The organism is Acerihabitans arboris (assembly GCF_010131535.1).
GTDB classification, from domain to species: domain Bacteria; phylum Pseudomonadota; class Gammaproteobacteria; order Enterobacterales; family Enterobacteriaceae; genus Acerihabitans; species Acerihabitans arboris.
The window spans coordinates 1-115,343 of sequence record NZ_WUBS01000002.1 but is presented as its reverse complement, the minus strand read 5'-3'; the positions used below and the strand labels follow the sequence as shown (position 1 = coordinate 115,343).

The 115,343-nt window shown below is 57.1% G+C and carries 97 protein-coding genes and 12 pseudogenes; 75 read left to right on the top strand and 34 right to left on the bottom strand.

Features of this window, described 5'->3' with window-relative positions; genetic code table 11:
* Nucleotides 1-119: 119 nt before the first annotated feature.
* Entirely contained in the window at nt 120-1,037 is a 918-nt protein-coding gene (gene oxyR, locus GRH90_RS02780; RefSeq protein ID WP_162364374.1) for a DNA-binding transcriptional regulator OxyR, read from the top strand.
* Nucleotides 1,038-1,333: 296 nt separating this feature from the next.
* Here the strand turns inward: oxyR and GRH90_RS02775 are convergent, their stop codons facing one another.
* Nucleotides 1,334-2,998 (bottom strand): EAL domain-containing protein, encoded by a 1,665-nt coding sequence (locus tag GRH90_RS02775; RefSeq protein ID WP_162364373.1) that lies wholly within the window; start codon nt 2,996-2,998, stop codon nt 1,334-1,336.
* 326 nt (nt 2,999-3,324) lie between these two features.
* Nucleotides 3,325-5,283 (bottom strand): sigma-54-dependent Fis family transcriptional regulator, encoded by a 1,959-nt coding sequence (locus GRH90_RS02770; RefSeq protein WP_162364372.1) that lies wholly within the window; start codon nt 5,281-5,283, stop codon nt 3,325-3,327.
* 310 nt (nt 5,284-5,593) lie between these two features.
* Here GRH90_RS02770 and ssuD point away from each other — a divergent pair, with 310 nt between their 5' ends.
* The 16 genes and pseudogenes from ssuD to GRH90_RS02695 all read left to right on the top strand — a co-directional run bounded on the left by ssuD (nt 5,594) and on the right by GRH90_RS02695 (nt 21,412).
* Nucleotides 5,594-6,766, top strand: a complete 1,173-nt coding sequence (gene ssuD / locus GRH90_RS02765; protein WP_162364371.1) for an FMNH2-dependent alkanesulfonate monooxygenase — start codon at nt 5,594-5,596, stop codon at nt 6,764-6,766.
* 35 nt (nt 6,767-6,801) lie between these two features.
* Nucleotides 6,802-6,972 (top strand): annotated as a pseudogene (locus GRH90_RS02760) (FAD-dependent oxidoreductase); the annotation flags it as partial.
* Between the two features lie 97 nt (nt 6,973-7,069).
* Nucleotides 7,070-8,485 (top strand): LLM class flavin-dependent oxidoreductase, encoded by a 1,416-nt coding sequence (locus GRH90_RS02755; protein ID WP_162364370.1) that lies wholly within the window; start codon nt 7,070-7,072, stop codon nt 8,483-8,485.
* Nucleotides 8,486-8,497: 12 nt separating this feature from the next.
* Nucleotides 8,498-8,662, top strand: a pseudogene (locus GRH90_RS26460) (ATP-binding cassette domain-containing protein); the annotation flags it as partial.
* A gap of 3 nt (nt 8,663-8,665) precedes the next feature.
* A pseudogene (locus GRH90_RS26145) lies at nt 8,666-8,836 on the top strand (MetQ/NlpA family ABC transporter substrate-binding protein); the annotation flags it as partial.
* 320 nt (nt 8,837-9,156) lie between these two features.
* A pseudogene (locus GRH90_RS02745) lies at nt 9,157-10,603 on the top strand (MFS transporter).
* 10 nt (nt 10,604-10,613) lie between these two features.
* Nucleotides 10,614-11,852 (top strand): acyl-CoA dehydrogenase family protein, encoded by a 1,239-nt coding sequence (locus tag GRH90_RS02740; RefSeq protein ID WP_162364369.1) that lies wholly within the window; start codon nt 10,614-10,616, stop codon nt 11,850-11,852.
* Nucleotides 11,853-12,049: 197 nt separating this feature from the next.
* Nucleotides 12,050-12,898, top strand: coding sequence for a VOC family protein (locus GRH90_RS02735; protein WP_162364368.1), 849 nt, complete (start codon nt 12,050-12,052; stop codon nt 12,896-12,898).
* Nucleotides 12,899-12,921: 23 nt separating this feature from the next.
* On the top strand, nt 12,922-13,935 hold the full coding sequence (locus GRH90_RS02730; protein WP_162364367.1) for a quinone oxidoreductase family protein: 1,014 nt from the start codon (nt 12,922-12,924) through the stop codon (nt 13,933-13,935).
* Nucleotides 13,932-14,369: a PaaI family thioesterase gene (locus GRH90_RS02725; protein ID WP_162364366.1), complete on the top strand. Its 438-nt coding sequence runs from the start codon at nt 13,932-13,934 to the stop codon at nt 14,367-14,369. The genes GRH90_RS02730 and GRH90_RS02725 overlap by 4 nt, the downstream gene beginning before the upstream one ends.
* On the top strand, nt 14,366-16,009 hold the full coding sequence (locus GRH90_RS02720; RefSeq protein ID WP_162364365.1) for an ABC transporter substrate-binding protein: 1,644 nt from the start codon (nt 14,366-14,368) through the stop codon (nt 16,007-16,009). Before GRH90_RS02725 ends, GRH90_RS02720 begins: the two co-directional genes overlap by 4 nt.
* Nucleotides 15,990-16,979, top strand: a complete 990-nt coding sequence (locus GRH90_RS02715) for an ABC transporter permease (protein ID WP_246235839.1) — start codon at nt 15,990-15,992, stop codon at nt 16,977-16,979. The genes GRH90_RS02720 and GRH90_RS02715 overlap by 20 nt, the downstream gene beginning before the upstream one ends.
* 3 nt (nt 16,980-16,982) lie before the next feature.
* Nucleotides 16,983-17,858 (top strand): ABC transporter permease, encoded by an 876-nt coding sequence (locus GRH90_RS02710; protein ID WP_162364364.1) that lies wholly within the window; start codon nt 16,983-16,985, stop codon nt 17,856-17,858.
* On the top strand, nt 17,855-18,871 hold the full coding sequence (locus GRH90_RS02705; RefSeq protein WP_162364363.1) for an ABC transporter ATP-binding protein: 1,017 nt from the start codon (nt 17,855-17,857) through the stop codon (nt 18,869-18,871). Before GRH90_RS02710 ends, GRH90_RS02705 begins: the two co-directional genes overlap by 4 nt.
* A complete protein-coding gene (locus tag GRH90_RS02700) occupies nt 18,868-19,848 on the top strand; it encodes an ABC transporter ATP-binding protein (protein ID WP_162364362.1) in 981 nt (326 codons plus the stop codon). The genes GRH90_RS02705 and GRH90_RS02700 overlap by 4 nt, the downstream gene beginning before the upstream one ends.
* 10 nt (nt 19,849-19,858) lie before the next feature.
* Nucleotides 19,859-21,412, top strand: a complete 1,554-nt coding sequence (locus tag GRH90_RS02695) for a class I adenylate-forming enzyme family protein (protein ID WP_162364361.1) — start codon at nt 19,859-19,861, stop codon at nt 21,410-21,412.
* A gap of 123 nt (nt 21,413-21,535) precedes the next feature.
* Here the strand turns inward: GRH90_RS02695 and GRH90_RS02690 are convergent.
* Nucleotides 21,536-22,249 (bottom strand): annotated as a pseudogene (locus GRH90_RS02690) (amidohydrolase); the annotation flags it as partial.
* A 173-nt stretch (nt 22,250-22,422) separates the two neighbouring features.
* On the opposite strand from GRH90_RS02690, the gene GRH90_RS02685 reads away from it, so the two are divergent.
* The 4 genes from GRH90_RS02685 to GRH90_RS02670 all read left to right on the top strand — a co-directional run bounded on the left by GRH90_RS02685 (nt 22,423) and on the right by GRH90_RS02670 (nt 26,217).
* A complete protein-coding gene (locus tag GRH90_RS02685; RefSeq protein ID WP_162364359.1) occupies nt 22,423-23,388 on the top strand; it encodes a sulfonate ABC transporter substrate-binding protein in 966 nt (321 codons plus the stop codon).
* 152 nt (nt 23,389-23,540) lie between these two features.
* The gene (locus GRH90_RS02680; protein ID WP_162364358.1) at nt 23,541-24,365 is read left to right on the top strand and encodes a transporter substrate-binding domain-containing protein; all 825 of its coding nucleotides are present in this window, start codon (nt 23,541-23,543) and stop codon (nt 24,363-24,365) included.
* Nucleotides 24,365-25,222, top strand: a complete 858-nt coding sequence (locus GRH90_RS02675) for an amino acid ABC transporter permease (protein ID WP_246235838.1) — start codon at nt 24,365-24,367, stop codon at nt 25,220-25,222. Before GRH90_RS02680 ends, GRH90_RS02675 begins: the two co-directional genes overlap by 1 nt.
* A 41-nt stretch (nt 25,223-25,263) precedes the next feature.
* Nucleotides 25,264-26,217, top strand: coding sequence for a homocysteine S-methyltransferase family protein (locus GRH90_RS02670; protein ID WP_162364357.1), 954 nt, complete (start codon nt 25,264-25,266; stop codon nt 26,215-26,217).
* A gap of 93 nt (nt 26,218-26,310) precedes the next feature.
* Here the strand turns inward: GRH90_RS02670 and GRH90_RS02665 are convergent, their stop codons facing one another.
* The 5 genes from GRH90_RS02665 to GRH90_RS02645 all read right to left on the bottom strand — a co-directional run bounded on the left by GRH90_RS02665 (nt 26,311) and on the right by GRH90_RS02645 (nt 32,082).
* Nucleotides 26,311-27,909 carry an ABC transporter substrate-binding protein gene (locus GRH90_RS02665; RefSeq protein ID WP_162364356.1) on the bottom strand — a complete coding sequence of 533 codons (1,599 nt, stop codon included), beginning with the start codon at nt 27,907-27,909 and terminating at the stop codon, nt 26,311-26,313.
* 232 nt (nt 27,910-28,141) lie between these two features.
* Nucleotides 28,142-28,846 (bottom strand): DUF1847 domain-containing protein, encoded by a 705-nt coding sequence (locus GRH90_RS02660; protein WP_162364355.1) that lies wholly within the window; start codon nt 28,844-28,846, stop codon nt 28,142-28,144.
* Nucleotides 28,847-29,052: 206 nt separating this feature from the next.
* Nucleotides 29,053-30,552, bottom strand: a complete 1,500-nt coding sequence (locus tag GRH90_RS02655; protein ID WP_162364354.1) for a tripartite tricarboxylate transporter permease — start codon at nt 30,550-30,552, stop codon at nt 29,053-29,055.
* A 9-nt stretch (nt 30,553-30,561) separates the two neighbouring features.
* Entirely contained in the window at nt 30,562-31,074 is a 513-nt protein-coding gene (locus GRH90_RS02650) for a tripartite tricarboxylate transporter TctB family protein (RefSeq protein ID WP_162364353.1), read from the bottom strand.
* Nucleotides 31,075-31,110: 36 nt separating this feature from the next.
* Nucleotides 31,111-32,082, bottom strand: coding sequence for a tripartite tricarboxylate transporter substrate binding protein (locus tag GRH90_RS02645; RefSeq protein WP_162364352.1), 972 nt, complete (start codon nt 32,080-32,082; stop codon nt 31,111-31,113).
* A 426-nt stretch (nt 32,083-32,508) separates the two neighbouring features.
* Here GRH90_RS02645 and arnT point away from each other — a divergent pair, with 426 nt between their 5' ends.
* From arnT to map, 7 genes are all read left to right on the top strand, one after another.
* Entirely contained in the window at nt 32,509-34,173 is a 1,665-nt protein-coding gene (arnT, locus tag GRH90_RS02640) for a lipid IV(A) 4-amino-4-deoxy-L-arabinosyltransferase (protein WP_162364351.1), read from the top strand.
* Between the two features lie 237 nt (nt 34,174-34,410).
* Nucleotides 34,411-35,085: a MarC family NAAT transporter gene (locus GRH90_RS02635; protein ID WP_162364350.1), complete on the top strand. Its 675-nt coding sequence runs from the start codon at nt 34,411-34,413 to the stop codon at nt 35,083-35,085.
* 531 nt (nt 35,086-35,616) lie between these two features.
* A complete protein-coding gene (locus GRH90_RS02630; protein WP_162364349.1) occupies nt 35,617-36,195 on the top strand; it encodes a DedA family protein in 579 nt (192 codons plus the stop codon).
* A gap of 4 nt (nt 36,196-36,199) precedes the next feature.
* Entirely contained in the window at nt 36,200-37,414 is a 1,215-nt protein-coding gene (locus tag GRH90_RS02625; RefSeq protein ID WP_162364348.1) for a glycosyltransferase, read from the top strand.
* 2 nt (nt 37,415-37,416) lie between these two features.
* Nucleotides 37,417-38,142 carry a glycosyltransferase gene (locus GRH90_RS02620; protein WP_162364347.1) on the top strand — a complete coding sequence of 242 codons (726 nt, stop codon included), beginning with the start codon at nt 37,417-37,419 and terminating at the stop codon, nt 38,140-38,142.
* A 167-nt stretch (nt 38,143-38,309) separates the two neighbouring features.
* The gene (locus GRH90_RS02615; protein ID WP_162364346.1) at nt 38,310-38,555 is read left to right on the top strand and encodes a ParD-like family protein; all 246 of its coding nucleotides are present in this window, start codon (nt 38,310-38,312) and stop codon (nt 38,553-38,555) included.
* Nucleotides 38,552-39,337 carry a type I methionyl aminopeptidase gene (map, locus tag GRH90_RS02610; RefSeq protein ID WP_162364345.1) on the top strand — a complete coding sequence of 262 codons (786 nt, stop codon included), beginning with the start codon at nt 38,552-38,554 and terminating at the stop codon, nt 39,335-39,337. The genes GRH90_RS02615 and map overlap by 4 nt, the downstream gene beginning before the upstream one ends.
* 70 nt (nt 39,338-39,407) lie before the next feature.
* Here map and GRH90_RS02605 read toward each other — a convergent pair whose 3' ends face one another.
* Both GRH90_RS02605 and GRH90_RS02600 read right to left on the bottom strand, forming a co-directional pair.
* Nucleotides 39,408-39,902, bottom strand: coding sequence for a DUF1198 family protein (locus GRH90_RS02605; protein ID WP_162364344.1), 495 nt, complete (start codon nt 39,900-39,902; stop codon nt 39,408-39,410).
* A gap of 235 nt (nt 39,903-40,137) precedes the next feature.
* Nucleotides 40,138-40,644: a MarR family winged helix-turn-helix transcriptional regulator gene (locus GRH90_RS02600; RefSeq protein WP_376766053.1), complete on the bottom strand. Its 507-nt coding sequence runs from the start codon at nt 40,642-40,644 to the stop codon at nt 40,138-40,140.
* Between the two features lie 211 nt (nt 40,645-40,855).
* Between GRH90_RS02600 and GRH90_RS02595 the strand changes: the two genes are divergently transcribed.
* Both GRH90_RS02595 and GRH90_RS02590 read left to right on the top strand, forming a co-directional pair.
* The gene (locus GRH90_RS02595) at nt 40,856-42,283 is read left to right on the top strand and encodes a non-oxidative hydroxyarylic acid decarboxylases subunit C (RefSeq protein WP_162364672.1); all 1,428 of its coding nucleotides are present in this window, start codon (nt 40,856-40,858) and stop codon (nt 42,281-42,283) included.
* Nucleotides 42,284-42,308: 25 nt separating this feature from the next.
* Nucleotides 42,309-42,539: a non-oxidative hydroxyarylic acid decarboxylases subunit D gene (locus GRH90_RS02590; protein ID WP_162364343.1), complete on the top strand. Its 231-nt coding sequence runs from the start codon at nt 42,309-42,311 to the stop codon at nt 42,537-42,539.
* A gap of 83 nt (nt 42,540-42,622) precedes the next feature.
* Here GRH90_RS02590 and GRH90_RS02585 read toward each other — a convergent pair whose 3' ends face one another.
* Entirely contained in the window at nt 42,623-43,513 is an 891-nt protein-coding gene (locus GRH90_RS02585; protein WP_162364342.1) for a LysR family transcriptional regulator, read from the bottom strand.
* 159 nt (nt 43,514-43,672) lie between these two features.
* Here GRH90_RS02585 and GRH90_RS02580 point away from each other — a divergent pair, with 159 nt between their 5' ends.
* Nucleotides 43,673-44,422, top strand: coding sequence for an SDR family NAD(P)-dependent oxidoreductase (locus GRH90_RS02580; RefSeq protein ID WP_162364341.1), 750 nt, complete (start codon nt 43,673-43,675; stop codon nt 44,420-44,422).
* A gap of 285 nt (nt 44,423-44,707) precedes the next feature.
* Here the strand turns inward: GRH90_RS02580 and GRH90_RS02575 are convergent, their stop codons facing one another.
* Nucleotides 44,708-45,292 carry a TetR family transcriptional regulator gene (locus GRH90_RS02575; RefSeq protein ID WP_162364340.1) on the bottom strand — a complete coding sequence of 195 codons (585 nt, stop codon included), beginning with the start codon at nt 45,290-45,292 and terminating at the stop codon, nt 44,708-44,710.
* A 140-nt stretch (nt 45,293-45,432) separates the two neighbouring features.
* On the opposite strand from GRH90_RS02575, the gene GRH90_RS02570 reads away from it, so the two are divergent.
* Entirely contained in the window at nt 45,433-46,221 is a 789-nt protein-coding gene (locus GRH90_RS02570) for an SDR family NAD(P)-dependent oxidoreductase (protein WP_162364339.1), read from the top strand.
* Between the two features lie 46 nt (nt 46,222-46,267).
* Nucleotides 46,268-46,405 carry a hypothetical protein gene (locus GRH90_RS02565; protein WP_162364338.1) on the top strand — a complete coding sequence of 46 codons (138 nt, stop codon included), beginning with the start codon at nt 46,268-46,270 and terminating at the stop codon, nt 46,403-46,405.
* On the opposite strand, the gene hutC is transcribed toward GRH90_RS02565, so the two are convergent.
* Nucleotides 46,396-47,151 (bottom strand): histidine utilization transcriptional repressor HutC, encoded by a 756-nt coding sequence (gene hutC, locus GRH90_RS02560; RefSeq protein WP_162364337.1) that lies wholly within the window; start codon nt 47,149-47,151, stop codon nt 46,396-46,398. The genes GRH90_RS02565 and hutC overlap by 10 nt on opposite strands.
* 341 nt (nt 47,152-47,492) lie before the next feature.
* On the opposite strand from hutC, the gene GRH90_RS02555 reads away from it, so the two are divergent.
* Entirely contained in the window at nt 47,493-48,635 is a 1,143-nt protein-coding gene (locus GRH90_RS02555; RefSeq protein ID WP_162364336.1) for an alpha-hydroxy acid oxidase, read from the top strand.
* Between the two features lie 89 nt (nt 48,636-48,724).
* Here GRH90_RS02555 and GRH90_RS02550 read toward each other — a convergent pair whose 3' ends face one another.
* The 7 genes from GRH90_RS02550 to GRH90_RS02520 are packed head-to-tail and all read right to left on the bottom strand — an operon-like array spanning nt 48,725 to nt 55,718.
* Nucleotides 48,725-49,492 carry an SDR family NAD(P)-dependent oxidoreductase gene (locus tag GRH90_RS02550; RefSeq protein WP_162364335.1) on the bottom strand — a complete coding sequence of 256 codons (768 nt, stop codon included), beginning with the start codon at nt 49,490-49,492 and terminating at the stop codon, nt 48,725-48,727.
* A 12-nt stretch (nt 49,493-49,504) separates the two neighbouring features.
* Nucleotides 49,505-50,470 carry a zinc-dependent alcohol dehydrogenase gene (locus GRH90_RS02545; protein WP_162364334.1) on the bottom strand — a complete coding sequence of 322 codons (966 nt, stop codon included), beginning with the start codon at nt 50,468-50,470 and terminating at the stop codon, nt 49,505-49,507.
* Between the two features lie 2 nt (nt 50,471-50,472).
* Nucleotides 50,473-51,768, bottom strand: coding sequence for a hypothetical protein (locus tag GRH90_RS02540; protein ID WP_162364333.1), 1,296 nt, complete (start codon nt 51,766-51,768; stop codon nt 50,473-50,475).
* Entirely contained in the window at nt 51,761-53,089 is a 1,329-nt protein-coding gene (gene hisD / locus GRH90_RS02535) for a histidinol dehydrogenase (protein ID WP_162364332.1), read from the bottom strand. The genes GRH90_RS02540 and hisD overlap by 8 nt, the downstream gene beginning before the upstream one ends.
* Before the next feature lie 17 nt (nt 53,090-53,106).
* On the bottom strand, nt 53,107-53,868 hold the full coding sequence (locus tag GRH90_RS02530) for an ABC transporter ATP-binding protein (RefSeq protein WP_162364331.1): 762 nt from the start codon (nt 53,866-53,868) through the stop codon (nt 53,107-53,109).
* Nucleotides 53,868-54,698, bottom strand: a complete 831-nt coding sequence (locus GRH90_RS02525; protein ID WP_162364671.1) for an ABC transporter permease — start codon at nt 54,696-54,698, stop codon at nt 53,868-53,870. Before GRH90_RS02525 ends, GRH90_RS02530 begins: the two co-directional genes overlap by 1 nt.
* A gap of 33 nt (nt 54,699-54,731) precedes the next feature.
* Nucleotides 54,732-55,718: an ABC transporter substrate-binding protein gene (locus GRH90_RS02520; protein WP_162364330.1), complete on the bottom strand. Its 987-nt coding sequence runs from the start codon at nt 55,716-55,718 to the stop codon at nt 54,732-54,734.
* Between the two features lie 711 nt (nt 55,719-56,429).
* Here GRH90_RS02520 and GRH90_RS02515 point away from each other — a divergent pair.
* Nucleotides 56,430-57,233, top strand: a complete 804-nt coding sequence (locus GRH90_RS02515) for a siderophore-interacting protein (protein ID WP_162364329.1) — start codon at nt 56,430-56,432, stop codon at nt 57,231-57,233.
* Between the two features lie 152 nt (nt 57,234-57,385).
* Here the strand turns inward: GRH90_RS02515 and GRH90_RS02510 are convergent, their stop codons facing one another.
* Both GRH90_RS02510 and GRH90_RS02505 read right to left on the bottom strand, forming a co-directional pair.
* Nucleotides 57,386-57,589, bottom strand: a complete 204-nt coding sequence (locus GRH90_RS02510; protein WP_178112989.1) for a hypothetical protein — start codon at nt 57,587-57,589, stop codon at nt 57,386-57,388.
* A 124-nt stretch (nt 57,590-57,713) separates the two neighbouring features.
* On the bottom strand, nt 57,714-57,980 hold the full coding sequence (locus GRH90_RS02505) for a hypothetical protein (RefSeq protein ID WP_162364328.1): 267 nt from the start codon (nt 57,978-57,980) through the stop codon (nt 57,714-57,716).
* A gap of 458 nt (nt 57,981-58,438) precedes the next feature.
* Between GRH90_RS02505 and GRH90_RS02500 the strand changes: the two genes are divergently transcribed.
* From GRH90_RS02500 to treY, 7 genes are all read left to right on the top strand, one after another.
* Entirely contained in the window at nt 58,439-59,290 is an 852-nt protein-coding gene (locus tag GRH90_RS02500; RefSeq protein WP_162364327.1) for a PA4780 family RIO1-like protein kinase, read from the top strand.
* Between the two features lie 683 nt (nt 59,291-59,973).
* Complete coding sequence (locus tag GRH90_RS02495) at nt 59,974-60,561, top strand: TetR/AcrR family transcriptional regulator (protein WP_162364326.1); 588 nt, start codon at nt 59,974-59,976, stop codon at nt 60,559-60,561.
* Nucleotides 60,562-60,810: 249 nt separating this feature from the next.
* A complete protein-coding gene (locus GRH90_RS02490; RefSeq protein ID WP_162364325.1) occupies nt 60,811-61,446 on the top strand; it encodes a hypothetical protein in 636 nt (211 codons plus the stop codon).
* A gap of 52 nt (nt 61,447-61,498) precedes the next feature.
* Nucleotides 61,499-62,362 (top strand): cytochrome b/b6 domain-containing protein, encoded by an 864-nt coding sequence (locus GRH90_RS02485; protein ID WP_162364324.1) that lies wholly within the window; start codon nt 61,499-61,501, stop codon nt 62,360-62,362.
* A complete protein-coding gene (locus GRH90_RS02480) occupies nt 62,359-63,135 on the top strand; it encodes a molybdopterin-dependent oxidoreductase (RefSeq protein ID WP_162364323.1) in 777 nt (258 codons plus the stop codon). Before GRH90_RS02485 ends, GRH90_RS02480 begins: the two co-directional genes overlap by 4 nt.
* Nucleotides 63,136-63,660: 525 nt before the next feature.
* Complete coding sequence (gene treZ / locus GRH90_RS02475) at nt 63,661-65,448, top strand: malto-oligosyltrehalose trehalohydrolase (protein ID WP_162364322.1); 1,788 nt, start codon at nt 63,661-63,663, stop codon at nt 65,446-65,448.
* The gene (treY, locus tag GRH90_RS02470) at nt 65,445-67,979 is read left to right on the top strand and encodes a malto-oligosyltrehalose synthase (RefSeq protein WP_162364321.1); all 2,535 of its coding nucleotides are present in this window, start codon (nt 65,445-65,447) and stop codon (nt 67,977-67,979) included. Before treZ ends, treY begins: the two co-directional genes overlap by 4 nt.
* A 43-nt stretch (nt 67,980-68,022) precedes the next feature.
* Here the strand turns inward: treY and GRH90_RS02465 are convergent, their stop codons facing one another.
* A complete protein-coding gene (locus GRH90_RS02465) occupies nt 68,023-68,244 on the bottom strand; it encodes a type 2 periplasmic-binding domain-containing protein (RefSeq protein WP_246235836.1) in 222 nt (73 codons plus the stop codon).
* A gap of 309 nt (nt 68,245-68,553) precedes the next feature.
* Here GRH90_RS02465 and GRH90_RS25875 point away from each other — a divergent pair, with 309 nt between their 5' ends.
* Nucleotides 68,554-69,198, top strand: coding sequence for a hypothetical protein (locus GRH90_RS25875; RefSeq protein ID WP_178112988.1), 645 nt, complete (start codon nt 68,554-68,556; stop codon nt 69,196-69,198).
* 214 nt (nt 69,199-69,412) lie between these two features.
* On the opposite strand, the pseudogene GRH90_RS02450 reads toward GRH90_RS25875, so the two are convergent.
* A pseudogene (locus tag GRH90_RS02450) lies at nt 69,413-69,769 on the bottom strand (IS66 family transposase); the annotation flags it as partial.
* A 440-nt stretch (nt 69,770-70,209) separates the two neighbouring features.
* On the opposite strand from GRH90_RS02450, the gene GRH90_RS02445 reads away from it, so the two are divergent.
* The 4 genes from GRH90_RS02445 to GRH90_RS02430 are packed head-to-tail and all read left to right on the top strand — an operon-like array spanning nt 70,210 to nt 74,436.
* Nucleotides 70,210-70,827, top strand: a complete 618-nt coding sequence (locus GRH90_RS02445) for a TorD/DmsD family molecular chaperone (RefSeq protein ID WP_162364318.1) — start codon at nt 70,210-70,212, stop codon at nt 70,825-70,827.
* Nucleotides 70,824-73,115, top strand: coding sequence for a molybdopterin-dependent oxidoreductase (locus tag GRH90_RS02440; RefSeq protein ID WP_162364317.1), 2,292 nt, complete (start codon nt 70,824-70,826; stop codon nt 73,113-73,115). The genes GRH90_RS02445 and GRH90_RS02440 overlap by 4 nt, the downstream gene beginning before the upstream one ends.
* Nucleotides 73,112-73,666, top strand: coding sequence for a 4Fe-4S dicluster domain-containing protein (locus GRH90_RS02435; RefSeq protein WP_162364316.1), 555 nt, complete (start codon nt 73,112-73,114; stop codon nt 73,664-73,666). Before GRH90_RS02440 ends, GRH90_RS02435 begins: the two co-directional genes overlap by 4 nt.
* 2 nt (nt 73,667-73,668) lie before the next feature.
* Nucleotides 73,669-74,436 carry a DmsC/YnfH family molybdoenzyme membrane anchor subunit gene (locus GRH90_RS02430; protein WP_162364315.1) on the top strand — a complete coding sequence of 256 codons (768 nt, stop codon included), beginning with the start codon at nt 73,669-73,671 and terminating at the stop codon, nt 74,434-74,436.
* A 146-nt stretch (nt 74,437-74,582) separates the two neighbouring features.
* On the opposite strand, the gene ompF is transcribed toward GRH90_RS02430, so the two are convergent.
* The 3 genes from ompF to GRH90_RS02415 form a co-directional block, all read right to left on the bottom strand.
* Entirely contained in the window at nt 74,583-75,674 is a 1,092-nt protein-coding gene (ompF, locus tag GRH90_RS02425; RefSeq protein ID WP_162364314.1) for a porin OmpF, read from the bottom strand.
* Between the two features lie 1,315 nt (nt 75,675-76,989).
* Nucleotides 76,990-77,874 (bottom strand): helix-turn-helix domain-containing protein, encoded by an 885-nt coding sequence (locus GRH90_RS02420; RefSeq protein WP_162364313.1) that lies wholly within the window; start codon nt 77,872-77,874, stop codon nt 76,990-76,992.
* 400 nt (nt 77,875-78,274) lie between these two features.
* Nucleotides 78,275-78,826 (bottom strand): TetR/AcrR family transcriptional regulator, encoded by a 552-nt coding sequence (locus GRH90_RS02415; RefSeq protein ID WP_162364312.1) that lies wholly within the window; start codon nt 78,824-78,826, stop codon nt 78,275-78,277.
* Between the two features lie 209 nt (nt 78,827-79,035).
* Between GRH90_RS02415 and GRH90_RS02410 the strand changes: the two genes are divergently transcribed.
* The 3 genes from GRH90_RS02410 to GRH90_RS02400 all read left to right on the top strand — a co-directional run bounded on the left by GRH90_RS02410 (nt 79,036) and on the right by GRH90_RS02400 (nt 81,783).
* Nucleotides 79,036-80,490: an efflux RND transporter periplasmic adaptor subunit gene (locus GRH90_RS02410; RefSeq protein ID WP_281352689.1), complete on the top strand. Its 1,455-nt coding sequence runs from the start codon at nt 79,036-79,038 to the stop codon at nt 80,488-80,490.
* A 173-nt stretch (nt 80,491-80,663) separates the two neighbouring features.
* Entirely contained in the window at nt 80,664-81,011 is a 348-nt protein-coding gene (locus GRH90_RS02405; RefSeq protein WP_162364311.1) for a helix-turn-helix domain-containing protein, read from the top strand.
* A 124-nt stretch (nt 81,012-81,135) separates the two neighbouring features.
* Nucleotides 81,136-81,783, top strand: a complete 648-nt coding sequence (locus GRH90_RS02400) for a Qnr family pentapeptide repeat protein (RefSeq protein ID WP_162364310.1) — start codon at nt 81,136-81,138, stop codon at nt 81,781-81,783.
* Nucleotides 81,784-82,205: 422 nt separating this feature from the next.
* Here GRH90_RS02400 and GRH90_RS02395 read toward each other — a convergent pair whose 3' ends face one another.
* The 4 genes and pseudogenes from GRH90_RS02395 to GRH90_RS26660 form a co-directional block, all read right to left on the bottom strand.
* Nucleotides 82,206-82,484, bottom strand: a complete 279-nt coding sequence (locus GRH90_RS02395) for a hypothetical protein (RefSeq protein WP_162364309.1) — start codon at nt 82,482-82,484, stop codon at nt 82,206-82,208.
* An 82-nt stretch (nt 82,485-82,566) separates the two neighbouring features.
* Nucleotides 82,567-82,710 carry an SDR family oxidoreductase gene (locus GRH90_RS02390; protein ID WP_162364308.1) on the bottom strand — a complete coding sequence of 48 codons (144 nt, stop codon included), beginning with the start codon at nt 82,708-82,710 and terminating at the stop codon, nt 82,567-82,569.
* 210 nt (nt 82,711-82,920) lie between these two features.
* A pseudogene (locus tag GRH90_RS02385) lies at nt 82,921-83,085 on the bottom strand (IS6 family transposase); the annotation flags it as partial.
* Between the two features lie 143 nt (nt 83,086-83,228).
* Nucleotides 83,229-83,405, bottom strand: a pseudogene (locus GRH90_RS26660) (transposase); the annotation flags it as partial.
* Between the two features lie 306 nt (nt 83,406-83,711).
* Between GRH90_RS26660 and GRH90_RS02380 the strand changes: the two are divergent.
* The 14 genes and pseudogenes from GRH90_RS02380 (at nt 83,712) to GRH90_RS02325 (ending at nt 99,649) form a co-directional block, all read left to right on the top strand.
* Nucleotides 83,712-86,015, top strand: a complete 2,304-nt coding sequence (locus GRH90_RS02380) for a TonB-dependent siderophore receptor (RefSeq protein ID WP_162364307.1) — start codon at nt 83,712-83,714, stop codon at nt 86,013-86,015.
* 133 nt (nt 86,016-86,148) lie between these two features.
* Nucleotides 86,149-86,317, top strand: a pseudogene (locus GRH90_RS26130) (IS630 family transposase); the annotation flags it as partial.
* Between the two features lie 792 nt (nt 86,318-87,109).
* A complete protein-coding gene (locus GRH90_RS02370) occupies nt 87,110-88,225 on the top strand; it encodes a glycosyltransferase (protein WP_162364306.1) in 1,116 nt (371 codons plus the stop codon).
* Between the two features lie 165 nt (nt 88,226-88,390).
* Complete coding sequence (iroC, locus tag GRH90_RS02365) at nt 88,391-92,101, top strand: salmochelin/enterobactin export ABC transporter IroC (protein WP_162364305.1); 3,711 nt, start codon at nt 88,391-88,393, stop codon at nt 92,099-92,101.
* Nucleotides 92,046-92,366: pseudogene (locus GRH90_RS26125) on the top strand (integrase core domain-containing protein); the annotation flags it as partial. The gene iroC and the pseudogene GRH90_RS26125, both read left to right, overlap by 56 nt.
* Complete coding sequence (locus GRH90_RS02355; protein WP_162364304.1) at nt 92,363-93,604, top strand: alpha/beta hydrolase-fold protein; 1,242 nt, start codon at nt 92,363-92,365, stop codon at nt 93,602-93,604. The pseudogene GRH90_RS26125 and the gene GRH90_RS02355, both read left to right, overlap by 4 nt.
* An 89-nt stretch (nt 93,605-93,693) precedes the next feature.
* Nucleotides 93,694-94,659 carry an alpha/beta hydrolase gene (locus GRH90_RS02350; protein ID WP_162364303.1) on the top strand — a complete coding sequence of 322 codons (966 nt, stop codon included), beginning with the start codon at nt 93,694-93,696 and terminating at the stop codon, nt 94,657-94,659.
* Between the two features lie 33 nt (nt 94,660-94,692).
* A complete protein-coding gene (locus tag GRH90_RS02345; protein WP_162364302.1) occupies nt 94,693-94,956 on the top strand; it encodes a transposase DNA-binding-containing protein in 264 nt (87 codons plus the stop codon).
* 70 nt (nt 94,957-95,026) lie between these two features.
* Nucleotides 95,027-95,095, top strand: coding sequence for a hypothetical protein (locus tag GRH90_RS26800; protein WP_446678242.1), 69 nt, complete (start codon nt 95,027-95,029; stop codon nt 95,093-95,095).
* A 7-nt stretch (nt 95,096-95,102) separates the two neighbouring features.
* Nucleotides 95,103-95,280: pseudogene (locus GRH90_RS26120) on the top strand (AAA family ATPase); the annotation flags it as partial.
* Nucleotides 95,281-95,343: 63 nt separating this feature from the next.
* The gene (locus GRH90_RS26115) at nt 95,344-95,514 is read left to right on the top strand and encodes a hypothetical protein (protein WP_246235833.1); all 171 of its coding nucleotides are present in this window, start codon (nt 95,344-95,346) and stop codon (nt 95,512-95,514) included.
* 142 nt (nt 95,515-95,656) lie between these two features.
* On the top strand, nt 95,657-96,199 hold the full coding sequence (locus GRH90_RS02335; RefSeq protein ID WP_246235831.1) for an MFS transporter: 543 nt from the start codon (nt 95,657-95,659) through the stop codon (nt 96,197-96,199).
* Nucleotides 96,196-97,521 (top strand): glycoside hydrolase family 30 protein, encoded by a 1,326-nt coding sequence (locus GRH90_RS02330; protein WP_162364301.1) that lies wholly within the window; start codon nt 96,196-96,198, stop codon nt 97,519-97,521. The genes GRH90_RS02335 and GRH90_RS02330 overlap by 4 nt, the downstream gene beginning before the upstream one ends.
* Nucleotides 97,522-98,083: 562 nt before the next feature.
* Entirely contained in the window at nt 98,084-99,649 is a 1,566-nt protein-coding gene (locus GRH90_RS02325; RefSeq protein ID WP_162364300.1) for a methyl-accepting chemotaxis protein, read from the top strand.
* A 175-nt stretch (nt 99,650-99,824) separates the two neighbouring features.
* Here GRH90_RS02325 and GRH90_RS02320 read toward each other — a convergent pair whose 3' ends face one another.
* Complete coding sequence (locus GRH90_RS02320) at nt 99,825-101,468, bottom strand: ABC transporter ATP-binding protein (RefSeq protein WP_162364299.1); 1,644 nt, start codon at nt 101,466-101,468, stop codon at nt 99,825-99,827.
* A gap of 352 nt (nt 101,469-101,820) precedes the next feature.
* Here GRH90_RS02320 and GRH90_RS02315 point away from each other — a divergent pair, with 352 nt between their 5' ends.
* The 11 genes and pseudogenes from GRH90_RS02315 to GRH90_RS02265 all read left to right on the top strand — a co-directional run bounded on the left by GRH90_RS02315 (nt 101,821) and on the right by GRH90_RS02265 (nt 114,186).
* Nucleotides 101,821-102,318, top strand: coding sequence for a MarR family winged helix-turn-helix transcriptional regulator (locus GRH90_RS02315; RefSeq protein WP_162364298.1), 498 nt, complete (start codon nt 101,821-101,823; stop codon nt 102,316-102,318).
* Nucleotides 102,319-102,541: 223 nt separating this feature from the next.
* Complete coding sequence (locus GRH90_RS02310; protein ID WP_162364297.1) at nt 102,542-103,873, top strand: NAD(P)/FAD-dependent oxidoreductase; 1,332 nt, start codon at nt 102,542-102,544, stop codon at nt 103,871-103,873.
* A 57-nt stretch (nt 103,874-103,930) separates the two neighbouring features.
* Nucleotides 103,931-105,601 (top strand): peptide ABC transporter substrate-binding protein, encoded by a 1,671-nt coding sequence (locus GRH90_RS02305; protein ID WP_246235829.1) that lies wholly within the window; start codon nt 103,931-103,933, stop codon nt 105,599-105,601.
* 137 nt (nt 105,602-105,738) lie between these two features.
* Nucleotides 105,739-106,689, top strand: coding sequence for an ABC transporter permease (locus GRH90_RS02300; protein WP_162364295.1), 951 nt, complete (start codon nt 105,739-105,741; stop codon nt 106,687-106,689).
* A 10-nt stretch (nt 106,690-106,699) separates the two neighbouring features.
* Nucleotides 106,700-107,581: an ABC transporter permease gene (locus GRH90_RS02295; RefSeq protein WP_162364294.1), complete on the top strand. Its 882-nt coding sequence runs from the start codon at nt 106,700-106,702 to the stop codon at nt 107,579-107,581.
* A 40-nt stretch (nt 107,582-107,621) separates the two neighbouring features.
* A complete protein-coding gene (locus GRH90_RS02290; protein ID WP_162364293.1) occupies nt 107,622-108,944 on the top strand; it encodes an NAD(P)/FAD-dependent oxidoreductase in 1,323 nt (440 codons plus the stop codon).
* 47 nt (nt 108,945-108,991) lie between these two features.
* On the top strand, nt 108,992-110,320 hold the full coding sequence (locus tag GRH90_RS02285) for an NAD(P)/FAD-dependent oxidoreductase (protein WP_162364292.1): 1,329 nt from the start codon (nt 108,992-108,994) through the stop codon (nt 110,318-110,320).
* An 89-nt stretch (nt 110,321-110,409) separates the two neighbouring features.
* Nucleotides 110,410-111,131, top strand: a pseudogene (locus GRH90_RS02280) (IS3 family transposase); the annotation flags it as partial.
* 335 nt (nt 111,132-111,466) lie between these two features.
* On the top strand, nt 111,467-112,372 hold the full coding sequence (gene gcvA, locus GRH90_RS02275) for a transcriptional regulator GcvA (RefSeq protein ID WP_162364667.1): 906 nt from the start codon (nt 111,467-111,469) through the stop codon (nt 112,370-112,372).
* A gap of 75 nt (nt 112,373-112,447) precedes the next feature.
* Nucleotides 112,448-113,275, top strand: a complete 828-nt coding sequence (locus GRH90_RS02270) for an EamA family transporter (RefSeq protein WP_162364291.1) — start codon at nt 112,448-112,450, stop codon at nt 113,273-113,275.
* Nucleotides 113,276-113,295: 20 nt separating this feature from the next.
* Nucleotides 113,296-114,186, top strand: a complete 891-nt coding sequence (locus GRH90_RS02265; protein WP_162364290.1) for an oxidoreductase — start codon at nt 113,296-113,298, stop codon at nt 114,184-114,186.
* Nucleotides 114,187-114,403: 217 nt separating this feature from the next.
* Here the strand turns inward: GRH90_RS02265 and GRH90_RS02260 are convergent, their stop codons facing one another.
* Both GRH90_RS02260 and GRH90_RS26110 read right to left on the bottom strand, forming a co-directional pair.
* The gene (locus GRH90_RS02260; protein ID WP_162364289.1) at nt 114,404-115,210 is read right to left on the bottom strand and encodes an SDR family NAD(P)-dependent oxidoreductase; all 807 of its coding nucleotides are present in this window, start codon (nt 115,208-115,210) and stop codon (nt 114,404-114,406) included.
* A 40-nt stretch (nt 115,211-115,250) separates the two neighbouring features.
* Nucleotides 115,251-115,343: transposase domain-containing protein (locus GRH90_RS26110; RefSeq protein ID WP_162364288.1), on the bottom strand; the 93-nt coding region annotated here is incomplete at its 5' end.

The window sequence follows — 115,343 nt, the reverse complement described above, 5'->3', positions numbered from 1 at the left end:
TGAAAGGTTGGTATAGTGTGAAACTGAATAATAACAAAATGTCGCCTTAATCTCGGCGCAACGTTATGCGTGCGTAGCTTAATATTTTCATATTCAAAACGGGTCATTCAGGGGAAAAGATGAACATACGTGTTTTAGAATATTTGGTTGCACTTGCGGAATACAATCATTTTCAAAGAGCGGCGGAAGCTTGTCATGTCAGTCAACCGACCTTAAGCGGACAAGTAAGAAAATTGGAGGACGAACTGGGGCTTAAGTTATTGGAACGAACCACCAGGAAAGTCAGTTTTACGCAAAACGGACTGATGTTGGTTGACCAAACCAGGACGGTATTGCGGGAACTTAAAGTATTGAAGAATATGGCCGCCATGAAACAAAATGCCATGCCCGCCTCTTTGCATATCGGCATTATTCCGACCATTGCGCCTTATTTGTTCCCTCATTTAGCCATGGCGGTGGGGCGTAAATTTCCCAAATTACAACTTTACCTTCATGAAGCAAAAACGCATCAACTGGTTGATTTACTGGAGAAAGGAAAAATTGAGTGCGCCATCATGAGCCGGGTGCGCGAGACCGAATCCTTTGTCGCGCCGCTGCTGTTTGAGGAGCCGATGCGATTGGCGGTAGGTATGGATAATCCTTTGGCCGGACGGGAAACCATTTCCATGTCGGAATTAAAGGGCCAAAAGCTGCTGATGCTTGATGACGGCAATTGTTTACGTTGGCAAGTCAAAAAATATTGCTATCAGTTCGACGCCGACGAGGATACGCGCTTTCAGGTCACCAACCTGGAAACCATTAAAAGCATGGTGGCGGCTAATCGCGGCATGGCACTGGTGCCTTTGCTGGCAGTATCGCAACAGCATAAGGATGAGGCCATTCGTTATCTTCCCTGTTTTGACCCGGAACCAAAACGCGCGGTGGTGCTGGTATTTCGCCATGGGGATTCATTGCGGGAACGTTTCGAGCAACTTACCGCCATGATCCGCAACTATATGGAAAACCACTTTACAATGAAAAGAGTTGAGAATATTTGATCAGCCACTGATAGCCTAATGCTCATTTAATTCACCCTTGCCGGTTGTTGAGGCATTGTTATTTTCACCGTACCTGGAGAGCGCTGCATAGAGTATGATTAAATATTTTGATAAATAAAATATTCAGCATTTAATATTAAAATTTCTATCTTATTTACCAACAGCACATCGCTTATCCCGAATGGATTACCGGCATGGCGTATCCGATTGTTTACCGGTGTTTATCCTCTCAGGACGGGGCGGCCCATGCCGTCTCGTCCGCTTTGCGCCGTCCCGACCCGGTTTGCCGCCGGTGTTTACCACTGTCCGTTGACCCAGGCGACCAGATCGGCCGCCTTTAATGCCCTGGAATACAAAAAACCCTGGGCAATATTGCATTGCAGCGCCTGCAGTTGCTGTTTCTGCATTTCGGTTTCCACGCCCTCCGCGACCACGGTTTGACGCAGGCTCTGCCCGATGCGCACCACCGTCGTGGCAATCGCCTTGGTTTTGCTCCCCTCCTGAAAATCCTGCATAAAGCTTTGGTCTATCTTGAGCTCGGTCATCGGCAGATGCGCCAGCCGCGACAAGCTGGAATAGCCGGTGCCGAAATCGTCCATCGATAATCCCACGCCCAGGTCGCGCACAGCGCAAATCACTTTTTCCGTTTCCGGACGCTGGTTCATCATCACGCCTTCGGTAATTTCCACCGTCAGGCATGCCGCCGGCAGACGGTATTCCTTCAGCAAACCGGCGATAAATTCCGGCAGGTTGCTATTATAAAAATTTATGGGCGAAAGATTAACCGATACGACCGGGATCGGTACGGCGTCGGCGCGCCACTCCGCCATTTGCCGGCAGGCCTCGCGCAGCGACCAGCGGCCGATGGCCTCGATTTCGCCAATTTCCTCCGCCAGGGTAATAAATTTTGCCGGCGAGACATCGCCGAGGATCGGATCGCGCCAGCGCGCCAGGGCTTCAACGCCATAAAGCCTGCCGTCCTTTAACCAGATTTGCGGTTGGTAATGTAGGCGCAGCTGCTTCCTGGCGATGGCTGATTTTAATGCCGTGGCGAGTAACTGCCGCTCCTGATCGACCTGGTTCATATCCGGGCTGAAGAATAAATGGCCGCCGTTGGCCGGCATCCTGCCGCTGTGCGTCGCAATGTTGGCATGCCGCAGCAGGGTATCCCTGTCGTTGCCGTGTTCCGGGTAAACGCTGACGCCGATGCTGGCGGAAATATCCAGGGCAAACCCCGACACGTCAAACGGCATGCGGAACAGGGCCTGGATTTTTTCCGCCAGCATCACCGCGCGGCGGGCATCGCAATCGGCGGCCACCAGAACAAAGGAATCGCTGTTCGACCGGCTGATAAACGCCTCCTTTGCCAGGTGCTCCTCGAATCGGCGGGCAATTTTTATCAGCACCGCGTCCCCCGCGGCATAACCGAGCGTAGTGTTGACGTCTTTAAAATGCACCAGGTCAATAAAAAAGATCGCGATGCTTTGCTGTTTGCCGGATTTTAGCAGTTCATCAATATGCTGATATTGATACCTGCGGTTGGGTAATGCGGTTAAGGGGTCGAAATGGGATTGTTTCATAATGGAATATACTTCGCCGGCCGGCTCGTCTATTTCAGCATGATTTAATGTGCCCATATAATACTGTTTCCCTGTCGTCTCAATTTTTGACAATGCGAGGGAAACCCATATTTCCTGGCCGTCTTTGCGTCTGATTTGCACATTGCGCCGCTTGCCGACATATTCCGCATGCAGGCCTTCGTCCCGATCGGATAGCGTTATTCCGGGCAACACCAGCCGGCGTCCGATAATTTCATGACGACTAAAACCCCACAAACTCTCGGCCCGATGGTTAAAAAATAAGACATTACTCACATCATCTATAACCACTACCGCATCCATTGCCTGTTCCAGCGCCGACAGAAGAATATCGAAACGAAGGAGGTTTTTTTTCACCAACATGCTTAAGGTCCATGATAATCATATACCAGCCATGCTAGCTGAACACCGCGAGCCAAGCAATATAAAGCTCGACAAATCAATCATATATAGTTTTTGACGATGAAAGGCGTCCCCTGGTTTATCATTGAGGCTCTTTGATATGAAACAGAGGTTCGTCGGGAGGGAATAATTGATTCGTCAATGCCCATAGGACGATATTTTTATCGTTATTATCTATATATCAATACTGCATCCGCCATCAAAAGCGCCGCTATATGCCGCAAAAACGGCTCCCGGCCACCGGGCTGGCATTGCTGCCGGGTTATTCGAACGCCGGCGCCTTTACATTAAGCGCGCCGGCTACGCGTCCCGGCGTTGATGTCGCAAGGCGGGTCGGGCAGCCACACCGCTTTACGAATGGAAATCGCCTTGGGAATCAGCCCCAGCGCATAGAACCGGTCGGCTATTTTTTGCTGCTCGCGAATCACGTGGGCGTCAATGGCGCGCGTTTCGTGGCTGCAGCGCGCCAGCGCGCATTGCAGGGAGGCGGGCGGCAGTCCGAGCTCGATGGATAAATAATGCGCCGCTTCTGCCGGCGAGGCGGTGATATACCGGCCGGTCTGTTGTAATAATTGGATTATCTGCCGCAGCATATCGGCGTCCTTTTCGGCAAACTGCCGGCGCGCCAGGTAAAATTGCTGGTTAAGCACCAGGTGCGTCCCGTCGGCGACCACCCGCATATGGCCCGAAAGCTGGGCGTCGCTTAATAATGGATCCCACATCATCCAGGCGTCCACCGACGTGGTATCGGTGTGCGTAAGCGGGTATTTTGGCGGCGCATAGACGATGCGCACATCGTCCATCGACAACCCATGCTCTTCCAGTATTTGAATTAACAGATAATGAACGTTGGATCCTTTATTGACCGCAATGCGTTTGCCTTTTAAATCCGCGCCGCTGCGGATCGGACTGTCCGGGGATACCACCATCGCCACGCTCTGGGGCGCCGCCGGTTCGTAGGCAATATAGACCAGCGACGACCCCTGCGCCTGGGCGAAGATCGGCGGGACTTCGCCGGTGGTGCCGAAATCAATCTCGTCGTTGCCCAGGGCGTGCAGCAACTGGGGCCCGGCGGGAAACTCGCTCCACAGCACGCTGACGCCCTGGGCGGCAAAAAGCTGTTCCAGGCTTTGGCGCGCCTTGACGATGCCCAGGTTGCCGTACTTCTGGTAACCGATGCGGATCTCCCGCTCGGGGGCCAGGATGACGCTATTGCCGCCGCGCCCGCCCGTCGCCGCGTCCCTGCGGCGCGGCTTGACCAGGCCGATATGCGCCAGGTGGGTGCGTAAGGTATTGCGGCTGATGCCAAGCAGGGCGGCGGTCTGCATTTGGTTGCCGTCGTTAAGCTCCAGAGCGCTTTTCACCAGCGTGGTCACCATGCGGTCGAACAGCCGCGCCGGTTCGCTGCGCAGTTGCCGGTGGATAAATTGTTCCAGGTCGCGGTCGTGGCTGCTGTCGATGTCGCCGATGTGCTCATCGAGCCTGAGCTGCTGCGGCATAATCAGCGAGCCCTTGCTCAGCAGCACCGCGTTATGCAGCGTGTTTTCCAGCTCGCGCACGTTGCCGGGCCAGGAATACTGCAGCAGCATGTCAAGCGCTTGCGCCGCCAGCCGCGGCTCGGGGCGACCCAGGCGCCGGGCATAAAGCCGCATAAAATGTCCGGCCAGCAAAGGAATGTCGCCCGGGCGCTGGCGCAGCGGCGGCAGCGTCACCGCGGCGACATTCAGCCGATAGTACAGATCTTCGCGAAACCGGCGTTCACGAATGGCATTGGCCAGGTCCACATGCGTGGCGGCGATGACCCGGACATCGACTTTAATCGCTTTGCGCGAGCCGACGCGGGTGACCTCGCGCTCCTGCAACACGCGCAGCAGCTTAACCTGCAGGGACAGGCTCAACTCCCCGATTTCATCCAGCAGCAACGTGCCGCCCCCGGCGGCCTCGAACCATCCCTGATGACCGCTTGCCGCGCCGGTGAACGCCCCTTTTTCATGGCCGAATAATTCCGATTCCGCCAGGCTTTCGGTCAGCGCGCCGCAGTTAACCGCCAGGAAAGGCCTGGCGCGGCGCAGGCTGTTGTGATGCAGATAACGGGCCACCACTTCTTTGCCGGTGCCGGTTTCGCCCACGATAAGCACCGTCGCGTCCGTCGGCGCGAGACGGTCGAGCACGCTTTGCAGCGCTTTCGACGCCGGGTCGATGAGGTCGGGGGCGGAGGGAGAAAATGCGGGCTGAGGATGCTGCATGATACGGCTCCAGGTCATTTGGCTGAACAATACGTCAATTCGCCATTGCATGGTTGCTGGCCAAAAAAGCTTATCCTAAGGCGCCCGGCCGGGCGAGGCCTTTTCCCGCCCCATTGCTGCCAATGCAGCAGGCCCCGGCCATACGCTGTTGCACCGGCAGCAGCGGGCGGCGCGAGACAACATCACAAAAGATTGATATATATCAAGAAAAATAAATTTTCAGCCTGGCACGCCGCGTGCTATCTCTTTTATAACCAAAGGTTAACCTCCTTTCGATAAATTACGAATATAGTTATATAGGGAATGCATAATGAGCCAGCAGACCAGCGATAAAATAAACGTATTGTGGTTTTTGCCCACCCATGGCGATGGACGCTACCTGGGCACCACCGCGGGCGGCAGGGCGGTGGATTTGTCTTATCTTCAGCAGGTGGCGCTGGCGGCGGATAACCTGGGTTATTACGGCGTGCTGATCCCGACCGGCAAAAGCTGCGAGGATTCATGGCTGGTCGCCGCGGCGCTGGCGCCCATTACCCGCCGCCTGCGATATCTGGTGGCGGTTCGCCCCGGCCTGCAGCCGCCAAGCCTTGCGGCGCGAATGGCGGCGACGCTCGATCGTCTCTCCGGCGGGCGGGTGCTGATAAATGTGGTGACCGGCGGCGATCCGGTGGAAAACAAAGGCGACGGTATCTTCCTGAGCCACGCAGAGCGTTACGAGGTGACGCATGAGTTCCTGACGGTTTACCAGCGCCTGCTGAAGGGCGAAAAGGTGGATTTCCAGGGTAAACATATCCGGGTCGAAGGCGCCGAGCTGCTGTTCCCGCCGGTTCAGCCCGACGGCCCGCCGCTGTTTTTCGGCGGCTCCTCGCCCGAGGCGATCGATGTCGCCGCCGGCCAGATTGATACTTACCTGACCTGGGGCGAACCGGTGGGGCAGGTGGCGGAAAAATTGGCCGAGGTGCGCCGGCGCGCCGAACAGCGGGGGCGTACCCTGGATTATGGCATCAGGCTGCATGTCATCGTGCGGGAAACGGAAGAGGAGGCCTGGGCCGCCGCCGATCGGCTGATCAGCCATCTGGACGACGCCACCATCGCCGACGCGCAGAAAATTTTCGCCCGCATGGACTCCACCGGCCAGCGGCGCATGAGCGCCCTGCACGGCGGGTCGCGCGACGGCCTGCGCATCGGTCCCAACCTCTGGGCGGGCGTCGGCCTGGTGCGCGGCGGCGCGGGCACCGCGCTGGTCGGCAGTCCACAGCAGGTGGCCGATCGCATCCGCGAGTATCAGGCGCTGGGGATTACCCACTTCGTGCTGTCGGGATATCCCCACCTGGAAGAGGCCCACCGTTTTGCCGAACTGGTCATGCCGCTGCTGCCCCTGGCGCAGCCGGCGGGCAACGGCGTGCGCGGCGTCAACACCGGCCCGTTTGGCGAAACCATCGGCGGGGACAAGCGCCCGGGCAAGATCGGTAAGGACTCATGATGGCCGCCCGTACGCGCATCGTGTTCATCGGCACCGGCCCGGCCGACCCGCGCCTGCTGGTGGCGGGACCGGCGGCACGGGGGCGTTTTGGCCAATTGATGGGCCTGCCGCAGGCGGCCGAACATGCCCAGGCCCTGGCCACGCAGTTGCTTGCCCTGCTGGCGTCATCCGCCCCTGACGGGCGATGTCCGCCGTCGCGGCGTTAGTTCCCTGATGTAACACCTGAGCCTGTTTTTGGTTACCCGATAATAATGACTCCGCCTGGCCCGCGCCTGGACGGGGTATGCCAACCCTGGAGAAGCTATGTCATCGCAACGAGAAATTCGCCTGAACGCCTTTGATATGAACTGCGTCGGCCACCAGTCGCCGGGCCTATGGGCGCACCCGCGCGATCGCTCCTGGCAATATAAAGACCTGGAGTATTGGGTCGATCTGGCGCGCCTGCTGGAACGGGGCAAGTTCGACGGCCTGTTCATCGCCGATGTGCTGGGCGTCTATGATGTGCTGAACGGCAACGGCAACGGCGATGCCGCTATCCGCCAGGCAACCCAGGTGCCGGTCAACGATCCGCTGGCATTGATTACGCCCATGGCCCTGGTCACCGAACACCTGGGCTTCGGCCTGACGGCATCGCTCTCGTTCGAGCATCCTTATCCTTTTGCGCGGCGGTTGTCGACGCTGGATCATTTGACCAAGGGGCGCATCGGCTGGAATATCGTCACCTCATATCTGGAAAGCGGCGCGCGCAATATCGGCCACCGGGCGCAAACCGATCATGATGCCCGCTATGACTATGCCGATGAATATCTGCAGGTGATTTACAAATTGCTCGAGGGCAGTTGGGAAGAGGGCGCCGTGCTGCGCGATCGCGGGCGGCGCGTCTTCAGCGATCCGGGCAAAATCCACCCGATTAATCACCAGGGCACGTTCTTTCAGGTGCCGGGGATCCACCTGTGCGAGCCGTCGCCGCAGCGTACGCCGGTGTTGTACCAGGCCGGCGCGTCCAGCCGGGGAAAACAGTTTGCCGCCGGGCACGCCGAATGCGTGTTTGTCGCCGTTCCCTCCAAAGTGTTGCTGAAAAAAACCGTGGCGGATATCCGTCGCCGCGCCGCCGAGGCCGGCCGCGACCCGCGTTCCATCCTGATCTTCAACCTGCAAACCGTTATCGTCGACCAGACCGACCGGCAGGCGCGGGCGAAATGGCATGACTATAAATCCTATGTCAGCTATGAGGGCGCGCTGGCGCTGATTTCCGGCTGGACCGGCATTGATTTCGGCCAGTATCAGCCGGGGCAGGTGCTGAAACACCTGCACACCAATGCCATTCAGTCGGCGGTGGAGACCTTCTCCACCGCCGATCCCCACCGGCAGTGGACGGTGCAGGGACTGGCGGACTGGGTCGGCATCGGTGGTTTCGGCCCGTTGCTGGTGGGAAGCGCGCAGACGGTGGCCGACGAGCTGCAATCCTGGGTGGAGGAAACCGATGTCGACGGTTTTAACCTGGCCTATGCCGTGACGCACGAGAGCTTTAGCGATGTGGTGGAGCATCTGGTGCCGGAGCTGCAAAAACGTGGGGTCTACAAGCGCGACTATGCCGCCGGCACGCTGCGGGAAAAACTGTTCAGGCAGGGCGCGCGCCTGGCTGCCCCACATCCGGCGGCGGGCTATCGGCACGCCGGTCTCGCCGCGGCTCCGGCCGGTCTCGTGGTCAACAGATAAGAGGCCGCCAAGATAGAAATCGATAATGTCTCCAGGCGCTATCCCGCCCCGGGCGGACAGCGCATCGAGGTGCTCAAGGATATTTCGCTGCGGGTGAGCGCGGGCTCGATCACCGCGGTGGTCGGTCCCGGCGGCGCGGGGAAATCCACCCTGGCGAGATGCAGCAGCCCGCTGGACACGGCGCCAAATACTTTCGCTTCGCAATTGGCCATAGGCACGCCTTATTTAAACGATGGATAAATCGACAAGCCGAAAAAGGCCTTTGCCGGCCCACGGGTCCAGGAGTACCTGAAGACCACCGGCGATCCGTTGGTCAAGGGGGGATGGGTGCCGGTAAGTCGTGCTGAATAACAGCGGGGAATAGCAATGCTGTCTGGAATTGCATTTAAATCCTAGGGAAAAAATATTCGGTGAGGAACGACTTAATTATGCTGTTAATAAAATAGTGCTAATTTTTCATTGCTTATTATCCCTGGCTGGAACTTTTGCGGGTTCGTCATAATTACGGGATGATCTGGCTTTTGTATGGACATAAAAATTAAATGGTAGTCCTCCCGGTTTTTTTAAATGCAAGATTATATCCATCTATATAAATGATTATTTGTTGTTTGCATAAAAATAATAATATTTTTATAACGGTGTTTCATCTGCAAAATAATATTGAGGATATTATGAGTACAATAAATATTGATGATATTCCACCGGGAGCGCCGCCCCGTTCCGCCCCGGTAAGTTCGGTCAGCGATGTGGCCGGGTTGATCAATACCCGTAGCGATAAAAACAGCCATGCGCGCATGATCGTATTCCTGGCGCTGGGCGGCGTATTTCTCGACGCCTACGATCTGACCACGCTCTCTTACGGTATCGATGACGTGGTCGGGGAATTCGGCCTGACGCCGGCCCTGACCGGCCTGGTGACGTCGTCAATCATGATCGGCACCATTATCGGCAATCTGCTCGGCGGCTGGCTTACCGATAAGTATGGCCGCTATTCAATCTTTATGGCCGATATGCTGTTTTTTGTCGTCTCGGCCATCGCGGCGGGATTGGCGCCGAACGTCTGGGTATTGATTGGCGCGCGGTTCCTGATGGGGATCGGCGTCGGCATTGATTTGCCGGTGGCCATGGCCTACCTGGCGGAGTTTTCCAAATTCGCCGGCAAAGGCAACAAGGCGGCCCGGCTCGCCGCCTGGTGCCCGATGTGGTATGCCGCCTCGTCGGCATGTTTTTTTATTATTTTCGGCCTCATATTTCCTGCTGCCGAAGGAGCATCTTGACTGGTTATGGCGCGCGTCGCTGCTGTTTGGCGCGGTGCCGGCGCTGCTGATCATTGCCGTGCGCCGCAAATTCATGAATGAATCACCGCTGTGGGCCGCCAACCAGGGCGACCTGAAGGGCGCGGTGCGCATCCTGCGGGACTCCTACGGCATCCGCGCCCATGAGGTGACGGAGGAAACATCGGCGACCGCCGCGAAAAAGCCCTCCAGGGTCAGCTTCCGGGTACTGTTTGAAAAACCCTATCGCGAACGGACCATCGTCGCCGGGGTCATGAATGTCTGTATTTCCTTTGAATATACCGCCATTGCCTTTTTCCTGCCGTCGATCCTGGCGCAGTTCCTCGGCGCGGGGGTGTTCGAGACCATTTCCGCGTCCCTGGGCCTCAATGCGCTGTTTGCCTTTACCGGCGGCCTGCTGGGCATGCGGCTGGCTTGGAAATACCCGTCGCGCCATGTGGCGATTGCCGGTTTCGCCCTGCAGTTTATCGCCCTGGTCGCGCTGGCGCTGACCGGCCAGCCCCAGGCGGCGGCGGGCATCGTCTTTGCGATCCTGATGCTTGGGTTATGGCTGTTTGCCGAAGGCTTTGGTCCCGGTGCGCAGCTGATGATTTACCCGACGCTATCTTATCCCACCTCGATCCGCGCCACCGGCGTCGGTTTCAGCCGCTCGCTTTCGGGTATCGGCAGCGCGCTGGCGCTGTTTATCCTGCCGATTATCAAGGCCGGCCTCGGCACCGATATGTTCTGGGTCGTGTCGCTCAGCGCCATTATCCCGATTATTTTCCTGCTGGCGGTGCGCCATGAGCCCACCCTGCGGGACATCGACGACCATGACGATTAACGGAGATGCCATGACTTACCCACATCCGCTTGCCAAGGGTACCGACTACGCGCGCCTTGCCGCGCGGTTCCGGCCGGTTTTCAGCAAAATTGCCGCGGGCGCCATCGAACGCGAGCGTACGCGCACCTTGCCATTGGAGCCCATCCGCTGGCTGAAGGAAGCGGGGTTCGGCACGCTGCGGATCCCCGAGGCGCAGGGGGGGCATGGCGCTTCGCTGCCGCAGCTGTTCCAGTTACTGACTGAGCTGGCGGAGGCGGATCCCAACCTGCCCCAGGCGCTGCGCGCCCATATGGCCTTTGTCGAGGACCGGCTGAATGCGCCTGATTCCCCAGAACGCGAGCGCTGGTTTCGCCGGTTTATCGACGGGGATATTGTCGGCAGCGGCTGGACGGAGATCGGTGCGGTAAAGCTGGGTGAAGTGAAAACCAAGGTCACGCCGTCGGCGCAAGGCTGGCGATTGGACGGCGAGAAGTTTTACAGCACCGGCGCGCTGTTCGCCGACTGGATTGACGTCTTCGCCCAGCGATCGGACAACGGCGGCAATGTGATTGCCCTGGTCGCCACCCGCCAGGAAGGGGTGCTGCGCGAGGATGACTGGGACGGGTTCGGCCAGCGTACCACCGGCAGCGGCACTACCCGTTTCCAGCAGGCGCGCGTGGAGCCGGAGCATGTCTACGATTTTGCCGACCGCTTTCGTTACCAGACCGCGTTTTATCAGCATGTGCTGCTGGCGACGCTGGCGGGAATCGGCCGGGCCGTACAGCGCGACGTGGCGGAGGGGGTGCGCCGCCGGCAACGCATCTATAGCCATGGCAACGCGGCAAGGGCCAGCGAGGATGCGCAGGTCCAGCAGGTGGTCGGGCAGATCGGCGCCTGGGCCTACGCGGTTGAATCCACGGTCTTGCGCGCCACCGGGTCCTTGCAGCTTGCCTATGAAGCGCATTTCAGCGGCGACGGGCAGCAGGAGCTCCAGGCCAATATCCTGGCGGAAGTCGACTCCGCCAAGGCGCAGGTTATCGCCACGCAGTGGGTGCAGCGCGCTGCCGGAGAGCTGTTTAACGCGCTGGGCGCATCGGATACGCGGGCCGAAAAAGCGTTGGATCGTCATTGGCGTAACGCGCGCACCCTGTCGTCCCATAATCCGGTGATCTATAAAGCGCGCATCGTGGGCGATTATCTGGTTAACGGACATGAGCCGATGTTTATCTGGCAAATCGGCAACGGACCGGATAAGCCGCCGCAGGCGTGATCTTGCCCCGTACGGCTTTATCGACAGGTGGAATGACCATGGGAAAAAGCGCGGTGAATCCTGCGCGCGCCTTGTTATCCAGGGAATGGAACCAATAAAATGCGGATTACCTTTGCCGGATTTGTTCGTTGGGATCCGCGGATGCCTTGGGTAGAGTTATAGCCCTGTTCAGACATAGGCAAGTCAGGAAAAGATCAATGGGCACCTTAATTCCGGTTGTTGATCATGCGGTCATCAACGTTGCGGACCAACTTGATGAAACGCGGGAGCTGTTCGGGCATTTAGGCTTTCAGCTGACGCCGCGCGGTCATCATTCCTTGGGCTCCAGTAACCATTTGGCCATCTTTGGCGAAAATTATGTTGAACTCCTGGGTTACGAAACGGCCAATGCGGATAAACGCCGGGAGCTGTGGACGGCGCCCCTGGGCCTTGCCGGCCTGGTATGGAAAACCACGGATGCCGATGAGGTTTACCGGCGCCTGCGGTCCGTCGGCCTGGCCGGCGACCCTCCGGCTTCGTTTTTTCGTCCGGTGGCATTGTCCGACGGCAGCCGGCCCGAGGCGCGGTTCCGTACCGTCCGGCTGGCCGCCGAACGGGTCAACAACGGACGCAGTTTTTTTTGCCAGCATGATACCCCGGAACTGGTTTGGCGCCCGGAATGGCGGGTACACCCCAACGGCGTGACCAATATCATCGGTTTTGTGATTGCCGCCGCCGATCCCGCGGCGGTTGCCGGTGTCTACGGGACGCTGTTTGACCCACGGCTGATCCAATCCGACGACCAGGGCGGCTATCTGCTGGCGGCGGGCAAAACCCGCGTACGTTTTATCACGCCCGAGCGGGCCAATACGCTTTATGGTCCGGTACCCCTGGGCGAAAACGGCGCCGAACGGATGGTGGCGCTGGAGTTTGCCGTGTCTTCACTACCCGGGAGCGCCGCCTGGTTCCAGCGGCGGCGCATCGAGACGCTGCCCCGTTCACCGCAAGAACTGCTGATTCCCGCAGCTCATGCCTTTAATGTCGCGCTGTTGTTCAGGGCGGAGTAATCCTGTTAAGGTTTGGTCAAAAAATGAAAGCCATTGTGTTACGTGAACACGGCGGCAACGATAAGTTGCGCCTGGAAAACGGATTTCCCGACCCCATCGCCGGCGCTGGGGATGTTGTCCTGCGCGTGCGGGCCTCCTCGCTCAATTACCATGATGTCTTTACCCGCCGCGGCATGCCGGGCATCAGCTTGCCTTTTCCCATCATTATCGGCCTGGACGTGGCCGGTGAAATCATCGCCCTGGGCGAAGGGGTGCGGGGGTGGAATATCGGCGACCGGGTGGTGGTCGACCCGATCAACCGGGTCGACGGCGGATTGGTGGGCGAGACCATCCACGGCGGCCTGGCCGAACGTTGCCGGGTGCCGGCCCATCAGCTGATTGCCCTGCCGGATGAAATCAGTTTTGCCGAAGCGGCGGCGCTGCCGGTGGCCTACGGCACCGCCATGCGCATGATGACGACCATCGGCCAGATCCAGCCCGGGGAAAAGGTATTGATCCTCGGCGCCAGCGGCGGCGTCGGCGTGTGCTGCGTGCAGCTGGCGAAGCTGGCCGGCGCCCAGGTGATTGCCTGTGCCGGCAGCGAGGAAAAAGCTGAACGTCTGCGCGCCGTCGGCGCCGACCAGATCATCCGTTACACCGAGCGGGATTTTATGCAGGAAGTGTTCCAGCGTTACGGAAAACCAGCGCGCCAGCGTAACGCCGCGGCGCCGGGTGGCGTCGATGTGGTGGTCAACTTTACCGGCGGCGACAGTTGGGTCAAATCCCTGCGCTGCCTGCGGGTGGGCGGACGGGTACTGACCTGTGGCGCCACCGCCGGTTTTAATCCCACCGAGGATCTGCGCTATATCTGGACCTATGAATTGCAAATCCGCGGTTCCAACGGTTGGGAGCGCGAAGATCTGCATCATTTACTGGATCTGGTGCGGGAAAAACGGCTGCGGGTGCTGATCGATCGCCAATGGCCGCTGGAACAGGGCGCGCAGGCGCTGGCCTCGCTGGAGCAGCGCCAGGTGATTGGCAAGGTGGTGGTGGTATGAGCGCACGGCTGAGCAAGGCGCAAATCGAAGAAAAATTCCGGCTATCGCCGTTTATCGATTGGCTGCAATTACGCATAGAAGCGGTGGATTACGATCGGCAAACCCTGACGGTGACGGTGCCGATGCGGGCGGAGTTCGAACGCGGCGCCGGCAGCGGCCAATGGCATGGCGGACCGCTGGCATCGATTATCGATACCGTGGGGGATTTCGCCCTGGCGATGATGGTCGGCGCCGGTTTGCCCACGGTTAATTTCCGGGTCGATTACCTGCGCCCGGCGATCAATACCTCACTGCGGGTCGTGGCCCGCGCCAGACGTATCGGCCGCAGCATCGGCGTGGCCGACGTGGACGTGTTCAACGAACAACAGGTACTGCTGGCCATCGGCCGCGCCAGTTACGCCACCGGCGTCGTACCATCAGGAGCTTCATCATGAGCGGACAGTTTTCCCGGCGTAAATTCCTTGGCATCCTGGGCGTCGGCGGATCCATGGCGGCGTTGTCACCGGCGATCCCCGGCTTCAGCCTGCTGGATAATGCCTTTGCCGTCGAGACGGCGGGCGCCGCGCCGCGCCGCGGCGGTACCCTGGTTATCTCCTGGGGCGGCCTGGAGCCACAGGCGCTGTTTGTGCCGGGCGGCGGCGGCTCCGCGCCGTTCCAGACCTCGACCAAAATCCTGGAACGCCTGCTGAAACTGGATAACCACCTGCAGTTCCAGCCGGTGCTGGCCGAGTCGGTCGTGGCGGCTGCCGATTATAGAAGTTATGACATTACCCTGCGCCAGGGCGTCAAGTGGCATGACGGCACCGATTTTACCGCCGACGACGTCGTATATAACGCCATCGAACACTGGAAGGGCATTTCGGCCGGCATCGCGCTGAAAGGCCTTAACGCCGCCACCGCCCTCGATCCCCATCGGGTAAGGCTGAGTTTTGATCATCCGGTGCCGGAGTTTTTCCTCAAGTCGATACTGGCGGGCCAGTATCAACTGCTGCTGCCGAAACATTTGTACGCCGGCAAGGACATGCTCACCAATCCCCTGAATAACCGGCCGGTGGGCACCGGGCCCTGGACTTTCGGCGAATGGGTACGCGGCAGCTATGTGCAATACCGCCGCAATGAGCATTACTGGTCGGCAAACCAGCCTTATCTCGACAAACTGCTGGTCAGGTGGTGGAGCGACGCGGCGTCGCGCACCGCCGCCCTGGAAACCGGGGAGCTGGGGTTGGGTTATTCTAATCCGGTGCCGGCCAGGGAAGTGGACCGGCTGGTGAAAACCGGCCAGGTGGTGCTGGATACCAGCGGTTATGAAAATAGCGCCTGGGCGGTCACGGTGGAGTTCAACCAGCGGCGCGAGTTCGTAAAACGCCGTGAGGTGCGCCAGGCCATCCTGCATGCCATCGACCGTCAATTTATTGTCAATACCCTCTATTTTGGCCGGGGAAAACCGGCGGTAGCGCCGATTTTCAGCAGCAATAGCCTGTTTTTCAATGATGATGTGCCCAAGTATGAGTTTGACGTCAAAAAAGCGGCCGCCTTGCTGGACGCCGCCGGCCTGCCGGTGAAAAACGGCAGCCGTTTTACCGTTAACCTGCTGGCGGCGGCCTGGTTCGAGGAAAACGCCAAGCTGGGCCAATACCTGAAACAGGCGCTGGAGGATATCAACATTACCGTACGGCTCGATTCGGCGGATCGCGCCACGGCGCTGAAACGGATCTACAGCGACTATGACTATGATATCGCCATCTCCAACTACACCGCGCCGCTGGAACCGGTGCCGACGGTGACCCAGTTCTTTACCACCGACGGCATCGTCAAGGGCGGGGCGTTTCGCAACGCCACCGGCTACAGTAACCCGGAGATGGATCGGCTGGTGGCCAATATCACGGTGGAAGTGGATGAGGCCAAGCGCCGCGACCTGGTCCATCAGTTTTTGCGCCTGGCCAGCACCGACGTGCCGTTTGTTCCCCTGGTGGAGATGCAGTCCTACACGCTGGCGCGCACCAACGTGCGCAACTTTACCTCCGACGCCAATGTCCAGGGCACCGCGCTGAACGATGTCTGGCTGGCGGGGTAACGGCATGGCGCGCATCCTGGCCAGACGCCTGCTGCAGGCCGTGCCGCTGCTGCTGGGGGTCATTATCATCAATTTTGTCCTGATGAAATGCGTGCCGGGCAGTTTGCTCGACGTAATGACCGCCGAACAACAGGTCACCGATCCCGCGCTGATCGATCGCCTGCGCGCGCTGTATGGGCTGGACCAGCCGGCGTGGCTGCAGTTGCTGAAATATATCGGCGCGGTGGCCCATCTGGATCTCGGCTTTTCCTATCGCCATAACCTGCCGGTGCTGGACGTTATCCTGGCCCACCTGCCGGCCACGTTGCTGCTGATGCTGGCAAGCATCGCGGTGGCCCTGCTGGTGGGGGTCGGCGCCGGCGTGCTGGCCGCCGTTAAGGTCAACAGCGGCTGGGATACCCTGATCTCGGCGCTGGCGGTATTGTGTTTCGCCGCCCCCGGATTCTGGCTCGGCATCATGATGATCATCCTGTTCTCCGTCAAACTCGGCTGGTTTCCGGTGGGGGGAATGCAGACCATCGGCGCCGATGAAGGGCCATGGGGAGGCGCGCTGGATATTGCCCGTCATCTGGTGCTGCCGGCCCTGACCCTGGGCCTGTTTTATGCCGCCACCTACGCGCGGGTAATGCGCGCCTCCATGCTGGAGATTGCGCAGCTGGATTTCGTGCGCGCCGCCCGCGCCAGGGGATTGAGCCGGTTTCGCGTGATAACCGGCCATATGATGCGTAACGCGCTGCTGCCGGTGGTGACCCTGTTCGGCCTGCAGCTCGGCACCGTGCTGGGCGGCAGTATCGTGGTGGAGTCGGTGTTCAGCTGGCCGGGCATCGGCCAGGTCCTGTTCGACAGCGTGATGAGCCGCAACTTTCCCCTGGTCATGGGGGTATTGGTGCTCAGCTCGCTGGTGGTGATTGTGGTGAATATCCTGGTTGACATGATCTATGCCCGCCTGGATCCGAGGATTGGAGGCTAGCACATGTCGATTATCGCGACTTCTTTGCCGGTCGGCGCGCCGCGGCTGGCCTTCCTGCGCCGTTTCTGCCGCCATCGCGGCGCCGTCATGGGCGCGCTGATTATCCTGGTGATTGCGGCGGCCGCGCTATCGGCCGGCTGGCTTTATCCCACCGATGCGCTGCGCATCGTGGCCATGCCGGAAATCTGGCCTTTTACCGACGCGCGTTATCCGCTGGGCACCGATTCCCTGGGGCGCGACATCATGTCGCTTATCGTCCACGGCGCGCGCGCCACCCTGCTTATCGGGCTGGTGGCCAGTTTGGTGGCCACCACGCTCGGCGTGGCGGCGGGCGCCGCGGCCGCCTGGTTCGGCGGCTGGATTGACGAAGTGCTGATGCGGATTGCGGAGTTGTTCCAGATCATTCCCAACGTGGTATTTGTGCTGACGGTGGTCGCGGTGCTTGGCCCGCGTATTGAAAATATCATTATCGCCGTCGGCCTGGTCTCCTGGCAGCCCATCGCCCGGCTGACCCGCGCTGAATTCCTGTCATTCAAGGATCGCGAATTCGTGCTCGCCTGTCGCGCCTGCGGCATGGGCAACCTGCGCATCGCGCTGGGCGAGATCCTGCCCAACGTCATGCCGCCGGTGATCGTGCTGTCGTCGCTGGTGATCGCCGGCGCCATTCTTTACGAGTCCGTTATCTCTTTTCTCGGCCTTGGCGATCCCAACCTGGCCAGTTGGGGCCGGCTGGTGGGGGAGGGGCGTACGCTGATCCGCTCCTCCTGGTATATCTGCGCGGTGCCGGGCGTGGCGATTATGCTGGCGGTGCTGGCGTTAAATCTGATTGGCGACGGGCTGAACGATGCCCTGAACCCGAAATTGAGGGATCGCCTGTGAACAGCGTGCTGGAGGTTAACGATCTGACGGTTGAGCTGCGCGGGCGCCAGGGCGCCGTAACCGCGCTGGATAAGGTATCGCTGACGCTGAACGCCGGTGAAACCCTGGCGGTGGTGGGGGAGTCGGGCTGCGGCAAATCGCTGACCGCGCTGGCGCTGATGCGCCTCCTGCCCACGCCTCCGGCGCGGATTTGCGGCGGTGAAATCTGGTTTGAACGGCAAAACCTGGCGACCCTGCCCGAAGGGCGGATGCGGCGCCTGCGCGGCAACCGCGTGGCCATGATCTTCCAGGATCCGATGAGCTCGCTTAATCCGGTGAAAACCGTGGGCGACCAGCTCAGCGAGGTGCTGCGGGTGCATTTGGGCCTGACGCGGCGCCAGGCCTGGAAGCAGGGCATCGCCCTGCTGGAGCGGGTCCATATTCCCGATCCGGCCCGGCGCATGGATGAATACCCGCACCGGCTGTCGGGCGGTATGTCGCAGCGGGTGATGATCGCCATGGCCATCGCGTGTAAACCGGCGGTATTAATCGCCGATGAGCCGACCACCGCCCTGGATGTGACCATCCAGGCGCAAATTTTGGCCCTGCTGCGGGAATTACAGGCCGATACCGGCATGGCGCTGATGTTGATTACCCATGACCTAGGGGTGGTCGCGGCGATGGCCCGGCGCGTGGCGGTCATGTATGCCGGTAAAATCGTCGAGCAGGCCTCGGTGCCGGAACTGTTCGATACCCCCCTGCATCCCTATACCCAGGGATTGCTGCGCGCCACGCCGACCTCCGGGCGGCCGGGCGAACGGCTGCTGGATATCCCGGGCAGGGTGCCCGCCCTGTCGGCCTTGCCCAAGGGTTGCGCCTTCGCGGCACGCTGCCGCCATGCAATGCCGGCCTGCGCGCAGCAGCGGCCCGATTTGAGCGAGCTGCGCAGGGAGCACCACGTGGCCTGCCTGGCGGCGGAAGAGGACGCACGGGCGCCGGCGCCCAGGCTGGCTAACGGCGGGTGGCGCGGATGAAACCCTTTTTGACCGTGGAAAACCTGCAGGTGAGTTATCCCACCCGCGATGGACGGGTGTTTGCCCTGGCCGGCGTCGACCTGGCGCTTAGCCCCGGCGAAACCGTCGGGCTGGTGGGGGAGTCGGGCTGCGGCAAATCCACCCTCGGCAAGGCGGTGATGCGGCTCATTCCCAGTACCGGCGGCCGCATAAACATAAACGGCAACGACATCACCCATTTGGGGCGTAAAGCATTATTACCCTACCGGGCCGATATCCAGATGATGTTCCAGGATCCGCAGGGGTCGCTGAATCCCCGCCAGAGCGTGGGTAAAAGCATCGGCCGGCCGCTGGAGGTCGCCGGCTGGACGGGCGCGGCCATCCGCTGGCGGGTAGGCGAATTGCTGGAGATGGTGGGGCTGCCCGCGGCGGCGGCCTCCCGGTATCCCCATGAGCTTTCCGGCGGCCAGCGCCAGCGTATCGGCATTGCCCGGGCGTTGATCCTGGAGCCGAAGGTGATCATCTGCGACGAGCCGGTCTCCGCCCTGGACGTATCGGTGCGGGCGCAGGTGATAAACCTGATGCGCGATATCCAGCAGCGCACCGGCGTGGCCTATCTGTTTATTTCCCACGATCTTTCCGTGGTGGAATATATCGCCGACCGGCTGCTGGTGATGTACCTGGGACGCATCGTTGAAAGCGGCCCCACGCGGCAGGTCTGGGCCAAACCCGCCCATCCCTATACTTTTGCCCTGCTGGCGGCGGCGCCGGTGGCGGATCCCCGCGCGGCGCGCGGCCGGAACCTGTTGACGGGCGAACTGCCCAGCCCCATTTCCCCGCCGCCCGGCTGTCCGTTCCATACCCGCTGTCCGCGCGCCGGGGAACGCTGCCGGGTGGAGCGCCCGCCGCTGCGTGGCGGCGGCGACCAACGACAGGTCGCCTGCCATTTCCCCTTATTTGATGTCGACGCCACGCAATTACCGCCACCGGCGTTATAAAGGAGCAGCTATGCCGTTTCATCACCACAACCTGGGCGATCTGATCGTCCGCAGCGCGGATTTACAGCGTGACGCGCTGATTGATTTGAGCGATCCCGCCCGGCCGCGCCATTGGAGCCATCGGCAGATTGATGGGCTGGCCGGCGGCGTCGCCCGCTACCTGGGCGATCTTGGCCTGCCGCGGGGCAGTACCGTCGCCATCGCCTCGCTTAACCGCACGGAATACATTGCCGCGTATTTCGGCATTATGCGGGCGGGGTTGGTCGCGGTGCCGCTCAATATCAAAGTGCCGATCGATACCCTGGAATACCTGCTGGCGGATGCAAACATCCGCCTGGCGTTTGTCGACGACGCGCGCTATAAAATTTTGCAAGGCAAGCTCCCCCTGGTGAACTTCGACGATCGGGGCGGGGAGGGGTTCCACCGGTGTATCAGGCCGCAGGCCTTCGACACCGTGCGACCCGCGCCGGATGAGCTGGCGATGATCCTCTACACCTCCGGCTCCACCGGCCGGCCAAAAGGCGTGCCGCTGACCCACCGGGGGCAGCTGTGGGCGCTGGAGGCCACCCGCAGCGGCGGCGTGGAGCCTGACGGACCGCAGGCCCGTTATCTGCTGGCGCAGCCGTTGTTTCATATGAACGGCCTGTTCCTGACCAAACGGGTGTTTGCGGTTAATGCCTTGCTGGTGGTTCTGCCGGCCTTTGACGCCGAGCGCTATGCCGCCGCGCTGGCCGATTACCGCGTCAATATTGTCACCGCCGTGCCGACCATGTTTGCCCGTCTGGTCCGCGATCCGCGTTTGCTGGCCGGGCGCGATTTCTCCGCGCTACAGCGCCTGATGCTGGGTTCCGCCCCCATGTCGCTCTCGCTGCTCAATCGTATCCAGAGAGCCTTTCCCAATGCGGCCATCACCCACGGTTATGGCACTACCGAGGCGGGACCGGCGGTGTTCGGCCCTCATCCCGACGGGCTGCCCACGCCGCCCCTGGCGCTGGGGTATCCGCTCGCGGCGGGGGAGGTCAAGCTGGTGGAGGGGGAGAACGCTGACGAAGGCGTGCTTTGCATGCGCAACCCGGCGGTAACGCCGGGGTATCTCGGCCTGCCGGACAAAAGCGCCCAGGTGTTCCGGGACGGCTGGTATTACAGCGGCGACGTCATGCGTCGCGATGCCCGGGGTTTCTTTTATTTTACCGGCCGGGCGGACGATATGTTTGTCTGCTCCGGGGAAAACATCTTCCCGGTGGAGGTGGAAAAAACGCTCGAAACCCATCCCCAGGTGCGTCAGGTTTGCGTGGTGCCGTTGCCGGATGAGGAGCGCAGCCAGGTGCCGGTCGCGTTTGTGGTATTGCAGCCCGACAGTACGCTAAGCGTCGACGCGTTAAAGCGGCATGCCCTGGATAACGGCCCGGCCTACCAGCACCCCAGGCGCATCGCATTCCTGGCCGAGCTGCCGTGGGCGGGCACCAACAAAGTCGATCGTCACGCGTTGACACGACTGGCTTATCAGCTGGAGGCGCGGCGGGGCTGGAACGACCCGCTGTCAACGGCGCCAAACCCGGCCTGACGTCGCCCGGCCGCCGGCGTTATTCGCGCGGCTGGCCGGGCGGTTTTGTCATCAAGGCGGCGGCACGACGCGCGGGTCATTGTCATCAGGCTGGTGGCGCGGGACCCGGTTTAAAAGGTCGGTTTACCGGGCAAGCTTAAGCAGCGTTTCCTGCGCCAGGCGCGTGAAATAGCGCGCCGCCGGGGCGATTAACGACTCCGAGGGATCAAAACGCGGATGATGCAGGCCGAATTGACTGGCCGAGCCGATATTGACGAAGGCCCCGGGCAGATGATGCAGATAAAAGGCGAAATCCTCCCCGCCCATCTGCGGCGGCTGGTCATGTACCCGATACCCTTCCCTGGCGGCCACGTCCTTGGCGAAATCCGCCCATTCAGCGTGGTTGACCAGCACCGGCGGGCCGGCGTGCCAGCGCAGCTCGGCCCGGGCGCCGAAGCCGGCGGCGATATGTTCAATCAGCCGGGTTATTTTTTCGGGCACCAGGGCGCGGATTTCCGTATTGTGGGTACGCACCGTGCCCTCCAGCTCAACTTGCTCCGGCAGCACGTTCCAGGTATTGTCGCCGGTGATGCGCGTGACGCTCAGCACCACCGACTCCAGCGCGCTGAAACCCCGGCTGGGCAGGGTTTGCAGCGCCGTGATGATGTGGGCGGCCAGCACAATGCCGTCAACGCCCTCTTCGGGACGGGCGGCATGGGCGCCTTTACCGTTAATCAGGATTTCGAAGCGATCGACATTGGCATGTAACGGCCCGGAGCGGGTGCCGAATTCACCCACCGGCAAATCGGGGGCGTTGTGGCCGCCGGAAATCACGCTCACGCCCCCCGGCGCGCCGGCGCCGCGCCACCCTGCTGCGCAGATCCGGCACGACCCCGCGCCCAGGGAATCCCCGGCCGTAAGCATATTTATTGCTAAGTCTAGGGATTATTTTTATTTCACAGGATTTTACCCGGCCTATATGTTGGGACTTATTGCTTCGGCATTCCAACATCTGATAACAGGCGGGTTTTATGACTTCTGGCTATTCTTTGGCGCGACGCGTCCTGCGCCTGGCGGTTGTTTTGGCGGCCATCGGCGTATTCAGCCAGGCGCAGGCCGATGGACAACCCCTGAAACAGCTGAATATCGGCTTTCAGAAAGCCAACATCCTGGCGTTGCTCAAAGCCCGCGGCACGCTGGACGAGGCGCTGAAAAAACAGGGTATCGCCACCCGCTGGATTGAATTTACCGCCGGTCCGCAAATGCTCGAGGGCCTTAACGTCGGCAGTATCGATCTGGCCGCCACCGGGGATGCGCCGCCGGCCTTCGCCCAGGCGGCCAAGGCTGATTTGATTTACCTGGCGCACAATATCCCCAACCCGAAAACCGAGGCGATCCTGGTGCCGGAAGCGTCGGCGGTGCGCAGCGTGGCGGATCTTAAAGGCAAGCGGGTGGCCCTCAACAAAGGCTCCGACGTGAATTACCTGCTGGTCGAAGCCTTGAAACAGGCCGGCCTGGCCTATACCGATATCACCCCCGTCTACCTGACGCCCAGCGATGCGCGGGCGGCGTTCCAGCGCGGCAGCATCGATGCCTGGGTGATTTGGGACCCGTTTTACGCCGAGGTTGAAACCAACGCCGGCGCGCGCCGGATCCAGGACGCCGAAGGCCTCGTACCGCATTATACTTTCTATCTTGCCAGCCGGCGGTTTGCCGAGCACTATCCCGACATCGCCGAATTGGTTATCGAACAGCTGGCCCAGCTGAGCGCCTGGGCCAACGATCATCATGACGAGGTGGCGCAGGCCCTGTCCAAAAGTACCGGCCTGCCGCAGCCGATATGGCTGCGGGCGCTGGCGCGGATGCCGTTTGGCACCGAGCGCATGGATGACGATGTTTTCCGCCGGCAGCAAACGCTGGCCGATACCTTTACCGGCATCGGCCTGATCCCGGTAAAAATCGATGTCAACCAGGCGCGCTGGTCGCAGGACAAATAACCCCCTACCGGTAAGCGGGGCGGGGCCGCCCCGACGCTCAAGGCGTTAGCCGAAAAATAAATAAGTTATGCCGCGATGATCTTTGGCAAATTCCAACCGTTCTGTAGAGTGATCTGATGGGATTCAATCTCTTGGCCGATCGGGAAAAAATAATGCCGCGCTTGTTTAACGCCCTTATGCTATTAACGCTGTGTTCACTCGCCGCGTCACCCGCGGTATTTGCCGGCGCCACCCTTGACCGGGTAAACCAGACCAAGGTACTGCGCGACGTGCTGGTGAACGACTATCCGCCGTTTGGTTTTATCGATGACAATAACCAGCTGGCCGGGTTCGACGTGGATGTGGCCAGGGCGGTGGCGCAAAAACTGGGGGTCAGGCTGGAGCTGTCCGCGCCGGGATGGGAAACCATCGTCGGCGGCAAATGGCGGGGACGCTGGGATGTGTGCATCTGCTCCATGACCCCCAATGCCGAACGGGCCAAAGTGCTTAATTTCCCGGCGCCCTATTACAGTTCACCGGCGGTGTTGGTGGTGAATAAAGATGAGAAAAATATTAAAGCCGCCGCCGATCTCAGTAATAAAAAGGTGGGTGTCGGTATCGGTTCCACCTATGAAAACTACCTGAATAAAAGCCTGGTGATCCCCGGTGCCAAGCCCATAGTATTCCCTTTTGATCACGTGCAGGTGGTGCCGACGGATGAAACCGTCGCGTTCCAGAACCTGGCCCTGGGGGCCGGCGCCCGCCTGGATGCGGTGGTGTCCGATCTGGCCACCGCCAATGCTCGCATCGCCAAAAGCGATCGTTTCCGTATCGCCGGCGAGCTGTATGCCGAGCCGAATTGGGTGGCCACCGATAAAGGGGACGCGCAATGGGATCAGGTCGTGGCGGATACGGTGAACGCATTACGCGCCGACGGGACGCTGGCGCAAATCTCCAGGCGCTGGCTGGGGGAAGATATTACCCGGATACCGCAGTGATGCCGCGGCCATCCGCCGCCGGCATGGAAAATCCCGCGCCGGTCCCCGCGGGCGCCATGGCATCGGGGCAGGGTAACGCCGGGTTTCGGTTGCGAACGATAATGACCTGGGCGCTATTGCTGGCACTGCTGCTGGGACTGTTTTCCCGCATGGATCTGGATTTTGCGCTGATCGGGCAAAAGCTGCCGTTTATGCTCGGCCTGCGGCTGTCGCCGGACGGCTTTATACAGGGCGCGGTCCTGACCCTGGTTATCACCGCCCTGGCCATGCTGTTTTGCACGGTGCTGGGCGTTATTACCGCCGCCGGCCGTTTGTCATCCAGCGCCGTCGCCTTCGGCTGCGCGACGTTTTACATATCGCTGTTTCGCGGCACCCCGCTGCTGGTGCAGGTATTGATTATCTATCTGGCCCTGCCGCAGGCGGGTATCGTGCTGGGCGCCTTCAGCTCCGGCATTATCGCCCTCTCGCTTAACTATGGCGCCTACCTGGCCGAAACCCTGCGCGGCGGCGTGATAGCCATCCCGCGCGGGCAGACCGAGGCCGCCATGGCGCTCGGATTGCCGCGCGGGGTGATTATCACCCATATTATTGCGCCCCAGGCGCTGCGTATTATCGTGCCGCCGGTGGGGTCGCTGTTTATCTCCATGCTTAAAGACTCGTCGCTGGTGTCGTTGATGGGCTTATGGGAGCTGAATTTCCTGGCGCAATCCTATGGCCGCAGCACCTATCATTATATGGAAATGCTGACCACCGCGGCGGCCATCTACTGGCTGATGTCCATAGTGCTCGAGCTATTCCAGGGGCGGCTGGAGCGCCATTTCGGCCAGGGTTACCAACGGCTTGGCTCGCCCCGTTAACCCCGCGGTCCGCGGGTCATCATATTGAGGAACCGGAAATCATGAGCAACGCCGCGAATAAGGCCGCCCGCGACGGCATCACCATTCTGGACGGCGGCATGGGGCGTTTGCTTGAGCAACTGGGCGCGCCGTTTCGCCTGCCCGAATGGTCGGCGCTGGCGCTGATCGAGGCGCCGGAGTATGTCACGCGCGCGCATCAAATCTATGCCGATAGCGGCGCGCAGGTGCTGACCACCAATACGTTCGGGCTGGTGCCGCACATGCTGGGGGAGGCGCGTTTTCGCCTGCAGGCCCGGTCGTTGGCCGGACTGGCGGGGCAGCTGGCGCGCGGCGCGGCTGACCGGGCCGGCGCCGCCCACCCGTTATCTCCCGTGCGGGTGGCCGGCTCGCTGCCGCCGCCGTTCGAAAGCTACCGGCCGGAGAAGTTTATTCCCGCCCGCGCCGGTGAAATACTGGCACCCCTGGTGACGGGATTGGCGCCCTGGATCGACTTTTGGCTGATCGAGACCCAGAGTTCGACGCTTGAGGCGCTGACGGCGCTGGAGACGGTCAGGCGCGCCAGCGATCTGCCGGTGTTTGTCGCGTATACCCTCAAGGATGAGGCCGGACGCGCCGGCCCGCCGGAGCTGCGATCGGGCGAGCCGGTGGCGGCCGCCGCGGCCGCCACGCTGCTGGCGGGCGCCGCCGGGATACTGTTTAACTGCAGCCAGCCCGAGGCGATGGGCGAGGCAATCGTAGCCGCCCGGCGTATCATCGACGCCTCGGCGACCCCCGCCGCGGCGCTGGGCGTTTATGCCAACGCCTTTATGCCCGAGCCGCCCTCCGATGAACCCTATGCCGGCCTTTCGCGCCTGAGGGACGATCTTGACCCGGACAACTACCTTAAATGGATCCGCCGCTGGGTGGGGCAGGGCGCCACCCTGGTCGGCGGCTGCTGCGGCATCGGGCCAGCGCACATTGCCGCGATACGCGATGCCGGACCTTTTTCCCGATGAAATGAGACACCCGTTCGCCGCCGGGATGGATGCCTGCGCGATATGCCTTCAATGGTTGCGCGGCCAGTGGGCTGGCCGCGCGTCCCGCCGTATTCAGTCCAGCTTGGCTTTTGAAAAATCACTGCCGTTAAGACTGACGCTATAGCCGCTGACGTTGCTGCGCGTGGCATAAAAGGTTTTCCCGTTTGCCAGCGGCACCCAGGGAGCCTGTTCATGGAACACGGCCTGTGCTTGTTTATACAGCGCTGCGCGTTGCGCCGGATCGCCGATCGCCTTGGCCTGCTGGATTAACGAGTCATAACGCTTATCACACCAGAACGCCGCGTTGGATCCGCTTTTGATACTGCCGCAGCCCAGCAGGACATTGGCGAAATTGTCCGGGTCGCCGTTATCCGACATCCAGCCAAATAGCGCGGAAGCATGTTCACCCTTGCGGATGCCCGCGAGGTATTCACCCCATTCGTAGGTCACTATTTTCGCGGTGACACCGACTTTCGCCCAATCGCTTTGGATAATTTCCGCTATGCGGCGGGAGTTGGGGTTATAAGGTCGTTGCACCGGCATCGACCATAAATCCGTGGTAAAACCCTGCTCAAACCCCGCCTGCTTCAGCAATGCCCTGGCCTTGGCCGGGTCATGGGGATAATCGGCGAGATCTTTATCGAATCCGAGCATATTGGGTGGAATGGGTGATTTCGCCACCGAGCCGGAGCCGAGAAATACCGCGGCGACAATGGCCTTTTTATCCACCGCGTAGTTCAACGCCTGGCGCACCAATAGATTGTCGAACGGTTTTTTGCCGGTATTAAACGCCAGGTAACCGACGTTCAAGCCGTCCACGCTGTACAGCGTCAAATCTTTATTGCTCTTGATCTCATCAAAATTGACCGGATTGGGCGCGGAAATAATCTGGCATTCGTTTTTCTCCAGCTTGGCCAGCCGCGTGGTCACATTGGGGGTAATGGAAAATATCAGGCGCTTAGTGGGCACCTCGCCCTGCCAGTAATGCGGATTGGCCTCATAGCGGATCAGCGAGTCGACTTTATATTCTTTCAGGTTATAAGGACCGGTGCCGATCGGGTCGGTGTCGACCCGCTCCGGCGTGCCGGCTTTCAACATGGCGTCGGCGTACTCGGCGGAAAGTATCGAGGTAAAGTCCATGCCCCAGTCGGCCAGGAAAGTGGCGTCGGGTTTGCTCAGGGTAAACTGGACATGCCGGTCATCCAGTTTTTTGACCTCATGAATAAGCGAACCGAGGCCGATGTCGTTAAAATACTCATAGGCGGCCCGGGACACGTTATGATAGGGGTGGTGGTCGTCTTTCTGGCGCAGCACGGAGAATATGACGTCATCGGCGTTAAAGTCACGGGTGGGGGTAAAATATTTATTGCTGTTGAACTTGACCCCCTGGCGTAAAGTAAAGGTATAGGTTTTACCGTCGGGACTGATTTTCCAGTCGGCGGCCAGGGAGGGAATCGGCAGGTTATCGCTTTCCCTGAAGGTCACCAGGCGGTTATACAGCACCTGTGAACTGGCGACAAACGATGGGCCCGAGCTGGCGATTTGCGGATTAAACGACTCCGGCGAGGCCTCCGAACAGTAGACCAAAACGCTGTGGTCGGCGGCCAGCGCGCCGCCGGCCGGCAATAGCGCGCCCATAAGCACGACGAGACAGGTTTTCTTGAAATCCATTTTTCTTGCCTTGATAAGGTGATTATTCTGTAGTTATTGACCGGGCCATTATAAGCGGCAATAGGTAAAAATGAAAAAATCGCATGCATCTTAAGGGGTACCAATTAGCCATAAGCACTGGCTGTACGATAAAGACTTCCCGGTGATGGATTATTCATCAATCCCATGAGGATTAGCTACGCCGTGGTCGTCACTTTCATTTAAATTTCCCGGATTTTTTTCCTCCGCCAGCTTAATCGGTGATGTTTGCGGAGTCATTATTTGGTGACATACGCTTATCCGCTTCATTTAACCTAACGCCATCCAGCAAGCGTTGGTAATAGGAGTGACCGGTATTCAGCGCGCCGACCGGGTTATGGGCCAACACCCGGTCCTTGACGATCAGATAGGTTACCGGCGCGTCCGAATGCTTGATAAATAAGGAATCATGCCCGACACACAGGCCGCTGATGACATTAAGATCGGTTTTTTCCTGATTGCATAATTTAGCCTGCATAATCGGGTTGCACATGGCCTCATAATGACCCGGTTTGATTTTATCCCGTTCGGCGATGCCGACGCCGCACTTGTCCTGTCCGCCTACTTTGCATAACACGCCGAACGCCTGCAGATTATTGGCGCGTAAAATGCCGGCGAAAATACGGTTTTCCCGAATCAAGCCGGCGCAGGACGCCACGCCGATCTTTTTAGCGCCTATTTTTTTGGCAAAAACGATAATCTCTTCCACCCGGGTCAACTGACCATAGTATTGACCTTCCACCTGCGCCGCCGCCTGCATGATCTTAGCGACCAGCGGATCGTCATGGTACTGGTCGACGCTTGCGCGCAATACGGCGTCATTCCCCGCCGCGGTGGTTAAACATTTTTTCGGGAATTCTTTATCCCGGGTCTGGCAGTTAAGCAAATTACATTCGGTACAGGTAAATTTATCGGCCATGACGGCTTCCCGTTTTCCCTGGAAAAATACCTTATGAAATATAAGGATTTCGTGGCTCATGCCAACTAATTATTACGCATATTGATATAATAATTATGAGTTTTAGCCGCTAAATACCATTTTATTAATTGATAATATTCCGCGTTAACCACCATGCCGTTTATTGCCATCGGCTATTGAGAACATGACATTCAACCGGGCGCGCGCTATTCCCGGAACGCCTCCGCGCGGGTACGGCGAATGGCCGGAAGCGTGACCAGCACCACCAGCCCGGCCGCCGCCGCCAGCAGGGACAGCGATAGCGGCCGGGTCACAAACGTGCTCAAATCACCATGGGATAACAACAGGGCGCGCCTGAAATACTCTTCCAATAGCGGACCCAGGACGAATCCCATCAGGAGCGGCGCGGGCTCGCAGTCGAGTTTCAATAAGACATATCCCAGCAGGCCGAAACCCACCGCCTGGATAACGTCAAAAACCGAATTTTGCACCGAATACACGCCGATACAGCAAAACACCAGGATCGCCGGATAAAGGTAACGATAAGGGATGCGCAATAGACTGGCCCATACGCCGATCAGCGGCAGGTTGAGGATCACGAGCATCAGATTGCCGATCCACATCGAGGCCAGCAGGCCCCAGAATAACGAGGGGTTATTGGTCATCACCTGCGGCCCCGGCTGGATATCATGGATCATCATCGCGCCCACCATCAGCGCCATCACGGCGTTGGACGGAATGCCCAAGGTCAGCAACGGAACGAATGAGGTTTGCGCCGCCGCGTTGTTGGCCGCTTCCGGCCCCGCCACGCCCTCGATGGCGCCATGGCCGAACTCGGCGCTGTATTGGCTGATTTTTTTTTCCAGCGCATAGGCCGAAAAGGATGCCAGCGTCGCGCCGCCGCCGGGTAATAACCCGAGGATCGAGCCGAGCAGCGTTCCGCGATAGATGGCGGGTCTCATGCGTTTAAAATCCTGTCTATCCGGCCATAGGGTCGAGATTTTGCCGACGTTGACCGCTTTACCCTGGTTGTCCTCCAGGTTGCGGATGATTTCCGCGAAGCCGAAGATGCCCATCGCCAGGGCGACAAAGCTCAGCCCGTCCGCAAGCTCCGGAATATCCAGGGTGAAGCGTTGGGCACCTGAATTGATATCGGTACCCACCAGGCCCAGCAGCAGCCCAAGGACAATCATGGACAGCGCTTTCAGCAGCGAGCCGGACGACAGCACCACCGCGCCGATAAGCCCAAGAAACATCAGCGAGAAATACTCGGCCGGACCGAAGCGGAAAGCGAGTTCCGTCAGTGGAATGGCAAAGGCCGCCAGCACCAGCGTGGCGACGCAGCCGGCAAAGAACGAGCCGATGGCCGAAGTGGCCAGCGCCACGCCGGCCCGGCCTTGCCGCGCCATTTGATGACCGTCGATGGTGGTGACCACCGAAGCGGACTCACCGGGAATATTCAGCAGTATGGCGGTGGTGGATCCGCCGTATTGGGCGCCATAATAGATGCCGGCCAGCATGATCAACGCGGCGTCCGGCGGCAGGGCATAGGTTGCCGGCAACAACATGGCGATGGCCGCCACCGGACCCAGCCCCGGCAGTACGCCAATCAAGGTGCCAAGCGTACAGCCGACCAAGCAATACAGCAGGTTTTGCCATGATAACGCGGTGCTGAAACCCAGCATCAGATGCGCCAATAGCTCCATATCCATGCCCTAATGGGTAATAAACGCGGGCCAGACCGGGATCAGCTGATCCAGTCCCCAAATAAACAGCGTCACGTTCAGCGTCACCAGTACGGCCGCGTTGGCAAGCGTGCCTTTCACGGTGAACCGGTCGCTGGCTTTACTGGAGATAAACACCAGCAGCAGCAGTGAAATAACCAGCCCCGCGGGTTCAAGCAGCAGCGCGAACACCGTGGTCGCGCCCAGTATCCAGATTAATTTTCCCGGCTTCCATGACGGCATGGGATCCGCCCGCCCGCGGCGCGACAATGATGACAGGATCACCAGCAGGCCAAAAACCGCCAGCAGCAGGCCGAGGCAGAGCGGGAAAAATCCCGCGCCCATTCGCGAGGCGGCGCCGATCGGGTATTGTCCCGCCAGCGCGCTGAAACCGCAGCCGATGAATAAAAATAACCATCCGGACCAGAAATCCTGATGATTACGGATGGCCGACCCGCCGCGACGACGCGCCGCGGCGCTGGCCGGAGAAGAAAAATTATCCATCCCGCCGCCTTTGGCCTTTAGCCCGGTATACCGTTGTCATTGAATGCTGATGCCGGCGTCGTGGACAATCTTGCCATAACGCGTCATATCGCCGGCCAGCGTATCGGCTAGCTCTTGCGGCGTACTGGCCTTCACGCCGTAACCCAGATTTTCCAATTGCCGCCTGACCCCGGGTGAACGCAACACCTCGGCGAAATCGCGGTTCAACTGGTTAACAATGGCGGGGGGCGTGCCGGCCGGCGCCAGGTAGCCCTGCCAGCTTTCGACGCTAAAACCCGGCTGGCCCGATTCGGCCATCGTCGGCACCTGCGGCAGCGCCGTCGAACGATACGTCGTGGTCACCGCCAGCGCTTTTAATCGTCCGCTTTTAACATATTCGGTGACCGCCGCCAGGGTAATCAGCGTGGCGTTGGTATGACCGGCGATGACGTCTACCGCCGCCGGGCCGCCGCCGGGATAGGGGATATAGTTAACCTTGCCGCCGGTCCGTTGATTAAGCATTTCATGGGCAATCTGGGCAATGCCGCCGTTGGTGGGCAATCCGAGGCTGATGGTGCCGGGTTTTTCCCGGCTAACGGCAACATACTGCTGAAAGGTATCGATGCCGAGTTTGGGATTGACCACCAGGATTTGTGGATTCACTACCGCTTTGATCACCGGCGTAAAGGCGGCGGCGGAATCGTAGGGTAATTTTTTGAACAACAGCGCATTAAGCGTTAACGCTTCACCGGTTTCCAGCAAGGTGTAGCCGTCGGCGGGCGCTTTGGCCACCTTTGCGCTGCCGAGGGTGCCGCTGGCGCCGGTCACGTTTTCCACAATGACCGATTGTCCCCATTTTTCACTCAGCTTTTCAGCCAGTACGCGCGTGAGCTTATCGGCGCTGCCGCCGGCCGCGACCGGCACAATGATTTTGACCGGTTTCAGGGGAAATTTGGCTCCGTCGTCGGCTTTGGCTACCCCCAGCGTCGAGATGAATAAACACATTGCGAGGGTCTTAGGCAATATCATGGATATATTTCTCCGGCGATGAATGGATGCTTTTCCATTTATCTTACCGGCGCGGGGGAGGTTGATTAAATGCTTTAACCGGCTATGGTTAGCAGCTATTGTTCTGGATCAGCGACATACAAAGACAGGTATCGCGCCAGCGTGCTGATTTCGTTATCGAACAGCTTTGCTGCCGTCGTCGATCACCAGATAAAGCGAGGTCGAGCGGGTCTGGCCGTACATCAGCGGCAAGACGCGCGTTTCACCCGGTTAAACTTCAATCCGCTACCAGGTTCACGGGCTGGTGGCCGCCGAAGCGCTGAAACATCGCCTCGCCGACATCAATGACGGCCCCGGCGCATTATAATGCGTCATCGAAAACCATGACGGCCCGTATATCGGCCGTGCGGGCTGGTTGGGGCGTCAAATCGATGTGAGGGAGGTTTCATGAAGAGACTGAATGGATCATGGACCTGGTTACTTGCCGTTTATTTTGCCCTGGTCTACCTGATTCCCCTGAACGGCCGACGGCTATGGCAACCGGACGAAACCCGCACGGCGGAAGTCAGCCGTGAAATGCTCAGCCGCGGCGACTGGGTGGTGCCGAAATTGCTTGGCCTGCGTTATTTTGACAAGCCGGTAGCCGCTTACTGGTTCAACAATATCAGCCACTGGCTGTTCGGCGACACCAATTTTGCCGTACGCTTCGGCTCGGTATTCAGCACCGGCGTCACCGCGGCGCTGGTGTTTGCGCTGGCGATGATGATGTGGCGCAACCCGCGCCGGGCCAGCGTGGCGGCACTGATTTTCCTGTCGATGCTGCTGGTCCTCAGTATCGGAACCTACGGCCTGCTCGATGCTACGCTGGCGCTGTGGCTGACGGCGGCGATGGTCAGCTATTATCTGGCGCTGCGAGCCACCGGCGTAAAAGGCAGACTGGGCGGTTATACGCTGCTTGGACTGGCCTGCGGCATGGGCTTTATGACCAAGGGGTTCCTGGCGCTGGCGGTGCCGGTGATTGCGGCGATCCCGATTGCCATCCGGCGGCGGCGGATAAAAGAACTGCTGATCTACGGGCCGGCCGCGGCGATCGTCGGCGTGCTGCTCAGCCTGCCGTGGGCGCTGGCTATTGCCCGGCGTGAGCCGGACTTTTGGCGCTATTTCTTCTGGGTAGAGCATATCCAGCGTTTTGCCGAAGAGAATGCCCAGCATAAGGCGCCGTTCTGGTATTACATTCCGGTGCTGATCGCCGGCGTGCTGCCCTGGCTGGCGCTGCTGCCTGGCTCCCTGGCCAAAGCCTGGCGTGAGCGCGCCGCCCGGCCGGAATTGTTTTTCCTGCTGAGCTGGGTCGCGATGCCGCTGATATTCTTCAGCATCGCCAAGGGCAAGCTGCCGACCTATATCCTGTCGTGTATGGCGCCGCTGGCGCTGCTGATAACGGCTTATGCTGAAGATCGGGCGGCCGCCCTACGCAGCAGGATATTCCAGGTTAACGCGGCGCTAAACGGGTTGGTGGGCTTGACAGGCATACTGGCGCTGGCATTGCTGGGGTCGGGTTTGCTGCCCCAGGCGCGGTTTTTCTCGCCTCAGGAATGGCCGAAAGTCGTTCTGGGCATGATCGCCTTTTCCGGCTGGCTGCTGTTTGCCGCGTTTTCGGTACGCCATGATGCCAGGCGCTGGCCTTGGTCCGCCGCCTGTCCGTTGCTGCTGTGCCTGCTGTTTGGCGACGCGGTTCCCCAGCAGGTGTCCGGCCCGAAGCAGCCGCAAATCTTTATTCGCGCTCATCGGGCGATGCTGGCCGACAGCCGATATGTGCTGAGCGACAGCGTGGGCGTCGCAACCGGCTTGGCGTGGGAATTAAAACGCAGCGATATTCTGCTGTTCAATGAGCGGGGGGAAGTGGCTTACGGCCTGAAATATCCCGACGTGCGCGGCCATTTCATCAGCGACGCCGACTTCCCGCAATGGCTGGCGCGTGCGCGTGCGCAGGGCAATGTGTCGCTGATATTGCGTTTGCCGCGCGGCGGGGAAATCCCCGGCACGCTGCCGGAACCGGATAAAATGCGGCGGACCGCGCGGTTGGTCTTGCTGTGGTATCAGCATCGGCCATGACGGGCATGGCGACTTGGGTTGCACCTTGCGATGAAAAATGCCGCGGGAAACCAAAGAATTTCGTGGCGTTAATCTTTGCCAGGAATAAATACTTTATCTCATCTGCGGCACCGCCTATTTTCATTAGGTGTATAAAACAGCAGTCGGCAGATATTGCCCTTATCCCAGAATGTCATATTAAAATATTCATGATAAGGTATTAGCCGAATGTACATGTGATTTTCCGAGGTACGCCCCATGTTAGGACTTTCCCAATTGTTGCAAGCGGTAACCTTGGGTCTGGTTTTGCTTTTGCCACTGGTTAACCCGTTAACGTCGGTTGCGCTTTTATTAAGCCTTTCCGGCAACATGACCTATAAAGAGGTAAAACACCAGGCGTTGATGGCCTCGATCTATGTCTTTATTATCATGATCGTCGCTTTTTATGCCGGTCAACTGGTGATGAATACCTTTGGTATCTCCATTCCGGGGCTGCGTATCGCCGGGGGGCTGATCGTCGCATTTATCGGTTTTCGCATGCTTTTCCCCCATGCCCGGCATGAAAAATCGTCCATCGTTGATGCCAAGCATCAAGAGATGCTGAATGAAGGTTCAGAAAATATTGCTTTTGTGCCGTTGGCCATGCCGGGTAGCGCGGGACCCGGCACCATAGCCATGATCATCAGTTCGGTTTCAACGTTAAAAGGTAATTCATTGGGTTTTGAACCTTGGGTGCTGCTCATCAGCCCGGCGATTACCTTTGCCGCCATTTCAGTTATTCTTTGGATTTGCCTGAATGGTTCCGGTGTTATCATGCGCTTAATTGGCAAAAGCGGTATCGAGGCCATATCAAGGTTAATGGGCTTTTTGCTGGTATGTGTCGGCGTGCAATTTATTATAAATGGTGTTTTAGAAATTATTGCGGTGCATTAATTTATCAAGCCCGGCGCATTACATCCCGACGGGATGGTTATTTGCCCCTGTAATAAATTAGAAAAAATAATATCGGGCACATCACGTTGGCTAATAAGACGTTAGGGTATTTGGACATGGCGAGGGAAATTAAGCGGCCATGAAGTTTCACACCGGCCATTCAGTCGCTGAATGCTCCGCCAGCGCGGAGGATGATCTTTCGCCCCCGTTTTGACCATGCCGGCGTCGTATCCGGCGGAAAATTTTTAATTCAGGCCATCAGTAAGATTCCAGTCACATTCCGATAGTATGATTCCCACGTCAGAATAACGGACCGAAACAGTGTATTGTGATTCATCCATGCGTTACCTGTGCAACGCTCTGGAGGTTGTCCTCATCAAGGCGCCGATGGCAAGGTGTGCCGCCGTATGCCATATTCATCACGCGGCTTATCATGATCTGCCCCGCATACGCTATGCAAATTCGGGTCACCGGCTTGAATATGTTCCGCGTTTATTGCGTCTGAATAATCATAATTTTTAGGGAGGGGTTATGCCGGAATGGATATTATCCGCTATTTCCAGCTATGGATACGCCGCGCTGTTCGTCGCCGTCCTGGTTGAAGGCCCGATGGCGACGGTCTTTGGCGCAATTCTGGCGGCCCAGGGGCTATTGCATATCGGCGGCGTCTATACTGTCGCCGTGATAGGCGATCTGACCGGGGATGTCATTCTCTACGGGCTGGGCAGGAGTGGCCGAATACCGACTTCGCGGCTGCGCCGCCGTTTTAACCTTGGCCGTTGGCGGCATTTGGCGCCGCTTCTGGCGCAGTTTCGCACCCATCCCGGGCGCGTTCTGGTGACGGCGAAACTGACGCACGCGGCGGGGTTCCTGGTGTTATTAAGCGCTGGAGCGGCAAGGATCCCGATCTGGCTGTTCCTGACGTTTAACCTGTTGGCGACATTGCCTAAATCCGGCTTGTTTGTGTTGCTGGGATTCTTTGCCGGGGCCGCATGGCAGCGTATCGATTTATGGCTATGGGTGTTTTCCTGTTCGGTCCTGGCTGTACTGGTCATTACTTTTATCCTGTATCTGCGTAGAGTCACCGGATTGCTGTTGCCAGGGGGGTAGTCGCATGCGTATTGCCGTTTTTACCGACAGTTTTTACCCTGAGTTAGGAGGGATCCAGGATTCGGTATTGTCCGGATGCCGGGAACTTGGCAAACGCGGTCATCAGGTGGTTGTTTTCGCGCCGCGCGCTACCCGCCATGACTTTAAACTTGCCGGCGTCCCCGGGCATGAAGTCGATGCCGGGGAAAATGTGGAGATCCGGCGGCTGTTTTCGCTACCGGTGCCCAGTTCGACCGGGCAGTCCCGTCTGGTGGTGCCTACCGGGCGGCGCTGGCGCCAGTTATTGCCTTTCGCGCCGGATATTATCCACACCCATACCTTTCTCGGCGCGGGCCGGGAGGCGCTGAGCGCGGCACGCCATCTTGATGTGCCGGTGGTCGGCACCAATCACTGGGCTATCGGGGAGTTTGCCGGCTATACGCCGTTTTCGGCCAATTTTTTCAGGAAAGTCAGCGTCCATGCCGTCACCCGCTACTACAATCGCTGCGCGATGGTGACCGGTCCTTCTCATTCCGTGATTGACGAAATGTGCGCGTTTGGGCTGCGCCGTCCCCATTGCGTGGTATCCAATCCGATCGATACCGCCCAGTTCCGCCCGGTGTCGGATGCTCGCCGCGAAGCGCTCAAGCAATCCCACGGCTTCAGTCGTTCAACCATTGTTTACGCCGGCCGGCTGGCGGACGAGAAAAAGATTGATGTCTTGATTCGCGCTCTGCCGCTTATCGCAAGGCAGGTACCTGATGTGATGCTGGCGCTGGCGGGCCATGGGTCCGCGCGTCATCGCCTGGAGCAGCTGGCGCGCGCGCTGGGCGTCGGGGAACGCGTCAGATTTCTCGGCACCCTGGATAAAGCCGCGCTGGCGGACGTTTTTCACGCGGCGGACGTCTTCGCTATCGCCAGCACGTCTGAAACGCAAAGCATGGTATTGATCCAGGCGATGAGCGCGGGGTTGCCTGTGGTAGGGGCGCGCTGGCGCGCGTTGCCGGAATACATCGACGCGCGCTCGGGGTTCCTGGCGCAGCCGGGAGATCATGAGGATTTTGCCGGCAGGCTGACGCACTTGTTACGCTCGCCGGCGTTGCGCAGACAAATGGGTGAGCATGCCGTCCGGAAGACCAGGCATTTTTCCATCACTACCGTGACAAGCCGTTGGGAAGAGATTTATGCCCAGATCGGTCTGGCCATGCCCGAGGCAATGTCGCGCATTTCAGGAGCATAATTATGAAGCTCAGTTTGATAATTCCTGCTTATAACGAAGAGCTGTATCTTGCGACCTGCCTGCAATATGCGATCAAAGAGCTGACGGCGCATGCAAAACCCGGAGAGTTTGAAATTATCGTCGTCAATAATGCCAGCACCGACCGGACTTCGGCGATCGCGTCCGGATTTGAGAATGTACGGGTAGTTTACGAACCGATAAAAGGACTGACCCGTGCCCGCCAGAAGGGGCTGGAGTCGGCTTCCGGCGACATTCTGGCCTTTATCGACGCCGATACGCGTATGCCGGCCGGCTGGCCTGGCAAAGTGCTGGATGCCTATGCGAAAAGAAAAGATTTGGTTTGTGTCAGCGGTCCGTACCGTTATTTCGATTTGTCGGGGATTAAAAGTTTCCTGGTAAAACTCTACTGGCTGGCGCTGGCTAAACCGACCTATTGGCTCACCCGCTATATGGCGGTAGGCGGTAATTTCGCCGCCAGTAAACAGGCCTTGTTGCGCATTGGCGGATTTGATACGTCTATTGCATTTTATGGCGAAGATACCAATATCGCCCGGCGTCTTGCCGGCGAGGGCCGGGTACAATTCGACCTGGGTTTGGTGATGGACACGTCGGCGCGTCGCCTGAAAGAAGAAGGTTTTATTCCCACCGCGGTGTGTTATGTCTTAAACTTTATGTCCGAAGCGATCCGCAAAAAGCCCGCAACCTCCGAATATCGGGATATTCGCTAGGGCCGATCGGGGGTCGATGCGTTGAGGACAAAATATCACCACCGCCCTGGGGCAGGCCAGTCCATTGATGGTTTATGTGGCGGCTAATTTCCATTGTGTTTCATGCATTACATATGCGATTATATGAACCATATACGTTTCATATAGAGATGGCATGAAGGCATGGTATGGGTATCGTCAAAATCTCGGATTTGATGCATGGGAATCTGCGCATCACCAGTATCGCAATGAGCCGTTCAATAAACGCCCAGGCTGAACACTGGCTTAAAATAGGTATGCTCGCAGAGCTATACCCGCAGCTGAATCATCAGGAACTGACCCGGGCACTTGTTCAGGCAGAGCTGCAAGGCGGCATCGATATTGCCAGGCTGCTTGATGATGAACCGGCCAACCTGCAGCGGGAAGGACAATGACCGTGGTAAAACTTCATTCCCTGAACGACATTGAAATGGCCCGCTCGGCCGGTCATGCGGCGGCTGAAGTGCTCGAAATCATAAAGCCCTACGTTCGCGCCGGTATCACCACGGATGAAATTGACCGCATTTGCCGCGATTACATTATTAGCGAACTGAAGGTCATTCCCGCCAACATCGGCTATCACGGCTATACCCGCACGGTCTGCACGTCGGTGAATCACGTGGTTTGCCATGGGATCCCGTCGGCAAAGAGACTCAAAAACGGCGATATCGTAAATATCGACGTGGCGGTGGTGAAAGATGGCTGGTATGGCGACACCAGCAGGATGTATTTTGTCGGTGAGCCGTCTGTTCGGGCACGGCGTCTGGTCGATATTACCTATGAGTCGATGATTGCCGGCATTAAGCGGGTACGCCCGGGCGCAACGCTCGGCGATGTCGGCGCCGCCATACAGCAGTTAGCGGAAGACGCGGGATTTTCAGTCGTCAGGGATTACTGCGGCCACGGCGTTGGCCAGGATTATCACACGGAGCCGCAGGTGCTGCACTATGGCGTACCCGGAGCCGGCCTGGTCCTGAAACCGGGCATGATTTTCACCATCGAGCCTATGATCAATGCCGGGAGAGCCGCGACCAGCGTGCTTTCCGATGGCTGGACCGTGGTGACCAAGGACCGTTCCCTTTCCGCGCAATGGGAACACACCATTGCGGTTACGGAGTCCGGCTACGATTTACTGACACCCTGGCCCGAGGGCACCGGCGAATACGTAGCGGTCTGATGGCGGCATCCGCCCCGGGGCGGCTATCAACATCCAGGCGGGTCAAAACCCTAGGCAACGGATCCAGGACTCAATTCTTCGGGGCTAAGCCGTCCAAATAGTACACATTGCCGTTGACCGCGGGGTCCGCGTTGGGGGCGCTGGCAAACAGCGCGTTATAACGCTGCCGATAAGCGGCGAGCTCATCGGCTTCAGGTTCCAGCTCACGCAAAAATGCGAGCGCCAAACGCACATGTTTATGCGTCAGCTCGGTGGGCAGCCGCGCTTTACGCAGCACCGAGTGCCAGAATACCAAACTCTCCTCGGCGTCATCGACAATAAGGGTTTGGTAGATAAGCAGCACGCCCGCCGCGTTGCCAAGATGTGATTCACTGTCATGCAGCAAATAGTTGACGAATTCGCCGCCAGGGATTTTCCCCATTTGGCTGAGCATGGACTCCACATACAGCGGCTCAATATTCAGCCGCCTGGTCAGCGCCTGTGACGCTCGGCGAGCGTCAGAATTCAATATCCGAAAACCGATAAGAAAAACGACAACCATTGTCGCCAGTATTAGCCAGATCATGAGGCGCCCTTAAAAAAATCATGCCTATCATAAAAATAAACCACTGTAGAGAAAACAGGAGAGTAGGGGATGAGATATTTATCATACTGATGCGTAACGCATACTATGCGACAGGCGTTGCCGGAGACGCGCGGCCATCCTGTATGGCAAGGCATGTCAGCCAACGGCCCTGTCCGCCGGAATCTGCCCAACCTGGAGATGGCTGCGGTCGATGCGCCGTACCCGCAGGGCCACGCTAGGTATCCTTCGCGTGGATGCCATGTCGCATCTTTGCCAGCGTTTGCACCAGGGCCTCACGCTCATCGGTGGATAGCGTCTGCAATATGCTGTTCGAGACCTGTTCGGCCACGGGCCGGGCAATGCTTAGGATATCACGGCCTTGTTCAGTGAGCCGGATGAGGCGGCGGCGGCTATCGGTGGCATCCGTGCGCCGAACGATCAGCTGCCGTGCTTCCATGCGTCCCAGCATTTCCGCCAGGGTCGCCTTGGTGGTGGCGCTCGCCTGCCCGAGCGTGGCTTGATCCAGTCCTTCCGGCGAGGTGGCTAGCGCTTCCAGGACCGCATATTGCGGTTTGGTGAGATCGGGCATCAGCGCGCCCCAGCGGGCGGTATGCTCCTGCAGGACGACGCGCATGAGGTGAAATAAGGTTTTGTCGAACATCCACTTTATCCTATCCAGTATTTCCCCCGTTCCGGCTCGTTCGGCGGGTTGGATAGTATCGCTGCTGCGTTTGGCCGGCACAAGCAAATCCCGGAAATGATGCCCGGCGGGCTTGACGTTCGTATGCGAACTAAATAAACTTTTCCAACAAGCCCGGGCTTAAGACCGTTCGCCCGGATATATAGGTCGTATACGAACCATGAGCTTTATCCTGTCTTTCATCAACGACTTATCCTCGTTCATAAGGGCAGGCGAGTCGACGAGCCTCTTCACACTGGAAACGGGATTCAACATGATATTCGACGATTTGCGCCAGTTCCTGCAGGCGCTTGATGAACATGGCCAACTGCTGCATGTCAAAGACCAGGTCCAGGCCGAGCCGGACCTGGCCGCGGCTGCCAACGCGGCCGGCCGGATCGGGGAAAGAGCGCCGGCATTGTATTTTGATAATATCGCGGGTTTTATCGATGCCAGGGTTGCGCTCAATACCTTGGGGTCGTGGCCCAACCACGCTATCGCCTTGGGAATGGCGGCCGGTACCTCCACCAAAGATCAGGTTGCGGAGTTTATCCGGCGCTGGGACGCGTTCCCCGTAACCGTGGAGCGGCGTGAAAATCCGCCATGGCGGGAAAACAGCGTCGAGGGCGAAGACATCAATCTCTTCGACATACTGCCGCTGTTCCGCCTCAACGATGGCGACGGCGGTTTCTATCTGGACAAGGCCGCCGTGGTTTCGCGGGATCCGAACGATCCGGATAATTTCGACAAGCAAAATGTCGGCATCTATCGCATGCAGGTCAAGGGCAAGCGCCGTCTCGCGATCCAGCCCGTGCCGGTCCACGATATCGCCATCCATCTCAAGGCGGCGGAGGAACGAGGCGAGGACCTGCCAATCGCCATCACCCTTGGCAACGATCCGATCATCACGCTCATGGCGTCGACGCCTCTGCGCTATGACCAGTCGGAATACGAGATGGCGGGGGCGCTTCGGCAGGCGCCATATCCGGTAGCGACGGCCCCGCTGACCGGTTTCGATGTCCCGTGGGGTTCCGAGGTGGTTATCGAAGGGGCGATCGAAAGCCGCAAGCGGGAACTCGAGGGCCCGTTCGGCGAGTTCACGGGAAATTATTCGGGTGGACACAGAATGCCGGTGATAAGGATCGACCGGGTGTCCTACAGAACACATCCGGTCTTCGAGTCCCTGTATCTCGGCATGCCCTGGACCGAGGTGGACTACCTCATCGGTCCGGCAACCTGTGTGCCGCTTTACAAGCAGCTCAAGGCTGATTTTCCCGAGGTGCAGGCCGTCAATGCCATGTACACCCATGGCCTGCTGGCGATCATTTCGACCAAGAAACGTTATGGCGGATTCGCGAAAGCGGTGGGGCTGCGCGCCATGACGACGCCCCATGGACTGGGCTACGTGAAAATGGCGATCGTGGTGGATGAGGACGTCGATCCATTCAACCTCCCCCAGGTCATGTGGGCCTTGTCCACCAAGGTGAACCCCGCGGGTGATTTAGTGCAACTGCCCAATATGTCGGTTGTCGCGCTGGACCCCGGATCATCGCCCGCGGGAGTAACCGACAAGCTGGTCATTGACGCCACGACCCCCGTTGCTCCGGATACCCGCGGCAATTACGGCCTGCCGGTGCGCGATCTGCCCGAGACGAGCCAGTGGATCGACCGGTTGAACCAGTTGATGTCGCGGAGCCGTTAAGCTGATACAGAAAAAGGAATATAAGATGATTTGTCCTCGTTGCAAGCATCCCGGCGTGGGTGTTTTGTTTGAAAGCCCGGTCAAGGACGTGTGGACTGTGTTCCAGTGCGGGCAATGCCTGTACACCTGGCGCTCGACCGAGCCGCCGCGTCGTTCCGATCCCCGGCACTATCCGGATGCGTTCCGCCTGGATGCCGAAAGCCTTGATCATGCCGAGGCAATACCGCCCGTACCGGACCTGCAGAAAGCAAAATAAGGGCAAAACATACCCTTATTTGGTACATCCGGGTAAGGGTATGGAATAGGGGGTCGGCCGGTGCGCCGATTGACGCCCTTGGCCTAAATATGCTGCGGGAGGGCCGCAGCAAAAAAATCAGTCGCACGCCGTACCCGCGCCGGTACGTAACGACGTTGCGGCCAGATAAGGCTTACGTCCCTGACGTCGCTGACAAATTCGTCCAGAACGCTGATCACGTCCGGATGCCGGAGTTCCCCGGCAAGAGAGGCCTTGGTAAACAGGCCGATGCCAACGCCGGCCAGGACACCGGCCCGGATGGTTTCGACGCTGTTGGAGGAAAGATTTCCGCGGACGGACACGCTGAACCGGCCTCCTGGTCCGGTAAAAGACCAATTCGCCGACTTTGTCATGCCGCTATATACCAGGCAATTGTGATCAACCAGATCGGTGGGGGTTTTGGGTATGCCGCGTAGCGCGAAGTAGCGACGGGATCCCACGCATACCAGGGGAGTGCCGGCCACGCGCCGGACAATCGCGTCAAGTTCATTGACGGCCCCCACCCGGACCGCCAGATCTATCCTGTCTTCCACCATGCCCCGCACGAAGTCCGAAAGGACAAGGTCTACCTGAAGGCCTGGATTTTGTGACAACAGATCGGGTATAAGCGGAAGAATGTGAAGGCGACCGAAGGTAGAGGCGGCGGCGATCCTAATCAGCCCCGAGGCATTAAACGTGCTGCTGGTCAATTCGCCGTCGGCTTCATCCATTTCGTCAACCAGCGGCTTAGTCCGATCATAGTACCTCTGCCCCTGATCCGTCAGGGTCACGCTGCGTGTGCTTCGGTTAAACAACACCACGCCGAGGCGCTTCTCCAGCGCGCCGATGGCCTTGCTGACGGCGGACTGCGAATCGCCGGTTATACGCGCCGCGGCGGAAAAACCGCCCGCTTCAACGACGGCGATAAAGGCGTTCAATTCGTGAAATCGATCCATTGCATTCCCCTGAAGCATAAATTTGGTGGACATCGGCGGCGGGGCCGGCGCTAAGATCTATTCTTATTAAGAATAGATCTTAGGGGAAAAACGCTGATTATCATGCCTGGTCATAGCAATTACAATCCTTCCATCATTTATGACCCAACGGAAGGTTTTATGTCCATTCTCGCAGGTAAGGTTGCCGTCATCAGCGGCGGAACGAGCGGCATCGGCTTGGCGATCGCCCAGCGTTTTGTCGCGGAAGGCGCTCACGTTTTCATCTTCGGCCGCCGGCAAGCCCAGCTCGACGAGGCCGCCAGGCTGATCGGACAAAACGCTACCGCCATCCGGGCGGATGCCGCCAGCCTCGAGGACCTTGACCGCGTCGCTGCGGCGGTAAAGGCCGAAAAAGGGGTCGTCGACATCATCGTGTCGAACGCGGCCTTGGTGGAGCAGGTTTCGATCGGCGCCCTCACGCCTGAGCACTTCGACAAGACATTCAACCTTAACGCCCGCGGTCCCGTCTTCCTGGTGCAGAAGCTGCTGCCGCTGATGACCGGGGGCGGATCGATCATATTGGTCTCGTCGGCCATGCACGTCATGGGGATTCCCGGCCATACCACCTACGCGGCGACCAAAGCGGCGCTGCGCTCCTATGCCCGTACCTGGGCGGCGGAATTCAAGGATCGCGGCATCCGGGTCAACACGCTCAGCCCTGGCGTAACCGATACCCCGATTCTTGACAGCCAGTCGTCAACCCCTGAAGAACGCGAGGCCCTGGTGAACATGTATCTGAGCATGATCCCGATCGGCCGGCTGGCCCGGGCCGGGGAAATTGCCAGCGCGGCGCTCTTCCTGGCGTCCGATCAGAGTTCCTACATGACGGGCGCGGACCTGATGAACGATGGCGGCGTCGGCCAGGTCTGACGCCCGTGGAGCGGGTTGCCGGTGCCTATCCATGGCGATATCGTTAGCCATGAGCCTATCGGGATTGGCGTATCCGGCCAGACCCGGTCGTAGCCACCGGTGAGTTGGCAACCCTGGCCGCCCAGGTATGCGCCAAAAAAACAATCTGGTGCGCGAGCATCAAGACGCCGAAAAGCACCGCCATATTGACGGGACCGAACAGCGCGCTGCGGACAGGTCGTGGACGTTTTGCGCCAGGGCACGGCGTCTTGACCCGGCTAGAATGTCCTCCATGAAGTTTTGCCGTTAGCGGGCGGCCTCTGGCGGTGACAGCGGCGCAAGAATTTCAGCGCGGCAAACCTCGAGGATTTCATCCGCGAGCGGGGAGTCGTCCGGGCAGGCCCGCGACAGCAGGATAGCGCCGATCGAATGGGCGAGCACGTCGATCATCTTGGCTCGCGCCCCGCGCTGCTCTTCACCGCCCGACGTCATGCCTTCGCTTTCAAGGGCCGCCAGCAGGCTCTCGATCCCGGCCGCAAATGTGGCCTTGATAGGTTCCGGCTGACGTGCGGCATCCCCGCACAGCGCGGCCATCGTGCAGCCGTCGCCACGGGCGTCGCGGTGCTCCCGGGACACGTAGTCTTCGACGAACTTGGCGATGTCTAGACCGCCGGTCTTCACCGCGCTGCGCGAAAGCCCGCTCGCCGCGGCCTCAGCCATCAGGTCGGCCTTGGATCCAAAGTGCTTGTAGAATCCGCCATGGGTAAAGCCGGCCGCCGCCATCAGCTCCGCCACGCCCACGCCATCGTAGCCGCGTTCCCGGAACAGCCTGGAGGCCGTCTCCACGATATGCGTCCGATTTTCCCGTGCCTGTGCCTTGGTGACCCTCATTTCAGCGCGCCTCTCATCCCAACTCATATTTAAAAATAAATTATACATTGATGTTGATCATCATCAAAGTACTTGACGGTTTAGATTACAATCATCATCATAATGATCCGTCAAGGTTATCAATACAAGAGCGTAAACACATGACCAGTCATTCCTCGGTTCTTATCACCGGCGCGTCCTCCGGCATCGGCGCCACCTACGCCGAGCGCTTCGCGCGCCGCGGCCACGACCTCGTGCTGGTTGCCCGCGACCAGGCGCGACTGGAGACGCTGGCGGCCCGCTTGCGCCAGGAAAACAACGTTGCCGTCGACGTCGTCCGGGCCGACCTGACCCAGCCCGGCGACCTGGCCGCTATCGGGGCTCGCCTGCGCGATGACGTCAAAATCGGCATCCTCGTCAACAATGCCGGGGTCGCCCAGTCCGGCAGCTTTATCGAGCAGACGCCGGAAGCTGTCGGGCGGCTCGTCGCGCTTAACACCACCGCGCTGGTCCGACTCGCCAGCGCCGTCGCGCCACGGCTTGTCCAGGCCGGCGAAGGCGCGATCGTCAATATCGGCTCGGTGGTCGGGCTGGCGCCTGAGTTCGGCATGTCGGTTTATGGCGCGACCAAGGCATTCGTGCTGTTCCTTTCCCAGGGCCTGAGCCTGGAGCTCTCGCCAAAGGGCGTTTATGTACAGGCGGTACTGCCGGCGGCGACCCGCACCGAGATCTGGGAGCGTGCCGGCATCGACGTCAATACGCTGCCCGAGGTGATGGACGTGGGCGAACTGGTCGATGCGGCGCTGGTCGGTTTCGATCGTCGCGAACCCGTGACCATTCCGCCGCTGCACGTCGCCGCCCGCTGGGACGCCCTCGAGGCCGCGCGGCAAGGCCTGCTTTCGGATCTCCGGCAGGCGCATGCCGCGGAGCGTTATCGGACAACCAACTGAAGCGACGGCAGAATACCGGGGGAAGAGATGACATCAGGCTCATCCCATGGCGATTGCCGTCGTCTTGAAAACGGTCCACGCGTCCTGGCGGGGATTGAGCGTCGCGGCATTCATCCTCAGCGGCGTGGCGAACGCGCTGGGCGCGGCCGGGGAAACTTGCTGCGGCGGGATTGATCAGCCATGACGGATAAAACTGCCATGTAGCTGATGGCGCGCGCCGGGATAAAGTAGCTTGGTGTAGGTGACCAGTGTTGTCTGGTGTCGGGTATGGCGGCTGATAAGCAGGCAGGGATCGCTTTTCTTGATGGATAACAGTTTGCATTGCGCGGACGTGGGTGAAACGGCTTCGATGATATGCTCGCCGGACGTGAGCGGTGAAGCCTGATTCAGATAGATGTAGGGCGTCTGTTTTTCGTAATCCTGCAACAGATAATCCGGGGCCATCACCGGATTTACCCAGCGTTCCTCCAACTGTACCGGGATGGCGTTTTCATAATGCACGATCAGGGAATGAAACAGGCTTTCCCCGGGATCCATGCCGAATTCGGCCGCCAGTGCCGGGTCCGCGGGCGCGCTGCCCAGCGTTATCACCCGACTGGCGTGCTTATGGCCCCGGCCGGCAATTTCGTCAGAGATGTTATGCACTTCCATGATAGCGGTATGTACTTTCAGTTCGGCGACGTAGGTACCCACACCCTGCATCCGCAGAAGATAGCCTTCGCTGGCGAGTTCCCGTAACGCCCGGCTGATGGTCATGCGGCTTACGCCCAGTTTATCAACCAATTGATTTTCAGAGGGAATGCGCTGGTTAGGTTTCCAGGTGCCGCTGCTGATTTGGCTGATAATGGCCTGCTTTACCCGTTGGTATATCGGCGCAGGTTGCACGCCCATCGACTCGGCCAGTTGCGTCATCTTCGTCGGCTCAGCCATCTCGCCACCTCATGTATCACCACATCAACGTTAGCGTAATGATAACAATTTCAGATGTATATACAAGCATGTGATAGCACAAACAGGTCTGCACAAATCGGGTGCGGGGGCTGCCCCGTCAGGGTGCCCCACGGCCGGTTTTTTTACCCGCCGGCCGGCCGTGCTTGACGTCAGCGCCTGATGAAAACGATGGGGGAAAGTGGCATATTCATTGCATTACTTGTCTATACAAGTAAAAGCCGCGTCGGGCGCGGGATGTCCCGTTAGTCAAACGTCCCGCGCGCGGATCGGGGCCGGGACGAATGTACAGGTCTTTCTTCAGGCATTAAAAAGGTACTGAGATGATGCTGAATCTGGAGGATTATCGCCGGATGGCCCAACGCGCGTTGCCGGCTTTTGCCTTTGATTACGTCGACGGCGGGGCGGACGACGAGCGCACCCTGGCGGACAACCGCGCGGTCTTCGACCGCTGGCAGTTCGTCGCGCCGGTGCTCAAGGATGCCAGCGTCCGGGACCTCTCCGTGACATTGGGTGATACGACGCTGGCCGCGCCGTTTATGATTGCGCCTACCGGTTACAACGGGATGTTACGCTACCGGGCGGATCAGATGCTGGCGCAAGCGGCCGGACACGCCGGTATTTCCTATATACAGAGCACCGTTTCCACCGCCTCGCTGGAGGATATGCCGGCCGGCCGTAAGGGGGCGCATTGGTTTCAGCTGTACGTATTGAAAGATCGCCGTGTGACCGTCGACCTGCTGCGGCGCGCCAGGGAAGTGGGGTGCGCCAGCCTGGTGGTGTCGGTTGACGCCGTTCATTTCGGCAATCGCGAGCGGGACAAACGCCATTACCGTAAACCGATGAAATTGTCCCTGGGCAGCTATCTCAACGTGGCGCGGCATCCCGGCTGGGTCTTGCGCACGCTGGTGCCCGGCGGCATGCCGGGCTTCGGCAACCTAAAACCCTACCTGCCGCCGCAGTTCCGGCGGGGAGTCGGCGGGGCGACCTATTTTGCCCAACAGATGGATGATACCCTCGATTGGCAAACCCTGGCGTGGATCAGGTCGTTATGGCAGGGCGGGTTTTATGTCAAGGGGATCCTGACCGTCGAGGATGCGCGGGCGGCAATGGCCATGGGGGCGGACGGCCTGATTTTATCCAATCATGGCGGACGCCAGTTGGACGGCAGCGTCAGCCCGCTGACGGTACTGCCCGACATCAGGCTGGCGTGCGGTCCCGCTGCCAGGATCCTGATCGATGGCGGCATCCGGCGCGGCACCGATATTGTCAAAGCGCTGGCGTTGGGAGCCAACGCGGTACTGGTCGGCCGGCCGATGCTCTATGCGGTGGCCGTGGCCGGCGAGGCCGGGGTGGCACAGGCGATAACCTTGCTGACGCAGGAAATCGATCGTACGCTGGCACAGCTCGGTTGCCGCAGCCCGGCCGAACTGGGGCCGCATTTACTCCGCCGGCGAGAAAGCTGATACCGGCGGGGGGCGGGAGCGGAAGGCCAACGGATGGCCTTGATCAATACGCCCGTACGCAGGCCGACTGGCCATCACAGGCCGCGGCGTCAGACGGACGCCAGGTAACCGCCGTCGACATACAGGACCTGGCCGGTGATGTAGCGCGCCGCATCGGAGCTGAGAAATACCGCCGCGCCGATCAAATCATCCGGTTCGCCGAAACGGCCGAGCGGGATTTTGCCCAGCATCGCATCACACCACTGCGGGTCTTGGTAAAATACCCGGGTCAGGTCGGTGCTGAAATACCCCGGACCCACGCCGTTGACGCGGATGCCATGTTTGGCCCATTCGGTGCTCAGGGCATGGGTCAATCCCACCAGTCCCGATTTCGACGCGCCGTAGGCCGCGGCGCCGGGCACGCCGACCCGGCTGGTGAGGGAACAAATATTAATCATGGCGCCGCCATGGCGGCGGACCATCAGCCGCGCCGCCGCCTGGGCGCAGAAAAACGCGCCTTTCAGATTGGTATCCACGATGCGCTGCCATAAGGCCTCGTCCACCTCGAGGGAGGGACAGACCTGTTCGGTCCCGGCGTTATTAATCAGGATATCCAGCGGCGCGTTCTCGAACCGCGAGAAGGCCTGGACAATACTCTCCCCCCGGCTGACATCCAGCACCAGCCCGGTGGCGCCGTTATCCCAACGCTTTAATTGGCTAACGGCGTCGTCAAGGGTACCGGCGTCGCGTCCGGCGGCCACTATCGTTGCCCCGGCCTGCGCCAGCCCGAGGGCGAGGGTAAAACCGATACCGCGGGAAGCGCCGGTGACCAGCGCGGTTTTCCCCTCAAGGGAGAAGGTGGAAGGTAAGGTCGTCATGATATCTCCAGCTCAGGGTACGATCAGCATTTTCAGGAAAGGGCTGTGGCCGGCCAGTAGGGCGGCGAACGCCGCCGGCACCTCGTCGAGGCCGATGGGCGGGCTGCTGATGGTCATAAGCGATGCCATCAGTCCGGGTAATAAGCCAATGGCCTGGCGCTGCTCGTCACGAAACACGCTGCAGCCCACCATCGTCAGTTCCCGCTCGACCAGTCGGTTAACGTTCAGCGTCACGTCGCCATGGAAAATACCCACCGAGGCGATACGTCCGCCCGGCGTTATACTATTGACCAGCGAATTGAGCACGCTGGCCACCCCGGTGGCTTCGATCGCCAGGCTGAACTCGCCCGGCCCGGCCAGGGGGACAATGCGCGCAATCAGATCATGGCGCCGCGCATTCGGTTCGATCAGCTGGACCCGGCAGCCGTGGACGGCATGCAGCAGCAGCGCCGCCAGCCCGCCGATGGTGCCGCCGCCGGTAACCCGCACGGTAGCGGATGGCCCGGGCGACAGCTGATTAACCGCCCGCAGCGCGACGCCCAGCGGTTCGCTAAGCGCGGCAATGGCGGCCGGCAGCTCCGCCGGCACTTTTATCAGGCTGCGGGACGGAAGCACCGCCTGCTCGGCAAACCCCCCGTCGCAGACCTCGCCGACAAAACCCAACTGGTCGCATAAATTGACGTGGCCCCGTTCACAGGCCGGGCAGCGGCCGCACCACACCCGGGAATCAGCCACCACCCGATCGCCAGGGACGAAATCGTTGACGTGGTCACCGCATTCCAGGACCTCCGCGCAAAATTCATGTCCCGGGGTAGCGGGCGATCGGGATATCCATTGGCCGGTTCGCAGGTTATGCACATCGGAGCCGCAGATGCCCGCCGCCAGCACTTTCAGCCTGACCTCAAGCGGGCCGGGGCGGGGCAAGGGAATCTCTTCGGTACGGATATCGCCGATACCGTATAATCTCACCGCCTTCATGGTTATGCCTCCGCCGCCAGCGCATTAAGCCAGCGGGTGAAATCATCCTCGCCGCCGCTGCCCAACATAACCGCCAGCGCCAGGCCTAATGCCGAGCTGACCGGGGTATGCCCGCTGTTGCCGCCGGCCCGCAGATCCAGCACCAGGGTCGGGCAACAGAACATCGCCAGCCTGACGATGCGCTGCCATTGCGCCGGCAGCCAGCCCCGTCGTTTCAGTTCTGCCAGCAGGGGTTGCCAGTACCCGGTTCCTTTACTGTCCAGAAAAGCCCGGCGCAGCGGCGTAAGCTGCCAGTTATGGGTCACTTTCAACCGATCGCCATCGCGGATTACCGCGACCCGATAGTACCGCGCGGCCTGTCCAGGCTCATACAGCCAGCAGGGATGGGCGAAAATATTGTGAAAGGTGGCCTTGATCTCGGCCAGTAGCGCCGGAATGGCGCTGCCGGCAAACGCGGGATCAAAACTCACCAGTTCAGGTTGGCGGCCCCGGGTATCGAACCAGACGTTGGCATTATGCGCATCGCCATGGGCGGTGATGGCGCCGTGTCCGGCCAGGGCCGCCGGTTCCAGCCGCTCGCCGGCTTCCAGAAACAGTTGCTCGAGGGTATGCGGGTAAACCACGCCGTTGATTTCCCACTGCAGCCGGCTCAGCTCCCGCCAGGGGATCTGTGCTTGCGCCAGTTGAAAGGTTTTACCGACGTAAAATTGCTTCACCCGCCCGCCTAAGCCGACAGGCTCGCCCGCGGACACCAGCCGATGATAAAACAGCTGGTGAATCGGCTCCTTGACCACGCTTTCCCGGCTGCCCGGAACCAATGTCGGTTGGCAGCAGGTCCAAAGCGCCCGATCCGCCCGTTGCTGCGCGCCCACCACCTCATCCATATTTCGCCAATCCCGGCGATCCTCGATATCGTGGCACACCTCCGCCAGCCGCTTATCGTTACGCAGCGCATACAGCAGGATTTGGCGGCCTGGCTCACCGCAGGCATAGAGCGGCACATCCACCCGGAAACCCGCGTCGCGCAGCAGTCCGGCGCGGTAATACTCCTCGATGGTCTGATCTTCGCCATCTTCATGGTGATACTTGAAAAACAGCGTGCGGTGGTCCGCCAGCATCACCTGGCCGTTAAGGGAATTGAGGCTGTACCGATCGCGGTTGATTTTCAAGCCCAGCACCGGGGTGGCGGTGATGTCGGCAATTAACCGGCCGAGCCTGTCACCGGCGCCCGCCCAGTCGCCGGCTTTGGCCATGGCCCTGGCCTGCGCGGCGTACGGCGCCTTAAGGTCTTTAGACATCGGTCTCACCTTGAAGGAATTTTTTCCTCAATTCGGAAACCGCCAGCGCGTGGCCGGTAAAACCTTCATATTCGGCAAAGCGCTTGGCCTTGACGGCCAGGTTGTCATAGCCGGCGGCGGTCACATAACCAATGGAAATCCGCTTCATATAATCGAACACCGATAGGGGGCCGGCGGTTTTGGCCGCGCCGTTGGTGGGCAATACCGCATTGGGTCCCAACACAAAATTGCCCAGGGTGACCGGCGTATGGTCGCCGAGCAGAATTTCCCCCGCGTTGCGGATTTTAGCCATCACCGCCATCGGCTCGTCGGCCAGGATCTCCAGATGTTCGGGCGCGTATCGATTCACAAATGCGATGGCCGTTGCAAAGTCACGGGTCAGGACGATTCCGCCGTGCTCGCCGCACAATACCCGGCGCGAGAAGTCGGCCCGTTGCTCATCAAGCCGGCCCCAGAGCGCGGGCAGAACATTTATCGCCTGTTCGGCGACGCGGCGGCTGGAGGTCACCAGCCAGGCGGACGAATCGGGGCCGTGCTCGGATTCGATAATCAGATCGAGCGCCGCCAGGGCGCCGTTGGCGTTGTCGTCGGCCAAAATAATACTTTCGCTGGGACCGGCGGGCACGCCGGGGTCGATAAGATGGGTCAACTGGCGCTTGGCGGCCACCACCCACGGACTGCCGGGGCCGACAATCTTCAGGCATTTGGGTACGGTTTCGGTGCCGAAGGCCACGGCCGCCACACCTTGGGCGCCGCCGCATTTATAGATTTCGCCGATGCCGACGATACGGGCGGCCACCAGGGTCGCGTCGTCCACCTTGCCGTCCGGCCCCGGCGGCGTAATGACTATCGGCCGGGGCACGCCGGCAACGATGGCGGGAATGGTGGTCATCAACAGCACGCTGGGAAAGGACCCTTTGCCGCGCGGCACGTAACAGGCGACGGCATCGATAGGCACATGGCGATCGCCGGCAAAGGCGCCGGGCTGCATCTCTTTGAGCCACATCTCTTCCGGTTTCTGCGCTTCATGAAAGGCGCGGATATTGCCCGCCGCAAACCGGATGGCCGCAATCACCTCCGGATCGATACGCGCGAAAGCCTGCTCGAACTCGCTCTCTTCGGCGCGCAGGGCGAAGGTTTCCGGCGCTACCGCGTCGAAACTGCGGGCAAAACGGATCAGCGCGGCGTCCCCTTCGTTTTTTACCGCGTCGATAATGGGCGCGACGCGTTCGCTGAAAAAGGACAGATCGGTTTCAGTGCGTTTAAACAAGGCGTCCGGTAATACGTCGCTATCGGAAAGGTCGTGAAAAATAACGGACATGGCAATAATTCCCTGAGTTAGACGGACACGGCCGGATGGCGGATGCGATCCAGCACCAGATGCTGCAAATTGATAAACTCCGGGTCGCGGTTCATCTCTTCGTGACGGGGCCGCGCGAGCCGGACATCAAAGGCATCGTCGATAACGCCCTGTCCCATCACCACGATCCGATCCGATAGCCAGACCGCCTCCTCGATATCATGGGTCACGAACATCACGGTCAGGCGATGTTTTTCCCAGATTTCGATCAGCAATTGCTGCATTTGATGACGGGTCATCGCATCCAGCGCGCCGAACGGCTCGTCCATCAGCAGGATTTTCGGACGATAGGAGAGCGCGCGGGCGATGGCCACCCGCTGCTTCATGCCGCCGGACAACTCGCCCGGCCAGCTGTCGCCGGACTGGCCCAGCTTCACCAGTTCAAGATGCTGCTGGGCGATATCGCGGCACTGCCGGCCGGGCGTGCCCGCCGCCTTTAAGGCGAACTCGATATTCTGGCGGGCGGTCAGCCAGGGCAGCAGCGTATAGGACTGAAACACCACGCCCCGGTCTATCCCCGGGCCGGTAATGGAGCGGCCGTCGACGCGGACATCGCCGGCGTCGAATTCCTCCAGTCCGGCCGCAATGGATAACAGGGTGCTTTTACCGCAGCCGGAGGAGCCGACGATGGACACGAATTCATTGTCGTTCAGCGTCAGGTCGATACCCTTGATCACCCGATGACGGCCCTTGCCCAGCGGAAAACTTTTTTCCAATTGATGCAGCGATAATGTCGCCATCAGCCGCGCCTCCGGTGGTAGCGAAACAGCACCTGTTCCGCGGCACGCATCACCTGGTCGGTGATAAGGCCGAGGAAACCCAGCAACAGGATATAGCCGATAATGGTATCGGTCTGGAAATAGCGCTGCGATACCACGATGCGATAGCCCAAACCGGAGGTGGAGGCCACCAGCTCCGCCAGCACCAGCCAGGTCCAGGCCCAGCCGAGGCTGATGCGCAATGCGTCCCAGATAGCCGGCATGGCGGCGGGCAGCACGATTTTCAGCATAATGGCGCGATCCGGCATGCCGAGCGTGCGCCCCAGCCCGACAAAATCGGACGGCACGCGTTTAACCGCATCGATCATCATTAAAACCTGCTGGAAAAAAGTGCCGATCCAGATGACCAGGAATTTTTGGAAATCGTCGGTGCCGCTCCACAGGATGGTCAGCGGCACAAACGCCACCACCGGCATATAGCGGATAAAATCCACCAGGGGTTCGACGATAGCCTTGAACAGACCGTAACAGCCGGCCAGGGCGCCGATGACAATGGACATCACCGAAGAGATGGCAAAGGCGATGGCGATACGGTACAGACTGCTGTTGATATCGCTGGCGAGGGTTCCCTCCGTCGCCAGCGCCACCATGCGTTGCCATACCCGATCGAGGCCCGGTAAAAACAGCGCCGGTATGGCGCCGCTGCGGGTCGCCGCCCACCATGCCGCGATCAGCAGGACAAATACCGTGACCGAAATACCGACAAATTGCCCACGCGTCGGCGCGCGTCCAATGGTCAGCAAGCCCAGCCGGCGTTTTCGCGGTCGCTGCGCAGGGGCCGCGACCGTCATTTTGGATACACTCATGAGCCCGGAACCCTTTATTTATTGCGCGTTGACAAAACTGGCGTCAATTACCTGGGCGGCCGTCACGGGGGCGGTGATAATGCCGGCGTCCGTTGCCGCTTTAAGCACGTGTTGGAAGGTCTCATTACTGAATTGAGCGCCCAGGACCTGTTTGTTTTCCGCCAGGGTATAATATTTAACGCCGTCGAAGGCGCTGTTGAGATCTTCCGCGGTGGCGCCCACTTCCCTGGCGATAATCGCCCGGTCGGTTTGGATGTTGCCGTTGTAATGATTCAGCGCCTCATCCCAGGTACCGATCAGGGCGGCGACCTGGCCGGGCCGGTTTTTCAGGACCTCGTCGCGCACCACCAGGACGTCGCTGATCAAACCGGGATCGTTCTGGCCGCTATACAGCATGCGCACCGAGGCGTCATTTTTCCTTGCCACCGAAAGATAGGGTTCGTAGGTCACCGCCGCATCGACGCGTTTGGCGATCAGGGCGGTGCCGGCGGACGAGGCGGGCATGGGTACGGGCTTGATATCCTCGATCGTCATGCCGGCGGAGGCGAGGGCGCTATGCAGCAGGATGTCGCTGGTGGTGCCTTCCTCATAAGCGACGCTTTTCCCCTTGAGTTCCTTAAGGCCGGTTATGCCGCTGCCGGTCAACATGGCATCCGCGGTTTTGCTTTGATCGAGCAGCAGCACCACTTTAACCGGCAGTCCCGCCGCTATCATCCCCATGGCGGTATGGGTCGCGATATTGGCGGCGTCGATCTGGCCGCTCGCCAATGCGGCATTGATATCTTTATCTTCGGCGAAGTTAATCACCTCCACCTGTTCAAGACCGTGTTTTTTAAACATGCCGTAATGATTGGCCACATGCCACTGGCCATACCCCAGCCACGGCTCAACGCCCATTTTAAGGGCGCCTGGCTCCGGCGCGGCCGCAAAGCTCATTGATGTCATCAGCAGCCCAGAACATAACGTGACGACCAGGGATTTTTGCAAAACTCGGTATGAAATCATGTCGGTTTCCTTCAGAAGGTTGTGCGGGAAATAAGATGCTGATGGCTGTCCTTGTATATACAAGAGTATGCAAGACCGATGCCAATCGAAGGTCCGCGACCTGTGGGGCCAGGATGGGGAAATAATGGTCAGTAAAAGTGCGCAAAAATCGTGCGGCGCACTGTCACCGTGCGTTGAAACGAGATCATTGACGGCCGGCGTCACTCGATTAAGCGCCGGGGAAGAGCGGAGGGTCGCCGGGGACAACGCGTTGCCAATGGCGGCCATCTCCCGATAATCCGGACGCTGGAACAGCGTGAATAGTAACCCGGGCGTTGCACGCAGACTACCCCGAAGATAGCAGGTCGATTTTATGGTAAGGACATTGGAATGCTAATGTCTATTTTGCAATAGCGAATGTAATAAAGTATTTGGCATAAGTTTATATTTCCTCCAGCGCGGTCTTCTAGACACCGCGGCAAACTTGCCCTCCTGATAAAAGCGACTTTTTCCAGTAAGCAATAGCCGCAACGTCCGGGGGAAAGGCATTTTATCACCTTGAACTCAATAGTTAATATATATATTGTTACCCCTTGAGATGAAATGGCTTGCCGTTGCTAATCCGTGTTTGACGGCAAGCGATTTTATTACCGGACAAGCACACCGCGGTGGACGGCTGCAATTATATAGGCTTCATCATTCGCCAGCGGCGGTGAAACAAGGAGATTTTTTTTGAATAAAAAGAGTGAAGTGATACATAGCCGCGAGCCACAGCGCGTACGTAACGAATTGTGCTTCCGGCGCATCAAAATCGCCAATAAAACGCGCGTGGCGGAGCACTTTTGGCGTATTCAGTTCACCGGGCCGGACCTAAAGGGTTTTAACTCGCCGGGGTTTGACGATCACATCAAACTCTTCTTTCCCGATCCGAAATCCGGCGCGCTGAATCTGCCGGATGTAACGGCAGAAGGCGTCGTTTGGCAAGCGGGCGTGCGTCCTTTGGCACGCGATTATACTCCGCTGGAGTTTGACGGCGAGAACCAGCTGACGCTGGATTTTTATATCCACCAGGGCGGTATGGCCAGCGACTGGGCCGAGCAAGCGCGGCCAGGGCACGAACTGGTCATTGGCGGTCCGCGGGGTTCGTTAATCGTCCCGGCTGATTATCGTTTCCAGCTCTACGTCTGTGATGAAACCGGCCTCCCGGCGTTCAGGCGCCGCAGGCCCGCCATCAACGCCGAACACCTGCATCTGTTTGCCTATGCCGATGAAGCGACGGGGCGCGGCTATCTGGACGATCTCAATGGCGTTAACGTCAACTGGCTGGGAAGTGGAATGATGCAGATCGATAATCTCGGTATGCTCATTGGCGCCCTGGACAGAATATCCCTGCCGGCTGATGACTATTTCATCTGGCTGACCGGCGAAGGCGAGACGGTGAATATGCTGAGCGATTATTTTACCCAGCGCCGTGGCTGCGACGGGGCTTTCGTTCGCGCCGTCGCCTACTGGCACCATAAAAAAATTCACGATTAATGCGCTGCCTCCATGGCCTGTTCAACCGCCGTCTAACGACGGCGATGGTGGCGGGCGCGTTAAAGCTCCGAACGCCAACGATCGATTCGGCTTACGAGCCCTGTTTTAATACAAAGGCATCATTATTCTGATTGCCGACATCATGCGGTGGGCTAGGCAATTTTAAACACCGCCCCCTTTTCCTCTACCAATATAAGGGGCAGCTTCCCCGTGCCGCGTGCTACTTCATAAGCCAGTAAACATACTTCGCAAAAACCTTCGCAACAACAGGATTTTTCACACCGGTACTCATAATCAACCCAGTAGCGAAAATGGCCGCCCGGCGATTTTAGGGAGATAAAGTGATTTTTTTTCATAAGTTCATCCAGCCGCATAAAAGTCATGGCGGATGGATTATGAAATGCTATACGTATTTTAAAAGTGTGCATCCCTTTATTCTCTTCCTATATGCAATGTTTTGCCAGACGATAGCGGTTATTGCTACAACAGGAAGAAACGATTAAAAGCACTCCGGCCAGGCGACATATATCCATTAAATTGATGGGGGTATATTCGCGAGGAATAAAGAAGGCGTTTTCTGCGTAATACCCATTGCACAACCGGCTTCCGCTCGGCAGGTGAGCCGGCAATGGCCGTTGGTGGGTTGACGGCCTGACCGCTATCTTCAATAAAGGTAAACACTCCGGCGACACCCATCGCCAGATCGACAGCAGCAGCAGCGGTGGCGCTGCGCTTGCGTAAGGCCATAAAGCTACCGGCTGTTTTGTTGCAACTGAAGCGGGGAAACAGAAAATTTTTCTACTCTTGATGCGACCCGTGCCCGCCCGAGCGAAAAAACATATCTTTGTGATTGGCGATCCAGCGGTATGGCATGGGTTGCCCTGGCGTTATGCGGTGGCGAGGGCATTGCGAGGGTGCCATATCATCATGGCGACTCATTCCTGAACGCAATGATCAAAAAATGCATAATGGGTAACGAAATGAGCACACCAAGGAACGTAGCTATGGGTAACCGCCGTGACTGCCACTGAATAGACCGTGCGCAAAATGCCCAGCATCAATAAATATTGTGGCATAATGGCATCAGTCCGGGCACAAGCGATGTAACAGATAATGCGACTAATCAGTGCTGCAAGGTAGCTCTTGTCCCGCAAAAATATTGCGCAGGTTATTCCCTCATGCGCTGAAATAAGGTACAAGGCTGCATGAAAATTCCAAATAGAATCCAACCGCTGGTAGATGACGGCCTGATAGACGATGTGGTCCGCCGACTGAAAAGCGGCAAAGAAGCCGATGTTTACACCGTGCTATGCGGTGAAGAGATCCGCTGTGCCAAAGTTTACAAAGAAGCCGCGCAACGCAGCTTCAAGCAGGCCGTGCAGTATCAGGAAGGCCGCAAGGACCGTAACAGCCGCAACACGCGCGCAATGCAAAAAGGCTCGAAGTTCGGACGCAAACAGCAGGAAGAGTCCTGGCAGACGGCGGAAGTCAGCGCGCTGTTCCGTCTGGCGAATGCCGGCGTGCGTGTGCCGCAGCCGTATATTTGCCTGGATGGCGTGCTGCTGATGGAGCTTATCACCGACGCCGACGGCGTGGTCGCGCCGCGTTTGAGCGATGTGATCCTGACAGAAGAAGACGCGGTGGCCGATTTCGACACCATGATCCGCAATATCGTGCGGATGCTGTGCGCTGGTATCGTGCACGGGGATTTATCAGAATTCAACGTGCTGATGGACGCCGACGGGCCGGTGATTATCGACCTGCCTCAGGCCGTCGATGCCGCTGCCAACAATCATGCCGAGTCGATGTTCGAGCGCGACGTCAACAACATGACTGAATACTACGGCCGGTTCGCGCCGCGGTTGCTGGAAACCCGTTATGCGAAAGAAATCTGGGCGCTGTATGAAGAGGGTAAACTGACTCCGGAAACCATTCTGACCGGGCAGTTTGCCGAAGATACGCATAAAGCCGATGTGGATTCGCTGCTTGATGAAATCATTGCCGCCGAATATGAATATTACGATCGTCAGCGGGCGCTGAAAGAACGCGATCTTTAAAGCCGGCGCGAACGGATTTAGATGCGGGCCGGCCGGCCCGACGTGTTGCACAAGGCCGATGGCATCAGCGCGCTGACCTGTTTTATGCCACCTTTGCCTATTGGCAAATAATTCCTGCAATTTTCCTGAGTCATAATATCCTCATATTTGGCTGGTTTTACTATTTCTAATCTGTAGAACCCGGCAACACTGCATATTAAAATCCGCGCCGTTGAACCCCTTGCCGTTTTTTGTATGAAATTGCACGCATACCCTATCCCCATCGACAATCATCGTATCGATAATAGGGAGAGGTCAAGTTTATTGCGGTTGCCGTGATTAGCGAACCCCCTAAGCTCTCCTTGATGATCAAGATGTAAAATTAATCAACAGAAGGTTATTACAGCAGTGTCTTTGCGCAAATCTATTAATGGTAACCCGGCAAAATGGGCCAAACCGCGCTGGATTGCCTCTTCATGCTCTGGTTTCAGAGTAAAGCATGAGAGGTCCTTAAAGCGCCCTCAAGGTCGGGCCGCGATCTATCGATGACTTGACAGTCAGGCTACCAACTAGTAGGGTGATAGCCATGGAGGGGGTTGCTGAAACTCCGCGCCGGGCATATCCCGCTTTCTTGAACGGTGCCGGCGATATATGAAAAAGCAGAATTTGCCTCACAACATTTTTTTGGCTGATGGATTTTCATTATGAACACAGAACTTTCGCCCAAGGCCACCGAAATTGCCGCGCATGCGAGGTTGCTACTCGCCGCCGGCGGCTACAACAGCTTCAGCTATGCGGACATTTCCGCGCGGGTGCACATCAGCAAGGCCAGCATCCATCACCATTTCCCGAGCAAGGCGGAACTGGTCCGGATCGTGGTCGCGCGCTATCGTGAGGAGGCCCTGGCAGGCATGGCAATCCTCGATCGCCAACTCAACGATCCGCTGGCGGAACTCAATGCCTATGCGGATTATTGGTCCACGTGCATTCGCGACGGCACGTCTTCATTTTGCATTTGCGCGATGCTGGCCGCCGAACTGCTGACGATCCCAAGCCAGGTTGCGGATGAAGTCCGTGGACATTTCCAGGATCAGTCTGCCTGGCTTGCGTCGGTACTCAAGAAAGGCGCAGCTAAAGGGCAGTTCCACTTGCGAAACAGCCCGACCATCGAGGCGGGATCCTTTATGGCCACGGTGCACGGCGCGATGTTGGCCGCGCGGGCCTTCGGCGATCCCCAGACTTTCCAGGCGATTGTACAGCCTACTATCGACAAGTTGATCACGGCAAACTGATTCGTTCCGCCGGAACGGAGCGGCTGCGTGGTTTGGGTCGTCCGAATAATCTACCAACTAGTAGGTTGTATGCAATATGAACGCTGCGGTATGAACAGGAAATTACGGGCCATCGCGGGGCGCGCGCTCCATACGCACCACGGTTCCTCGTCACGCTCGAAGGCTTTCAGGGCGCGGCTTTCGACGGCCTTCCACACTAATGCGCTATCTAACCACACCGCGGTGTCCGCATCGCACAGGAGATTTTTTATGCACATAGCAAAACTTAACAAATTCGTGGCCCTCAGCCTGGCCAGCGCGCTATTCCTGGCCGGCGGTTTGACGACGGCATCCGCCGCTGGAGCAGCCGATCGGGGCGTCCGGGTCCGGGGCACGGTGGTCGCGCTGGCAGGTGACCGGCTCCAGGTTAAGTCGCGTGACGGTCAGGCCGTCACCGTCACCCTCAAACCCGGCTGGACGGCCTCGGGAGTAGCCAAGGCCAGCATCAGCGACATCAAGCCTGGCGACTACGTAGGCATCGCGTCGCTGCCTAAATCGGCGGGTGGCGACGGAGCGCTGGAAGTCCTGATCTTCCCGCCACAGCTCAGAGGCGCGGCGGAAGGCAGCTTTGGCTGGGACTTGAAGCCCAACAGCACGATGACCAATGCAACCGTGGCCGATGCGGTCAAATCGGTCGGTAGCAGCGACGTCACGGTCAGCTATCACGGACAGGCGAAAAAGATTTCCATTCCAGAAGGCACGCCGGTCGTCACGCTGGCGCCGGCCACACCCGACGATGTGAAGCCTGGCGCGATTGTTTTCATTAGCGCCGAGAAGGGCGCGGGCGGCGCGCTCTCAGCCGGCAACCTGATCGTTGGCAAGAACGGCGTCGTTCCTCCGATGTAATCAATCGCCATTACCGGCTGGCAGTGCCAACCAGCCGGTTAAGGAGCCTGTCATGAATACGCTTGATCCATCAAATGTGCCGCCGCCGGCCCGGCCATACCGCCGCCGGTTCATTAAGCGGCATTCGTTGCCCGTACGCATAACCCACTGGGTGAACGTGCTGTGCCTGTCGTTCCTGTTACTGAGCGGGTTACAGATTTTCAACGCCCATCCACGGCTCTACTGGGGAAAATACGGCGCCGATGCGGACCAGGCCTTTATCGTCATCGGCGCCAGGCAACAAGGCGATACGCTGCGCGGCTACGTCCAAATCGGCCCAATGAACATCGAGAGCACGGGATTCCTCGGCGTTTCCAGCGAAGATGGCGCCGCAGCCGCCCGCGCATTCCCGGCGTGGCTCACCATCCCGTCCTACCACGATCTGGGCGCCGGACGGCACTGGCATTTCTTCTTCGCCTGGCTGCTGGTCATCAATGGCCTGGTCTACCTGGCGCACGGGCTCTGGCGGGGCCATATACGGCGCGACCTGTTGCCGACCAGGGCTCAGCTGACATTACGCCATTTGTGGCGGGAAACGATCGACCACGTACGGCTGCGCTTCGCCAGGGGAGAAGAGGCACGGCGCTACAACGCGTTGCAAAAGCTTGCCTATCTGTCGGTAGTATTGGGGTTGCTCCCTATCATGGTATTGACCGGGCTGGCGATGTCGCCAGGCCTGAACGCGGTATTTCCCTTCCTGCCGGATCTGTTCGGTGGACGCCCTTCAGCCCGGACGCTGCACTTCATCACCGCGTCTTTGCTGGTGTTATTCGTCCTGGTCCATGTGGCGATGGTCGCCGTATCGGGGCTTTGGAACAATCTGCGATCGATGATAAGCGGCCGATATGCCATCGACGACACGGGAGATAAGCCATGAAATCACAGCTTTCACGTCGGCGGCTCTTGGCCGGCCTGCTCGCCGGCGGAGGGGGAGTGTTGCTCACCGGATGCGATCGTTTAGTGCAGGACGACGCGGTGAACGCCTGGTTAAGCCATATCGAAAAGCTGACCATGGGTAGCCAAAGATTGCTGCTCGGGCGCCAGCGGCTGGCTCGGGAATACGGCGAGGCGGACCTTTCGCCGGTCTTTCGCGCCAACGGAACGCAAATGCCTGACTCGGAGGACTATGCCCGGATGCTTGACCGCGGCTTCGCCGACTGGCGATTGCAGGTGGACGGGCTGGTGCGGCATCCTTTGAGCCTGTCGCTGTCCGACCTGAAGCGGTTTCCACCGCGCACCCAGATCACCCGGCACGATTGCGTTGAGGGCTGGAGCGCCATCGGAAAATGGCGAGGCGTTCCGCTGGGGCAAGTGCTGGACGTGGCGGGATTGAAACCAGGCGCTCGTTATGTGGTGTTCCATTGCGCGGACGAGTTGGAAAGGACGCTCGATGGCAGCGGCCGCTATTACGAGAGTATCGACTTGCTCGACGCCTACCACCCCCAGACCCTCCTTGCCTACGGCATGAACGGCGGTGATCTGCCCGTGGCCCACGGCGCGCCGCTGCGTCTTCGGGTTGAAAGACAGCTCGGCTATAAGCATGCGAAATATCTGATGCGCATCGAAGTCGTCGCTGCGTTCGGCGGCATGGGCAGCGGCAAGGGCGGCTACTGGGAAGATCGCGGCTATGAGTGGTATGCGGGTATATGAAGCAGGGAAAAATGGATAGACCGCCGGCGACCATGGACGGCTTGCCGGTTGCCGCGGGAGGGAGACCAGGGCCGCAGCGCTGGGAGGGAGCATGCATGCGTACCTGGTTTTGAACGTTATCTCGGCGGTGAAGCGTCAGGAAAAGCAAGCCTTATGCGGCATTTATGCGTGCTAAAGAAAAGACCCCGCCCAGATGGCTGCGGCGGCGTGTGCGGTTTTAGAACGCGTCAATATCCAGACGCAGGGACGGTGACGAAAAAACGTTCCCCTGTTAGCGCGGCCCATCAATTCCTACATAATAGTCTATGATTGTTGTTCGTATGCCGCCTGGGGCCGGGACAACCGGACGCCGTTTCAACATCATCACTCCGGGGGACTGACGCCTCGGTGGCTACCAGAGAAGCGCCGCCCATTTACGGCTTCCACACCGCGCTTACAAGTTTGAGCTATTGAAGCTCGCATCGCCGGAACATGAACCGAGCGATGTCGCCCATCGCTCACTTTTGGGTTAAACGAGGTAATCGAATGGCGTTTAAATCATTTCCTAAAAGTTGGGGCGCCGAATACGTGGCTGCCGGCGTCGTTCGCTTTCGCCTCTGGGCTACCGGCCAGGACAGGGTGACGCTCAGACTTTCCGGCGAAGACACCGAGATGAACCCAAGCGGCGACGGCTGGTTTGAACTGCTGGCAACCGGCGTTTCACCGGGTGCGGAATATAATTTTGTCCTCGCCGACGGCACGGTCGTGCCCGACCCGGCCTCCCGCGCCCAGAAGGCGGATGTCAACGGTCCTTCCCTCGTCATCGACCCAACCCGCTACGCCTGGCGGAACACCGAATGGAAAGGCCGCCCGTGGGAAGAAACGGTCGTCTACGAGATGCACGTCGGCACGTTCACGCCGGCAGGCACGTTACAGTCCGCGATCGGGAAACTGCCTTACCTCGCCGAACTCGGCATCACCCTGATCGAGGTCATGCCCCTCTCGCAGTTCGGCGGCAGCCGCGGCTGGGGCTATGACGGCGTGCTTCTCTACGCGCCGCATTCCGCCTATGGCGCGCCGGAAGACTTCAAGGCCTTCGTCGATGCCGCGCATGGCCATGGCCTCTCGGTCGTGCTCGATATCGTGCTCAACCATTTCGGCCCGGAGGGCAATTACCTGCCGCTTTTGGCGCCGGATTTCTTCCACAAGGAGCGGATGACGCCCTGGGGTGCCGGCATTGCCTATGACGTTGATGCGGTCCGCCGTTATATCGTGGAGGCGCCGCTCTACTGGCTGGAGGAATTTAACCTTGACGGCCTTCGCTTCGACGCGATTGACCAGATCGAGGATAGTTCCGACAAGCACGTGCTGATCGAGACGGCCGAGCGTATCCGCGCCGGGATCACCACCCGGCCGATCCATCTGACGACCGAGGACAGCCGCAACGTCATCTTCCTGCATCCGCGCGGGGAAGAGGGTTCCGTGCCGCTTTTTACCGGTGAATGGAACGACGACTTTCACAATGCCGTCCACGTCTTCGCCACCGGCGAAACGCATGCCTATTACAACGATTTTGCCAGGGAGCCGGAAAAGCAGGTTGCCCGGGTGTTGGCGGAAGGTTTCGCCTATCAGGGCGAGGTCTCGCCGCAGACGGGTGAGAAGCGCGGCGTGAAAAGCACCGGGCAGCCGCCGGTCGCTTTCGTTGATTTTATCCAGAACCACGACCAGGTGGGCAACCGCGCCCAGGGTGAAAGGCTGATTAAGCTGGCCGGCGCCGATCGCACCCGGGTCCTGCTCGCCGCGCTGCTTTTTTCGCCGCATATCCCGCTGCTTTTCATGGGCGAGGAATATGGCGAGACTAACCCCTTTCTGTTCTTCACCGATTTCCATGGCGATCTCGCCAGGGCGGTGCGCGAGGGCCGCGCGCGGGAATTCGAGGGCCATGCCGGCCATCAGGGCGAAAGCGTGCCCGATCCGAACGCAGAGAAGACCTTCGCGATGTCGAAGCTTGACTGGACGAAGCCGGATAGCAGGGATGGCAAAAACTGGCTGGCACTGACCCGAGCGCTGTTGGCGCTGCGCCGGAAACATGTCGTGCCGTTGCTCGCCACGGCCCGCGGAGAGGCCGGCAGGGTGGTGAAGACCATGGCAGGCTTCCTCGCCGTCACCTGGACTTTCCCGAAAGGCACGCTGTCGATCGCGGTTAATATCGGCGAGAAACCCCAGCCGCTTCCCGACCTGCCGGGCGAAACGATCTTCGCCTGGCCTTGCGCGGCAAATGACCTGCCGCAGAACGCCATCACCGTCCGCCTTGCCTCGGGAGACGCAACGTGAAGATCCCAACCGCTACCTATCGTATCCAGTTTCGCAACGGCATGACCTTCGACCGCGCCGCTGGGCTTGTACCCTATCTGGAGCGGCTCGGCATCAGCCATCTTTATGCCTCGCCGGTCTTTACCGCGACATCCGGCTCGACCCACGGCTATGACGTGACCGACGCCAACGAGATCGAGCCTTCGATCGGCGGCCGCGCAGGCTTCGACCGCATGGTGCAGGCACTGAAGGCCGCGGGTCTCGGCCTGATCCTCGATATCGTGCCGAACCACATGGCCGCCTCGCTGGAAAATCCGTGGTGGCGCGACGTTGTTGAAAAAGGCGAAAACAGCCGCCACGCCCGGCATTTCGACATCAACTGGTCTACGCGCCTGACCTTGCCCTTCCTCGGCGATACGTTCGAGAGCGTGCTGGAAAACCACGAGATTGCCGTGAAGCCCGACCCGAACACCGGCAGGCCGGCTTTCGCTTATCACGACACCTTTTACCCGCTTGCCCCCGAAACCTGGGTGGGCCGCGAGGCCGAGGTGCTGAAGCTCACCGATAAGGCGGAGATCGCCGAACTGCACCGGCGCCAGCCCTATCGGCTGATGTCCTGGCGGGATGCGCCGCGCGATCTTTCCTATCGTCGCTTTTTCGAGATAACCGGCCTCGCCGGCGTTCGGGTCGAGGACAAGGCCGTCTTCGACGATACACACCGGCTGATCCTCGAACTTGTCCATTCCGGCGCGGTCGACGGGCTGCGGGTGGATCATGTGGACGGGCTGGCCGACCCGAAGGCTTATCTTGAACTTCTCCGGCAGGAGGCCGGGCCGGACTGCTATATAACGGTCGAAAAGATCCTTGGCAAGGGCGAGCATATTCCGGCGGACTGGCCGATTTCCGGCACAACCGGTTACGAATTCATCGCATCGCTCTCCGATGTGCTGGTGGATGACGAGAAGATCGCCGCCCTGCGCAAGGCCTATGACGATGTGGTGGGCAAGCCGGTGGACATGAAAGCCGAACTGCGTGCGGCCAAGCTTCTGATGGCGGACAGGAATTTTGCGGGTGAATTCACCACGCTTTCGATGCTCGCGATGGCGATTGCCGGGACGGAGGGGGCGGCGCTGGACGAGAAAGTCGTCCGGTCGGCCCTGCGCGAGCTGTTGGTCGCCTTCCCGGTCTACCGCACCTATGGCACGGAGGAAGGGCTGCCGCCGGCGGACTGTGACATGTTGCGAAAGGTGGCCGAAAGGGTGAGAACCGGCGCGAACGCCCCCGCTCCCGAGGCGCTCGATTTCCTTACCCGCATTCTCGCGGGCGAGGTCGCTAACAGCGCTTCCGGCGAGGCCGCCGCTTTTCGCACCCGCTTCCAGCAATTGACGGGCCCGCTGATGGCGAAATCGGTCGAAGACACGCTGTTCTTTCGCCAGAACATGGATTTGGCTTTAAATGAAGTGGGCGCCGAACCGATGCCGCGCGCCTTCTCGCCCGACCGTTTTCACGCGGAGATGAAAACGCGGCTCGAACGGCAGCCGGATGCGCTTTCAGCCACCTCGACCCATGATACCAAACGCGGCGAGGATGCCCGCGCCCGGCTTTATACGCTCACCGAAGCGCCGGAACTCTGGGCCGCATGCGTCACCCGCTGGCGCCGGATGAACCAATCCAACGTCACCGTGCTCGACGATGGCCCGGCGCCGAAACCGGCCGTCGCATGGATGCTCTATCAGGCGCTGGCCGGTGTCTGGCCGGTTACGCTCCACCCGGAAAACGAGGCGGGACTGAAGGCGCTTGAAGCGCGGTTTCTTGACTTTGTGGAAAAAGCGCTGCGGGAAGCAAAGCTGCGCACCAACTGGGGCGACAGCAATGACACCTACGAAAAGGCCGTGCTCGACTACGCCCGCCATCTGCTCTCGCCGGCCAACCAGGCCTTTTTGCGGGATTTTTACCACGCGCTGCAGCCTTTCATCCGCGCCGGCCTGGTCAACAGCCTCACCCAGACGGTCATCAAGCTGACGGCGCCGGGCGTGCCGGATATCTACCAGGGTAGCGAAGCGCTGAATTTCAGCCTCGTCGATCCCGACAACCGGCGCGAGCCGGATTTCGCCGCGCTTGAACGGCTACTGGCCGGGGATGGCAAGCCTGCTGCCACCACGGAAGAGGGCTGGCTGAGCGGCCGGCTGAAGCAGCATGTCATCGCCAGACTCCTGCGTTTCCGCCAGCGGAAGCCGACGCTGTTTCGCCGGGGCGACTACCTACCGCTGGCCGCCACGGGCAAGCGGGCGGAAAACGTCCTGGCCTTCGCACGGGCGGAAAGCGATGATGCGCTGATCGTCATTGCGCCTCGCCTTGTCTTCGGCGCGCTTCATGGCAGCCTTGCCCACCCGTATACAGAATACTGGGCGCAGACGGAAATCGCTTTGCCCGAGCGGCTCGCCAACCGCCGCTACCGCGACATCCTTAGCGGGGAAACGATATGCTTGGCCGACCGGATCAGCTTAGCGTCAGCCGATGGTTGTTCGTCTGTCATACTCCTGAGCGCATGATGCTATGGTCATCCCGCGTGCCGAGCTGCTGTATTGCGTAAAATCAGTTGCCGTAAATCATCCCGGCGGGATACTTACGCCGCGTCTCGAATTTTACCTTGATGGCGGAATAGAGTTGCGGGCTGGGGCGCTCTGGCTGCCGCTCATCGAAAACCTGAGCGGGCTTGCCGCTTATCAGATGCTCTTTCACCTGCTCGTAATAGAGGTAGCCTAGCCCTGCACCGCATAGCACTGCTTCCAGTGCGCAATCCATATCGTCCAGCATGATATTACCGGCTGGAACCACTTCCAGTTTTCCCGCAATACCTGCAAATTCCCAGAGATACGGGCGACCTTATGGCGAATGAAGCCGTAAGCTGACGGCCAAAAAAATCCGCTGGGTGGTTTTGGCAGGCGCTCACCCATACCTAAAAAAGCCGTGTCCGCCACTTAGGGAGAGGCGAGGGTGGGTGTTTCGGTTAATATTCATTTCGTCCGGTTTTTGTGAAGATCGTCAGCCTGACATTCATCTCAACATCGTTATCGGTTATGATGTTAACCAAGTCACAAAAATCTGATAGGAAAATGCCGCAACATGATTAACAGCTTCACCCTGATTGTCATCACCGCAGCGCTTATGCTGACCGGATGTGCAAAGATTACAGCGGCAACTTCAGCAGCCAAGTCCTCGGTCAGTGCAGCCTTGACCCCGGCTAAAGCCGATATTGTAGATTTCTCTTCCGGACCTACGGTGGTGACCGTTACCCATGTTCCCACTCAGTCAGACGATGGTGTGCCGATCTACGTAACCGTCGATGGTACCGATGCCGGTATTCTTGCCATAGGCCAAACCGTTGAGCTGCACGTCAGTGCGGGTAAACATAAAATCGGCGGCTACGCACGTTCTTTAGTGGGCCGTGTAACCATTCCAGCGGTAGAGGTGACGACGGAACCGCTCATCGAGCAGCACGTCAATTATGCCATAACGGGTACGACGCCTAAATTCTCAGTCGGTCCGTCTACTAAAGTGATCTTTAACGCACCTGCAACAACAACGCCGACGACAACCGCGACGCCAGCAACCCCCTCTACAGCGGCAACGACCACGACACCAGAAACGGCAACAACACCGGCTGCAACAACGACGCCGACGACAACCGCGACGCCAGCAACCCCCTCTACACCGGCAACGACCACGACACCAGAAACGACAACACCGGCTACCACGATCGCCGAATAGAGTCGATGTCATTAACGTACCGAATCAAAGCTGCCTGATGGAGAGCGTCTGTTAGGCAGCAAGAATATCGTTGTCGTCCAGTGAACTCTGGGATTTCTTTTCGATGGTGGCCCGAACCCACAATTCTGCCATAGCGGCAATAAAATTCGCATGGTTAGCGGGTATCGTCGTAAACGTACAGCCAGTGCAGTATTGACTGTTAATCAGCAGAGATGAGCGCGTTTTCCGCGATATTGTTATCGACCTCCGCCCAGCCACCGATGCTGTAATAACACAGCGCCCGCCAGTGGTTCATCAGGTAGTTGAACGCCTTCGCCGTATCGGCCTGTCGCGAGAACGTGGTGAGTTTTTCCCTGGCCCAGCCCTCCAGACCGATGGGTAACGGCCGGGATCGCGCTTCGCGCATCTGTCGTCGTTCTTCGGCGGGTGCCCCCGGATGTCGGTTTCGATCGCATACAGCCCACCTATCCGATGCAGGGCTTCGGTGGTGGTCGGCGACGGATGCCGCACGGGAATATCATGGATTTTACGCCGGGCGTGCGCCATGCAACCCGACCTCGCGGATATGGCCTCCTTCATACAACGGATTGAAGCGCCTGCTCAACCAGATTAATCTTGCAGTCCAGTGAAAAATGGTACGACGTCTTAAGGGTTTTGGTGAGGTTTGTTTCATGAATTGCGCCCATTAAAAAATAATGGACATCATCTTCGACAACTTGACGGGTATTTAACAGACGGCACTGGGCGTACGATTACCATGCTTTTGTACTCTCGTTATAACTATATTTATATAACGATTGCTCCCTAAAAGGATATATATCCGACATGTTCAAACCACCAAAAGACTGACCTTTTCACCGAAAATTGGCTACTTATAACGCTGCTGATAAATACAAAGAGAAACGAAAAATGTATTTATGGAATTTGAGGGATTGATCAATAAAATTATAACCATTGGTAGTGTAAGGTCATTAGTGAATGCCATCCGGTAATTTTACAAATGCATAACTTATGACAACAGAATTGAATACATCGGCCAAGCCAGGGGAATTATCCTCTTTGTCTTACTCATTTTCATTGTCTGACTGGAATTCAGTCGGATTATTATTACGTGATTTCTATATGTTTTCCCAAAGAGAAACATTGATTCATTCTGTTAATAAGCTTGAGGAACATTGTGGAGCACATATCACTTTTCCCGCATCGTTTGCCGATGCCGATTGGCAGGACGCCGAATACGATTTTAATCGCCTTTTTGTGGGGCCGCAAGCCTTGCTTGCCCCGCCTTATGCCTCTGTCTATATAGAGAAAGAACCGCAATTAATGGGTAACAGCACCCAGGAAATTCGTGAACTCCTCCATGCGCTCGGTTTGTCGTCACGCAATGAAAACCAGATACCCGATGATCATGTTTCCTATGAAATAGAACTTTGTTTGCTGTTGATAAATCACATTCCCCGACAGCACGTATATGAGGAAGCTCTGGCTTGGCTGGTGGGCGACCATATGAGCCGCTGGTTGCCCAAATTTATCGTGCGCATTGAGCACGGCGCGCAAACCCCCTTGTTATTTGCAATTTCCAAGGTCTTGTCACTTTGGTTTGATGATTTACGACGGAGAATATCATGATAAGTGATGGACCTAAATTTCCCGACAGACGCCTATTTATAAAAAAAATAGTCGCCGCCGGCGCGGTGTTGGCGTTACCAGGCGGTTTTCTGCTGGCCAAAGATGCAGCGGCGCAACCACCTATTCCTTATAACCCTAAGAATTACCAGATATTTCGCAATGCCTGCCCGCGCAACTGTTTTGATACCTGTAGCCTGAAAACCTACGTCAAGGATGGCATCGTGACTTATGTGGAAGGGGCCAAGGAATCCACTTTTACACAGGGTATGCCTTGCGTGAAAGGGTTGACCTATCCCAGGCGCGCCTATAGCCCCGACAGGATTAAATATCCCATGATTCAGGACGGCCGCGGAACCGGGAAGTGGCGCCGCATCTCCTGGGATGAGGCGATGGACAAAATTGCCGCCAAAATGCTGGAAATCAAGAAAAAAGATGGCTCGCTGCTGGGACTGGCCTTAACAAAATACTCCGGCAACCTCGGCATCATGAATTACGGCGTGGAAGGGATGATGAGTTCCCTGGGCTACACCACGCGCTTTGTCGGCACACCTTGCTGGCCGGCCGGCATCGACGCCCAAAGCTACGATATGGGCGATATGTGGTGCAACGATCCCGAGGATTTGGTAAAAGCGAAATATATCATCATTTGGGGCGCCAACCCGGCTTGGTGCTCGATCCATACAATGAAATACCTCTATCGGGCGCGCGAGCACGGGGCCAAAGTCGTGGTCATCGATCCCCTGCTCACGCAGACCGCGGCCAAAGCGGATCTTTACCTGCGGGTACGTCCGTCCTCGGATGGCGCGCTGGCGCTGGGGATGGCGCGCCACCTCCTGGATAAGGGGCTGGTGGATCAGACCTTTGTTACCCAATACGCCCATGGCTTCCCTGAATTCGCCCAATATTTACGGGATAATATCACCGTCGAATGGGCGTCGGAGCAATGCGGTCTGCCAGCAGAAACCATTCGTCAATTGACGGAAGAGTTCGCCGCGGCGAAGCCAGCGACGATTTGGATAGGTTATGGTATGCAGCGGCATATCAACGGCGGCGTCAATGTCCGTGCCATCGACGCCTTCGTCGCCATGACCGGCAATATTGGGCTGGAAGGCGGCGGCGCTCGCTATGGGCATCTGCAAACCTGGGGTTTTAATTATTACGCCATGGCCCAGAAACCCCCTGCTGACGCCGTGGGTTTTGTTGGACCGCAAGGGCCAAAAGGCGAATTCGACTTCGCGGCCAAAACCGCCGTGCAATACACCGATCGCAGTTTGAATATCAACAAAACGGCCCAGGGAATACTGGACACCAATGGCCCGCCGATCCGTATGCTGTGGGTTTCGTGCAAGAACCCCTTCTCGCAGGACTTCGATCGCAACAAAATGCAACGCGCTTTCAAACAGCTGGAAATGGTCGTATGCGTCGATCAGTTCTTCAATCAGACCGTTGAACAGGCAGATATCGTGTTGCCGGTGACCACCTTACTGGAGGAATGGAATATCTCGGTCTCCTATTGGCACTACTGGCTTTCTATTAATCAGCCGGCTATCAAACCCATGTACGAAAGCAAGACGGATCTTGAAATAGCGGCCGCCCTGTCCCGGGCCATGAACAGGCTGGCGCCGGGTTCCTGCACTTTCCCCCAGGAAGTGGATAGCCGGGAATGGGTGGGTAAAGAATTTAACGATGGCATCCACAAGATGTTCGGCATTTCTTCCTGGGAAGAATTACTGGACGGGCCGGTCAAGGCGAAGCTCGACAATACCGCCGCCTGGCACGACCGCAAGTTCAAGACCAAATCAGGTAAATACGAATTCAAATCGGATTTGTGCCAAGAACATGGCTTTACGGCATTACCGGAGTTCAAACCAGGAAGGGAGAAAAATATGCCCTTTCATTTATTTACTCCCCATGCGTTGTTCGGCATCCATTCACAATTTATCAACTTGGACTGGACCAAAGTTTTTTACCCGGAACCTTTCGTGTATCTCCATCCCGCGGCAGCGCGCAAGAAAGGCATTGCCGAAAATGATTGGGTCCGGGTGTTCAACCCCCTTGGCGAAGTGGTGGTCCGGGCGCAATTGACAAAAAATGTACCGGAGGATTTTCTGGTGATGTATGAGGCCTGGTTCCCCAAAAACGCGTTTAATGTGCAGAATGTGGTGGATGACACGTCATCCGATATGGGGCTAATGAAAACCGGCGCGCCGGGCTCAGCGATCCATAGCCAGTTCGTCGATATGGAAATCACGCATGCTCCGGCCTCCAAGGGAGGTGTTACAGCATGAGACGCGCATTTTTGGTCGATAGTAACAAGTGCGTCGGTTGCCGGGGCTGCGCCATGGCGTGCAAGAGCTTCAACCAGCTCGAACCGAGTTTATTCTGGCGCTATGTGTATCCTCTGGATGCCGCTATCTATCCCCATGAGGAAAGGGCGTTTTATTCCTTGGCGTGTAATCATTGCGAACATCCAGCCTGTCTGGATGCCTGCCCGGTTGAGGCGTACACCAAAAGGGCGGATGGCGTGGTAGTGCATGACCCTGAGCGCTGCATCGGCTGTAAGAACTGTATCCGCTGCTGTCCTTATGGCGCGCCTCGTTACAACGAACAAACCCGTAAAGCGGAAAAATGCAGTCTGTGCTATGAACGTCTGGATGTCGGTTTATTGCCGGCCTGCGTTGAGGCCTGCCCGGTCGGCGCGCTCAGTCTGATCGACCTCGATAGCCGAGAGCTTCCCGCCAATGCGGTGCAATATCCGCCAGGTTATCCCTTTATGCCCGAATTGAATCCCGGCACTCGGTTTATCATGCCGCGCCTGCCACAGCAGATAGGAGACTGATTATGGAACAGTATCAACTCCCATTGGTGATCTTTACCTCATTGAGTCAGACCGCCGCGGGCATGGCGATATTTCTCGCCTGGCGGCGTTGGTCGGCCGAAAGCCGGCTGCAACGCAAAGGCTGGCTGATCATCGGCGTTATTCTGCTGATTTCGCTGTTCGCCGCTTCTTTTCATCTATCTTATCCGTTCCATGGCTATTATGCGTTAATCAATATTAGGCACGCCTGGTTGAGCCGCGAGATTGTGGCTGCAGGTGCCTTCGCCGCGGCGATCGCCGCGGCGTATCTTACCAACGGACAAAAATTGGCGACGCTGGCCGCCGCGCTGTTCGGCATTGTGCTGATGATCGTCCAAGGATTGACCTACGCCGCGCCGGCAATGGCGGCAGTCGCCAACGGCCTGCCCATGGTGTACTACTTCCTGACCGCCTGGGTGATGGGCGCGGCCTGTATGCCCTTGTTGGACGACGCGCCTTCGTCGCCCTTGTTGCGGCAGGGTATAGTACTGTTCATATTGTCATTGATTATCGTGCCGCTTATCTGGAGCAGCGGCGGCGTTATTATGCAAATGACCGCCAGGACATGGGGCGCCTCGCTATTTTTCTGGGGCAGTATCCTGTGTTTTATTCTGGCATTTCTCCTTTCCGTGCGACGCGAAAAGAGCGTGCCGGCGACGGCAGCGGTCGCACTGGCGGCTGTTGTGTTAAGCCGGTTAGCCTTCTTTGGCGATACCATCAGTACGGTAGTGAATATTGGCCATCCCTACTGACGCCATACTACATGGGGATATTAGACGTCCATGGGGTCGCAAGTGGCCATATTTTGGGCTTTACCGAAGCAAGTTAAATTGAATAATGCCGTGGGGCTTAGTGGCCCCGCGGACATGGCCTTCGAGAAGGAAGGCCACAGGACCTATCAGAACTGGTAAACCAAGCCTAACGCGACCGTGTCACCGCTGTTAATGCCAAGGCGGTTGTCATCATCAATTTGGTTGATGATGTAGTCAACATAGGTGGACATGTTTTTGTTGAAGTAATAGGTGGCGCCGACTTCAAAGTATTCAATCAGGTCGACATCGCCAATGCCTTCAATATCCTTGCCTTTGGATTTGGCATAGGAGATGGATGGGCGCAGGCCAAAATCAAACTGGTACTGCGCAACCACCAGCACGTCCTGGGTTTTGTTGGCAAAACCGACCACGCTGGTACCGAGCGGAGTGGTGCCGTCGATATAGGTAGCGTTACGGGTTTCACCATAGGTCGCGGCAAGGTAGATATTATTCTGATCATACTTCAGCGAGGTGGCCCACTGTTCGGCCCGGTCACCCTGGCCATACGTGGCGCTGTTCTGGTTATTGGTACGATCGGATGAGGCGTAGGCTCCGACGATGCCGATACCGATAGGGGAGACATACGACACCGAACCGCCATAGCCGTCGCCATTTGAACGGGCGATATCATCGCGGTCGTTCTTGCCCTGATATTGCAGGGCAAAGTCCAACCCATCCACCAGGCCGAAGAAGCTGGTATTACGATAGGTGGCCACGCCGGAAGTCCGGCCAACCATGAAGTTATCCTGGTAGGTGGTATCGCCACCGAATTCCGGCAGCATATCGGTCCAGCCCAGCGCGTCATACACTACGCCGTAGTTGCGGCCGTAATCGAAAGAACCGAAGTTGGCAAATTTCAAGCCGGCAAAACCAAGACGGGTTTTGTTGCCATTTTGCGCGTCGCTGCCGCCTTCACTGTTGTTAGCGCTAAATTGATACTCCCACTGGCCGTAGCCGGTCAACTGATCATTTATTTGCGTTTCACCTTTAAAACCAAGGCGGGCATAAGACTGATCGCCATCTGAAGAATAACCGTCATCGTCGGAAAAATAGTGCAAGCCATTCAATCTGCCGTAAAGATCGAGCTTGTTGCCGTCTTTGTTATATACCTCGGCTGCGCCGGCAACACCGGACGCCAACAATGCCGGAATTATCACTGCCAGGATGCTTTGTTTCATTAAACTATACCTCATAAAGTATTTTTATTAAATACGAGCTTATGCCCGCGCCACTATACACACGTATAATTATGATGAGGTTTCGCAAGGCCACCTGTTTGCATAAACGGCCTTATCGATTAAATAGTGCCTTGGTCTTTTTCATCCCCGGCCAAGGCGAGAAGCGCATCGAGCAGACACAGGAAGCACCATTGGGAGCAAAAATATTAACGCGATTTCATTAAAAAATAAAATAAAGAATTTGGATTTTTGTGATCTATGTTTTATTATTTCTATGAAATCCAAATGCAAAAGGATGCCATGTTTTTTCTTACAACACTTAATATCAGTAATAACATCATGGGTCATAAATAACACTTATTATCATAAAACATTTATTGACAAGAATGACTATTATTATGAAAAATAACACGTAAAATCAAAATTCTATTTCTACGATTAATCAAAAAAAGATAAAAATAATCCTAATGGCATTTAATGGAAGTAGAAGCCAATGATAATATTTTATTCAGTGGTTAAATCGGTCCCTTCATCGCAGGTCAGCACGGGTGAGAAAAAGTTCTCTACCTACACAATCAATTTTTTTGCGATTTCGCTCATAAATAAGAAGATTCAGATGCTCTAGCATTTAAAGCACAATCCTCATAACCATATCGAGTAGTTATATTGACTGAAGATATAATGGAGGACATGGCGGTGGTGACTCCGGATAAGACTATTTCCACAGTTAGCGCACTTTTCGGGGTGTGCCCAGGTGGCGGTAAGGCTTGCTTTTCAGGCTGGGCGGGTCGACTCCCCGTTGGACGAATATCTTTTTTTTGCTAAATTGAATGGTCACGGCTCAGAAACAAAAGCGTTTTCCGAAATCAATTGCTTTGGATATCCCGCGTCTGATTAAATATGGCAGACAATTGAGCGTGAAGGCCAACCTATCTATAAAACAAGTTGACCCAGGAAAACATCCATCGCATGGTGAGATTGGTGCGTATTTATTGCTTTATATGAGTAGGCATGAAGTCAAGGCCGCTCTTGATTCGCTATTATCACATGGCCGCCCCGTTGCCACCGTGATTATGGAGTATGTTGCAGAACATAACATTGATTTCATTGTCCTGGAGGCATACAGATCATACCCGATCGAGCGAGTTTATCTTCGGAGGCGTCACAAGGTCTATCTTAAAGTCAATGAACGTTCCCTTGTTGATTGTACATTAGTGAGATCAATTTTTGGCAGAATTCACTTTATTATTGAATGAGCGGAGTAATTGCTATCTAAGGGCAATTAATTAGGGTTTTATCGAGTATGTAAGTCCAGTCAGTTCCGGATAGGAATAAGATATTCACAATGCAATATACAATTCGTTGAACATTGATGCTCCGATTGTGAATAGAAACACTCGATGTCATGGCCCTGACGACGCGTTAAACCCAGGTTCGGCATAGCCGTGCCGTATGCCAGTATAATAAAATTGTGTAGATCGGCGGCAGGACCTTCATAGGTAAATTTTGCATATGTTCCCCTCTCAACCACCACCGGTTGCCCCTCCGACATATGTTGCTGTAGTTGTCCTGGTTTGCATGCGGTCGTGTAGTGAAAAATCATATCCGCCTGTCTATGTCCTTTTGTGTCACTCGGAACCAGGCGATTCAGTCCGTAAAGCATGGGTGGAAGGGTTGTGCTTTTTTCGAGGTATTGGTGCCAGAGACGGGGTCTTATGTCTTGGCGGAAAAAATCATCTATCTGCTCCAATGTATTGCAATAACTATTGGTCACGCCGACCAGGCGTGTTTCGTCCAAGGTAATGAAATCAGGCGTCGGTATCCTGGCTACGCCCAGGTTTATTGGCGGGTAAATTCTCGCAAACGGCCAGTCTGCGGCGCTGCGGTAAGATCCCGGCGTTTGCGCAAATTGTCGTTTAAAGGCACGAGTGAAAATTTGCTGTGAGTCGAAATGATACCAGTATCCTATATCCATAATGGATCGGCTCGTTATGCGTAAGGCCACCGCGGCTCTGGATAACCGCCGCGCCCGGATATAGGCGCCGAGGTTTTGGCCGGTGGCATACTTGAACATGCGTTGCAGATGCCATTTTGAATAGCCCGCCTTTGCGGCCACGTCGTCCAAGGATAAAGGCTGATCCAGATTACCTTCTAACCAGTCCAGTAACACGCTTATTACATTTAATTGGGCGGTATTCACAGCTTCTGTCACCTTAAATTTCAAGAGCTATTTGCCTGAATACGGTGTGTACTTCAGCTCACGGCAAAACACTTCATCCTGAACAGCGATTGGCGAAAAACGGACGATAAAGGGACGGCCTGCCACCGCCATCGCTGTCTATGAGCTGGTCGCATTTTGCGCCACCGGGAGTACGTGGTAGGTAACGCCTTGTCACCACCAGGTCATCAGGTTATTTCCGCTTATTTTTATAATGAGTGTCATTAAAATCATTTTTTCCCTTTTTGAACAGATGGCTACGTGAAACGAAAATAATGACAGCATCAGCAATACAAAAAGTAAAAGCGATAACCGCAGCAGATTATTTAAAACCATCCCTCCCGCCATCAAAAGAAAAGGTTTAACTTATTGTCACTCGATATTAGCGTAAAGCGCCTTTTAAAAAGGCCCCTTCAATTAAGGTCGCCAAACCTGCCTTGGCAACCCGGCCCCGACGCTCGGCCTCCACCAGCCCTACAAGGATGCTGACAAAGATCTCCGTCAGCGCGGGCGCGGCGATATCGATCCTGAACACACCTTTCTGCTGGCCCCGCAGGAAGAATGCATCCATAGCAGCCTCCCAACCCGTTACAGCACCCAAATCCGACGAATTATTCGGTTTCCAATAAAACATCAGGAACGAGGTCATTTCCCGGTGTTGCAGATTGTTGAATATCAGGCGACCGAGAGCCTCACGAGGTGGAGAGCTATCCAGTTCCGCAGCTTGCATGGCTTGGTTAAACATCTGGACGCTATGGTTTGTCAGCCGCTCAATCAGCTGTTCGCGAGTATGGCAGAAGCGGTACAGAGTCGCCTTGCTGATGCCGATAGCCCTGGCCAGCTCTTGCAGGGTCGCGCGTTGGTCATCGACAAGCGCCAATGCCAGTGATGCAAGGATTTCATTGTCTTCCGTATGTGGGCTAAGGACTGCCATTTTTTTCTCCTGAGCGGATGTTCTTGGATACTATTGAATCATACGGAATTCAAAATAACAATTTTGTAGCCATGTTTTCATACATCATGTTGTAAGAACTTATAACACACTTTAAAAACCTATAAAGTTTTTTATGAATCTATATTGATTCCTTTTGATTAAAATAATATCTTTGAAGCCGCTACTGATTTTTTAACTCTAGGAGTTCCATGATGCTTGAACACCGAGGCGTGCGGGGATGGTCCCTGATGGTGGTTGTCATAGCGGCACCGCTGCTGATCGGCGGATGCGACGGGGACAACGATGTACCCAATGCCACACCCCGGGCGGTACAAGCGATTATCGTGCAGGCGCGGCCATTGACGCTGACCCATGAATGGCCCGGGCGCACTGAACCGGACCGCGTGGCCGAGGTGCGCGCCCGTGTGGCCGGCATCGTGCTCAGCCGCAACTTCGAGGAGGGTGCCGATGTCGAGGCCGGACAGGTGCTGTTCCAGATCGACCCCGCACCGTTCAAGGCCACGTTGTCGCGGGCGCAGGGCGAGCTGGCCAAGGCTGATGCCGAGTTGTTTGACGCCCGGGCTGCGGTCAAACGCTATACGCCGCTGGCTGAGATCGAGGCGGTGAGCAGGCAGGATTTCGATGCCGCCCAGGCCGCGCTTAAAAGCGCGCTGGCCGCGCGACAGTCGGCCCAGGCCGACGTCGAGACGGCGCGGCTGGAACTGGACGATGCCACGGTCAGGGCGTCAATTTCCGGGCGTATCGGCCGGGCCCAGGTGACCGAAGGCGCCCTGGTTGGAGAGAACGAGGCTACCGCCCTGGCGACCATCCAACAACTCGACCCGGCCTATGCCGATTTCAAGCAGCCGGTAGCCGATGTACTACGCATGCGTGCCGCGCTCGCCGAAGGCCGCCTGGCGCAGGACCGGGACCAGGGCGCGTGGATCTCGGTCACCGTCGACGGCACTGACCAGACGCGCGACGGCCATCTGCTGTTCTCCGACATCACCGTGGATCGCACTACCGGCCAGGTGTCTTTGCGCGGCCAGCTCGCTAATCCGGATGCGTTATTGCTTCCCGGCATGTACGTACGGGTGCATACCCAGCAGGGTGTTGACCCGAATGCGATCCTGGTACCGCAGCGCGCTGTGCGCCGTAGTACGAAAGGCAAGGCGCAGGTTCTGCTGATAGGCAAGGATGACATCGTAGAAGCGCGCCCGGTGACTACCGGCACGATGCAGGGATCGGAGTGGCATATCCTCGGCGGCCTTAAGTCCGGCGAACGGATAATCATCGGCGGTACCGCTGGTCCGACAAGGTCAGCGCGCCTGGTCGTTCTCACCGCGGCTTACCCTGCCAATCTTTTTAGCGGTGGCCGCAACGTCGCTAACCTTGATCTGGCCGAGGCCAGAAAGGATATTGCCGTGGCCGGGTACGAGCACGCTATCCAGACGGCGTTCAAAGAGGTCTCGGACGCGCTGGCGGCCACCGATACTCTACGTCGCGAGGAAGCGTCGCGACGTTCGCTGGCGATATCCAGCACGGCGTCGTTGCGGTTATCACAAGCGCGTTATGACGCCGGGGTGGACGACTACCTGCGCTTCCTGAAGGCTCAGCGTACTGATTTTTCAAACCAAAACACGCTAATTGACATCGCCGCATAGCGGCAGATTGCGCTGGTTACGTTATTTAAATCCTTAGGCGGAGGTTGGCAGGCCGACATGCCATAAACGTACCGGGGCAAGAGATATTTGCGGTCATCGCTGTGAACGTGGAATGCCCTTCATACGTTCGAGAAACCAGGGTCAATGCGTTTTCTGAATTGAGGGAATGATCTATGACAACCCGAAATGCATTCATTGAAAGACTTATCGTATGGATGCAAGACAATATGGATAAGCCCTTTAGCATTCAAGATCTTGCTCAGAGGGCGGGTTATTCGAAATGGTATTTGCAAAAACTTTTTTATCAGGCGACCCACATTACTTTAGGTGATTATCTTCGCGATAAAAAATTAGAGATGGCGGCAAAAAAATTGAAATATAGCAAAGAGTCGATGATAACGATTGCGATTACATCTGGATACACTTCACAGCCAGCCTTTATCCGGGCTTTCAAGAAAAAATATAAGGTGACGCCGTCGCGATATAGAAGAGATAGTCTCTGTAACTTTGAGCCAATGTAGGAATAAGTCAGCAGACCAGATGGCCGGGATATCTCAAAATGAAGGGGGTATTTAAGCAGCCAAGTACACCGTTGACCGAGGAGATATGATTCCAATATCACTGTTTAAAAAAAAAGGAGCTGAAATGGCTTTGTTTGATTATCGTAGCGAGAAGTTTACCCACGATCGGTTTACCGGGGCAGCGGTCGAAAACTGCACATTTCTTGATTGTGATTTTTCCGGTAGCGACCTGACGGAAACACGATTTATCGACTGTCAGTTTTACGACCATGAAAGTCAGATAGGGTGTAACTTCAGCCATGCAACGTTAAAGGATGCAAGTTTTAGAACCTGTGATTTGACGATGAATAACCTACGGAATATCAATGCGCTGGGGATAGAAATAAGGGAGTGCAGGGCGCAGGGAGCGGATTTTCGCGGTGCCAGTTTCATGAACCGGATCTCCTCGCGCAGTTGGTTTTGCAGTGCCTACATTATCAAAAATAATTTAAGCTATACCAATTTTTCAAAGGTTATCCTTGAAAAATGCGAGTTATGGGAAAACCGTTGGAATGGCGCCAATGTCCTGGGCGCTACCTTTTGCGGTTCCGACCTCTCCGGTGGTGAATTCTCTTCTTTTGACTGGCAAACCGCCAATTTCACCCAGTGCGACCTGACCAATTCAGCACTGGGCGAACTGGATGTTCGCAGTACTAACCTGGAAGGAGCAAAGCTGGATGCGGACCAGGTGTCGGAATTAATGGGGCGGCTCGGCATCATCGTTGTCAATTAACCGGGGGAAATGATCATTGCTTATCGAGCATGCCGCCAGCGGAAGCACACTCCACTCTAGAGAGAGGCAAAGCGTTCTTCGGAAAATTCTGATTTTTTCACCACGGCTCTCCTCGCCCCTGATAAAAGCATGGCAGGGAACGCCAGTTTTGTCTGATCCAGTTTATTGGAAGAAATCATTGCGGCTGGGCTAAGGCGTGACATTGAGAAACCAATCTCCTGTAGAGCGAGAAAATGGCTGTTTGGAAAGAGAACATATACAGAGCATTTAAAGTATATATGCATCCATGAATAATAGGTTAATTTAATCATCATTAATAATGGGCTTACGCTTGGACTTATGGGCTACGCTGGCAGGTTCCTAACGCGGGTACATTAGTCATTAATAAAGTTGGTCATAAAGTTACGCCCGATGTCAATGACTCAATGAAATGGTTTCGCGCGGATTCGGCTTATAATAAAATCCCTTATTTTAATTATAAGTTTGGGTAAAATGACGGCAATACTTTCTCTCATTATATCGCGACAACCTATCAGAACAGTCAAGTAGATAATAGCCTGCCTTACAGGAGGGATGATCGCTTGCAATACTTCTTTGCTGGTTTCATACAGGACAGAAAGCACATCCGCTTCGAATAAGCTTTCTTTATTTTGGAAAACCGGCCAGGTTTGGCTTTTTAAAACATTTTTTACAAAACCCATAAAATAAGTCCTCTTAATGACATAAATTTCAATAAACAGGTCAATCTTTCACGTAATTAAAAATTGCTGAAAATCTCAACCGTCAGGCAATAGAGAAGCCGCCATCTGCAACCAGTCCGGCCCCGCTCAGATAGCTCGACTCATCCGACGCCAGGAAAAGCGCGACGTTGGCAATCTCAAATCCAGAGCCTCGATTCAGAGGCGCGCGGCCGCCTGAACGCGGCATACATGACTGTCATATTCCTTTGCGGTGCAATGGGATCGGCATTGGGAGCGGCTACCTATTACGACGGTGGCTAGTGGACCACCTCCCTGGCAGGGGCCGCTATGGTATTGGTCATCCTGGTCGTCTTCGCAACCGGATTCCGCGCACCATGCGTGCCATAAATGCTTCATACCCGCACATTACAAACACCAAATTTCTGCAGAACAACCTAAGGTCAGTGGGATTACGCCAGTACCAGCGCAGCCACTTTTCAAGCTCAGGCGCATAGCGCTGAACCCAGAGGTAAAACGTGGTGTGATCGACGTAGACGCCCCGATTGGCAAGCATCTTCTGCAGTTCGCGGTAGTTGATGCCGTATTTGCAATACCGGTGTATGGCCCACGCTTTCTCACCGCGACGAGGCCCATCGGCGTGCGTTTCCTCGGGATTTCTAGGCCCGAGACGCCTATTCCGTACGACGTCTCTATGCTGTCGACAACGTCCCCGAACCCGATGTGCGACGCATTCGTGGAAATCGCTAAATGCCGCATATGCTTCGGTTCCGACGTGGAAATTCCGCCATGTTCCTTGCGCCACGCGTAAAAGGTAGCATCAGATACGCCCAGTTAGCGGCAGAATTCCGGCTCTGGCGTACCCAGCTCAGCCTGCTTCAGGGAAAAGGCAATCTGCTCTTCGGTGTATCGTGACTTTTTCACCGGGCGTGATTCCTCGTTTAAAACCTAAACATAAATTTTTAATGCGAAACGCAAGCTTAATACTATTGATAATTATTTCTATTTGCAATATTGTGTAAAAGTTCCAGAAAGGGCCGTTTTTATTTGTCAAGGGAGTGGCTGAACGATGGAATAACGTAATGTTAACAGCGATTTAACATTACATTTTTGCCGACGGGCAGTTGCCGAAAAAACTGCTTATTTTATCAACTTCATAACATATCAGGCCGTCCATACTGCCGGATTTCACCTGGGCAGTCTCCGGATCGGCTACAGATCAGGGAACATATGAATACCACATTCTCAGGTTACTCCTTAGCGACCCTAATCAGTCTGGGTCTGGGAACTCTGGCTCTTCCATTGGCCGCGCCTGCGGCCGACAGTACTACCACAGCACCGGTATCACCCCCCGCAAGAGACGGCGCGTCAGCGCTTGCCGACGACGACACCGCCGCAACGGCGGGCGATACCATCCTGGTCACCGCGGCGAAGCAAAACCTGCAGGCGCCTGGTGTGTCGATCATTGACAGCGAGGCAATCAAAAAACACCCCATCCAGCGCGATGTTGCCGAAATTATCCGTACCATGCCTGGTGTAAACCTCACAGGGAACTCTAACAGTGGCCAGCGTGGTAATAACCGCCAGATTGATATACGCGGCATGGGACCTGAGAATACCCTGATTCTGGTTGACGGCATGCCAGTGAGCAGCCGCAACTCGGTGCGTTATGGCTGGAGCGATGAACGTGATACCCGGGGTGATACTAACTGGGTGCCGCCGGAAATGATCGACCGCATTGAAGTCATTCGTGGCCCGGCAGCCGCCCTGTACGGCAGCGGCGCTATGGGAGGAGTGGTGAACATCATTACCAAACCGGCAGCCAAAGAGTGGCATGGCAATTTCAACAGCTATTTCAACGTGCCAGAACACAAATCTGAAGGAAGCACCAAACGCTACAATGCCAGTTTAAGTGGGGCACTGGCTGACAACCTGACCCTGCGTCTCTCCGGTAACTGGAATAAAACACAGGCTGATGCGCAGGACATCAACGAAAGTCACACAACTCCACGGATTGGAGCCTACGCTGGCACCTATCCATCCGGTCGCGAGGGCTTCATTAATAAAGACATTAATTCTGCCCTGCGCTGGGAATTTATGCCACAGCAGACACTGGAGCTTGATACCGGTTTTAGTCGCCAGGGCAACCTGTATGCTGGTGATACACAAAACACGAACAGTAATGCTCTGGTTAAAAAATATTACGGCAAGGAAACTAACATTCTCTATCGTCAGACACTCAGTCTTAAATACACCGGTTTGTGGGACAACGGCGTCACTACCAATAACTATGTTCAGTTTGAAAAAACACGCAATACCCGGCTCAATGAAGGCCTTTCAGGAGGCATCGCAGGGATTTTCAGCCCTTCTAATGAAGGCTTTTCTACTATTACGCTGTATGACACCAATCTGCACTCAGAGGTTAATATCCCATTCGACCTGTGGGTCAATCAAACCGTAACTTTCGGCGCGGAGATGAATCATCAGGCCATGAAAGATCCCGCGTCGAATATCGAATCCACCACGGCGGGCGGCTCGGTTAACGGGATTTCCAGTTCCGGACGTGATATAAACAGCTCGGCTGATATTTATGGCATTTTTACTGAAGATAATATTGAGCTGACTGATTCCACCCTTCTGACACCAGGCATTCGATTCAATCACCAGAACATCAGCGGCAGTAACTGGAGCCCGTCCCTGAATCTCTCCCAGAAACTGAGTAGCGACTTCACGCTGAAGCTGGGCATAGCCCGTGCATGGAAAGCTCCGAACCTGTATCAGACCAATCCCAACTACCTGTTATACAGTAGAGGCCAGGGCTGCTATGCCAGCGCTGGTTCCTGCTACTTACAGGGGAATCGTGATCTGAAAGCTGAGACCAGCGTCAACAAAGAGGTCGGACTTGAATTTAAACATGATGACGTGCAGGCCGGTCTGACCTGGTATCGCAACGACTACCGCGATAAAATTGAAAGTGGCTACGAGGCGGAGTACAACAACGGTACTTCAGATGTTTACAAATGGGAAAATGTACCTAAAGCAGTCGTTCAGGGTCTGGAAGGAACGTTCAACTTCCCGATAACCGATACGGTGAAGATAAATAATAACTTCACCTATATCATCGAAAACAAAAATAAAACTTCCGGTGATTACCTGTCTGTTATCCCCAAATATACGATTAATTCGACGCTGAACTGGCAGGCTACCAATGATCTGTCAGTTCAGGGCACGCTGACATGGTATGGCCGTCAGAAACCGAAAAAATATAATTATAAAGGGGAACCCACCTCAGGTAGCGAAACCCGGCAGGTAGCTCCTTATGCGCTGGCTGGCATGAGCGCAACCTATAACGTAAATAAATACATGGATGTTACTGCCGGGATAGATAATCTGTTCGACAAACGTCATTTCCGTGAGGGCAACGCCCAAAGCACCGGTAATGCTACGACTGGCGCATATCTGTGGGGGGCAGGGGCTAATACTTATAACGAGTCGGGCCGAACCTACTACATGCAGTTAGGAATGCATTTCTGATGCAAACAAATAACGCATCCTGACGTATAAGGGCTGCGAGCGGGGCATCCCCCTCGCAGCCTGTACAATCAATTATCCTGGTTTATCAGACGGGGTAATAACCAATGCATTAAATCCCCAACCGGACTGGGCAATGCCGGGCATAACAGAGATACCCCGACACCGAACGTAGCCTGATGAAGAAAGGTATCCATAAAACCCGGGACAAAAACCATGCCCGCAGACTCACAGCCATGCTGGAGTTGCGCCCTGGCGACCGCGTCAGTGACATTGCCGGAACGCTGCGCTGCGTGCGCGCAAATGAGGAGCCGGGTCCATTCGCCGACGCAGTCGCCGTATGGTTCGAGGAAGCGGTTCCAGTCCTCATCGATGGTGAAGAGGCGTTTTACCGGGCGCAAGATAGACATGCTGCGGAGTTCAACGTGGGGAGCAAGGCATGAAAACCGTCGTGTCTGCGAAGCAGACAGGCTTACGCCGTAGGCGTGCAACCGTTGTTACTCGCATTCATAATTTCACTGATGTGTCAGATAATGCTTGCAAGCGCTAATGATATTAGTAATTATTATCATTAGTATTCGTAAATTTAGTTTTTTATCTGACTTGTGTCTTACGGGGGCGGTCTAAAAGGGAGAGAAGGGAAGGCGGAACATCTATAAGGACTTCCCAGGCAGGTCAACGGGTACTGTTGCAAACAGGATGATGAAATGAGTTTTTTCTTTCAAGCAGGACTTATAAACAAAAAGCCTGTTCACCAGACGCACCTCGTCCTGCGGATGCCCATAATACCAGGGCGAAGCCTGGCCGAATGGCAATGTCCCTAGTGCCGTTAATTCAGGACAATAACGCATAAAGCGTTATCGGTAGTCGGGAGATGGATAGCCGGATTCGATAGAGGCGTCGCACGGTGGTTAAGCAATAGTTTGCGTTGGTTACGTTGCTAAGTCGCCGATAAAGCGCCCCCATCGGAATTAAAAGGGGTCTCAGCTTCGATTAGCCGATCGGTGGCTTGACTGGGAATGCATGGCCGCCTCAGCGGGCTGGGTGTTTGCGTTAACTTTCGGATTTCAGTTCGTCAAACGGAGAGGGATTTTCTCATGCGTGTTCTCTTTGTTGGTCCACCTTTGTACGGTCTATTGTATCCAGTGTTCTCTCTTGCCCAGGCTTTTCGTGTGAATGGGCATGAAGTTGTGATCGCGAGCGCAGGAAAATTTGCGCAAAAGGCGGCTGAGGCCGGCCTGGTGGCGTTCGATGCCGCGCCCGGATTCGATTCGGAGGCCGGCTATCGGCGCCAGGAAGATATGCGAAAGAACGGCAATATAGGCACCAGAATGGGGAACTTCTCTTTCTTTAGTGAAGAGATGGCTGACCGCCTGGTTGAATTCGCCGGGGAATGGCAGCCCGACCTGATCGTGTATCCGCCACTTGGCGTGGTAGGGCCATTAATTGCGGCTAGGTATGGTATCCCCGTGGTCATGCAAACCGTGGGATTTGCCCACACCCCCTGGCATATAAAAGGGGTGACGCGATCGTTGGCCGATGCCTACACCCGCCACGGTGTCGATGCGCCGCCGCGCGATCTTGCATGGATCGATGTCACGCCGCCGAGCATGAGTATTCTGAAGAATGAAGGCGAACCCATCATTTCAATGCAGTATGTACCCTACAACGGAGGGGCGGTCTGGGAGGAATGGTGGGAGAGGGCGCCGGACAGAAAACGTTTGTTGGTCAGTCTCGGCACCGTCAAGCCCATGGTCGATGGGCTGGATCTGATTTCGTGGGTTATGGACTCGGCCGATGAGGTGGATGCCGACATCATCTTACAGCTATCAGCTAATGCGCGTTCTGATTTACGAAAGCTGCCGCCAAATGTGCGGCTTGTAGACTGGATTCCGATGGGCGTGTTTCTCAACGGCGCCGATGGATTTATTCATCATGGGGGGGCGGGTAACACCCTGACGGCCTTGCACGCCGGGATACCGCAGATCGTATTTGGCCAAGGGGCGGATCGTCCTGTCAATGCCAAGGCTGTCGTGGAGCGGGGTTGCGGGATCATCCCCGGCGAGGACGGATTGACTAGTGTCCTGATCAATACATTCCTGGGTAATACCGCACTGCGTGCAGCTTCAGCACAGGTCGCTGCCGAAATGGCTACGCAAGCGAGTCCGTCCGAGGTTGCCGAAAGCCTGGTCGCAAAACTGGAACACGGCTGACTACGGCCATTCTACGATTATGTCACGCCAGCGTGATGGCGCAGCCTTTATCCGCCAAGGATTCCAGCGGGGGCCTGCCCTGACGCAATGTTCAACTGGATCTGTCTGGGTGCGGTTTGCCGACTGCACCCATGGATCTGTTCTATCGCAGATGAAGGAGGCTTGATGCCCACTGCCCATTCCCCAATGCCGGCTGGCTCCTGGATAGTTCGCCTTGCCGGCGTGTGCTGGGAACGTAAGACGTTAAGCATCATTGTGGTGCTTGCTTCGGTGACGACGATTGTCCTGGCCGCGTTGACGCCTTTACTTACCCGCCAGGCGGTTAACGATGCACTGGCGGGCGATCCCACCGGGTTGCCATGGCTCGCCGCCGGACTGCTGTTCATTGCACTGTTCGATTTCGTCGGCAACTACCTGCGCCGCGGCTATGCCGGGGAACTTTCGTTGTGGGTTCAGCACACTTTGCGGGGAAGGGCTTTCGACAGTATCCAAAAACTTGATGGCGCCGGACAAGACGCCCTGCGTACGGGGCAGGTCATTTCGCGCACCAATAGCGATCTCCAGCAGATGCATACTCTGTTGCAGATGTGCCCTGTGCCTTTGGCCGTCCTCACCTATTACGTTGCGGGTCTCGCGGTGATGTTGTGGATGTCGCCATCCATGACGCTAATCGTCGTCGCCGTGCTGGCCGGTTTAGCCGTTACGGCGCTGCGCGCGCGCCGTCGTGTTTTTGCGCAGACGGGCCTGGCTTCGGACAGGCTCGCTCACCTGACGGAGCACATGCGTGAGGTTCTGACGCAGATCTCCATCGTCAAGTCATGTGTGGGGGAGCTGCGTGAGATGAGATGGCTGGACCGCCAGTCGCGGCATATGGTGCGCGTGCGCATCGGTTCGGCGATCTCCCAGGCCATGCCGGGCGCCACCATGCTGGCATTCCCGGTGCTCGGCCAAATCGTGCTGCTGGGTTTCGGCGGATGGTCCGTGATGGCTGGACGGATCGACCTGGGAACCTTCGTGGCTTTTGCCAGTTTCCTCGCCATGCTGACCGGTCCTACCCGGGTGTTTGCCTCGTTCCTGGTTATTGCTCAGCGTACCCAGGCTTCGGTAGAGCGCGTTTTCTCACTCATCGACACCCGGCCGCAAATGCAAGATGGCTCTCAGTCCGTTGTTGGAAAGGTTGTTGGATTGGAATTGGAGGGTGTTGGATTCAACTACGGCTGCGGTGCCGGCGTACTGCGCGATGTGTCATTTTCAATCAGTGCGGGAGAGACTATCGCCATAGTGGGCGCGTCTGGTTCGGGTAAATCGACCTTGTTGATGCTGCTTGCACGGTTCTACGATACGACCGCCGGGCACCTGTGGCTCAAAACTGAGCGGGGTAGGCAGAATATTGCCGATCTCAGACTGGATGAGCTGCGTCGCGCGGTCGGCGTGGTGTTCGAAGATACCTTTCTGTTTGCCGGCACCGTCGCCGAGAATATCGCCTATGGTCATCCAGATGCCACGGAGGAGGACATTCGTCATGCAGCCGACGCGGCCGGAGCTACCGCCTTCATTTTAGCGCTACCGAAGGGGTTCAAGACCCAGCTTACCGAGCGCGGTACCAACCTCTCCGGTGGACAAAGACAGCGCATTGCTCTCGCCCGTGCGTTGCTTACGGCTCCAAGCGTATTGATCCTGGACGACACCACTTCGGCGGTTGATGCAGGTACCGAGGCGGAGATCAACGCCGCACTTGGCCGATATTCCGACCATGGGCACATGCTCCTGGTTATAGCACGTCGGCGTTCGACGTTGCAGTTGGCCAGCAGGATTGTGGTGCTTGAGGCGGGGCGCGTTGCCGACATCGGCACACAGGCTGAGCTTGAGGCGCGCTGTCCGGCATTCCGTTCCCTCATGTCAAGCGCGGGCGATTTCCTGGAGAAATCCTCGGTTTTGGCCTCGGTACTATGGCCCGAGCCGGTCTCCTCCCTGGCGGACCCTGGTGGTAAGGGCGATGAAGACACCACGGCCATGGCTGGCGAAGGTTTCCGTGAACGCATGAGTCGCGTGCCCGAACGGGCGGTGCGGTTGGCACAGGCAGGTAAAGGGCGGCGGGTAGCATCGCTGTTAGCCCCTGTAGCGTGGATGTTTGTGGCTGCCGCCATGCTGATCGCGGTTGATTCGGCAGCGAACGTCGGCGTGCTCGTGCTGTTGCAGCGTGGTATCGACACGGGCGTAGCCGTGGGCAACCTGGCCATGATCGGGATGTGTGCGGCGCTCGCCCTGTGCTTGGTTGCCGTCAGTTGGTGTTGCTATTCATTGCAGACAGTGGTCTCGGCGCGTGCGGCGGAAACCGTGCAGCACACGGTTCGGTTAAGAAGCTTCGGCCATTTGTTGCGGCTAGGCCTGCCTTACCACGAGCAGAACGTCGATACCCGGCTCACCAGAATGACAGTAGACGTGGACGCACTGGCGCGGTTTCTGCAAAACGGTCTCGCCGGCGCTGCAACCAGCCTGGTCACCATGGTAGCCATTGCGGTAGCTATGTTCTGGCTCGACCCTGTCCTGGCACTCGTGGCATTAGGCGGTGTCCCGGTGGTCATACTTGCGACATGGATTTACCGCCGTTTGAGTTCACCCGCCCATGCCCAGGCCCGCATAGAGATCGGAAAAGTAAATAGCACCCTGCAAGAGAAAGTGTCAGGGCTTCGCGTGGTGCAATCGCATGGGCAGCAGGATCTGGAGGCAGCCAAGCTGCGTGCGCTGTCGGATCGCTTTCGCGCCACCCGCGTGCGTGCTCAAAAATATCTTGCCGTTTACTTTCCATTCCTTACATTCTGTACCGAGGCGTCTTACGCTGCCGTGCTGTTAGTGGGTGCATCCCGCGTCGCCGAAGGTGAGTTGACGGCAGGCGTGCTGGCGGGATTCTTCTTGTTGCTGGGGCAGTTCTATGGGCCGGTACAGCAACTGTCCGGTATTGTCGATGCCTACCAGCAAGCTTCCGCCAGCGGGAAGCATATTGATGCACTGTTGGCCACAGAGGGAGCGGAGGATATGGAACCTTCGGATCCGTCTTCGCTAGTTCCCATGCAGGGAGAGCTTAGGCTGGAAGATGTAACGTTTCGTTATCCCGGCGGCAGTGAGCCTGCACTGGATAGACTAAGCCTGTCCATACCGGCGGGTTCGGTAGTGGCGGTGGTGGGCCGCAGCGGTGCCGGAAAGTCTACCCTGGTCAAGCTGATCGCCGGGCTATATTCCCCCTCGAGCGGCAAGATTCGCATCGGCGGACGTGCCGTCGAAGAGATGTCACTTGCCGACTATCGTTCCCAGGTGGGCTTGGTAGAGCAGGATGTGGCGTTGTTCAGTGGCGACATCGCCGAGAACATTCGCTATTCGCGTCCATGGAGCACGGATGCGGAGGTTGAAAGCGCAGCGCTACAGGTTGGCCTGTTCGATACGATGCGCGCCCTGCCGCAGGGGTTTCGGACCCCGGTGAACAACGGTGGGACGGACTTATCGGCTGGACAGCGCCAGCTCATTGCTTTGGCCCGCGCGCAGCTTGCCAATGCGCATGTCCTGTTGCTCGACGAGGCCACTTCACGCCTGGATCGCTCTTCAGAGGAGACGCTAATGACGTCTCTGGCCGATGGCGCCCGAGCTTATGGCCGAACGGCGCTTGTGGTTGCCCATCGACTCACCACCGCCTGTCGATGCGATGCGATCGCCGTGCTGGAGGGGGGCAGTATCGCCGAATACGGTACGCACGCGGAGCTGCTTACATTGGATGGCCTCTACGCGCGGCTGTGGCGTGATAGCGCTGGTGCCGCCGTTTCCCACGCTGCGGCACTATCGGATAACGCAGAGCATAAGCCGGCGGGGGAACTGCTGGGATAACAGCCCGATGGAACGGTTCTTTAGGAGTCTTAAGGCAGAATGGGTGCCGGCGACCGGCTATCAAAGCGGCACACCGGGGTCCGGTCTGCCATAAACCGCTATATCACGGGGTTATTGCAACGCAATCAGCCCCCGTGGGTATAATGGCGGCCTAACGCCAAATGAATCAGAGCGGCTGTTCCATGAACAGTCTAATGTGGTGATCAATTGTTGTTGGTCACTACACTACACACCACCTTTATATTTCATGGAATGCCAAAAATGAGGAATATACCGCCCTTAACGCCCGATGATGTCGGCGCCGCAGCACGCGTACGCACACAGCTGGCAACAAGCGCATCGCTGGACATCACCCGGTTCTGGCGTGACGTTGAATCTGTCGATATTCCTCTGGCCGCTGAGGTTCAGGGTAAAAGCGACGACCGCGAGGTCACCTTTTTATGGCGCTCGGGAAAGCCGCTGCAGGGTGTTTATGTCCGCTTGAACCGTGTGACCGACAAAAGCAATGTCGCCAAGGGGCTAATGGCCCACGTCCCGTCTAGCGACATCTGGACGCTGACACTAAGATTGCCGGCCACGTACCGCGGCTCATACACGATTATCGAAATTCCAGAGGGAACCTCACCTGAATCGATCTCGCAGCTTGGTGGTCGCTGCCCTGCGTTTGCCGGTCAGCCCGACCCGCTTAACCAGGCACCGGGCATTAACGTACGAGGGGACGCACAGGAGTCTATCCTGGCCCTGGAGCTGGCCCCAGAACAAAGCGAGTGGGCTGGGGTACCACGTGCCCAGCGCGGCGTGCTCGCCACTTCCTATCCCTTGGTCGCCGGCCACAAGCGCCGCGTTCGCCTCTATCTTCCCGACGTACCCAGGTCGGCGCCTTTGGGATTACTTGTATTGCTCGATGCTGAAACGTGGTTCGACCACATAGGTGTCCTTGGGGCCATCGATGTCGCCATCAATAACGGCCGTATCGGCCCCTTGGCGGTGCTTGGAATCGACAACCTTGATGAATCCGATCGCTCTGCGATCCTGGGTGGCTATAGCGAAGTCGTACTGGACATCGCCGAGCGCTTGGTACCTCAGGTCCGTGCGGATTATCCTGATAGAACATGGGCTGGCCGTTCAAATACCGTACTGTCCGGGCAAAGCCTTGGTGGCGTTACCGCACTCATGGCCGCCATGCATGCGCCGGGCATATTCGGCTCCGTACTATGCCACTCTCCCTCCCTGTGGTGGACGCCGGATAGGAGCAGACGTCCCTTCATGTTCACCGAAAATGATACCTCCTGGGTGAGCGAACACGTGCTGTCCACGCCTCCGAAGCAGGTGCGGATCCGGCTATGCGTGGGCGCTTTGGAAGGAGCTATGGTTCCTCATGTCCAACAATTGCACCAACGGCTACTTGCAGCAGGCGTAGATAGCGATCTTACAATCTATACCGGCGGCCACGATTTTGCATGGTGGCGTGGAGCCCTCATCGACGGACTAACCGTACTATAACGGTCAACTAAAACCGGACACCTTTCCAGGTACTTAGTTAAACGGCGTTCGGATCCCGTTATCAATAGGCGAATATAGAGAAGAAATACATGAATGGCCGAAAATATCGAAATAGTTATCAGCACATGGCGATGTTTTCAGCCGTATTTTTCATAATACTCCTGTATGCCGGGAACAGTAATGCCAAACCGGATATGAAGCCACTGGGGCCGAATATTGCCGAGCGGGGATCTTCTTTTTATCATTTCAGCGTAAGTAGATTCGACTCTGCGGACGGAAAAAGACATTACAAAATATGGACGGGTATCCCAGATAAATCTCCCCCGACATCAGGTTTCCCCATCCTGTATATGCTGGATGGAAACGCGGTCATGGACAGGTTGTCGGACACTCTGCTGAAGGAACTTTCAGAAAAAACACCGCCTGTAATAGTAGCAATTGGATATCAGACAGAATTCCCCTTCGAACCGAACGCCAGAGCGTATGATTATACGCCACTGGGTAAACAGAATAGTAAGGAATACGGTGATCCTGAACGTTATGGCCGGAAAGGCGGTGGGAGCGCGATGTTTCGTCAACTGCTTGAAGACGGAATTTCTCTTAAAGTGGAAAAAGATATTAAAATAAACCCCTATGAACGAGGAATTTGGGGGCATTCCTATGGAGGATTATTTGTCATGGACGCTTATTTATCATCATCCTTTTTTAAATTTTATTACGCTGCCAGTCCGTCACTGGAAAGAGATGATTTCGCACTATTGAGCAAGTTGGGGCATATAAATAAACGCAATTTCAGTAATAAGCAGCTGTATCTAATGGAAGGTACTGGCGCTCCAGGAAAAAAAGTAACAGGTGAAGTCCCGGATGCCCTGAGCAAAGTCCGCAGAACGCTTTCGAGCCTTCGTGCGGATGGGCTGCCGGCAGCATACTGGCTGTATCCCGGACTCACTCATGGGGAGATGTTTAACGTCTCCTTTCAGAGCGCTTTGTTACATATAGGGACTCTAAGCGGGAACCGTTCTAAATTTTGTCACTTACATTACTTTTCTGATTAAGGGCGCGGAATGTGCGGTTATGGATAAGCGTATATGCAGCCTTGTAACTACCAACATTTATATTACGGTTATTGTCAGCATAATCGGTCAGTTTTTTATTCAGGGACAGGTATATATGGGCAATTCAGCACGGGCATCTTCTTCTGCGCATGGCTCGATAAGGAAATTAATCTCTCTGCCTTCCGCTATAGTCGGCACGCCAGCCGCTTTAAGTTCCTGATGCAAAAACTTTGGCAGGCAATGGTAAACACTCTGCCCTTTGCCTGCCAGGATCGCGCGTCCGTCAAATCTGGGTAGGATCATAGATCGCTTGCTGCATCATGCGGACCATTAGGCGTTCAAAGCAGCGGGCTGGCAACGTAGCGGCTTGATCAAACAAGATTATTGTCGGCAGCATACCCTTACCATTAGCGTCTTTTATTATTGGATCAAATAGAATAATGAGTGACGCCCTGACAAGCATTTACGGCCCCAGCGGGTCGTACAAGTCCTTTATGGCGATTGCCTGGGCCTGCCATATTGCCACCGGCATGCCCGGGGCTGGAGGCGGGGCACGCAGGGCTGGTGCTGTATATCGTCGGGGATGGCGGTATCGACATGCCGTGCCGGATTAAGGCCTGGGAGCGAACGTCAGCGACAACAGCGCATCGGTACGTTCTAATGCATTTGACTGCGAAAATAGGTATGAATACACTAGCTTGTCATTCTTCAGCCATGACTGCTGGTTTCACGTTGTACACCTATCGGGGACAGCTGCTTGCCGGCACTCTGCATGCTGATGAGAAAACATTGAGCATCGTGCTGATGGTCGATGGTATCGCCGGTACGCTGGGTAATATGCTGAGCGGTTGGTAAAAGTAAAAGCCCAACAACATGTAGGGCATGGCCATCCTGAGTATCCAGCGCCAGGCTTTGTCATAACTGCTGTTTATTGTCGGGCTATTTTCACCGCCGCCTCCACCAGGTTCAATCGCGCGGCAAAGGGATCAACGCCAAATTGCGGTTGACCATTGATACCAAAAACGTCGATAAACTGCGTGGTTTCAAGCTCGCCATGGGCATCGAGGCCGTCCTGCTGTTCCTGTTTTATTTTGTTGCGCCGGCGAATGTGCCCTTGGTCTGCCTGCTGATTGTGCTGATCAACGTTATCCAACTGGCGGCGACACCGTTGCAGTGGAGCATGCTGTCGGACGTTATCGATGTAGAAGAGCTTCGCAGCGGCCGACGCCTGAGCGGCATCGTGTTTTCAACCAATCTGTTCGCCATCAAATTGGGCATCGCCATCGGCGGCGCGCTGATCGGCTGGTTGCTCGCCTGGGGCAACTATGTCGGTGGCGCCGCCACCCAGGCGGATGCGGCGCTGGAGATCATCGCGCTGCTGTTTACCGTATTGCCGGGAATGCTGACGCTTAGCCTTATCCTGATAATGTATCGGTACTCCCTGGACGATAAAAAACTGGCGCTGCTGAATATCGCCGCGCCGGGCCATTTCCCCGAACCTACTACACCGGACAATTTACCGAGGAGAGCCGACGTATGAATATTGAGTGGATCATGTCATCAGATGAGGCACAGTGGCGGCGAGGAGGCCAAATAACCGAAACGACCGAAGCAGCTAACTTAGTATTGGGTGAGGCACGCGGGCGTAAGTTGGAGGGGTTTGGCGGGTGTTTTAACGAGCTGGGCATGGTTGCGTTGAATGCGCTGGACAAAGCGCGGCAAAACGCGATTTTGGATGACTTGTTCTCATCGGACGGAGAGTGCCGCCTGACGATGGGGAGAGTGCCGATCGGTGCCAGCGATTATGCCGTCTCATGGTACAGCCTGAACGAACAGGAAGATGATTATGCCATGGAGAAGTTTTCCATTGATCGGGATAAACGCCTTCTGCTGCCGTATATCAAGGCCGCGCTGGCGCGCCAGCCCAACATGACGCTTTTCGCTTCTCCCTGGAGCCCGCCGACCTGGCTGAAGACGCACCAGGCCTGCAATTTTGGCCGATTGCGCCGGGATGCGCGGACCCAGGAGGCTTACGCGTTATATTTCAGGAAATTTGTTGAGTACTACCGGGCCGAAGGCGTACCCATCGCCCAGGTACATATTCAAAATGAAGTCGTGGCGGACCAAAAGTTTCCGTCGTGCGTATGGAGCGGCGAGCAACTGCGTGATTTCATCAAAGGATATCTGGGCCCGCGGTTCAGGCGGGACAGCGTTGCCAGCGAAATCTGGCTGGGGACCATCAATGCCCCTGAGTTTTTGAAAGAGCCGGGGCAGGACTATGACGACTACGCCAACTGCGTGCTCTCGGATCCGGAGGCTTATCGGTATGTCGCCGGCGTGGGTTACCAGTGGGCGGGTAAAAACGCCATTCAGCGAACGGTAATGAGCTACCCCGAATTGCGCTATTACCAGACGGAAAACGAATGCGGCGATGGCCAAAATACGTGGCAGTATGCACATTATGTCTTCGGTTTGTTCCGACATTATCTGGTGAACGGCGCCAACGGTTATTTCTACTGGAACATGGTGCTGGCCGACGGTGGGGAAAGTACCTGGGGATGGAAACAAAACAGTATGATATCGGTGAATACCTCAACACAAGACGTCGTTTACAACCCTGAGTATTACGTGATGCGTCATTTTTCCCGCTTGATCCAGCCCGGCGCCCGGATGGTTCCTTTGACCGGCGCGATGAGCGGTAATGCGGTAGCCTTTGAAAACCAGGACGGCTCGGTCATTGTCAATCTCAGTAACCCGTCCACGGCACAACGGCAATTGCGCCTGGCTACTCCGGGGAATGCCTTTGCAATGGAGCTAGCGGCAAACTCATTGCATTCGTTTGTCCTCAAACCGCGCGCTTGAAAAGAGGCGCTTTAGTGGACCGGGCCTCGCAGGTACTCCCGCTGACATTGACGAATGTTCCCCCTGCGCGCGCCTTATGAGCGTGAACCCGGCGAAGAGCCAGACATTGATGTCTTTGGCCGGGGTCATATTGTAGACAAGAGCGGGCAGGGAACGGTCGATTTTGTGCTGGGCGGCCTGCCGGAGAGTACAGTCCTGCTTTATGTCATAACCTGCATGCCCTGGCTATGTTTCGTTATGACAGGGAATTTAGTCAGTGGCAGACATTATGAGGCTACCGCTAGCGCATTGACCTGAGAACAACCTAATTAATCCATTTACCATCCAATGCATGACTTGGTTATTAATATCACGTTCTCATGGCGCCAGGAATTCAAATAATAGATTTGCTCTGAAATTTAAGGCGTCAGGCTAGACTCAAGACACATTATGTCCACAAGACCAGAACAGCGTAACGAATAGCATGGAAATTGATTAACCGGTTTAAACCACCATTCTAAAGTTATCCCGGCATATGCCGATAGATAAATAAGCCATTCCTGAAAAATTAAAAGAGAACATCGTGTTTAAAAATATAAAAATCACCTCTGGTATTGCAATCATCCTGATGATATTCAGTTTATTGCAACTGGTTTCCGGCAGCCTGTTTTTTTTCGCTATCAATAATGATAAAAATAATTTTGTCGGATTCAGCATGCTCTCTAGCCGGCAGGCGGAGCTGAGCGACGCCATGCAGACACTCATGAAAACCCGGATTACTATTAATCGCGTTGCTATTCGTATCCTGAAAAAACAAACCGATCCGGCGGCATTGGAAGCCATTAACACACTATTGGATGCGGCCAATGCTTCGCTGGACAAAGCCTCTCGGCACTTTACCAACTACAAAGCCCTGCCCGCGGTAGAAGGGCAAAATAAAGAAAATGAGGCTACGGTTGAAAAAAATTACCTACAGATGTACGACATCCTGAAATCGTCGGGACAATACCTTCAGGCCAATAATTACGAAGCCTACGGCAACTTAGACGCCCAGCAGGCGCAGGACAATCTGGAAACCGCCTATAACCAGTGGCGAGAGCAAAATACGCTGCTGCTGAAAAATGGAACTACCGAAAACAGTAAAAGTTTCCAACACATGCAGTGGGTATTGGCGTCTATCGCAATGGTAGTCATTGCCATGGTGTTCGGCGTCTGGCGACTTATCAGACATATTTTGCTACGACCGTTAAAGCACTTGCAGACGCAGATCCTGCGTATTGCCGGTGGCGACCTTTCCGAGGCGCTTGCAATTACCGGCCGCAATGAGCTTGGCCTGCTGGAAAACAGCCTTGGCGCCATGCAGCAATCGCTGATTTCCATCGTCAGCGATGTACGGGATAGTTCTGAAGCCATTTTGACCGGCGCCGGTGAAATCTCGGCGGGCAATAATGATCTTGCGTCCCGAACTGAGCAGCAGGCCGCTTCACTGGAAGAAACCGCCGCCAGCATGGAGCAGCTTACCGCCACGGTGAAACAGAACGCGGAGAACTCCCACCAGGCGGCGCAACTGGCTAAAAGTGCATCCGTAACCGCCGAAAAAGGGGGCGACGTTATTGATAGCGTGGTGAAGACCATGACTGAAATTGCCGAAAGCTCAAAGAAAATCGCTGAAATCACCAGCGTCATTGACGGTATTGCTTTCCAAACCAATATTCTGGCGCTGAACGCAGCGGTAGAGGCCGCGCGGGCGGGAGAACAGGGCCGGGGATTCTCCGTGGTGGCGGGCGAGGTGCGCATACTGGCGCAACGTAGCGCCAGCGCCGCGAAGGAGATAAAAACGTTGATCGATGATTCGGTAACCCGGGTCGGTACCGGCTCGCGGCAGGTAAACTATGCCGGAGAAACGATGCAGGATATTATGGGTGCGGTGGGCCGCGTGACCGGTATCATGGGCGAAATATCGTCTGCTTCCGACGAACAGAGCCATGGTATCGATCAGGTCAGGACAGCGGTTAACGAAATGGATCGCGTCACCCAGCAAAATGCTGCGCTGGTACAGGAATCCGCCGCGGCCTCGGCATCGCTTGAAGAGCAGGCTACACGCCTGACGCAGGCGGTATCGATATTTAAAGTTGCTGCGGTGGCCTGACCCAAAAAATTGCTTCATAATTTCAACCAGCAACACCCCCTCTGAACCGAGGATATTATGTGATAAGAACGCTGGCGAGGATTTTTGCCGGCGGTTATTTGAAAAACCAATCCTTATATTTTTCCATCGGTATAGTATATTCCGACCAGCGGAAAACATGCCGGCCCGTTCTCTGTCAGTATAACCCGCTATCCCTGCGCTCAGTGCCGGGTATCGCGCCGACCAGTTTTTGCGTGTAGGCGTGCCGCGGCGACATGAACACCTGTTGCGGTGAGCCTTGCTCAACGATTTCCCCCTGGTAGAGCACCGCGATTTCATCACAAATCTGGCTCGCCACCCGCAGATCGTGCGTAATGAACATAATGGCGACATGGGTTTTTTGCTGGATCTCGCTCAGCAGTTGCAGCACCTGCGCCTGTATAGAGACGTCCAGCGCGGAAACGGATTCGTCGGCGACCAGCAGCACCGGGTCAAACATCAGCGCCCGCGCGATGCCGATCCGCTGGCGCTGGCCGCCGGAAAACTCGTGGGGATAACGGGTATAGGCGCTTTCATCCATGCCAACCAGCGACAATAGGCGCAGCGCTTTTTGCCGGACTTCGGTTCGGGTCATCCCACCGTGGGTCAGCGGGCCGACCGACAGGATGGTGCCGATGTCCTGGCGCGGATTAAGCGAAGCAAAGGGATCCTGGAAAATCATCTGGATCCAGGGCCGCAATGGGCGAAACTCGGCCTCGGGAAGCGGAATAATGTCGCGCCCGTCAAAGATGATTTCCCCGGAATCCGCCGGCAGTAATTTGACCAGAATACGTCCCAGGGAAGATTTTCCGGAACCCGATTCGCCGACAATCCCCAGGGTCTGGCCTTTATGGATGCTGAAACTGACCTTTTTCAAGGCCTCGACCTGGTGCCCGCGCGAAAAAAAACCGCCCGCTATCCGATATGTTTTTTTAAGATTGCTGACTTGCAGCACGATGGGGGCGTTTTTCTTGTCCGGCCGGGGCCGGTTCGCCATACGCGGAACGGCGGCGATAAGCTGTTGGGTATAGGGATGCGCGGGCCGGGATAACACCTGCCGAACGTCGCCGGACTCCACCATTCGCCCTTTTTGCATCACCAACACCCGATCGGCAATATCCTCCACCACGCCGAAATCGTGGGTGATAAACATGACGCTCATCCGCTTGCGGCGCTGGATGGCGCGGATAAGCTGCAAAATTTGCGCCTGGGTGGTGACATCCAGCGCGGTGGTGGGTTCGTCGGCGATCAGCACATCGGGGTCCAGCGCCAGCGCCATGGCGATCATCACCCGCTGCCGCTGCCCGCCGGATAGGTTAAAAGGATATTGGTGCTGGAGCGTCTCCGGATCGGGCAAATCCACTTCGTTAAGCAGCGACAGCACTTTTGCCTGGCGGGATTGCGGGGAGCCGACCCGATGCGCTTCCATGACCTCGGTGATTTGCCGGCCAATGGTCATGATGGGATTAAGCGCCGATAAGGGATCCTGAAATACGATGGAAATACAGCGCCCCTGCACGCTGCGCAGCGATTCCGGCGATTCGCGCAGCAGGTTTTTACCCAACAGGATTATTTCACCTCCGGTAACCGTCAGGGCATTGGATAGCAGTCCCATCGCCGCATGGGCCGTCACGGATTTGCCCGAACCGGATTCACCGATAATACACAGTATTTCACCGGCATAGAGTTCGAAACTGATATTCTCTACCGCATATTCACGATCCATTCCCATGGGTAAATTAATGGTTAAATCGCGCACGGATAAGATGACGTCATGCGTGGTTGCTTCACTATTTGTCATTAAAGACGCCTCTTTTCTGCCGGTAGCCGGATGAAAAAGAATTGAACAGGGATATTGTTCCGCCAATATTTTCCGCAGCATCAACAATATTCAAGTATAGCAATCAACATATACAGCAGACTGCGTTATCTAAAATAGGTTTTTATTATGATCGCGACTTTATGTCCTGACCGGCGCGATGCCGCCATCGAAATCCCTGACCGTTGCCGAACGATCGGATGAAGTGAATAAGAAAAAACTATTATAAAACTAGTTGTAATTGTCCACTAACTTAACAATAATGTTTCCGTAACATTGAGTGCAAGTTTGTTAACAATAAGCCCGATGGATAACAATTTTTCGTGAGGTCGTCATGGCTAACCAGGGAAGCGAACCACGTCAGGAAACGGCCGTATCAGTGGATCTGGGTGTATTGGGTAAACTGCTAAGTTTCTATATTCGCAGCATAAATATCACCGTCTCCAGGGATCTGGATAAAAAATTGGCCGGGCTTGAGGTCGCCAAGGGGACAGGGAAAATCAGCACCTTGCTAATCGTGGCGCGGCATCCCGGTATCCGTCCTTCCGCGATAGCGAACGCGATTATGTGCGACCGTTCGGCCATGGGACGATTAGTAACGAAATTAGAAAGCCAGGGATTATTGATCCGTAAAATCTCAAAGGATGACAGCCGCTCGCAAGAGTTGTATTTGACTCCTCATGGCGAGGAATTAGCGGCGAAAGTGACCCTGCTGGTGGCGGAGCAGGAAGCGGAATTTTTCCAGTCGGTTTCCGAGTATGAAAAAAAATTTATTATTAAGGTATTCAAAAAAGTGCTGAATGAAACTGGTTCGTTTGATGGGGTTGAATAAATAGTTGTCCAAGGGTATTCCGGCGGCATGAGAAAATAATCCATTTAGCCAGGGGTTTATTTACCTGATTGACAGTAAAAAAACGGCATTATCATTTCGATGCCGCGAATAATAAGCTTGCCATTCCCCAAATATTTAATAGCGCCATGACGGCGATCGGGGTTTAAAGGTGCGCCGGACGCGGGCGTGGCTATTCATCGTTAACATTATCGAGAGCGGATCTATGCCTGGTCCTTTTGTGGTTCCTGTCCGTGGCGATCTTGCATTGCCAAAACAAGCCGATGTGGTCGTTATCGGCGGCGGCATTATCGGCGCCGCCACGGCGCTGGAGCTGGCCGAGCAAAAGCTCAGCGTCGCGCTGTGTGAAAAGGGCGGTATCGGGCACGAACAATCCAGCCGCAACTGGGGATGGGTCAGGCTGTCGCGCCGCGACCCGCGCGAGATCGCGCTGATGGCGGCGTCGCTCGATATCTGGCGGGACCTGGACCGCCGCCTGGAGGCGGATACCGGTTATCAGCGCTCGGGCATTGCCTTTACCTGCCGGACGGAAAAAGAGCTGGCCGAGGACCAGCGATGGCTGGCGCAGATTAACGATTACCCCTTCACTACGCGCCTGTTTGACGCCCGGCAGTTTCAACAGATGTTTCCCTCTTCGACGGTAACCATGGCCGGAGCGCTGTATGCCCCTGAGGATGGCCGGGCAGAACCGCAAAAAGTGGCGCCCGCGTTTGCCGAAGCGGCGCGCCGCAAGGGCGCGTCTATTCTGACCGAATGCGCGGTGCGCGGCATTGAAACCAGCGCGGGGCGGGTATCGGCGGTGGTGACCGAACGGGGCGTCATTTCTTGCCAAAGCGTGGTGTTGGCGGGCGGGGCCTGGTCGGGACTGTTTGCCGGCCGTGCCGGCCTGCGGCTGCCGCAGTTAAAAGTCATCAACACCGTGCTGCGCACCGGGCCGGTGGCCGGCGGGCCGGAACCGGCCGTGTGGTATGACGACTTCGCGATACGCAAGCGGCAGGACGGCGGTTATACCGTGGCGTCCGGGACCGAGAACGTGGTGGATATTGTCCCCGACTCGTTTCGCTACGCCCGTGATTTCCTGCCGGCCTTGCGCAGCGAATGGCGCGCTTTGCGCTTACGTCTCGGCTGGCGCTTTTGGGATGAGGCGCGCATCAGCCGCAACTGGGCCATGGATGAGGCCAGCCCGTTTGAATACTGCCGCGTGCTGGATCCGGTCCCGTCCGTCCCGCTTTCCCAACGCGCATTCCAACAACTGATCCGCCATTACCCGCAGTTTAGCCAGGCGCAAGTCCTACAGCGCTGGGCCGGCTGCATTGATGTGGTACCCGATGCGGTGCCGGTGATTTCCGCCGTCGACACGCTACCCGGCTTTTTTATCGCCACCGGTTTCTCCGGCCATGGATTCGGTATCGGCCCGGCGGCGGGGCGCCTGATGGCGGATTTGGTGCTGGGCCGGCCCACCGTCGTCGACCCCGGCGCGTTTCGTTTTTCACGGTTTTCCGACGGTTCAAAAATCGAAATCATCAGCGGAGTGTAATTATCCGCCGGCACGTTTAGTCGTAACGTCGTTATTTAGACCTTAACATGAGGAAACATGATGACCGATAAGCTTACTGACCTGCTGCCCCAACTTTCGCGCCGCCAGGCGCTGATTTACCTGGCCTCCGGCGCCGCTTCACTGGCGTTGCCCAACCTGTTCGGCGTGGGAGGCGCGCTGGCGGCCCCTCCTGCGCAGCGAAAAGGCCAGATGATTATCGGTTTCTCGCAGGAACCCACCGTCTTTAACCCGCATTTGCCGCATATCGAGGTGGATGAAGGCCTGCATTTCAGCCTTTTCGATCCGCTGTTCGCCATTGACCCGGAGGGTAAGTTTACCCCTGCGCTGGCCGTGGAGGTGCCGACGGTGGACAACGGGGGAATTTCCGCCGATGGCCTGCACTTTCGCATCAAACTGCGCGACAACGTCAAGTGGCACGACGGCCAGCCTTTCACCGCCAAAGATGTCAAGTTTACCCTCGACCTGCTGGTAGACCCCAGTTTCCGCAGCTGGCGCAAAACCGGCCATGAACTGGTGCGGGATATCCAGATTGTGTCGCCTACGGAAATTACCTGGCGTATGGAAAAACCGTTCGCGCCTTATGTCGCCATTCTATCGTCAACCTTCATTGTGCCCGAACATATCCTGGGGCCGGTGGCGGATAAAAACACCGCGCCGTTCAATAATGCGCCGGTGGGCACCGGGCCTTTCAAATGGCGTCAGCGTGTTCCCGGCGATCATATTGAATTGACCGCCAATAGCGATTATTTCCTCGCCGGGCCGTATCTGGAACGGGTTGTTTACAAATACATTCCCGATCTTAACGTGATGTATACCCAATTCGCGTCGGGGGATATCGATATCGTCGGCCTGCAATGGATTTCGGCGGATCATTACGATGAGGCCAAAAAACTCCCGGGCAAGGTGGTGGAGGTGGTCTCCGGGTCGACGGTGGAGAACTTTGCCTTCAACCTGGGCAAGCCGGTCTTCCAGGAGTTGGCCGTCCGGCAGGCGATTTATTATGCCATTGATAAACAGACCATCATTGATTCGCTTTATTACGGATTGCCCAAGCAGACGGAGACCTATATGCCGATGCAATCCTATTATTATCATCCTTCGCTGCCGAAACATGAATTCAATCCCGACAAGGCGAAACAGCTGCTCGAACGGGCCGGCTGGAAACCGGGGCCGGATGGGATTCGGCAAAAGAACGGCGTGCGCCTGTCATTTAATAACTCCACCACGGTCGGTAACCACCTGCGCGAGCAAATGCAGCAATTTCTCCAGCAGACGTTCCAGGATGTCGGCATCGAAATGAAAATCGCCAACCTGCCGCCGGCCGTCATGTGGGGCGAGTTCTGGATGATGTCGAAGTTTGATTCCTCCATCGTCGGGATCAGTTTCCTGACCGGGTCGGACCCCGATACGTCCGACTACCTCCACTCAAAGTCGATACCGGCCAAAGGCGGCGCGGGCCAGAACACCTTCCAATATCAGAATCCGGCGGTGGATCGTTTGCTCGACGAAGGCAGCAAGACCTTTGTCCCGGCGCAACGCAAAGAACTCTATCTGAAAATAGAGGAAATCGTGCGTCAGGATATGCCATTTCTTCCGCTGTTCCCGTTTGCCAATGTGGTGGGGCATAAACAAGGCGCCGAGAACATTATCCCGAACAGTAACGTACGTATCGATAGCTGGAACGTCGCGGCCTGGTATTGGGGTTGACGGCGTCGTGATGGCAAGGTGGGCCGGCATCCGGACGCGGGATGCCGCGCGCCGCGCCATTTTCATTATGAGTGGCTGAGTGCGGCCGGCGCGTTCATCGCCGGCAACGCGTTGGGTCACCGCGCCGAGGGGGTGTCATGCTTAACTTTCTGATACGGCGATTATGGCAAAGTATCGTGCTGTTGTTTTTGGTCTCGCTGATTGGCTTCGCCGCGCTGAACCTGGCGCCCGGCGGCCCGTTATCGCAATTTGCCTTGACGCCGGGCATGAGCCAGGCGGCGCTGGATCGCATTGCGCAGCAGATGGGACTGGACCGCCCGCTGCCGGTGCAATATGCCGAATGGCTGGGCCATCTGCTGCGCGGCGACTGGGGGCGCTCATACCGCGACGGGCAGCCGGTACTATCGATTATATTCGCGCATGTTCCCGCCACGCTGTTGTTGATGGGAACCTCGACGCTGCTGGCGATCGCCATCGGCGCCTGGGTGGGCATTCAAAGCGCGGTGCGGCGCAACAGCGTATTTGACGATGTGGCCACCATCGCCTCGATGATTGCGCTATCCATTCCCACCTTTTGGTTCGGGTTGGTCGCCATCTATTTCTTCGCGCTGAAGCTGCAGTGGTTCCCGGCCGGCAATATGTACACCATGGGCGATGGATCGGCGCTGGATGTGGCCTGGCACCTGGTGTTGCCTGTCATGGTGCTGACCTTTGTGGATGTGGCTATCTGGAGCCGCTATATGCGCGGCGCCACGCTGGAGGTGATCAACCAGGATTTCATTAAAACCGCCCGGGCGAAGGGATTGTCGCCGCGCCGCGTACTGCTCAGGCATGTGGTGGGCAATGCCTTATTGCCGATGATCACCCTGGCGGGCATGCAATTGCCGACCCTGCTCGGCGGCGCGCTGGTGGCGGAAACGGTATTTACCTGGCCCGGCATGGGGCGGCTGTTTCTCGATAGCCTGGGTTACAGCGATTATCCGGTGGTGATGGGCCTATTGATGTTCTCCGCCATGTTGGTTTTGCTTGGCAGCCTGCTGGCGGACCTGCTGACCGCCGTTATCGATCCGCGAATTCGACTGGTATGAGGAGAAAGCAATGGCTGCCTGGATTCTTACCTCAATGTCCCCGGCGCATTATTGGTGGCATAGCCGCACGGTACGCCGTTTCCTGCGCCACCGCCTGGCCTGCGCCGGACTGGCGACGATCGTGCTGATGGGGCTGGCCTGCATCTTCGGCCCCTGGCTGCTGCCGTTTGATGATTTGCATATCGATTTGCGTCATCGATTTGCGCCGCCGCTCACCGGCTGGCATCTCCTGGGCACCGATCCGCTGGGGCGCGACACGCTGGCCCGCCTTTTGATGGCCGGGCGTATCTCGATACTGGTCGGTTTCTTGTCCATGGCGATCAGTATCCTGTTCGGCGCGGCCGTCGGCATTATCGCCGGTTATTACGGCGGGCGCATCGGCGGCCTATTGATGCGCATAGTGGACGCCTTCCTGTCATTTCCCAGCGTATTCCTGCTGCTGGCGCTGGCCGCATTTATCAAGCCCAGCCCGCTGATGATTACCGTCATCATCGCCGTGACCAGCTGGATGGAAGTGGCGCGCATTGTGGAAACCGAGGTGCGATCGCTGCGCGAGCGCGAGTTTATCCTGGCGGCCAAAATGCTGGGTCTGTCGGGGCGTTGGATTATGGTGCGCGAATTGCTGCCGAATGTGATGGGGCCGATTATCGTGGCGGCGACCCTGACCGTGGCGCGCGCCATTTTACTGGAGGCCTATATCAGCTTTCTGGGCTACGGTATCCAGCCGCCCTTGCCAAGCTGGGGCAATATGTTAAACGGCGCCCAGCAATATCTGCTGCGCGCGCCCTGGCTTGCGCTGGCGCCGGGGTTGGCGATTACCCTTGCCGTGACCTGCTTCAATTTTATCGGCGACGGCATCCGTAACGCCCTGGACGCCCGCGGCGAATTGTGAACCGTTGCAACGGTTATGTTAACAATCAGGGGAGTTGATAATGACCCGATTCTCGCCATTTGAACATTCACTGTGGTATGCCACCGCGCCGGCGGCGCCGACCACCCACCCGCTGGCATCGCAGGTCGATGCCGATGTGTGCGTGGTGGGCGCGGGTTATACCGGCTTGACCACGGCGCTGGAATTGGCCCGGCAGGGCGTGTCGGTGGCGGTGCTGGAAGCGCAGGAAGCGGGATTTGGCGGTTCAGGCCGCAATGCGGGGCATTGCACGCCGACCTTCACCCACTACAGCCTGCCGGAGCTGCGCCGCATGCTAGGCGAGCCGTGGGCCGAGCGCCTTATCGCCCGTCAAACCCAAGCCAATCAGCGCGTCTCGGCGATGATTGAACGCTATGATATCCAGTGTGAATGGCGGCAAAACGGCTATATCCAGGCGGCGGCTTACCCGTCGGCTATCAGGGAGATTGAAAAGAAAGTCCGCGAGTATAACGCGGTCGGCGCCGGCACGCGTGTGGTCGACGCGCGGGAAGCCGAGCGCATTACCGGCAGCCCGCGGTTTTACGGCGGCTGGTTTCATCCGGCCGGCGGACACCTGAACCCGCTGGGTTACGCGCGGGGATTGGCGCGGGCGGTACTGGAAGAGGGCGGCGCGGTTTACACCGGCTCGGCGGTTAAGCGGGTGGAAAAACAAGGCGGCCGCTGGCGGGTGGCGACCGATCGAGGCGCCGTTTTGGCCGATAAGGTCATCTTCGCCACCGGCGCTTACACCGTCGACGGCTGGCCCAGGCTGGAGCAAAGTTTCAAAATCATGCGGGTATTTGTCGCCGCGACGCAGCCGCTAAGCGCCGGGGAACGTCGCGCGATCCTGCCGCAAAACACCACTATCCACGACGGCCGCGGCGATATCTATGTCTACAAGTATAACGCCGAGGGGCGCATCGTCGCGTCCATGTTTCCCATGGGCAGGCGCGGCCGGGATCTTCCTCATACGCATCGGGTGATGAGCGATCGGCTCAAATGGCTGCATCCGCAAATCAACCCCTCCCTGCGCTGGGACTATCTATGGTTCGGCGAACTGGATATGCAGCAACGCACCATTCCCCGGCTGTATGAGCTGGCGCCCGGCGTGGTGGCGCTGACCGGGCTTTCCGGCCGGGGCGTCCCCACCGGCAGTATGCTTGGAGGGATCCTTGCCGAATGGGCGTTGGGAACGGCGGAAAATGAATTGGCGCTGAGAATGGAACGCCTGCATCGCGCGCCTTTCTGGATGAGTTTCGGCCCCCGGCTGACGCTGCGTTATTACCGCGGGCGGGATTGGTTGCGCAGTAAAATGCAGCGGGCGGCGCTGCCGCCGCATGCCTGAAAATACACGTGAAAATGACGCAACCTAAAGACTAAGGTGGGGAAAATATGGGGCCGAATGTCGATTTAGTGGTTTCATCGTCCGGGTTTCCGCGGGAAACGGAGGTAGTGGTCATCGGCGGCGGCATCGTCGGCGCCGCCACCGCGCTGTCGTTGGTGGAGCGGGGCATACCGACGGTTTTACTGGAAAAAGGGTTGGTGGGTGCGGAACAATCGAGCCGTAACTGGGGCTGGTGCCGCCGCACCGGACGCGATGTGCGTGAATTGCCCCTGATTAATCTCAGCATGCAATTATGGGATGGCATGAATGCGCGCCTGGGGAGCGACACCGGCTTTCGTATCACCGGCATCGCCTATGCCGCCCGCAGCGAGGAGCAGTGGCAGCGGCAGCAGCGCTGGCTTGAGGAAGCCCGCCAGTATGGCATTCACAGCGATGCCCTGACATCTGCGCAACTGCGGCAAAAGCTGCCCGACATTGACTTTCCGGTTCAGGGGGCGCTTTATACCGCGCTCGACGGCCGCGCGGAACCCCAAAAAGCGGCGCCCGCCATGGTCGCGGCCGCCGTCGCCAAAGGACTGAATCTGCAACAGCACTGCGCCGTGCGCACCATCGAGCAGACGGCGGGCAAGGTCGGCGAAGTGGCCACCGAGCGCGGCGCCATTCGTTGCCGTGCGGTGGTGGTGGCCGGCGGGGCATGGTCACGGTTGCTGCTGCAGGGATGCGGGGTCACGCTACCCCAGTTAAAAGTGTTGTCCACGGCGTTCCGTACCGCCCCGACGGATTATGATCCCGGCTGTTGCATCAGCTTCGGGTTGGTTTCGCTGCGTAAACGGCTGGACGGAGGCCTGACGGTGGCCAGTTCGTCCAACGGTATCGCGGATATTACACCGGACAGCCTGCGTTTCGGTGCGCGATTTATGCCGGCGTACCGGGCTGAACGCCAGGGGATCCGCCTGCGGCTGGGACAGCGGTTTAGCGAGGAGCTGTTTCACTGGCGCCCCGGCCGGGCGGATAAGATTTCAATCTACGAACGCATCCGGGTGCTGGACCCGGCTATCGACGCCAGGATCGTACGGAAAGTCGCGGCCAACCTGGCCCGGGTCATCCCCGCGCTGGCAGGGGTGTCCATTGAACAAAGCTGGGGCGGACTGATCGATAGCATGCCGGACGCCATCCCGGTTATTTCGCCGGTGGCGCCGGTGTCTGGCCTCTACCTGGCTACCGGTTTCTCGGGGCATGGTTTTGGTATCGGCCCAGGCGCCGGTCAGCTGATGGCGGATTTGGTCACTGGCTCTCCACCCTCGGTGGACCCGCACCCGTTTCGCCTGGCCCGTTTTACCGATGGCGAGCGTATTGCGGCGCAGCACTGGTTATAAGTGCGCCAGCGAGGGCCCGCTTGAGTTGTTGAAGAGGACAAGCAAACCTGAACAGTCCTCCCACGGGCCAGGCTGTGGCGCCATGCATGCCGGTGGTCGAGGCATTACAAAAACTGGCACGCCAGAATCCGGCATATGGCTTTGGCCTTATGTTCAATAAGTTACGCCAGGCAGGGTTGCAGTGGAATGCAAAACGGGTTTACCGGATCTATCGCTTGTTAAAACTCAACCTTCGACGCAAGGGGAAGAAACGCCTGCCCAATCGAAATCCACAGCCGTTAGTTATTCCTCTTAAAATGAACCACTGCTGGTCGGTTGATTTTATGAGTGATGCCTTGATAGATGGCCGGCGATTTAGGTTATTCAATGTAGTCGATGATTTTAATCGGGAAGCGCTGGCAATCGAGGTTGACCTGAATATTCCGGCTCATCGTGTTGTTCGCATCTTAGAGCGGTTAAGCGCAGAAAGAGGTTATCCGGCTTTTATACGAAGCGATAATGCTTATACCACGGACCAGAACTTACAGCAGTAGCCTTAGCCGAATGGGCAGAACTTCACGGAGTGATACTCGATTTTATTCAGCCAGGCAGGCCGATGCAAAACGGATTTATCGAGCGATTTAACAAAACGCTGCGAACAGAAATACTGGATATGTATTTGTTCCGGACACTATCTGAAGTCCGTGAACTAACAGAAAACTGGCGTTCAGAATATAACGAGGAACGCCCGCATAGTTCACTTGGCGATATGCCACCTGTTATCTATGCGAGGCAAAAACTGGCCGGAGACCCTCATTGGCGGTGGTGCTAAAAACCGGAGGGACTACAGAGATCACTTCGACCTGATGGCCTTTGTCTGCTGAGACGGTATGTCTGTTCCTCGCTCATGGCTGCCCCAGTTGCTTCTACAGATGGCTTAGTACCAGAGGAGGAATTGTATGTATGGCATTGAAGCCATGCATTTAATGAGCAGGGGGATTAGTACAGCTATATTCCTGGCGTTTATTAATTAAATACAGGAAGCTAACGCCGTACGACCATCCGTGATATTCCCGGTTGCTTTAATTATCTCTCTGTCGCCGTATCTTTTGCAGAGGATCCAGCATATCGTGTTATGAGTATTAGTTCATTAACAGGAACAGAATGATGCGTGACCTCCCCCCTATAGCCACGTTACGCGCATTTGAAGTCGCCACCCGCCACACTACTTTTACCTCAGCTGCAGCAGAGCTGTTTGTTACGCAAAGCGCGGTCAGCCATCAGCTGAAAAACCTGGAGGAAATCTGGGGCCTGCAGCTTTTCGAGCGAGGTAAAAAACTTAGGCTGACGCCTGCAGGCGCTGCGCTCGCTCCCCTCGTGCGCGAATTCTTTAGCAAGCTGGAAACAACGCTTGCCGATCTTCGTGAGCAAAATGGCCGGGTGCGATTGTGCGTTAACACCACGTATTCTTTCGCGCTTAAGTGGCTGCTACCACGCCTGCCAGATTTAGCGCGTTTGCATCCTGATATTCTGGTGACCCTGGAAAGCACGGATAAACCCATTAACTTCGCCAGCACAGATGCTGATGTGGCAATCCGTTTCGGCCACGGCAATTATCCAGCGCTGCACACGGAATTTATGTTCCGTGAGCAACTGTTTCCGGTTGCCAGCCCGGCACTTTTACAGCGCTTTGGAACACCATGTGAACCTGCCGAATTACTGCGCTATCCACTTCTGACGCGTGACGGCGCCGATCTGGTGCCTAAATGGGACGTGTGGTTTCAGCTGATCGGCATGAATACTGATGTGTTGCACGAAAGTGTACGCTTCGCCGATACGAATATGACGATTGAAGCCGCGCTACTGGGTCAGGGCATTGCATTAGCGCGTAGCGGACACGTTGAAAAAGAGATGGGTGATGGCAGTCTGGTGCGGCTCTTTGACGTACCTTTTCCATCACCGGCTGCCTATTACTTTGTCTGCCCGAGAGGCATAGAAACGCAGCCGCACATTATGAAATTCCGTAGCTGGTTACTGGCAGAATCACAACAGGCACAGCTCAGTTACCGTTAATGTATGAGTATTTGCTCATGCCTCGATGATGACACTTCACTTTCAATCCGGTCATATGCTGTTTAGCATCAGCACATGACTACTCATATTATTTTGCTCACGTTATTCGCCGCCATGCTGCATGCCATCTGGAACACCTTATTACGCGGCGGTACCGACCGGTTGTGGTCGATGACCATTATGTGTATGACGATCGCCTTTACCTGCGCCGTCATTGCGCTGTTTTTGCCGCTACCTGCCAGCGCCAGTTGGCAGTTTGCGCTGCTTTCAGCGCTGCTGCATGTCGGCTATAACTTATGTCTGGTACGCAGCTATCAGTGCGGGGATCTCGGGCAAACCTATCCGATTGCACGCGGTTCTTCGCCGCTGATGGTGACCTGCGCGGCGGCAATATTCGCCGGGGAAAAAATTGAATTTAACACCCTTGGCGGCATCACGCTAGTTTCCGCTGGTATTCTGATTCTTGCCGTGAAAGGGGGGGAACTGGCGATGCCCGGCCTGCAATATACCCTGGCAACGGGCGCTTTTATCGCCGCATATAGCGTGGTGGATGGTATGGGCGTGCGCGTGTCCGGTAACTCGCTCTCCTATACCGTGTGGATGAGCGCATTATGGGGTGTGCTGATGCCGGCACTCTATATAGCGCTGCGCGATAGTAAAAGTTTACTGCTCTGGCGGCCCGGTTTACGCCGTGCAGCAGCCGGCGGTCTGGTTTCGCTACTCGCTTACGGCATCATCATTTATGCCATGACGGCTGCACCAATGGGAGCCGTCTCAGCGTTGCGCGAAACCAGCGTGTTGTTTGCCGCGGTACTGGGCTATCTGTTTCTCGGCGAAACGTTAACGCTGAGAAAAATGCTGGCGTGCACGGTAATTGCCGCCGGCACACTGATGATAGGTTAATCAAATCAGGAGAACACAAGATGTCAGACCATCCCACAATTGCTCTTATTGGTCCGGGTGCTATCGGTACTACCATCGCCGCTGTACTGCATGAAGTTGGCCGCACGCCAGTCCTTTGCGGGCGCACCGCACATCCGCAGTTAACACTGCGTCACGATGACGGTGAAGTTGTGGTGCCAGGTCCGGTATTGAGCAATCCGGCGACTATCAGCCACCCGTTCGATCTGGTGTTCGTCACGGTGAAAACCACCCAGGTCGCTGACAGCGCTAACTGGCTGGCCGCGTTATGCGATGAAAACACCGTAGTATGCGCACTGCAAAATGGCATCGAGCAGAAAACCCAGTTGGAACCCTACGTCAACGGCGCAAAGGTGCTGCCTTCGGTCGTATGGTTCCCGGCACAGCGCGAGCCAGATGCCTCAGTCTGGCTGCGCGCGAAACCACGCCTGACGCTGCCGGATGTGCCGCAGGCAAAACTGATAGCTGATGTGCTCAGCGGCACACGCTGCGTGGTTGAGCTGTCAACCGATTTTATCTCCATCGCTTGGCGCAAACTGCTGCAGAATGCGGTCGCTGGTCTGATGGTACTTGCGAATCGTCGTGCCGGGATGTTCTCACGCGTGGACATAACTGAACTGGCACTGGCTTATCTGCGTGAGTGTCTGACGGTAGCGCGTGCGGAAGGTGCAGTAATGGACGATAACGTTCCGAAGGAGATCGTTAACGGTTTTCATCATGCCCCTGCGGATCTAGGCACCTCCATTCTCGCCGACCGCCAGGCCAACCGCCCATTGGAGTGGGATATCCGTAACGGCGTGATACAGCGTTATGGTCACTCACAGGGTATCCCTACGCCCATCAGCGACGTGCTGGTACCACTGCTGGCGGCAGGGAGTGAGGGGCCGGGTTGAAGTCGTTAACTACAGGCCAGGAGTGTCCACGATCCTAGGGGCAGTCCATACCACGTGCTATTGTTGTTCATGCTGGCCTCCGTGAGGGAAATGCCGGGGTGCGGCTTATGCCCACCCATGCGGCTCTGGCAGTAATGTTAACCCGCGTTAAATACTTCACGCCAGGCCAGCACCTGTCTCACGGAAAGTCATACTGACTTACGTTGAATGGAAGAAATTACATAAATCTGTCTGCTCCGCCTGATGCTTCAATTGTCTGTCCAGTAACAAACTGATTCCTTCCAGAAAGTAGGAACGAAGCAATCGCAGCAATATCTTCAGGCAGTCCAAAGCGGCCCACAGGAGTTTTCTCTTTACCCAGTAATGCCATTACCTCTTCGTCTGTTCTGTCAGCCAGTTCAGGACGACGATTGCGGACATTCGGTAGCATATTCTGCGCCCAGTTATCCGTCGCGACAGCGCCCACTCCGATAGCATTGACCAGAATGCCATCCGGAGCCACGCTCAGTGCTAAACTACGGGTCAGGTTGTTGATAGCGGCGCTCAGTGCGTGTGAGACGGTAAGTTGCGGATTAGGATAGATACCGCCAATAGATGAGATATTGACAATACGCCCCCAGTTTCGTTTCTGCATCCCGGGGATGATTGCCTTACAAAAACGGCGCATGGCGGAGAATTTGGTCTCAGTCATTAACTGCCAGTCTTCTTCCGAAGTGGTTAATAGAGTGCCCGCATGTGCTCTTCCGGCATTATTCACCAGTAAATCAATACGCTGAAAAACCTTTTCCGCTTGTTCAACCACCCGGGAAGGTAGTTTGGGATCAGTCACATCCCCGGCAATAGGCAGCACCGAAACACCGTATTTCTCTGAGATTTTTTTCGCAGCCAGAATCAGCTCAGGTTCTCGTCTGGCCACCATGACTAAATGCACACCATTTACGGCCAGTTCTTCACAAATGCTGAAACCAATTCCGGTTCGGGCTCCGGTTACCAGAGCCACTTTTCCAGTCAGTTTTAAATCCATTTGTTGCTCCGTAAGCGTACTTTCACCGCCGTATTGACGGTTATTCTGCAGTCAGATCCACATTCCAGGGCAGGAGTTCCGCCACCCGGTTTATCGGCCAGTCTGCCAGAACGCTGAGGATATGACGAAGATA

Bases quoted from the DNA above. Each gene is read 5' to 3' on its own strand.
- GRH90_RS02490 (WP_162364325.1), top strand. From the start codon at position 60,811: ATGCACATAGCAAAACTTAACAAATTCGTGGCCCTCAGCCTGGCCAGC.
- GRH90_RS02430 (WP_162364315.1), top strand. From the start codon at position 73,669: ATGGAACAGTATCAACTCCCATTGGTGATCTTTACCTCATTGAGTCAG.
- map (WP_162364345.1), top strand. From the start codon at position 38,552: ATGACCGTGGTAAAACTTCATTCCCTGAACGACATTGAAATGGCCCGC.
- GRH90_RS02685 (WP_162364359.1), top strand. From the start codon at position 22,423: ATGACTTCTGGCTATTCTTTGGCGCGACGCGTCCTGCGCCTGGCGGTT.
- ssuD (WP_162364371.1), top strand. From the start codon at position 5,594: ATGAGCCAGCAGACCAGCGATAAAATAAACGTATTGTGGTTTTTGCCC.
- ompF (WP_162364314.1), bottom strand. From the start codon at position 75,674: ATGAAACAAAGCATCCTGGCAGTGATAATTCCGGCATTGTTGGCGTCC.
- GRH90_RS02755 (WP_162364370.1), top strand. From the start codon at position 7,070: ATGTCATCGCAACGAGAAATTCGCCTGAACGCCTTTGATATGAACTGC.
- GRH90_RS02665 (WP_162364356.1), bottom strand. From the start codon at position 27,909: ATGGATTTCAAGAAAACCTGTCTCGTCGTGCTTATGGGCGCGCTATTG.
- GRH90_RS02510 (WP_178112989.1), bottom strand. From the start codon at position 57,589: ATGAAAAAAAATCACTTTATCTCCCTAAAATCGCCGGGCGGCCATTTT.
- GRH90_RS02770 (WP_162364372.1), bottom strand. From the start codon at position 5,283: ATGCAGCATCCTCAGCCCGCATTTTCTCCCTCCGCCCCCGACCTCATC.
- GRH90_RS02695 (WP_162364361.1), top strand. From the start codon at position 19,859: ATGCCGTTTCATCACCACAACCTGGGCGATCTGATCGTCCGCAGCGCG.
- GRH90_RS02435 (WP_162364316.1), top strand. From the start codon at position 73,112: ATGAGACGCGCATTTTTGGTCGATAGTAACAAGTGCGTCGGTTGCCGG.
- GRH90_RS02570 (WP_162364339.1), top strand. From the start codon at position 45,433: ATGACCAGTCATTCCTCGGTTCTTATCACCGGCGCGTCCTCCGGCATC.
- treZ (WP_162364322.1), top strand. From the start codon at position 63,661: ATGGCGTTTAAATCATTTCCTAAAAGTTGGGGCGCCGAATACGTGGCT.
- GRH90_RS02710 (WP_162364364.1), top strand. From the start codon at position 16,983: ATGTCGATTATCGCGACTTCTTTGCCGGTCGGCGCGCCGCGGCTGGCC.
- GRH90_RS02700 (WP_162364362.1), top strand. From the start codon at position 18,868: ATGAAACCCTTTTTGACCGTGGAAAACCTGCAGGTGAGTTATCCCACC.
- GRH90_RS02585 (WP_162364342.1), bottom strand. From the start codon at position 43,513: ATGGATCGATTTCACGAATTGAACGCCTTTATCGCCGTCGTTGAAGCG.
- GRH90_RS02265 (WP_162364290.1), top strand. From the start codon at position 113,296: ATGTCAGACCATCCCACAATTGCTCTTATTGGTCCGGGTGCTATCGGT.
- GRH90_RS02390 (WP_162364308.1), bottom strand. From the start codon at position 82,710: ATGCCGCGTTCAGGCGGCCGCGCGCCTCTGAATCGAGGCTCTGGATTT.
- GRH90_RS02400 (WP_162364310.1), top strand. From the start codon at position 81,136: ATGGCTTTGTTTGATTATCGTAGCGAGAAGTTTACCCACGATCGGTTT.
- hutC (WP_162364337.1), bottom strand. From the start codon at position 47,151: ATGGCTGAGCCGACGAAGATGACGCAACTGGCCGAGTCGATGGGCGTG.
- GRH90_RS02540 (WP_162364333.1), bottom strand. From the start codon at position 51,768: ATGTCTAAAGACCTTAAGGCGCCGTACGCCGCGCAGGCCAGGGCCATG.
- GRH90_RS02310 (WP_162364297.1), top strand. From the start codon at position 102,542: ATGCCTGGTCCTTTTGTGGTTCCTGTCCGTGGCGATCTTGCATTGCCA.
- GRH90_RS02405 (WP_162364311.1), top strand. From the start codon at position 80,664: ATGACAACCCGAAATGCATTCATTGAAAGACTTATCGTATGGATGCAA.
- GRH90_RS02680 (WP_162364358.1), top strand. From the start codon at position 23,541: ATGCCGCGCTTGTTTAACGCCCTTATGCTATTAACGCTGTGTTCACTC.
- GRH90_RS02410 (WP_281352689.1), top strand. From the start codon at position 79,036: ATGATGCTTGAACACCGAGGCGTGCGGGGATGGTCCCTGATGGTGGTT.
- GRH90_RS02305 (WP_246235829.1), top strand. From the start codon at position 103,931: ATGATGACCGATAAGCTTACTGACCTGCTGCCCCAACTTTCGCGCCGC.
- GRH90_RS02605 (WP_162364344.1), bottom strand. From the start codon at position 39,902: ATGATCTGGCTAATACTGGCGACAATGGTTGTCGTTTTTCTTATCGGT.
- GRH90_RS02520 (WP_162364330.1), bottom strand. From the start codon at position 55,718: ATGATTTCATACCGAGTTTTGCAAAAATCCCTGGTCGTCACGTTATGT.
- GRH90_RS02315 (WP_162364298.1), top strand. From the start codon at position 101,821: ATGGCTAACCAGGGAAGCGAACCACGTCAGGAAACGGCCGTATCAGTG.
- GRH90_RS02300 (WP_162364295.1), top strand. From the start codon at position 105,739: ATGCTTAACTTTCTGATACGGCGATTATGGCAAAGTATCGTGCTGTTG.
- GRH90_RS02415 (WP_162364312.1), bottom strand. From the start codon at position 78,826: ATGGCAGTCCTTAGCCCACATACGGAAGACAATGAAATCCTTGCATCA.
- GRH90_RS02500 (WP_162364327.1), top strand. From the start codon at position 58,439: ATGAAAATTCCAAATAGAATCCAACCGCTGGTAGATGACGGCCTGATA.
- GRH90_RS02575 (WP_162364340.1), bottom strand. From the start codon at position 45,292: ATGAGGGTCACCAAGGCACAGGCACGGGAAAATCGGACGCATATCGTG.
- GRH90_RS02370 (WP_162364306.1), top strand. From the start codon at position 87,110: ATGCGTGTTCTCTTTGTTGGTCCACCTTTGTACGGTCTATTGTATCCA.
- GRH90_RS02735 (WP_162364368.1), top strand. From the start codon at position 12,050: ATGGGCACCTTAATTCCGGTTGTTGATCATGCGGTCATCAACGTTGCG.
- arnT (WP_162364351.1), top strand. From the start codon at position 32,509: ATGAAGAGACTGAATGGATCATGGACCTGGTTACTTGCCGTTTATTTT.
- GRH90_RS02290 (WP_162364293.1), top strand. From the start codon at position 107,622: ATGACCCGATTCTCGCCATTTGAACATTCACTGTGGTATGCCACCGCG.
- oxyR (WP_162364374.1), top strand. From the start codon at position 120: ATGAACATACGTGTTTTAGAATATTTGGTTGCACTTGCGGAATACAAT.
- GRH90_RS02625 (WP_162364348.1), top strand. From the start codon at position 36,200: ATGCGTATTGCCGTTTTTACCGACAGTTTTTACCCTGAGTTAGGAGGG.
- GRH90_RS02380 (WP_162364307.1), top strand. From the start codon at position 83,712: ATGAATACCACATTCTCAGGTTACTCCTTAGCGACCCTAATCAGTCTG.
- GRH90_RS02505 (WP_162364328.1), bottom strand. From the start codon at position 57,980: ATGGCCTTACGCAAGCGCAGCGCCACCGCTGCTGCTGCTGTCGATCTG.
- GRH90_RS02555 (WP_162364336.1), top strand. From the start codon at position 47,493: ATGATGCTGAATCTGGAGGATTATCGCCGGATGGCCCAACGCGCGTTG.
- GRH90_RS02495 (WP_162364326.1), top strand. From the start codon at position 59,974: ATGAACACAGAACTTTCGCCCAAGGCCACCGAAATTGCCGCGCATGCG.
- GRH90_RS02320 (WP_162364299.1), bottom strand. From the start codon at position 101,468: ATGACAAATAGTGAAGCAACCACGCATGACGTCATCTTATCCGTGCGC.
- GRH90_RS02260 (WP_162364289.1), bottom strand. From the start codon at position 115,210: ATGGATTTAAAACTGACTGGAAAAGTGGCTCTGGTAACCGGAGCCCGA.
- GRH90_RS02330 (WP_162364301.1), top strand. From the start codon at position 96,196: ATGAATATTGAGTGGATCATGTCATCAGATGAGGCACAGTGGCGGCGA.
- GRH90_RS25875 (WP_178112988.1), top strand. From the start codon at position 68,554: ATGATTAACAGCTTCACCCTGATTGTCATCACCGCAGCGCTTATGCTG.
- GRH90_RS02545 (WP_162364334.1), bottom strand. From the start codon at position 50,470: ATGAAGGCGGTGAGATTATACGGTATCGGCGATATCCGTACCGAAGAG.
- GRH90_RS02355 (WP_162364304.1), top strand. From the start codon at position 92,363: ATGAGGAATATACCGCCCTTAACGCCCGATGATGTCGGCGCCGCAGCA.
- GRH90_RS02485 (WP_162364324.1), top strand. From the start codon at position 61,499: ATGAATACGCTTGATCCATCAAATGTGCCGCCGCCGGCCCGGCCATAC.
- GRH90_RS02480 (WP_162364323.1), top strand. From the start codon at position 62,359: ATGAAATCACAGCTTTCACGTCGGCGGCTCTTGGCCGGCCTGCTCGCC.
- GRH90_RS02270 (WP_162364291.1), top strand. From the start codon at position 112,448: ATGACTACTCATATTATTTTGCTCACGTTATTCGCCGCCATGCTGCAT.
- GRH90_RS02730 (WP_162364367.1), top strand. From the start codon at position 12,922: ATGAAAGCCATTGTGTTACGTGAACACGGCGGCAACGATAAGTTGCGC.
- GRH90_RS02440 (WP_162364317.1), top strand. From the start codon at position 70,824: ATGATAAGTGATGGACCTAAATTTCCCGACAGACGCCTATTTATAAAA.
- GRH90_RS02550 (WP_162364335.1), bottom strand. From the start codon at position 49,492: ATGACGACCTTACCTTCCACCTTCTCCCTTGAGGGGAAAACCGCGCTG.
- GRH90_RS02660 (WP_162364355.1), bottom strand. From the start codon at position 28,846: ATGGCCGATAAATTTACCTGTACCGAATGTAATTTGCTTAACTGCCAG.
- GRH90_RS26115 (WP_246235833.1), top strand. From the start codon at position 95,344: ATGAATACACTAGCTTGTCATTCTTCAGCCATGACTGCTGGTTTCACG.
- GRH90_RS02345 (WP_162364302.1), top strand. From the start codon at position 94,693: ATGCAGCCTTGTAACTACCAACATTTATATTACGGTTATTGTCAGCAT.
- GRH90_RS02530 (WP_162364331.1), bottom strand. From the start codon at position 53,868: ATGGCGACATTATCGCTGCATCAATTGGAAAAAAGTTTTCCGCTGGGC.
- GRH90_RS02670 (WP_162364357.1), top strand. From the start codon at position 25,264: ATGAGCAACGCCGCGAATAAGGCCGCCCGCGACGGCATCACCATTCTG.
- GRH90_RS02285 (WP_162364292.1), top strand. From the start codon at position 108,992: ATGGGGCCGAATGTCGATTTAGTGGTTTCATCGTCCGGGTTTCCGCGG.
- GRH90_RS02645 (WP_162364352.1), bottom strand. From the start codon at position 32,082: ATGATATTGCCTAAGACCCTCGCAATGTGTTTATTCATCTCGACGCTG.
- GRH90_RS02620 (WP_162364347.1), top strand. From the start codon at position 37,417: ATGAAGCTCAGTTTGATAATTCCTGCTTATAACGAAGAGCTGTATCTT.
- GRH90_RS02775 (WP_162364373.1), bottom strand. From the start codon at position 2,998: ATGTTGGTGAAAAAAAACCTCCTTCGTTTCGATATTCTTCTGTCGGCG.
- GRH90_RS02565 (WP_162364338.1), top strand. From the start codon at position 46,268: ATGGCGATTGCCGTCGTCTTGAAAACGGTCCACGCGTCCTGGCGGGGA.
- GRH90_RS02720 (WP_162364365.1), top strand. From the start codon at position 14,366: ATGAGCGGACAGTTTTCCCGGCGTAAATTCCTTGGCATCCTGGGCGTC.
- GRH90_RS02630 (WP_162364349.1), top strand. From the start codon at position 35,617: ATGCCGGAATGGATATTATCCGCTATTTCCAGCTATGGATACGCCGCG.
- hisD (WP_162364332.1), bottom strand. From the start codon at position 53,089: ATGTCCGTTATTTTTCACGACCTTTCCGATAGCGACGTATTACCGGAC.
- GRH90_RS02635 (WP_162364350.1), top strand. From the start codon at position 34,411: ATGTTAGGACTTTCCCAATTGTTGCAAGCGGTAACCTTGGGTCTGGTT.
- GRH90_RS02740 (WP_162364369.1), top strand. From the start codon at position 10,614: ATGACTTACCCACATCCGCTTGCCAAGGGTACCGACTACGCGCGCCTT.
- GRH90_RS02350 (WP_162364303.1), top strand. From the start codon at position 93,694: ATGAATGGCCGAAAATATCGAAATAGTTATCAGCACATGGCGATGTTT.
- GRH90_RS02725 (WP_162364366.1), top strand. From the start codon at position 13,932: ATGAGCGCACGGCTGAGCAAGGCGCAAATCGAAGAAAAATTCCGGCTA.
- iroC (WP_162364305.1), top strand. From the start codon at position 88,391: ATGCCCACTGCCCATTCCCCAATGCCGGCTGGCTCCTGGATAGTTCGC.
- GRH90_RS02465 (WP_246235836.1), bottom strand. From the start codon at position 68,244: ATGCTGGACGATATGGATTGCGCACTGGAAGCAGTGCTATGCGGTGCA.
- GRH90_RS02445 (WP_162364318.1), top strand. From the start codon at position 70,210: ATGACAACAGAATTGAATACATCGGCCAAGCCAGGGGAATTATCCTCT.
- GRH90_RS02395 (WP_162364309.1), bottom strand. From the start codon at position 82,484: ATGGGTTTTGTAAAAAATGTTTTAAAAAGCCAAACCTGGCCGGTTTTC.
- GRH90_RS02295 (WP_162364294.1), top strand. From the start codon at position 106,700: ATGGCTGCCTGGATTCTTACCTCAATGTCCCCGGCGCATTATTGGTGG.
- GRH90_RS02590 (WP_162364343.1), top strand. From the start codon at position 42,309: ATGATTTGTCCTCGTTGCAAGCATCCCGGCGTGGGTGTTTTGTTTGAA.
- GRH90_RS02525 (WP_162364671.1), bottom strand. From the start codon at position 54,698: ATGACGGTCGCGGCCCCTGCGCAGCGACCGCGAAAACGCCGGCTGGGC.
- GRH90_RS02650 (WP_162364353.1), bottom strand. From the start codon at position 31,074: ATGGATAATTTTTCTTCTCCGGCCAGCGCCGCGGCGCGTCGTCGCGGC.
- GRH90_RS02675 (WP_246235838.1), top strand. From the start codon at position 24,365: ATGCCGCGGCCATCCGCCGCCGGCATGGAAAATCCCGCGCCGGTCCCC.
- GRH90_RS02655 (WP_162364354.1), bottom strand. From the start codon at position 30,552: ATGGAGCTATTGGCGCATCTGATGCTGGGTTTCAGCACCGCGTTATCA.
- GRH90_RS02580 (WP_162364341.1), top strand. From the start codon at position 43,673: ATGTCCATTCTCGCAGGTAAGGTTGCCGTCATCAGCGGCGGAACGAGC.
- GRH90_RS02615 (WP_162364346.1), top strand. From the start codon at position 38,310: ATGGGTATCGTCAAAATCTCGGATTTGATGCATGGGAATCTGCGCATC.
- GRH90_RS02595 (WP_162364672.1), top strand. From the start codon at position 40,856: ATGATATTCGACGATTTGCGCCAGTTCCTGCAGGCGCTTGATGAACAT.
- gcvA (WP_162364667.1), top strand. From the start codon at position 111,467: ATGCGTGACCTCCCCCCTATAGCCACGTTACGCGCATTTGAAGTCGCC.
- GRH90_RS02715 (WP_246235839.1), top strand. From the start codon at position 15,990: ATGTCTGGCTGGCGGGGTAACGGCATGGCGCGCATCCTGGCCAGACGC.